This window comes from Nitratireductor lacus (genome assembly GCF_056431025.1).
Map to the genome: position 1 here is coordinate 1 of NZ_JBWKMB010000012.1, position 113,506 is coordinate 113,506.

Annotated in this window: 111 protein-coding genes and 1 tRNA gene (1 of these 112 cut by a window edge); 46 read left to right on the forward strand and 66 right to left on the reverse strand. The window is 61.5% G+C overall.

Annotated features, from left to right (window positions below; all coding sequences use genetic code 11):
- Window positions 1-181: 181 nt before the first annotated feature.
- Window positions 182-457 (reverse strand): CtrA inhibitor SciP, encoded by a 276-nt coding sequence (gene sciP, locus AC07E3_RS11520; RefSeq protein ID WP_007009631.1) that lies wholly within the window; start codon window positions 455-457, stop codon window positions 182-184.
- A 288-nt stretch (window positions 458-745) separates the two neighbouring features.
- On the opposite strand from sciP, the gene mnmA reads away from it, so the two are divergent.
- Window positions 746-1,927, forward strand: coding sequence for a tRNA 2-thiouridine(34) synthase MnmA (gene mnmA, locus AC07E3_RS11525; protein ID WP_065815512.1), 1,182 nt, complete (start codon window positions 746-748; stop codon window positions 1,925-1,927).
- Window positions 1,928-2,041: 114 nt separating this feature from the next.
- Here mnmA and AC07E3_RS11530 read toward each other — a convergent pair whose 3' ends face one another.
- Window positions 2,042-2,995 carry a Gfo/Idh/MocA family protein gene (locus tag AC07E3_RS11530; protein ID WP_478362007.1) on the reverse strand — a complete coding sequence of 318 codons (954 nt, stop codon included), beginning with the start codon at window positions 2,993-2,995 and terminating at the stop codon, window positions 2,042-2,044.
- A gap of 230 nt (window positions 2,996-3,225) precedes the next feature.
- Here AC07E3_RS11530 and AC07E3_RS11535 point away from each other — a divergent pair.
- The 3 genes from AC07E3_RS11535 to AC07E3_RS11545 all read left to right on the forward strand — a co-directional run bounded on the left by AC07E3_RS11535 (window position 3,226) and on the right by AC07E3_RS11545 (window position 5,715).
- Window positions 3,226-3,302 (forward strand) — tRNA-Met (locus AC07E3_RS11535).
- Window positions 3,303-4,093: 791 nt separating this feature from the next.
- Window positions 4,094-4,906, forward strand: a complete 813-nt coding sequence (locus tag AC07E3_RS11540; protein WP_478362009.1) for a DUF3137 domain-containing protein — start codon at window positions 4,094-4,096, stop codon at window positions 4,904-4,906.
- Between the two features lie 287 nt (window positions 4,907-5,193).
- Window positions 5,194-5,715, forward strand: a complete 522-nt coding sequence (locus AC07E3_RS11545) for a hypothetical protein (protein WP_478362011.1) — start codon at window positions 5,194-5,196, stop codon at window positions 5,713-5,715.
- Window positions 5,716-5,725: 10 nt separating this feature from the next.
- Here AC07E3_RS11545 and AC07E3_RS11550 read toward each other — a convergent pair whose 3' ends face one another.
- The gene (locus tag AC07E3_RS11550; RefSeq protein WP_478362013.1) at window positions 5,726-7,048 is read right to left on the reverse strand and encodes a sodium:solute symporter family transporter; all 1,323 of its coding nucleotides are present in this window, start codon (window positions 7,046-7,048) and stop codon (window positions 5,726-5,728) included.
- 286 nt (window positions 7,049-7,334) lie between these two features.
- Here AC07E3_RS11550 and AC07E3_RS11555 point away from each other — a divergent pair, with 286 nt between their 5' ends.
- The 3 genes from AC07E3_RS11555 to AC07E3_RS11565 all read left to right on the forward strand — a co-directional run bounded on the left by AC07E3_RS11555 (window position 7,335) and on the right by AC07E3_RS11565 (window position 10,921).
- The gene (locus AC07E3_RS11555; RefSeq protein ID WP_478362015.1) at window positions 7,335-7,910 is read left to right on the forward strand and encodes a LemA family protein; all 576 of its coding nucleotides are present in this window, start codon (window positions 7,335-7,337) and stop codon (window positions 7,908-7,910) included.
- Window positions 7,907-8,932 (forward strand): hypothetical protein, encoded by a 1,026-nt coding sequence (locus AC07E3_RS11560; RefSeq protein ID WP_478362017.1) that lies wholly within the window; start codon window positions 7,907-7,909, stop codon window positions 8,930-8,932. Before AC07E3_RS11555 ends, AC07E3_RS11560 begins: the two co-directional genes overlap by 4 nt.
- Before the next feature lie 171 nt (window positions 8,933-9,103).
- Complete coding sequence (locus tag AC07E3_RS11565) at window positions 9,104-10,921, forward strand: serine aminopeptidase domain-containing protein (RefSeq protein ID WP_336069521.1); 1,818 nt, start codon at window positions 9,104-9,106, stop codon at window positions 10,919-10,921.
- 55 nt (window positions 10,922-10,976) lie between these two features.
- Here AC07E3_RS11565 and AC07E3_RS11570 read toward each other — a convergent pair whose 3' ends face one another.
- The 3 genes from AC07E3_RS11570 to AC07E3_RS11580 are packed head-to-tail and all read right to left on the reverse strand — an operon-like array spanning window position 10,977 to window position 15,333.
- Window positions 10,977-11,963 carry a hypothetical protein gene (locus AC07E3_RS11570; RefSeq protein ID WP_336069519.1) on the reverse strand — a complete coding sequence of 329 codons (987 nt, stop codon included), beginning with the start codon at window positions 11,961-11,963 and terminating at the stop codon, window positions 10,977-10,979.
- Window positions 11,964-12,007: 44 nt separating this feature from the next.
- Window positions 12,008-13,972 carry a vWA domain-containing protein gene (locus tag AC07E3_RS11575; protein ID WP_478362019.1) on the reverse strand — a complete coding sequence of 655 codons (1,965 nt, stop codon included), beginning with the start codon at window positions 13,970-13,972 and terminating at the stop codon, window positions 12,008-12,010.
- A gap of 29 nt (window positions 13,973-14,001) precedes the next feature.
- Complete coding sequence (locus AC07E3_RS11580; RefSeq protein WP_478362021.1) at window positions 14,002-15,333, reverse strand: hypothetical protein; 1,332 nt, start codon at window positions 15,331-15,333, stop codon at window positions 14,002-14,004.
- A 519-nt stretch (window positions 15,334-15,852) separates the two neighbouring features.
- Here AC07E3_RS11580 and AC07E3_RS11585 point away from each other — a divergent pair.
- Entirely contained in the window at window positions 15,853-16,626 is a 774-nt protein-coding gene (locus tag AC07E3_RS11585) for an IclR family transcriptional regulator (RefSeq protein WP_478362023.1), read from the forward strand.
- Here the strand turns inward: AC07E3_RS11585 and AC07E3_RS11590 are convergent.
- From AC07E3_RS11590 to AC07E3_RS11660, 15 genes are all read right to left on the reverse strand, one after another.
- Window positions 16,617-17,270, reverse strand: coding sequence for a pentapeptide repeat-containing protein (locus AC07E3_RS11590; protein ID WP_478362025.1), 654 nt, complete (start codon window positions 17,268-17,270; stop codon window positions 16,617-16,619). The two genes, AC07E3_RS11585 and AC07E3_RS11590, sit on opposite strands and share 10 nt — an antisense overlap.
- Window positions 17,216-17,683, reverse strand: coding sequence for a flavodoxin domain-containing protein (locus AC07E3_RS11595; RefSeq protein WP_478362027.1), 468 nt, complete (start codon window positions 17,681-17,683; stop codon window positions 17,216-17,218). The genes AC07E3_RS11590 and AC07E3_RS11595 overlap by 55 nt, the downstream gene beginning before the upstream one ends.
- Complete coding sequence (locus tag AC07E3_RS11600; RefSeq protein ID WP_478362029.1) at window positions 17,680-18,930, reverse strand: FAD-dependent oxidoreductase; 1,251 nt, start codon at window positions 18,928-18,930, stop codon at window positions 17,680-17,682. The genes AC07E3_RS11595 and AC07E3_RS11600 overlap by 4 nt, the downstream gene beginning before the upstream one ends.
- Window positions 18,927-20,420, reverse strand: a complete 1,494-nt coding sequence (locus AC07E3_RS11605) for an aldehyde dehydrogenase (RefSeq protein WP_478362031.1) — start codon at window positions 20,418-20,420, stop codon at window positions 18,927-18,929. Before AC07E3_RS11605 ends, AC07E3_RS11600 begins: the two co-directional genes overlap by 4 nt.
- Before the next feature lie 22 nt (window positions 20,421-20,442).
- Complete coding sequence (locus AC07E3_RS11610) at window positions 20,443-21,267, reverse strand: aspartate dehydrogenase (protein WP_478362033.1); 825 nt, start codon at window positions 21,265-21,267, stop codon at window positions 20,443-20,445.
- A gap of 4 nt (window positions 21,268-21,271) precedes the next feature.
- The gene (locus AC07E3_RS11615) at window positions 21,272-22,945 is read right to left on the reverse strand and encodes a thiamine pyrophosphate-binding protein (RefSeq protein ID WP_478362035.1); all 1,674 of its coding nucleotides are present in this window, start codon (window positions 22,943-22,945) and stop codon (window positions 21,272-21,274) included.
- Window positions 22,946-22,955: 10 nt separating this feature from the next.
- Window positions 22,956-23,744, reverse strand: a complete 789-nt coding sequence (locus AC07E3_RS11620; protein WP_065815661.1) for an SDR family oxidoreductase — start codon at window positions 23,742-23,744, stop codon at window positions 22,956-22,958.
- A complete protein-coding gene (locus AC07E3_RS11625) occupies window positions 23,744-24,670 on the reverse strand; it encodes a VOC family protein (RefSeq protein ID WP_478362037.1) in 927 nt (308 codons plus the stop codon). Before AC07E3_RS11625 ends, AC07E3_RS11620 begins: the two co-directional genes overlap by 1 nt.
- 20 nt (window positions 24,671-24,690) lie before the next feature.
- Complete coding sequence (locus tag AC07E3_RS11630) at window positions 24,691-25,503, reverse strand: alpha/beta fold hydrolase (RefSeq protein ID WP_336069493.1); 813 nt, start codon at window positions 25,501-25,503, stop codon at window positions 24,691-24,693.
- A 7-nt stretch (window positions 25,504-25,510) separates the two neighbouring features.
- Complete coding sequence (locus tag AC07E3_RS11635; RefSeq protein ID WP_478362039.1) at window positions 25,511-26,245, reverse strand: SDR family oxidoreductase; 735 nt, start codon at window positions 26,243-26,245, stop codon at window positions 25,511-25,513.
- Entirely contained in the window at window positions 26,245-27,276 is a 1,032-nt protein-coding gene (locus tag AC07E3_RS11640) for a Rieske 2Fe-2S domain-containing protein (protein ID WP_478362041.1), read from the reverse strand. Before AC07E3_RS11640 ends, AC07E3_RS11635 begins: the two co-directional genes overlap by 1 nt.
- A 70-nt stretch (window positions 27,277-27,346) precedes the next feature.
- On the reverse strand, window positions 27,347-28,177 hold the full coding sequence (locus AC07E3_RS11645) for an ABC transporter permease (RefSeq protein WP_223006101.1): 831 nt from the start codon (window positions 28,175-28,177) through the stop codon (window positions 27,347-27,349).
- On the reverse strand, window positions 28,174-29,148 hold the full coding sequence (locus AC07E3_RS11650) for an ABC transporter substrate-binding protein (protein WP_478362043.1): 975 nt from the start codon (window positions 29,146-29,148) through the stop codon (window positions 28,174-28,176). Before AC07E3_RS11650 ends, AC07E3_RS11645 begins: the two co-directional genes overlap by 4 nt.
- A gap of 27 nt (window positions 29,149-29,175) precedes the next feature.
- Complete coding sequence (locus tag AC07E3_RS11655; RefSeq protein WP_007010779.1) at window positions 29,176-29,946, reverse strand: ABC transporter ATP-binding protein; 771 nt, start codon at window positions 29,944-29,946, stop codon at window positions 29,176-29,178.
- Entirely contained in the window at window positions 29,936-30,238 is a 303-nt protein-coding gene (locus tag AC07E3_RS11660) for a recombinase-like helix-turn-helix domain-containing protein (RefSeq protein WP_336069483.1), read from the reverse strand. Before AC07E3_RS11660 ends, AC07E3_RS11655 begins: the two co-directional genes overlap by 11 nt.
- Before the next feature lie 243 nt (window positions 30,239-30,481).
- Between AC07E3_RS11660 and AC07E3_RS11665 the strand changes: the two genes are divergently transcribed.
- Window positions 30,482-31,612, forward strand: a complete 1,131-nt coding sequence (locus tag AC07E3_RS11665) for an FAD-dependent monooxygenase (protein ID WP_478362045.1) — start codon at window positions 30,482-30,484, stop codon at window positions 31,610-31,612.
- A 263-nt stretch (window positions 31,613-31,875) separates the two neighbouring features.
- Here AC07E3_RS11665 and AC07E3_RS11670 read toward each other — a convergent pair whose 3' ends face one another.
- Window positions 31,876-32,823, reverse strand: a complete 948-nt coding sequence (locus AC07E3_RS11670) for a cupin domain-containing protein (RefSeq protein ID WP_478362047.1) — start codon at window positions 32,821-32,823, stop codon at window positions 31,876-31,878.
- Between the two features lie 68 nt (window positions 32,824-32,891).
- On the opposite strand from AC07E3_RS11670, the gene AC07E3_RS11675 reads away from it, so the two are divergent.
- The 4 genes from AC07E3_RS11675 (at window position 32,892) to AC07E3_RS11690 (ending at window position 36,420) form a co-directional block, all read left to right on the forward strand.
- The gene (locus tag AC07E3_RS11675; RefSeq protein ID WP_336069476.1) at window positions 32,892-33,722 is read left to right on the forward strand and encodes an IclR family transcriptional regulator; all 831 of its coding nucleotides are present in this window, start codon (window positions 32,892-32,894) and stop codon (window positions 33,720-33,722) included.
- Window positions 33,723-33,839: 117 nt separating this feature from the next.
- Window positions 33,840-34,844 carry an ABC transporter substrate-binding protein gene (locus AC07E3_RS11680; RefSeq protein WP_478362049.1) on the forward strand — a complete coding sequence of 335 codons (1,005 nt, stop codon included), beginning with the start codon at window positions 33,840-33,842 and terminating at the stop codon, window positions 34,842-34,844.
- Window positions 34,841-35,635 (forward strand): ABC transporter ATP-binding protein, encoded by a 795-nt coding sequence (locus tag AC07E3_RS11685; protein ID WP_336069471.1) that lies wholly within the window; start codon window positions 34,841-34,843, stop codon window positions 35,633-35,635. Before AC07E3_RS11680 ends, AC07E3_RS11685 begins: the two co-directional genes overlap by 4 nt.
- A complete protein-coding gene (locus tag AC07E3_RS11690) occupies window positions 35,635-36,420 on the forward strand; it encodes an ABC transporter permease (RefSeq protein WP_478362051.1) in 786 nt (261 codons plus the stop codon). Before AC07E3_RS11685 ends, AC07E3_RS11690 begins: the two co-directional genes overlap by 1 nt.
- A 186-nt stretch (window positions 36,421-36,606) precedes the next feature.
- On the opposite strand, the gene AC07E3_RS11695 is transcribed toward AC07E3_RS11690, so the two are convergent.
- The 21 genes from AC07E3_RS11695 to AC07E3_RS11795 all read right to left on the reverse strand — a co-directional run bounded on the left by AC07E3_RS11695 (window position 36,607) and on the right by AC07E3_RS11795 (window position 60,141).
- Complete coding sequence (locus tag AC07E3_RS11695; protein ID WP_065815672.1) at window positions 36,607-37,083, reverse strand: hypothetical protein; 477 nt, start codon at window positions 37,081-37,083, stop codon at window positions 36,607-36,609.
- 2 nt (window positions 37,084-37,085) lie between these two features.
- Window positions 37,086-37,910 (reverse strand): DUF3100 domain-containing protein, encoded by an 825-nt coding sequence (locus AC07E3_RS11700; protein WP_478362053.1) that lies wholly within the window; start codon window positions 37,908-37,910, stop codon window positions 37,086-37,088.
- Window positions 37,911-37,996: 86 nt separating this feature from the next.
- Window positions 37,997-39,541 carry an aldehyde dehydrogenase family protein gene (locus AC07E3_RS11705; RefSeq protein WP_478362055.1) on the reverse strand — a complete coding sequence of 515 codons (1,545 nt, stop codon included), beginning with the start codon at window positions 39,539-39,541 and terminating at the stop codon, window positions 37,997-37,999.
- Entirely contained in the window at window positions 39,534-40,421 is an 888-nt protein-coding gene (locus AC07E3_RS11710; protein WP_478362057.1) for an NAD(P)-dependent oxidoreductase, read from the reverse strand. The genes AC07E3_RS11705 and AC07E3_RS11710 overlap by 8 nt, the downstream gene beginning before the upstream one ends.
- A gap of 107 nt (window positions 40,422-40,528) precedes the next feature.
- The gene (locus AC07E3_RS11715; RefSeq protein WP_478362059.1) at window positions 40,529-41,437 is read right to left on the reverse strand and encodes a LysR family transcriptional regulator; all 909 of its coding nucleotides are present in this window, start codon (window positions 41,435-41,437) and stop codon (window positions 40,529-40,531) included.
- On the reverse strand, window positions 41,437-42,576 hold the full coding sequence (locus AC07E3_RS11720) for a M20 aminoacylase family protein (protein ID WP_478362061.1): 1,140 nt from the start codon (window positions 42,574-42,576) through the stop codon (window positions 41,437-41,439). The genes AC07E3_RS11715 and AC07E3_RS11720 overlap by 1 nt, the downstream gene beginning before the upstream one ends.
- Window positions 42,577-42,675: 99 nt before the next feature.
- Entirely contained in the window at window positions 42,676-44,145 is a 1,470-nt protein-coding gene (locus AC07E3_RS11725) for an N-acyl-D-amino-acid deacylase family protein (protein WP_478362063.1), read from the reverse strand.
- An 11-nt stretch (window positions 44,146-44,156) separates the two neighbouring features.
- Complete coding sequence (locus AC07E3_RS11730; RefSeq protein WP_478362065.1) at window positions 44,157-45,812, reverse strand: ABC transporter ATP-binding protein; 1,656 nt, start codon at window positions 45,810-45,812, stop codon at window positions 44,157-44,159.
- Window positions 45,809-46,720 (reverse strand): ABC transporter permease, encoded by a 912-nt coding sequence (locus AC07E3_RS11735; protein WP_478362067.1) that lies wholly within the window; start codon window positions 46,718-46,720, stop codon window positions 45,809-45,811. Before AC07E3_RS11735 ends, AC07E3_RS11730 begins: the two co-directional genes overlap by 4 nt.
- 8 nt (window positions 46,721-46,728) lie before the next feature.
- Window positions 46,729-47,670: an ABC transporter permease gene (locus tag AC07E3_RS11740; RefSeq protein ID WP_065815681.1), complete on the reverse strand. Its 942-nt coding sequence runs from the start codon at window positions 47,668-47,670 to the stop codon at window positions 46,729-46,731.
- Window positions 47,671-47,677: 7 nt separating this feature from the next.
- A complete protein-coding gene (locus AC07E3_RS11745; RefSeq protein WP_478362193.1) occupies window positions 47,678-49,276 on the reverse strand; it encodes an ABC transporter substrate-binding protein in 1,599 nt (532 codons plus the stop codon).
- Between the two features lie 70 nt (window positions 49,277-49,346).
- Window positions 49,347-50,612, reverse strand: coding sequence for a D-amino acid dehydrogenase (locus AC07E3_RS11750; RefSeq protein WP_478362069.1), 1,266 nt, complete (start codon window positions 50,610-50,612; stop codon window positions 49,347-49,349).
- Window positions 50,609-52,273 (reverse strand): thiamine pyrophosphate-dependent enzyme, encoded by a 1,665-nt coding sequence (locus AC07E3_RS11755; protein ID WP_478362071.1) that lies wholly within the window; start codon window positions 52,271-52,273, stop codon window positions 50,609-50,611. Before AC07E3_RS11755 ends, AC07E3_RS11750 begins: the two co-directional genes overlap by 4 nt.
- A gap of 4 nt (window positions 52,274-52,277) precedes the next feature.
- A complete protein-coding gene (locus tag AC07E3_RS11760; protein WP_336069444.1) occupies window positions 52,278-52,934 on the reverse strand; it encodes a TetR/AcrR family transcriptional regulator in 657 nt (218 codons plus the stop codon).
- Entirely contained in the window at window positions 52,921-53,859 is a 939-nt protein-coding gene (locus tag AC07E3_RS11765) for a DUF6963 family protein (RefSeq protein WP_478362073.1), read from the reverse strand. The genes AC07E3_RS11760 and AC07E3_RS11765 overlap by 14 nt, the downstream gene beginning before the upstream one ends.
- A 275-nt stretch (window positions 53,860-54,134) precedes the next feature.
- On the reverse strand, window positions 54,135-54,773 hold the full coding sequence (locus AC07E3_RS11770; RefSeq protein WP_478362075.1) for a 2-dehydro-3-deoxy-6-phosphogalactonate aldolase: 639 nt from the start codon (window positions 54,771-54,773) through the stop codon (window positions 54,135-54,137).
- A gap of 2 nt (window positions 54,774-54,775) precedes the next feature.
- Entirely contained in the window at window positions 54,776-55,696 is a 921-nt protein-coding gene (locus AC07E3_RS11775; protein ID WP_478362077.1) for a 2-dehydro-3-deoxygalactonokinase, read from the reverse strand.
- A 10-nt stretch (window positions 55,697-55,706) separates the two neighbouring features.
- A complete protein-coding gene (locus tag AC07E3_RS11780; RefSeq protein ID WP_478362079.1) occupies window positions 55,707-56,495 on the reverse strand; it encodes an SDR family oxidoreductase in 789 nt (262 codons plus the stop codon).
- 83 nt (window positions 56,496-56,578) lie between these two features.
- On the reverse strand, window positions 56,579-57,529 hold the full coding sequence (araH, locus tag AC07E3_RS11785) for an L-arabinose ABC transporter permease AraH (RefSeq protein ID WP_478362081.1): 951 nt from the start codon (window positions 57,527-57,529) through the stop codon (window positions 56,579-56,581).
- 11 nt (window positions 57,530-57,540) lie between these two features.
- Window positions 57,541-59,052, reverse strand: coding sequence for an L-arabinose ABC transporter ATP-binding protein AraG (gene araG / locus AC07E3_RS11790; RefSeq protein WP_478362083.1), 1,512 nt, complete (start codon window positions 59,050-59,052; stop codon window positions 57,541-57,543).
- A gap of 105 nt (window positions 59,053-59,157) precedes the next feature.
- Complete coding sequence (locus AC07E3_RS11795; RefSeq protein WP_322338587.1) at window positions 59,158-60,141, reverse strand: arabinose ABC transporter substrate-binding protein; 984 nt, start codon at window positions 60,139-60,141, stop codon at window positions 59,158-59,160.
- Window positions 60,142-60,355: 214 nt separating this feature from the next.
- Between AC07E3_RS11795 and AC07E3_RS11800 the strand changes: the two genes are divergently transcribed.
- Both AC07E3_RS11800 and dgoD read left to right on the forward strand, forming a co-directional pair.
- Window positions 60,356-61,078, forward strand: a complete 723-nt coding sequence (locus AC07E3_RS11800) for a FadR/GntR family transcriptional regulator (RefSeq protein WP_036539206.1) — start codon at window positions 60,356-60,358, stop codon at window positions 61,076-61,078.
- Between the two features lie 19 nt (window positions 61,079-61,097).
- On the forward strand, window positions 61,098-62,246 hold the full coding sequence (dgoD, locus tag AC07E3_RS11805; RefSeq protein ID WP_478362085.1) for a galactonate dehydratase: 1,149 nt from the start codon (window positions 61,098-61,100) through the stop codon (window positions 62,244-62,246).
- 38 nt (window positions 62,247-62,284) lie between these two features.
- On the opposite strand, the gene AC07E3_RS11810 is transcribed toward dgoD, so the two are convergent.
- The 4 genes from AC07E3_RS11810 to AC07E3_RS11825 all read right to left on the reverse strand — a co-directional run bounded on the left by AC07E3_RS11810 (window position 62,285) and on the right by AC07E3_RS11825 (window position 66,065).
- Complete coding sequence (locus AC07E3_RS11810) at window positions 62,285-63,091, reverse strand: amino acid ABC transporter ATP-binding protein (RefSeq protein ID WP_336069428.1); 807 nt, start codon at window positions 63,089-63,091, stop codon at window positions 62,285-62,287.
- On the reverse strand, window positions 63,088-64,038 hold the full coding sequence (locus tag AC07E3_RS11815) for an amino acid ABC transporter permease (protein WP_478362088.1): 951 nt from the start codon (window positions 64,036-64,038) through the stop codon (window positions 63,088-63,090). Before AC07E3_RS11815 ends, AC07E3_RS11810 begins: the two co-directional genes overlap by 4 nt.
- Window positions 64,039-64,076: 38 nt before the next feature.
- Entirely contained in the window at window positions 64,077-64,937 is an 861-nt protein-coding gene (locus tag AC07E3_RS11820; RefSeq protein WP_478362090.1) for an ABC transporter substrate-binding protein, read from the reverse strand.
- Window positions 64,938-65,048: 111 nt separating this feature from the next.
- Complete coding sequence (locus tag AC07E3_RS11825; RefSeq protein WP_478362093.1) at window positions 65,049-66,065, reverse strand: isopenicillin N synthase family dioxygenase; 1,017 nt, start codon at window positions 66,063-66,065, stop codon at window positions 65,049-65,051.
- 98 nt (window positions 66,066-66,163) lie between these two features.
- Here AC07E3_RS11825 and AC07E3_RS11830 point away from each other — a divergent pair, with 98 nt between their 5' ends.
- Window positions 66,164-67,108, forward strand: a complete 945-nt coding sequence (locus AC07E3_RS11830) for a nucleoside hydrolase (protein WP_478362095.1) — start codon at window positions 66,164-66,166, stop codon at window positions 67,106-67,108.
- A 122-nt stretch (window positions 67,109-67,230) separates the two neighbouring features.
- A complete protein-coding gene (locus tag AC07E3_RS11835; RefSeq protein ID WP_478362097.1) occupies window positions 67,231-67,872 on the forward strand; it encodes a TetR/AcrR family transcriptional regulator in 642 nt (213 codons plus the stop codon).
- A 24-nt stretch (window positions 67,873-67,896) separates the two neighbouring features.
- On the opposite strand, the gene AC07E3_RS11840 is transcribed toward AC07E3_RS11835, so the two are convergent.
- Window positions 67,897-68,634 (reverse strand): copper homeostasis protein CutC, encoded by a 738-nt coding sequence (locus tag AC07E3_RS11840; protein ID WP_478362099.1) that lies wholly within the window; start codon window positions 68,632-68,634, stop codon window positions 67,897-67,899.
- Window positions 68,618-69,520, reverse strand: a complete 903-nt coding sequence (locus AC07E3_RS11845; RefSeq protein WP_478362101.1) for an ROK family protein — start codon at window positions 69,518-69,520, stop codon at window positions 68,618-68,620. The genes AC07E3_RS11840 and AC07E3_RS11845 overlap by 17 nt, the downstream gene beginning before the upstream one ends.
- 70 nt (window positions 69,521-69,590) lie before the next feature.
- Here AC07E3_RS11845 and AC07E3_RS11850 point away from each other — a divergent pair, with 70 nt between their 5' ends.
- Window positions 69,591-70,592, forward strand: coding sequence for a LacI family DNA-binding transcriptional regulator (locus tag AC07E3_RS11850; RefSeq protein WP_478362103.1), 1,002 nt, complete (start codon window positions 69,591-69,593; stop codon window positions 70,590-70,592).
- A gap of 63 nt (window positions 70,593-70,655) precedes the next feature.
- On the opposite strand, the gene AC07E3_RS11855 is transcribed toward AC07E3_RS11850, so the two are convergent.
- The 9 genes from AC07E3_RS11855 to AC07E3_RS11895 form a co-directional block, all read right to left on the reverse strand.
- The gene (locus AC07E3_RS11855) at window positions 70,656-71,450 is read right to left on the reverse strand and encodes a transporter substrate-binding domain-containing protein (RefSeq protein WP_478362105.1); all 795 of its coding nucleotides are present in this window, start codon (window positions 71,448-71,450) and stop codon (window positions 70,656-70,658) included.
- A gap of 19 nt (window positions 71,451-71,469) precedes the next feature.
- A complete protein-coding gene (locus tag AC07E3_RS11860; protein ID WP_478362107.1) occupies window positions 71,470-72,387 on the reverse strand; it encodes an isoaspartyl peptidase/L-asparaginase in 918 nt (305 codons plus the stop codon).
- 3 nt (window positions 72,388-72,390) lie between these two features.
- Window positions 72,391-73,125, reverse strand: a complete 735-nt coding sequence (locus tag AC07E3_RS11865) for an amino acid ABC transporter ATP-binding protein (RefSeq protein WP_478362109.1) — start codon at window positions 73,123-73,125, stop codon at window positions 72,391-72,393.
- A 1-nt stretch (window position 73,126) separates the two neighbouring features.
- Complete coding sequence (locus AC07E3_RS11870; RefSeq protein WP_336069407.1) at window positions 73,127-73,798, reverse strand: ABC transporter permease subunit; 672 nt, start codon at window positions 73,796-73,798, stop codon at window positions 73,127-73,129.
- The gene (locus AC07E3_RS11875; protein ID WP_336069405.1) at window positions 73,795-74,469 is read right to left on the reverse strand and encodes an amino acid ABC transporter permease; all 675 of its coding nucleotides are present in this window, start codon (window positions 74,467-74,469) and stop codon (window positions 73,795-73,797) included. Before AC07E3_RS11875 ends, AC07E3_RS11870 begins: the two co-directional genes overlap by 4 nt.
- Window positions 74,470-74,700: 231 nt before the next feature.
- Entirely contained in the window at window positions 74,701-75,879 is a 1,179-nt protein-coding gene (locus tag AC07E3_RS11880) for an OpgC family protein (protein WP_478362112.1), read from the reverse strand.
- Window positions 75,880-75,888: 9 nt separating this feature from the next.
- Window positions 75,889-77,685 carry a glucans biosynthesis glucosyltransferase MdoH gene (gene mdoH / locus AC07E3_RS11885; RefSeq protein WP_478362195.1) on the reverse strand — a complete coding sequence of 599 codons (1,797 nt, stop codon included), beginning with the start codon at window positions 77,683-77,685 and terminating at the stop codon, window positions 75,889-75,891.
- A gap of 57 nt (window positions 77,686-77,742) precedes the next feature.
- On the reverse strand, window positions 77,743-77,898 hold the full coding sequence (locus tag AC07E3_RS11890; RefSeq protein ID WP_478362114.1) for a hypothetical protein: 156 nt from the start codon (window positions 77,896-77,898) through the stop codon (window positions 77,743-77,745).
- Window positions 77,882-79,483, reverse strand: a complete 1,602-nt coding sequence (locus tag AC07E3_RS11895; protein ID WP_478362116.1) for an OpgD/OpgG family glucan biosynthesis protein — start codon at window positions 79,481-79,483, stop codon at window positions 77,882-77,884. Before AC07E3_RS11895 ends, AC07E3_RS11890 begins: the two co-directional genes overlap by 17 nt.
- A gap of 302 nt (window positions 79,484-79,785) precedes the next feature.
- Here AC07E3_RS11895 and AC07E3_RS11900 point away from each other — a divergent pair, with 302 nt between their 5' ends.
- Complete coding sequence (locus tag AC07E3_RS11900) at window positions 79,786-80,568, forward strand: SDR family oxidoreductase (RefSeq protein ID WP_478362118.1); 783 nt, start codon at window positions 79,786-79,788, stop codon at window positions 80,566-80,568.
- Between the two features lie 20 nt (window positions 80,569-80,588).
- On the opposite strand, the gene AC07E3_RS11905 is transcribed toward AC07E3_RS11900, so the two are convergent.
- Window positions 80,589-81,944 carry a GH1 family beta-glucosidase gene (locus AC07E3_RS11905; protein ID WP_478362120.1) on the reverse strand — a complete coding sequence of 452 codons (1,356 nt, stop codon included), beginning with the start codon at window positions 81,942-81,944 and terminating at the stop codon, window positions 80,589-80,591.
- Between the two features lie 40 nt (window positions 81,945-81,984).
- Complete coding sequence (locus AC07E3_RS11910; RefSeq protein WP_478362122.1) at window positions 81,985-83,043, reverse strand: LacI family DNA-binding transcriptional regulator; 1,059 nt, start codon at window positions 83,041-83,043, stop codon at window positions 81,985-81,987.
- 281 nt (window positions 83,044-83,324) lie between these two features.
- Here AC07E3_RS11910 and AC07E3_RS11915 point away from each other — a divergent pair, with 281 nt between their 5' ends.
- From AC07E3_RS11915 to AC07E3_RS11945, 7 genes are all read left to right on the forward strand, one after another.
- Window positions 83,325-84,695, forward strand: a complete 1,371-nt coding sequence (locus tag AC07E3_RS11915) for an ABC transporter substrate-binding protein (protein ID WP_065815708.1) — start codon at window positions 83,325-83,327, stop codon at window positions 84,693-84,695.
- A 79-nt stretch (window positions 84,696-84,774) separates the two neighbouring features.
- Window positions 84,775-85,929 (forward strand): carbohydrate ABC transporter permease, encoded by a 1,155-nt coding sequence (locus AC07E3_RS11920; protein WP_478362124.1) that lies wholly within the window; start codon window positions 84,775-84,777, stop codon window positions 85,927-85,929.
- The gene (locus AC07E3_RS11925; protein ID WP_478362126.1) at window positions 85,926-87,062 is read left to right on the forward strand and encodes a carbohydrate ABC transporter permease; all 1,137 of its coding nucleotides are present in this window, start codon (window positions 85,926-85,928) and stop codon (window positions 87,060-87,062) included. Before AC07E3_RS11920 ends, AC07E3_RS11925 begins: the two co-directional genes overlap by 4 nt.
- A gap of 8 nt (window positions 87,063-87,070) precedes the next feature.
- Window positions 87,071-88,759 (forward strand): beta-galactosidase BglA, encoded by a 1,689-nt coding sequence (bglA, locus tag AC07E3_RS11930; RefSeq protein ID WP_478362129.1) that lies wholly within the window; start codon window positions 87,071-87,073, stop codon window positions 88,757-88,759.
- The gene (locus tag AC07E3_RS11935; protein ID WP_336069384.1) at window positions 88,756-89,844 is read left to right on the forward strand and encodes an ABC transporter ATP-binding protein; all 1,089 of its coding nucleotides are present in this window, start codon (window positions 88,756-88,758) and stop codon (window positions 89,842-89,844) included. Before bglA ends, AC07E3_RS11935 begins: the two co-directional genes overlap by 4 nt.
- 247 nt (window positions 89,845-90,091) lie before the next feature.
- The gene (locus AC07E3_RS11940; RefSeq protein WP_336069383.1) at window positions 90,092-90,784 is read left to right on the forward strand and encodes a helix-turn-helix transcriptional regulator; all 693 of its coding nucleotides are present in this window, start codon (window positions 90,092-90,094) and stop codon (window positions 90,782-90,784) included.
- Window positions 90,785-90,796: 12 nt separating this feature from the next.
- Window positions 90,797-91,450 carry a response regulator transcription factor gene (locus tag AC07E3_RS11945; RefSeq protein ID WP_478362132.1) on the forward strand — a complete coding sequence of 218 codons (654 nt, stop codon included), beginning with the start codon at window positions 90,797-90,799 and terminating at the stop codon, window positions 91,448-91,450.
- Between the two features lie 64 nt (window positions 91,451-91,514).
- On the opposite strand, the gene AC07E3_RS11950 is transcribed toward AC07E3_RS11945, so the two are convergent.
- The 6 genes from AC07E3_RS11950 to motA all read right to left on the reverse strand — a co-directional run bounded on the left by AC07E3_RS11950 (window position 91,515) and on the right by motA (window position 96,427).
- On the reverse strand, window positions 91,515-91,955 hold the full coding sequence (locus tag AC07E3_RS11950) for a hypothetical protein (RefSeq protein WP_007008643.1): 441 nt from the start codon (window positions 91,953-91,955) through the stop codon (window positions 91,515-91,517).
- Window positions 91,956-91,971: 16 nt separating this feature from the next.
- The gene (flhB, locus tag AC07E3_RS11955) at window positions 91,972-93,042 is read right to left on the reverse strand and encodes a flagellar biosynthesis protein FlhB (protein WP_478362135.1); all 1,071 of its coding nucleotides are present in this window, start codon (window positions 93,040-93,042) and stop codon (window positions 91,972-91,974) included.
- An 80-nt stretch (window positions 93,043-93,122) separates the two neighbouring features.
- Window positions 93,123-94,133, reverse strand: coding sequence for a FliG C-terminal domain-containing protein (locus AC07E3_RS11960; protein WP_336069376.1), 1,011 nt, complete (start codon window positions 94,131-94,133; stop codon window positions 93,123-93,125).
- A 39-nt stretch (window positions 94,134-94,172) separates the two neighbouring features.
- Window positions 94,173-94,559 carry a flagellar motor switch protein FliN gene (fliN, locus tag AC07E3_RS11965; protein WP_065815713.1) on the reverse strand — a complete coding sequence of 129 codons (387 nt, stop codon included), beginning with the start codon at window positions 94,557-94,559 and terminating at the stop codon, window positions 94,173-94,175.
- 25 nt (window positions 94,560-94,584) lie between these two features.
- Entirely contained in the window at window positions 94,585-95,523 is a 939-nt protein-coding gene (locus AC07E3_RS11970) for a FliM/FliN family flagellar motor switch protein (RefSeq protein ID WP_336069371.1), read from the reverse strand.
- Window positions 95,524-95,554: 31 nt separating this feature from the next.
- A complete protein-coding gene (gene motA, locus AC07E3_RS11975; RefSeq protein WP_065815715.1) occupies window positions 95,555-96,427 on the reverse strand; it encodes a flagellar motor stator protein MotA in 873 nt (290 codons plus the stop codon).
- 143 nt (window positions 96,428-96,570) lie between these two features.
- Here motA and AC07E3_RS11980 point away from each other — a divergent pair, with 143 nt between their 5' ends.
- The 20 genes from AC07E3_RS11980 to AC07E3_RS12075 form a co-directional block, all read left to right on the forward strand.
- Window positions 96,571-97,695, forward strand: a complete 1,125-nt coding sequence (locus AC07E3_RS11980; protein ID WP_478362139.1) for a DUF1217 domain-containing protein — start codon at window positions 96,571-96,573, stop codon at window positions 97,693-97,695.
- Between the two features lie 8 nt (window positions 97,696-97,703).
- Complete coding sequence (gene flgF / locus AC07E3_RS11985) at window positions 97,704-98,420, forward strand: flagellar basal-body rod protein FlgF (protein ID WP_336069365.1); 717 nt, start codon at window positions 97,704-97,706, stop codon at window positions 98,418-98,420.
- An 8-nt stretch (window positions 98,421-98,428) separates the two neighbouring features.
- On the forward strand, window positions 98,429-99,814 hold the full coding sequence (gene fliI / locus AC07E3_RS11990; RefSeq protein ID WP_478362141.1) for a flagellar protein export ATPase FliI: 1,386 nt from the start codon (window positions 98,429-98,431) through the stop codon (window positions 99,812-99,814).
- A complete protein-coding gene (locus AC07E3_RS11995) occupies window positions 99,811-100,452 on the forward strand; it encodes a hypothetical protein (RefSeq protein ID WP_336069361.1) in 642 nt (213 codons plus the stop codon). Before fliI ends, AC07E3_RS11995 begins: the two co-directional genes overlap by 4 nt.
- Window positions 100,453-100,519: 67 nt before the next feature.
- Window positions 100,520-100,897, forward strand: a complete 378-nt coding sequence (gene flgB, locus AC07E3_RS12000) for a flagellar basal body rod protein FlgB (protein ID WP_336069359.1) — start codon at window positions 100,520-100,522, stop codon at window positions 100,895-100,897.
- Window positions 100,898-100,900: 3 nt separating this feature from the next.
- Window positions 100,901-101,320, forward strand: coding sequence for a flagellar basal body rod protein FlgC (gene flgC, locus AC07E3_RS12005; RefSeq protein WP_007008633.1), 420 nt, complete (start codon window positions 100,901-100,903; stop codon window positions 101,318-101,320).
- A complete protein-coding gene (gene fliE / locus AC07E3_RS12010; RefSeq protein ID WP_459438751.1) occupies window positions 101,317-101,625 on the forward strand; it encodes a flagellar hook-basal body complex protein FliE in 309 nt (102 codons plus the stop codon). The genes flgC and fliE overlap by 4 nt, the downstream gene beginning before the upstream one ends.
- A gap of 12 nt (window positions 101,626-101,637) precedes the next feature.
- Window positions 101,638-102,426: a flagellar basal-body rod protein FlgG gene (gene flgG / locus AC07E3_RS12015; protein ID WP_007008631.1), complete on the forward strand. Its 789-nt coding sequence runs from the start codon at window positions 101,638-101,640 to the stop codon at window positions 102,424-102,426.
- A gap of 6 nt (window positions 102,427-102,432) precedes the next feature.
- Window positions 102,433-102,900 carry a flagellar basal body P-ring formation chaperone FlgA gene (gene flgA, locus AC07E3_RS12020; protein WP_336069351.1) on the forward strand — a complete coding sequence of 156 codons (468 nt, stop codon included), beginning with the start codon at window positions 102,433-102,435 and terminating at the stop codon, window positions 102,898-102,900.
- Window positions 102,897-104,000 (forward strand): flagellar basal body P-ring protein FlgI, encoded by a 1,104-nt coding sequence (locus tag AC07E3_RS12025; protein WP_478362144.1) that lies wholly within the window; start codon window positions 102,897-102,899, stop codon window positions 103,998-104,000. Before flgA ends, AC07E3_RS12025 begins: the two co-directional genes overlap by 4 nt.
- Before the next feature lie 9 nt (window positions 104,001-104,009).
- Window positions 104,010-104,522, forward strand: a complete 513-nt coding sequence (locus tag AC07E3_RS12030; protein ID WP_336069346.1) for a MotE family protein — start codon at window positions 104,010-104,012, stop codon at window positions 104,520-104,522.
- Window positions 104,519-105,223, forward strand: a complete 705-nt coding sequence (gene flgH, locus AC07E3_RS12035) for a flagellar basal body L-ring protein FlgH (protein ID WP_065815724.1) — start codon at window positions 104,519-104,521, stop codon at window positions 105,221-105,223. The genes AC07E3_RS12030 and flgH overlap by 4 nt, the downstream gene beginning before the upstream one ends.
- Before the next feature lie 24 nt (window positions 105,224-105,247).
- The gene (locus AC07E3_RS12040) at window positions 105,248-105,751 is read left to right on the forward strand and encodes a flagellar basal body-associated FliL family protein (RefSeq protein ID WP_478362146.1); all 504 of its coding nucleotides are present in this window, start codon (window positions 105,248-105,250) and stop codon (window positions 105,749-105,751) included.
- Window positions 105,748-106,485 (forward strand): flagellar type III secretion system pore protein FliP, encoded by a 738-nt coding sequence (gene fliP, locus AC07E3_RS12045; protein WP_223006151.1) that lies wholly within the window; start codon window positions 105,748-105,750, stop codon window positions 106,483-106,485. The genes AC07E3_RS12040 and fliP overlap by 4 nt, the downstream gene beginning before the upstream one ends.
- Window positions 106,486-106,690: 205 nt before the next feature.
- Entirely contained in the window at window positions 106,691-107,560 is an 870-nt protein-coding gene (locus tag AC07E3_RS12050; protein ID WP_007008624.1) for a flagellin N-terminal helical domain-containing protein, read from the forward strand.
- 204 nt (window positions 107,561-107,764) lie between these two features.
- Window positions 107,765-108,634, forward strand: coding sequence for a flagellin N-terminal helical domain-containing protein (locus AC07E3_RS12055; protein WP_025029089.1), 870 nt, complete (start codon window positions 107,765-107,767; stop codon window positions 108,632-108,634).
- A 116-nt stretch (window positions 108,635-108,750) separates the two neighbouring features.
- Window positions 108,751-110,391 carry a flagellar basal-body MS-ring/collar protein FliF gene (gene fliF / locus AC07E3_RS12060; protein WP_478362149.1) on the forward strand — a complete coding sequence of 547 codons (1,641 nt, stop codon included), beginning with the start codon at window positions 108,751-108,753 and terminating at the stop codon, window positions 110,389-110,391.
- Window positions 110,391-111,038 (forward strand): hypothetical protein, encoded by a 648-nt coding sequence (locus tag AC07E3_RS12065; RefSeq protein ID WP_478362151.1) that lies wholly within the window; start codon window positions 110,391-110,393, stop codon window positions 111,036-111,038. Before fliF ends, AC07E3_RS12065 begins: the two co-directional genes overlap by 1 nt.
- Window positions 111,035-112,369 (forward strand): MotB family protein, encoded by a 1,335-nt coding sequence (locus AC07E3_RS12070; protein ID WP_478362153.1) that lies wholly within the window; start codon window positions 111,035-111,037, stop codon window positions 112,367-112,369. The genes AC07E3_RS12065 and AC07E3_RS12070 overlap by 4 nt, the downstream gene beginning before the upstream one ends.
- Window positions 112,366-113,506 carry the 5' portion of a chemotaxis protein gene (locus AC07E3_RS12075; RefSeq protein ID WP_478362155.1) on the forward strand. 140 nt of this gene lie beyond the right edge of the window, so 1,141 of the gene's 1,281 nt are visible here — the first part of the coding sequence; its start codon is at window positions 112,366-112,368; the stop codon falls past the right edge of the window. Before AC07E3_RS12070 ends, AC07E3_RS12075 begins: the two co-directional genes overlap by 4 nt.

Genomic DNA, 113,506 nt, shown 5'->3' on the forward strand with positions numbered 1-113,506 from the left:
CCTGATGACGCCTGTTCCTGACAGGCAAAAACCAGAAACCGCACACACTTGAACAAAACCCCGCCGAAAATCGACGGGGTTTGTCAGTGGTCTGAGGCCGGCGCATGGCGCCGGCCCGTTTCGGGTTTGAACGGCAGTCGCCGCGCTGTCCCGCTGTCGGGAGAAGCGCGTCGAAACCGGATCAATGCCGATATTGCTGGATACGTGTCGTCCGCAGCCCCGCCAGGCCATGATCATCGATGGAAGCCTGCCATGAGAGGAACTCCTCCACCGTCAGACGATATCGCTGACAGGCCTCCTCAAGACTCAAAAGCCCACCGCGCACTGCGGCCACCACTTCCGCCTTGCGACGGATAACCCACCTGCGCGTATTGCTCGGAGGCAGGTCCGCAATTGTCAGCGGACTGCCATCCGGGCCGATGACATATTTTACGCGCGGTCGAACCATTTCGGTCATAGTACTCTCTACCTGAACTCAAGACCCGTTACACAAGCTACTGCGCCGGCTTTAAAATTTGCCTAAACACATGGTAAGCATACGGTAACGGACATGAATCCCGCGTTAGGAATTTGCCGCCGATTTGTTTCAAATTGCGCCGAGTCCGGCAGCAAAGGCCCGGGAAACCGGGCTCCGGCTCTTGAGGTCGCTCGTTAACCTTCGTGCTGGCAGCCACCCGATCCTTGACCTATATTCGCCGCATTGGCATGTAATCGCCCACGACCAGAGACAAAGAAGATCAAACAAATGAACAGCCTCGACCTGCCCGGACGCCCGCAGGACTGCCGAATCGTGGTGGCGATGTCTGGCGGCGTGGACTCCTCCGTCGTCGCCGGCATCCTGGCGAAACAGGGTTATGACGTCGTTGGCGTGACCCTGCAGCTCTACGATCACGGCGAAGCGGCACACCGCCCCGGCTCCTGCTGCGCCGGCCAGGACATTGACGACGCGCGCCGTGTCGCGGAGACGCTGGGCATACCGCATTATGTGCTGAACTATGAACAGCGCTTCCGCGAGGCGGTGATCGATCCCTTTGCACAGAGCTATGTGGCGGGCGAAACGCCTATCCCCTGCGTTTCGTGCAACCAGACCGTCAAGTTCGCCGATCTTCTGGAGACCGCGCGCGAACTCGGCGCCGATGCTCTCGCCACCGGCCACTATATCCGCAGCCGCGCCAATGGCGCACACCGCGCCCTGACCCGCCCGGTGGATGCCGATCGCGACCAGAGCTATTTCCTCTTCGCCACCACGCAGGAGCAGATCGACTATCTGCGCTTCCCCCTGGGTGGCCTCTCCAAGCCGGAAGTGCGTGCCATTGCCGAGGAGATGGGCCTGAGCGTCGCCACCAAGCAGGACAGCCAGGACATCTGTTTCGTGCCGCGCGGCAAGTATTCCGACATCATCAGCAAGCTGAAGCCCGAAGCCGCAACACCAGGCGAGATCGTGCATCTGGACGGGCGCAGGCTCGGCCATCATGACGGCGTGATGCATTACACGATCGGCCAGCGGCGCGGCATCGGCGTGGCGACAGGTGAGCCGCTCTATGTGGTGCATCTGGATGCAGCGAATGCACGCGTCATCGTCGGGCCGCGCGAGGCGCTGGAGACGCACAAGGTCTTTCTGCGCCAGGTCAACTGGCTGGGCGACGGCCCGCTTGACGAGTTGCCCGCGGGCGGCATGGAAGTGTTCGCCAAGGTGCGTTCCACGCGCCCGCCGCGCCCGGCTGTGCTGCATCACGAGAACGGCGTGACCTGGGTCGAACTGACCGAGGGCGAAGCCGGCGTCGCCCCCGGACAGGCCTGCGTGCTCTACTCGGATGACGGCAATGAGGCCCGCGTCTACGGCGGCGGGTTTATCGAGCGTTCGGAGCGCGGCCGGGAAGCCGAAGCCCAGTTGACACGACTGGTTGCAACGGCCCAAAGCGCTTGAGACTGCGCGCCTGAGACCGCGCAACCGGGGAGGCTGGCATTCCGGCGGCCTCACGGCCTCGATGAAACGCAGCTTCTTACGGGGCAGACGCTTTCGCCTGCCCCGTAAGAAGCCTCAGCCATGTGTCACCGAGCCGGCTGTCAGAATGCGAAGAACCTCAATGGCTTCTTCCCCGGTCGTGCGCGGCTCGCCGCGCGTTTCGATGCAATCGAGGAAATGCTGCAGCTCGCGCGTCAGCGGCATTCCCTCTTCCACATCCACATAGGTCGGCTCATTGGTGGTGAAGGCCCAGTGCCCGCTGTCGTGCCAGACGGCGTGGCGATAGACGGCCAGCTTTCGTCCCCAGGGCTCCACGTCGTCGAAGACCGCCATCGCCTTGTCGCCAACGACCGTGAGGCGACGTTCGCGATAGGGGTTGAGCCTTGAGGTGAAGAGATGGCTGCGCAAACCGCCGGGAAAGCGCATGTGCAGATGCGCGAAATCGCTCAGATGATCGAGCAGCGCCGCGCCTTCTCCCCGCACCTCTTCCGGCGCCGCGCCGGTGATGGCCAGAATCATGGACAGATCGTGCGGAGCGAGGTCCCAGAGAGCGTCGTTCTCGGTGTGGAATTTGCCGAGCCCCAGCCGGTGGGAATGGATGTAGCGGATCTCGCCGAGATCACCCTTGTCGATCAGCTCCTTGAGCTTTTCGAACGCCGGGTGAAAGCGCAGCACATGCCCGACCATGATGATGCGTCCGGTTTCGCGCGCGACGGCAACGGCTCGCTGCGCATCATGCACCGTGAGAGCAATCGGCTTTTCGACCAGCACGTCCTTGCCGGAGCGCATGGCACGAATGGCATACTCGGCATGAAACTGCGGCGGCAGGGCCAGAACGATTGCGTCGATCCCGGCATGCTCGAAAAGCGCTTCCGGCGATATCGCCACACAATCATGCTCGCTGGCAAAGCCTTCAGCCCGTGCCTCATTGGCATCGGACACGGCAGCAAGCACTCCGAGAGACTTAAGCGTGCGAATGTGGTTAGAGCCCCAATAGCCACATCCGAGTACGGCAATACGCGGTTTCATCAAATCCTTCGCCCGAGATTTTGGCGCTGAAAACACATACAGACGCCGCCCCCGCGACTCAACCCTGCCCTTGAAAACCGGGTCATTTCTTAAGCGAATTCGTGAGCCACGACAAATTCCCCGAAGAAACAGTCTCCCCCGCTTGACACAACAGACAACGCCCCCTTATATCCGCGCGTCTTCGTGAGGCACCGGACTGGTTTCGACACCGGTTCTCGAAGCCTCCAGGCGGCGGAGTAGCTCAGTCGGTTAGAGCAGAGGAATCATAATCCTTGTGTCGGGGGTTCGAATCCCTCCTCCGCTACCAGATTTTTCAATAATTTCAGGTCTACAAAATCAACCTCAGCACATTGTGATCGCTCTTGCATCGCAGCGGGCACCATTTTGGGCGGCGGGGGCGTACACCAATGGCGCCGGGACGAGGCGGTTGGCTCCGGCTAGGATGCCCCGCTTGTCCGGTCGAAATCCGGCTCTCAGGACACCAGCCGGCGCCCGATCACGAAGGCTGGAGAAAGCGCTCCTGGTTGGCGGACGCGCCCCTGGACCGCTTCCCGCGCCGTCCGAGCAGATGTCTTTTTCCAACCGAGAACCATGACACATTCCGCAAGTTCGGGTCCTCCACGTCGCAACGAAGGTTCTAACCCGGATGGGCTGCTTAACAAGCAGGCCGGTCCGGCCCCGTGAAAATCGGCCTCAGGTGTCCTCTTCGCCACAACTGCACCGTTGCCGATACAGCCGTTGAAGCATCGCGACGTTCGTTCATGTCGGGATCATCCATGGAGACGGATTGGCGGGCAGCCTCTCCAATTTGGGAGAGGCGCTCAACGTCTGGCTGCATGATGGTTGAATGGAAACGACATTCATGTCTCCGAAAGAAGGATAAGCCGTGCTCGCGATCCCGTTTGCCGCCTTCCTCTTCACGCCCATCGCCCTGTTATGTCGCCGTCGCATTCCCGCGATAACTGATCTGGTGCACCAGCCGTGAACACGCCCAATGCGACATACGCCACCGAAAATGGCTTCGACAGTTACTACGCAGGCTAAATCGAACCCGCGCTTGTCGCTCTCGAAGCACTCCGGAAAAAGCGTGTGCGGTTCATGACCGGACTGGCGGGCCTCGGCGTAATCGGCTTCGGTGCGATCGCAATCCTTGCGCAGACGGGCCAGTCCGACGGTCCGATTGCGCTGGCCGCCTTTGCCGTGGGCTTCGGTGGCATGTTGGGAGCAGGCCTTGCCTATCTGGGGCTCACCGACCGCTACAAGCAGGTTCTGACTGGCGGCGTCTGCGCATATCTCGGCTTTGAATACACCCTCAGAAAATTCGAGTTCCCGCTCGCCCGCTTCAAACCGCTCCTGCCATTTTACACAAGCGTCAAGCTCGAGGATCGAATCGGTGGGCATGTTGACGGCGTGGATTTCGAGCTGTGCGAGGGCAAGTTCTCGAAAAAGAAGGCCAAGTGGCGGGCCCTGATGCTGGTTTACAGTTTCAGCAAGCCCTTCAACGGCGAAACCATGATTGTTGCGGACACCGACTGTATCGGAAATGCGCTCGAACAGCACCGTCAGAACGGTGAGCGGGTCCGGCTGGAAGACCCCCGGTTTGAAGATCGCTTCAACGTCTTCTCCACCGATCAGATCGAAGCCCGGTATCTGCTTACGCCACGCTTCATGGAGCGGATCATGGAACTCACCGAGCGTCTCAACAACAGGCGGGGCGTGGCGCTGGCGTTCGTGGACGATCGCTTGCTGATAACCATACGCATCGGTTCGGCTGCGCGGCGTTTCGAGATCGGGAATGTCTTTCGTGAAGTTCGTGATGGGAAGGAACGTGCCCGCAACCTCCTGGCCGAGCTCGAACTTGTGACCGACGTCATCGACAGTCTCAAGCTGAGCGCTACCGGCCATGCGTAAGAACGTCACCGGCCCGCATGCGACCCCGGCGGCATGGTGGAACACGAACACGATTTCGCGCTGCAAGGTGCCGCTTTTCTCCCATTTGGGATGGGCCTCTGTCGGGTATCCACGCAGCAATGGTCCTGACCCAGGTGAAACAGGGGGCGTATATTGCTGACACTCAGACGCCTCAAAAAACTGAAACTGCCCGGCCAGACAACCAGACGCGGTTGGGCGCATGAACATGAAGTTGCCGGACTGCAACTTGCGTTGCAGGGAAAAGAGTTCAAGAGCAGGAGAAGCCGATGCCCGCCCCCAAATATCTTATAGTCGCGTCGGTCTTCGGCGGTCTGGTGCTCGCCGCAGGCATTGCAGCCTTTGCGCTCAGTCAGCAGAAGACGGCCAATCGTGTGCCTGCGGGCGATCTGCATCTGACCGTCCATGTGGAAGAAACCGGCAACCGCGTTTGCAGGCCCGAAACACGCGTCACCGTGAACAAGCGCGAGCAGGGCTTCTACGCACTCTATGGAGAGGCGCGCTACACCGATGCGCGTGATGGCAAATCGACCCGTTTGCCGCTGCAGTGGGTCTTTACAGGCTGGGACAGTGCGGGCATGTCTCAATTCCACACCACCACCGGGATCAACACAGAAACGCCCTGTGCCGACCTCAAAATCGCCTACAGGATCAGGGAGTGCTGGTACGATTATTCAAATCGGGAGCCACGCGCGTGCCCTCAGATCCACATGGAGGGCGAAGGGTTTGCAGGGCTGGTGATCGAAGAGGACCAGAGCCGGGACCTCCCCCAAACGGAAGGAAGCGGGTGACCAGGCGGCTTCACTGGCTGTTCCTTAGCGGTTGGCCACTGCGGCGGGACCGCGACGCCAGTCCCCACCCAAGGCCATAGGTCAGCGCGGCAACTCCAAACCCGGCAAACGCGGCATAGTTCAGATCGATGCCGACAAGAACCAGGCTGACCGCCACGCCGAGGTTCAGCGAGAGAACTGCCGACCCGGCACGGGGATTCCGCGTAAGCAGTGCGGCGAGTACGGCCGGTAGGAAAACCACGAGCGAGCTGAATGCCGCGATAATGGAATTGAGCAGCGGTCCCATCGCATAGGCAGCGACAGCGAGCACGGAAAACAGCATCAGCACCATGAGCTGAAGCTGGCGCAGCGTGTAGCGCGTCCGCTCCAGACTGGTGATGAGCGGCATGACGAATGTGTCCATGGTCGACATGAGAACGGCAATCAGCATGACGTCGGCCAGCCACGCCCACTGAGCCGGCATGGTCGCACGCAATACGGTAAGAACCTCTTCGCCCGCATGCCCCTTGAGCCCGAGCCAGACGATGCTCAGGTAGCAAAACAGGCATAGGGGCGCAGCAAGCAGAAATGCCCTTCGCGCCACCGCCGGCGCCCGGGCCGTTGCCATTCTCTGCCAATTGTCGATGGCAAGGACCGCACTGACGGGAATGAACAGCCAGACACCGACAAGCAGCGGCAATTTATATGGGCCGAGATCGAACATGTTTTCGATGTGCGGCATGCCCCCGGCATTCGTCAGCGTGAGCACGCCAATGCCGACAAGAATGACGATGGCCTGAAAGATGTCGGTCTCCGTGGCCACGCGATACCCGCCAATGGCGGTGTAGATCCCGGTAAACGCACTCGCAAGAACAAGCGCAGCCAGGTTCGAAACCGGCAGGATCGAGGCCAGGATCACAGCCAGCGCCAGAAGCTGCACCGCCGTGCGCAGCAGGAAAACGAAAGCGATCGGAATCCAGACCGCCAACGGATGACGGACACGATGTGCCGCCACAATGAGATCAACCAGTCCGTGAACGCCATATTGACTGGACTGTCGGTGAACCACTGGCGCTATTGCGCCGCAGATCACGAGCCCCAGCGCGTATGCGCAGGCCAGCGACACACCAAGGATCGGGCTGGCATCGGAAAATAGCAGGAGTGCGACAAATGTGCCTGCCCCGATGTTTCCGCACACGATGCCGGCAATCGTAGCAAGCAGCCCGGTGCGGCCCGAATTGAAAATGAAATCGTCCCGTGTCGCGTTGCGGGCGCGCGCAAGCGCATAGACGAGCGGCGCGAACAGGACAAAGACAATCGGACCGAATTCAAGGATGTCAAAAGGCGAATACATTCTGGATGAGTATCATTCATGGTCGCCAGATCACCAGCTTTACCTCGGGCAGAATCCGGTTTTCCGTTTTCCTTCCGGCCGCATCGTGTGCTCCCTCATTTGGGGGATGCGACCATGCCGGCGCCCGGCTACGGCGTTCTACAGTCAGATGAGATCACCTGACGTCCGCGAGAATGCGGCAAACGAAAAGATGAAGCGGGGCGGCGTTCCGTGAGGCGATGAGCCGGTCCAGGCCAGGGCTCCCGTGCGCAAAGCGCCGCATTTCGGGAGGCTTCCGGCACCAGATATGATCACGACCATTGTCATAATCGCAGCGTGCATACTCGTACTCATTTATCTGCAGAACCGGCTGGCCGCGGCAAAAAACGCCGTGGCAACCGGCTATTCGGGGGTCGATGTGCAGCTAAAGCGCCGTCATGACCTCATCCCCGCCCTTGTCGAGGCTGTACGGGGCGCGATGGCGCAGGAAAACCGGATCTTCGACGCGCTCATGGAGGCGCGTCAGAGCGCAATGAGCGCGCGCATGAGCGACATCGAGACCGTGCAGAGGGCGGAGAGCGAACTGTCCGTCGCGCTCCACGCATTTTTTTCCTACTCCGAAGATACGCCCGAAATCAGCGCAACAGGCAGTGTCCGCGAACTCCAGAAACAGCTGGAGGAAACAGAAGACCAGATCAGCGCGGCACGGCGGCTCTATAACGCCAATGTCGAGCGCTACAATACCCTGCTCGACGCCATCCCTTCGAACTGGATCGCCCGTGCGATGGGGCTTGAGCACGCCTCGCCTTTTTCCCTGGCCACCGCAGAGGCTGAAGCGGTGCGCGCGATGCCCGAAATCGATCTGCCGGGAAACCGCCCGTGAGCAAGCGGCGGCACTGGGATCCGTTCGAAGGTGAAATATCGGTAGAGACGCCGGACACATCCAGCACCGGCAAGGGCGTTGCGCTTCCCATCTGGCTGAAACGCCTTCCCCTGCCGGTCGCGCTGCTCGCCCTGATATGGACGATGGTCGCCGGCTTTGCCGACAACAGCTTTCCCTTTGCTCCGGTCGCCGTCACCACCCTGGCCTTTGGCGCGATCTTTCTGGTGGAAATGCTCGAAAATGCGGATGGCCGCCGGCTCGTCCGCCGGGTCAGGATCGCACGAGACAGGGACTGGTCCTATACCGGCAGGTTCCTGGAATGGCAGATTGAACGAACCCCGGTGCGTGACTCCGAAGGCCATTACGAACGCCGTTCCCAGCGTGTAAAACCACCGCGTTTGGAAAAGATCGAGGCCCGCATACCCGAACTGACGAAAGTCCGGGCCGGTTCGTTTATGGGCGTGCGGCTCGATGGCGAGTTCTGGGGCGACAGCAGGGAAGACAGTCTGCCTTTGTGGGTCGCGGTAGGCGCCATGCAGATGGAGGCCGGGCTCGGCAAGCGTGAGATGCGGCGCGACGCGCGCGGTGGCAAGGGCGGCTACGGCCAGTTCTTTTCATTGCTCGGCGCTTACCGGATCGACCGAAAGACCGGCATCCGCGCGGTGATCCGACCTGAGAACATCGTCAACAGGGGCCCGTTGGATCGCGACATCAAGACAGAGTCGATACAGTTCAACGAGCGGTTTCATGTTTCCGGGCGCCCCATGACGAAAAGGGATAGCCGCGATGTCACCAAGGAGGTTTTGCAGATACTCACACCGGCCACACAGGCCTCAATGCTCGACCTCGCGGCCCGCTTTCACAATCTCGGTTTCATCGTCGAAGATGATGTGCTGTTTTTCATGGCGCAGGACAGGCTGGCTGGCGAGAACGCTTCGGAGGGTGGCATCGACCGCCTGTTGCCCGGCATGCTGGAAGAATTCGAAGCCGCCAAACTTTCCATCAGGCGCTACGTCGAGTGATCCTGCCCTGTCGTCGTTCGCTTCACTCCCTGCCTGGCCTCTTCTATATTCACGCCCGAATGGCAAAAGGGCTGCCAGCGTCGTTCAGACCGGGTTCACGCGGACATCGGTAAACAACTCCGGAGTTGTTTCAGGTGGCGCGGGCGTCTGATTGGCTTGGGGGATGAAATTATGAATGCCGAGTTCCTGCTGGGGGAGGACAACCAGCCGCTGCTTATGCGCAAGTGGGTCGTCGACCCGGGTCGCAGGCCGGCGCATGGCCCCAGAGCCGTGTTTCTTGGCCACAGTCAGCCCACGCATTCAGGCATGCTCTCCGATCTGGGCGCGGCCTTTCGCCAACTGGGATGGAACGCCTATTCAGGTGATGTGCGCGGACACGGCAAATCCACCGGCAGTCACAGTCCGCTGGGACATCTCGACTATGAGGGTGGCTGGCAGCGCGCCATCGCCGACATGCGGCTGTTCTACGAAAAGAGCTTCGCAGGCATCCCCTGGGAACACCGGCTGGTCGTTGTTCCCAACATCACCGCATTGCTGACACTGGAAGTGCTCAAAACCTGGCCGGACCTCGCCCGCCACATAGTCTTGATCTCGCCGCCGCCCAATCAGCGCGCCATTGCCATGTTCGGCAAAACGTTCTCGCAGACGCGCTGTAAACTCGGCTCCGCAGACACCCCGGACGAACAGTCTCTGCATCATCTATACGCGTTTTTGGGCTCGCACCTGAAAGAGCGCCGGCATCCGGCAGACGTCATGAGCGCGGATCGCGCCCTGATCGATTCCGTGATCGCCGATCCGCTCGGCTGGCCGACGCCCACACCCGCATACTGGTACAATATTTTCTCAGGCATGCTTTCGGCCTGGAAATGGCCGAAGGGTGCGTCGGTGGTGCCCGGCACACGCTGCCTTATTCTTTTCGGCGGCGAAGACGCAATGTTGCGCGACGGTGGTTTTTTACCGCCTGTCGAACGGTTTCTCGAACGTGTCGGCTTTGACGATATCGCATCAGCCCGCATCGAAGGCGCACGATCGGCCCTGTTTCTCGAGGAGAAACGCTTCGGCATCGCCGAGCGCATTGTACGATGGGTCGGTGAAGAGTGGCATCCGGAAGAAGGAAGCGCTGAAATCGGCGTTGCCGAACTCACTTCGGAATTGCTTTCGATGACCAGCAGCCTTGGGGCATCCGAGGACATGAGTCCCGGAGAGCTCGTCGAGCTCTGCTACAACGCCATCGACGATGAAAGCCGCTGGAACGAAATCATCTACCGGATGATTTACGAGGCAGAACGATCCGGCGATCTGGCGGAGTCCGCCCTGCACAAGCGCATCCTGTCGCTGATGCCGCACTGGGAACGTTCGTTCAATCTCAACCGGCAGGTGATGATGAACGCCACGCTGGGTGTTCTGCTGCAGTCAGTCATCGAACGGCTTCAGATCGGCGTTGCAATACTCGACAGCGAGGGCGGGTTACTCCACTCGAACCGAACCTATTTCGAGGCACTAGCCCGGTTGTTTCCCACGAGGGACCTGTCGAGTACCGATCAACGCCTCTTGAACCAGCTCACCCGCAGGCTGTTGACGGGCGAGCTGAGCGATCCTGCCAGCCGAACGAGCCATCGCGAGACACCCATTGTCCATGAAGACGTGCCCGTCGGTTTCCGGTTTCACCCCGAGGCGCTGAAACAGACGAGCCTGCAGCGACAGGGACCCGCCTCCGTCCTGGTGCTTCGTACCAGCCTTGAGCGGAAGCTCGCGGCGGACTCGCGTGTGGCGCTGGTCGAGCTTGCCTATGGCCTGACCGGTAAAGAGGCCGAAATCGCGCTTCTGATTGCCGGCGGGAAATCCCCCGAAGACGCAGCGGAATCGCTTGGCATTCTGGTCAGCACCGTGCGCGGCCATCTCAAGAAGGCGTTCTCGAAAATGAACGTCCACACCCAGTCCGAACTCACCTCGCGCATACTGTCCGGACCGGTCGGCTGGCTTGGCTAGTCCCCTCATTGTGACGGTCCGCTATGGGCGTCACCAAGCGGCAAGAGGGCGACGATCACCGGTTGGGATTGGCCAGATGCGACATGATCCGGAGCGCATCTTTCAAGCTAATTCCCATTTCCTCGCATGCGCCGGGCGCACTGGTTGCACACGCGGCCAGCGGCCATTTGTAGGAATATTCGGGCAGACCCAGTCGATGCAGGGCCTCATGGGGCGTCAGACCTGCGGCCGCGCCTTTGCAACCAAAACCTGCAGCGCACGCCCATAGCTCGTCTTCTTCCTGACTGAATGAAGCAATCCCGGCATCCGTGAACCTGTCTTCAATTGGGGCCTGCCCCTTGTTGTCCTGCACTTCTTCTTCAGTGAACGACATCTCGCCGCGATTTCCATCAACCGACAGGTCCTGCTCTGTGGAATCAGCGTCCGCATTTCCGTACTGCTCCCGATACGCCCTACGTGCATCCTCGGCGTTTTCGTGCCCCGTCAGAACCACCGCATCGTCCTGCGATACGCCCAGCCCCTCGCAACCGAACCCCGCTGCGCAGCCCAGAGCGTCCCGGTCGGTAATGTCCCTCCAGTCGGTGCGGCCCCCGTCGGGAACCGGTTCATTCCCCTGCTCGGACTCCAGTTCATCGAACAGGCTTTCACCGTCCTCGAACACCTCATCCTCGGTGAACGACATATCGCCGCGATTTTCATCGGCCGACGGGTCCTTGTCCGAAACCTGCTCGGTGGAATCTGCGTCGCGATTTTCGTACTGTTCCTGATACGCCTTACGCGCACCCTCGGCGGTTTCGTGCCCCGTCAGAACCACCGCGTCGTCCCGCGATACACCCAGCCCCTCGCACCCGAACCCCGCCGCGCAGCCGAGAACGTCCCGATCGGTAACATCCCTCCAGTCGGTGTTCGCGCCATCGGGCACGGCTTCGTTCTTCTGCTTGGACTCCAGTTCCTCGAACAGGCTTTCACCGTCCTCTGCCGCCTCCTCCTCTGTGAACGACATCTCGCCCTGCGCCCAGACCCGGGGCATGGAATCGCCCACAAGGGCCGTCGCCAGCAGGATGGAAATCAGCCAATGACGGGGCGTCATTGTTTGGGCACCTCGATTGCGAAGCGATCGAACTCGAAATGGCTTTCACCGGGCAGCGCCTTGTGCCCGTGGCCACCCAGCAAGCTCGCGGCACCCGACGGCCGGAGCACCGTGATCGACTGGGTCGTGTAGGAGAGCGCCTCGCCCTCGCCCGGCATCTGCATCTCGAGCGAAGCCGTGATTTCCCGGCCACGCCGTTTGAGACGCAGTTGCGCACCGTCCCGGCCAAGGGTCTCAAGAATGGCATCGCCCCGCTCGCGACCAGCGGCATTGCAGACACCGTCAACCCAGGGACCGCCTAGCAGGTTGGTATCGAAAGAGGTCGTCTCGGGGTCGTCCTCCGCACCTGATATCCGGACCAGTGAGAGATTGAGCAGGGTGCCGCATCCCTTCGGTTCAAGCCACATGCGGGCCCCGATCTGTTCGTGTGCGGCCTCAAACAGCGACAGCATGACGCCCTCGCGCCTGGTCTGCACATTGACCCTGAAATCCAGAACAAGATCGAAATCTCCCTTGGGAAGGGGACGATCCAGCACGAAACGGTTCGTTGCCTCTGGATTTGTGAAATAGGGTGCCCTGCCGAGCGCGGCAACGAAGAGTGCGCCCTGCGGGGTGAACGCGGTTAGCTCTTCAGCCGGGTTGTCCACCCGCCACGCCGCATTGAGCGCCGGACCGTCGAACGTCTCCTCGAACACGGTTTCAGCGGTTGGCCGGGCGACTGGCGCCGGGGCAGGCGCTGGTGTGACAGTCTCCGTTTCCCGCACCGCATCTTTGACGGCAGCGACGAAGCTTCGCGCATCGTTTGCCGGATGATAGGTGCCATTGCCCTTCTCGGCGATACACTGGAGCGCCGCGTGCTCCTCCTCGTTCAGATCGAAACCAACGACGTGAACACGTGTATCGATTCCCGACTGGGCCAGCCGGGCCGCCGCAGCACACGGATCGCCGCCGCAGGTTTCCAGTCCGTCGGAAATCAGAAGAACGCTCGAAGACTGGCCGGCAGCGGGCATGGCGGCAGCCGCCCGCTCCAGTGCACCGGCGATCGGGGTTTTCCCGCGCGGCGAGAGGCCTTCTATTGCTGGGATGAGTCGTCCCGCGTCATAGTTGGCAACCGGATAGAGAATTTCAGTGTCGGAGCAGTCTCCCTCACGCCGGTGGCCATAGGCCATCAGCCCTACATTCGTTGCTGGATCGAGATCGCCCAGGATTCCGGTGAGCGCCTGACGGGCTGTGGTGATCTTGGCGACACCTTCAATCTGTCCCCACATCGAACCCGACGCATCGAGAATGAGCAAAAGATTGCGCCCCGCGGGATTGATGCCGTTGCCGGGCAGATCGCCCTCTTCCATTCCCGGGACGACAATCGGATCGTGATCCTCCTGCGCATCGGCTTTGACAGGTTGACCGCACGCGGACGCACACGGGATGGGAAAACCCACGTTTTGCAGGGTCACTTCGGTTCCGTTTTGGCGTCTGAGGTCTATGCCGAGATTGGCTGCCATATCGGCAAGCGACCAGTCACTGTTCTCGGAATAAATGTCGGAGATCTGCCAGGCATTGTCGGGTGCAACCGGCACGAGCGTGTAGACGAACTTCTGGCGCTGTCCGAAATTGTCTAGGCTGACATGCACCTGTGCAGCGCCGCGCATAACTGGTGTGGTCGGGTCGGCGAAGACCCGGAGGTTGGTGATCTCGAAATCCTGGGCATTGTAGATCGGATCGAAACCGAGGCGCCCCTGCAGTCCGTCCACGGCCAGTCCATCGACCACATAGGGTGCAAAGGCACGCGCATCGTTGAGCAGCGGGCCCTGCATGGTGTCGAGATGGGTCCTGTGCGCGCCGATGAATTGCTCGACAAGAGCAACTGCCGCGTTGATGTCCTGCGCCTGAGCGCTCCCTCCGCATGCCGCCAGAAGTGAACTGGCCAGCGCCCAAAGAGCAATTCCTGAATTACGAAACATGGCCGGAAATCCCATCATGATGGCCGCCGTCAGTTGACCGGCGCAGAAATCGAAAAACGGTCGAACTGTGCGACCGACTCGCCATTCCCCGCCCGTTGAAGCTGCCCCAGCATGAATGCGGGCCTGCCTGCGGCAGTTGTGCGCGCGACGTTGCGTGTGGTGACGCTGACACGCCCGCCCGGATTGTCGCCGAAGGCCGGAAGATCGAGTTCGACCGTCGCGAAATGGAGAATCCCCCGTCGGGAGAGGGTCAGTGAAAAGCCGGTTTCGTTGAGGCGTTGCAGGATTGCGTCGCCGATCTCCCGGTTGCCGGCATTGCAGTAGCTGGACAGAAGGGGGCCCTTGTCAAAGAGATTGTCGTGGAATTCGCTGGTCAGGGGTTCCTCGACACCGGCGACATGTTGCCGATTGACGATCCTCAGGGTCAGATAGGGGCCGCAGCCGCTGGTGTAGACGTGAAGCGTGCCCGCAAGAAAGTTCGTCGAATCCTCATAGAGGCCCAGCCAGACGCCTTCCCTCCCGGTCTTGGCTTCGAGAAGCCCGGTCAGCGTCATATCAAAATCGCCTTCCGGCGCCTTGCCGAGCCGGAAGATGTTTTCGCTGCCCTCATTGCGGAACGTGTCGTCCCCGCCCGTCGCGATCTGATAGACAACGCCATTTTCAACGACGAATTTATCGGGGGCTTCCCCGATCACGCCCCATTCGGGCCCCAGAGTATCGCCATCGAATTCGTCCTGATACGGCAGGGGGAGCATAGCGTCGGAAGCGCGTCCATCGCCCGCCTCCGTGCCGCCTCGATCCGCCGCTGCAAGAGCTTTCTGTTCCTCCTGGCTCGGAGAATGCCCGGGCGCCCCGGAAGCCGGGCGCATTGCTGCGGCGCTGCCCTTTCCCAGGGACCAGCCATCACCCCATATCCGCGTTATCAACGGACGGCCGTTCGAGCCCGCAACCGCAAATGAAATCAATCGGACAGCGCCCCGGGACTTCACCGCGGCCTCTATGACGGTCTCTTCTGCCGGCTGGTCCGCTGCCATCCGCAACTCATAATCGTCCACCGTGCCTTCATGCGCGCCGACCAGAGGACGAAATCCATCGTTGCCCGCAGCGATCGCTTCGATGAGTTGGGGGGCCAGGAATGCGCGAAACGATGTCATCACATTTCCGCCCGCCTCGAGCCCGGCACCTTGCTGTTCCAGCATGGAATTGACCGTATAAAGAGAGAGGACCACGCTTCGGGCGGCAATTTCATCCGCCGCTTTGCTTTGTGCACCCGCCCCCACTGCCGATATGGCAACGAGCATCGCGCTCACCACCAGCGAGCGAACGAGGCAGGTTGCCCCGCTTACAAACTGCCGGATCATCTGGCGTTTTCTCCATCCGTGTCATCCATCAGTGACCCGGGACTACCCCGCCTCAGACCGGCTGCCGTCCCTCATATGGGGGAGGCGCCATCGATGGCGGAGCATTTCCTGCGTATTCAGTGACCGACTGGAATCTTCACAGCCGTCATAGCAACGAGACGGTAGCCGCCCTCCCCGCCGCGTTCGGCTTCACGGTTCGGCAGCGGCGGGGTCGACAGTAAGAGGATACGGTCGATGAACAGGACCCAAGAAATCGCATTGCACGCACATATCGAAGCGGCTGCGCAGCACGCGCCCCATGGCAGCCGGCGCAACGGAAACCTTGAACAGCTGGTACAAATGGCTGGCTTTCTCCGGAACAACGAACCGTTCGCAAATCGACGATTCCCGAAAATTGCGTGGGAAACCGCTCTACTGCCGCGTGTTCAAATATGATAAACGCGACCAAATAAGACCAACTCGACGGGGCATCTTGTGGCCGGAACACAGAAAAGCGAAACCAAAGAACCTCTTTACGTCGTGCCACCCGTCACCCGGGCAATCGCACTGCTTCGCTACATTGCAGCGGGAAATCGATGCCGCAACATCAGCAATGCAGCAAAGACGCTGGACATCAACCGGACGACGCTGATCCGTCTGCTTGCGACGCTCGAGGCCGAGAGCATCATCGAACCGATTGCTGACGATGGCGGATATCGCCTCGGCACGGGACTGATCGCTCTTGCCTCGGAGGCTCTGAACGAACGCAGCATTCTTCAGGTTGCGCGCCCATTTCTCAAGCAGCTCGTCGAAGCACTCAACCTGTCGGCGCATCTTGGCGTTCTTGAAGGCCGCGAGATCGTCTATCTCGCGCGTGAAACACCCAATTCACACCTGGCCAGCACCGTGCGCGAGGGCACGCGATTGCCCGCCCATGCGACCACGATCGGCCGCATTCTGCTTGCCGAACTGCCAGCCGCTTCGCTGCGCTCGCTCTACGCAGGGCAAACGATGGAATCCTTCACAACAAAGACACGCACGACCCTTGCCGATCTCGAAAAGCAGCTGCAGAACGACCGCGCCCGCGGCATCGCCTGGAGCGTAGCGAATTTTGAGCGTGAGATCGGTTCGGCGGCGGTCGCGATCCACGATCACCAGGCGCGCGCCGTCGGTGCCATCAATGTGACGGGTCACGCAAGCGTGTTCGCCGAGGACGGGCCGCACGCCGAGAAGATAGAGCATGAACTCAAGGCAGTCGCGCGTGCGATGTCCGAAGCTCTGGGCTATCGCGGCTGGTCAGCCGATCAACTGTAAGTATAACCGTAAGAAAGCGCGAAGGAACTGCTCTCCAGCTTCGCGCTTCCGACAAGAGCGCGGCGCAGCCACAGGCGGCCATGCACCTGTGTCTCGGAAAAGTCGGCGCTTTCAGGCAGGCGCGCCGCCTCGCACCACAAACCACCAAGCCACTCCGCCCGTCGGAAGGAGGCTTTCCGGTCCATGCGAGCGCCGTGGAGTGAGAAATTTCCGTAACAGGCGATCTCCTGAAAATCGGCTCCCATCGGAAAGCCTGCCTGGTCGAAACGTGCGATCCCCCGGAACTCCGCGCCGGAAAAAAGCGCCTCAGCGGCAAAGACGGTCTTCTCGAAGCGGGCATCGTTGGTAAAGAGCGCGTTTGTAAATCCGGCGGCGCTGCCAAAATCTGCCCCGCTGAACCAACTGACCCCAAGAAAGCGTGCCCGCGTCGCGTCAAACCCATCGGGAAATGAGGCGCCGCTGAAATTGATCCCCGTTATGTCCAATCCACCAAGGTCAAGCCGCCCCTCACAAACGACGCCCGACAGGTCAACGCACGCACCGTGTTGCCACGGAACGGAGATCAACGCGCGTATGTCAGCCGCTTTCATCACGCGACCTCGCCGATTTTCTCCTCGGCCAGCGTCACGATCTGGCTCGCCCATGGAAAGGCCACGTCTTCAGCCATGTCGCTGCCGGAAGCATCATGTGTGATGCGCTCGCCGATCTGCACCGCGCCGTGGGCGATGAGCAGCTCCGCAAGGGTCCCGCTGCCAAAACCGAAGGTCTCTTCATACTCGCGGTCTCCAAGACCGAAAATGCCGAAGTGAATGCCCTTCAGGTCCGGTGCCGCCGTTTTCAACGCTTCGGCGAAAGGCTGAGCGGAGGCTGGCAGTTCGCCATCGCCATAAGAAGAGCAGATGATCATGTGCAGCCGGCCTGCATCGAACTCGTCGGGTGAAAAGTCCGACAGGTTGCGGCACTCGACCTCATGGTCGCCCTCAAGCTCGGACATGATGTCCTCGGCGAGCATTTCGGCATTGCCGGTCTCGGTGCCATAAAGAAGCATGATGTTCATTGTGAAACCTCCTCTTTCTGAAGGGCCAGCGCCAGCATGGCATCGCGCGATGCGATCTTGGCGCGGCAGCGGTTTTCAGGTGCGTTGGAAATCTCGGCTGCATCGATGCGTTTCCAGCCGTGATAGCCGACCGCCCCGGCCCAGTCGGGGAAAGCCTGCCGTCCGGGTTTTTCAGGCAGTGCCGGGGCGCCCTCAAAGTCATCCAGAATGCGGGTCGCCAGACGCTGTGCATCGGCGCGATTGTCAGGAATCGTGCCCTGCGGCCCACGGCGAAACCACCCGGTCGCATAAAGCCCGGGAGCAAGAACCCCTGCCTCCCGATCGACCGCTTCCCCGATCAGAAGATCACGCGGCAGGCCGACCTCTGCGCCAAAGCCGATTGCGGTGATAAAGGTGCCGCAAGGGAGGATTACTGTGTTGCCCTCTCCATCCTGAAAGCATGCTTCTTTCAGATGTCCGTCCGGTCCCGAGAGCTCGACCGGCGTCAAACCAAAGCGAAATGTTATGCGTCGCGCACCGGAGCCATGCCCATCGATCGCCTCAAGCGCGGCAAGCTTCTTTGCCGCTTCGGGATCATCGCTCCTGTCAGCTCCAAGAACGCGAATATTGATGCCTTCGAGCTTCGCAAGCTCCTTGATCATGACTGGATCAAACTTCGCTGCCGATGCCGGCGAACGGCCAACAATCTCGATTTCCTCAATGTCTGAACGTGCCAGCCAGTCGCTCGGCGCTGCACCCAGATCGGACCCCGCCAGTTCCTCCGGCGTCTTGGCCAACAGGCGCAGAATGTCTATGGCGACATTGCCATTGCCCATGATCACGACCCGGGAGCCCAGTTCCGGCAAAGGTGCGGCATCGGGATGCTCGTAGAGCGCCCGCGTCAACTGGCCGGCGCGATGAACACCCTGCAAATCCTCGCCTGCGATGCCAAGCGTTCGATCCGCCGACAGCCCGGCTGCGAGCACGACCGCATCATAGGCTTCACGCAGGGCGTCGAGGCTCACATCCTCGCCGATGGTGACATTGCCCACAAAGCCTGCGCCCTGGCGCTCGAACACTCTCTCGAACTGCCTGATCACGCCCTTGGTGCCCTGATGGTCGGCTGCCACTCCATAACGCACCAGCCCGTAGGGAACGGGTAGACGATCAATCAGATCCACCCTCAGGTCGGGGGCAGCCTTCAGCAGCGCCTGCGCCAGATAGCACCCGGACGGCCCCGAGCCGACAATGGCGACAGCGCGGCTCATGATGCACCCACCGTCGCTGCGGCCCACGGATGCGGTGCACCCGAAAGGTCGGTGTAGAACGACTTCTGTGCCATATAGGCACGAACGCCCTCGCGCCCCTTCTCGCGCCCCATCCCGCTCTCCTTCTCACCACCGAAAGGCGTCGAGATGGAGAACTGCTTGTAGGTATTGATCCATACGGTGCCGGTGCTGATGGCCCGGCCCACTCGCCAGCTCTTCGGGAAATCCCGGGTCCAGATGCCACAGGCAAGACCGTATTCATTGTCGTTGGCCTGGGCGATCAGTTCATCTTCATCATCGAAGGGCAGGACGACAAGGACCGGGCCAAACACTTCCTCCCGGCAGATGCGCGCCGTGTTGTCCAGACCGGCGAGGATGGTCGGCAGGTAGTAGGCGCCCTTGTCGAAGTCGGCGCCCTCAGGAGCGCGCCCCCCGACAAGAATCTCGGCCCCTTCTCTGCGCGCCCTTTCCACATGGTCGGCAACACTGTTGCGATGGTCGAAATGCACCATCGGAGCGACCTGTGTTGCCGCGTCGAAGGGATGACCGACCTTGAGACGCCGTGTCGCCTCCACGAGGCGCTCGACAAATTGATCATAAATCGGCCGCTCGACAAACAGGCGCGCGCCAGCAATGCAGCTTTGCCCGGTGGAGGAAAAAATGCCGAACAACACACCGGCAAGCGCCTGTTCGATATCGGCGTCGGCGAAGACGATGGTGGGCGACTTGCCGCCGAGCTCCAGGGAAACCGGCATGAGTTTCTGCGCAGCCTTTACCGCCAGCGCCCGTCCGGTATCGGTTCCGCCGGTGAAACTGATCTTGGCGATGTCAGGGTGTTCGACAAGCAGATTGCCGATCTCGCGGCCCGCTCCCGGGAGCACCGAGAACAGCCCCTTCGGCAACCCCGAAGCCTCGATGATGCGTGCCAGCTCCAGGGAGACAAGCGGCGACCACGAAGCCGGTTTCAAAAGAACGGCGTTCCCTGCCGCAAGTGCTGGTGCAACCTTCTGGGCGTCCGAGGCGATCGGCGAATTCCATGGCGTGATCGCACCAATAAGACCAAGCGGTTCATGAACGGACATGGTGAGCGCGTCGCCCCGCTGTGCGGTCAGCGCTTCATCGGAGGTTTCAAGCACCGCGCCGAAATAGCGGAATGTGCCGGCGGCGGACGCTGCCAGCGCTCCTGTCTCACGCAGGGTCTTGCCCGTATCGCGGCTCTGGATATGGGCGATACGCTCGGCATTGGCCTCAATGCCGTCGGCGATGGCATAGAGGAAACGCGCCCGTTCGTGCGGCTTCAGATTGCGCCACGCCGGATCGGCCTGCGCACGCTTGGCCCGCTCGATCGCGCGTTCGCCATCCGCGACGCTGGCACCGTGCAGCACGCGGTTGACACTGCCGTCAGCGGGAAAGACGGAGGTGATCTCCGCGCCCGTGCCCTCTTCCCATTCACCGGCGATGAACAGCTTGTTCTGCGGCAACTCGATCATGCTCACCTCCCTCTCAGATTGCTCAGATTGCCACCGGACCGATGCGGTTCCGGATCTCCCGCAGGACGCTGTAGACCGTGGAAACAGATGTCCTGGCATTGCCCGCCGACGGCAGGTTCTCAATGCGCATGGTGTATTTCGCCAGTGGCGAGGTGACAGAGTATTCATGGACATTGCCCGGCGCAGCCGGATCGGCCACCAGTTCCACATGGGTTGCCTCAAACCCCGCGCCTGCCAGAGCGAGCGTTGCCGCAACATTGGCATTCTTGGGAAAATCTCGTGCGGCCTCGCGCGCATTGCCGGTGAAGAATGTCGCGGCCTCGGTGAGGTTCACCAGATCAACCGCCTTTTCGGCGGGCGTTCCGCTCCAGGCGCGCGGCGGCTTGGAACCGCGGTAGCGCACGTCAAGTCCGCCGGCAACGCCAAGTGCCGCCAGAAGATCAATGCCGCCAACCGCACCCGCCGGCAGGACAAGGCGCGCGCCGCCCGCCCCGGCGGCCGACCGCAACTCGGCCTCCAGCGCCGCATCGGACAATGCGCCGATGGAAACGATGACCACATCAATGCCGGAGCGGAGCACCGGGGGGACATGTGCCACAACGGCCGAGTGACCGGCGCACTCGACCACGAGATTCGGTTTCTTCTGAAGAAGCGCTTCAGCACCGGTAACGACGACGAGCTCACCCGCCAGTGCACCGAATTCCGTTCTCAGGCGCGTTTCGGTTTCGCCCGCCGTTTCCGGCCGTGTCACGACGGCCAGGAGCTCCAACGGACCATCGAGCGTTTCGGCCAGTTGTTTCAGAAGGGTCTGGGCAATATTCCCAAAGCCGATCATTCCAAGCCGCATCGCGCTATGCCTCCTTGCCGGCAGCACCGGCGGGCGGGCCGGCAAACGCTTCCTTGAACGGACCGATGGCGCACATGTCGATTTCGATCAAACGCGGTCCACTGGCCGCAACCGCCTCCTCCAGAGCGGCGGAGAAGTCCGATATGTCGCTGACAAGCCGGTGGGGCATGCCTATGGCTTTGCAGAACTCCGCGAAATCCGGTGTCGCAAGCGCCGAATAGTGACGCCGACTGTCGTATTGGGCGTCCTGAATGTTCTGGATGACACCGTAGGCCTTGTCGTTCATCAGCAGATAAACGAGGGGAGCCTGCTCCTCGACGGCGGTGATCATCTCCGCGAGGCCAAGCATGGTTCCGCCGTCGCCGAGAAGGGTGATCGCCTTTGCCCCTTTCGACGCAAGGGCCGCGCCGACGCCCATCGCAACCCCCTGCCCGATACCACCACCCAGCGCGTGCACGCCAAGATTGGGGCTGGCGATGCGCACATAGCGATTGCCGAACGTGGAATTGGAGATGGTCACGTCGCGCACCCACGGATGCGCGTCCGAAAACACCCGTTCAGCCAGTGTGTCGGCAAGAATGCGATACGGTCCCAGAACATCACGCATGCGGCCTTCGGCAGCGGCGCGGGTGCGGGCGATGTCGAAAGAGAGGTTGGTATCGGTGTCGAGGGTATCGGGCAGGCGTGCGAGCAGGCGGGCCAGCGTGTCGGCGGCATCGCCATGGGCAAAAACCTCGACCGGATAATTGCGACCGCCCTGCGCGGCGTCGGCATCGACCTGAACGAGAGGGCGCGGCAAAGGCATCTTGTTGTTGCGGGTCTCATTGCCGCGCAGACGCGAGCCGACGACGATCATCAGATCGCAGCTTTCATAAAGCTCGACGGCCTCCGGCGTCATGTTGAACGCCCCGAGGCTTGCGGGCTCATCCTCGGACACGATCGCGCGACCATTGGTGGAGGTAACCACGCCGAAGCCCCGACGCATCAGCTCAGTGGCCTCCCTGACCGCCCCGCGTGCACCGCCACCCAGCCACAAAAGCGGACGTTTGGCCGTCTTCACCAGCTCGGCGATCTCATCGATCACACTCTCGGGGGCAATCGGCGTGGTTGGCTGCGGAAGGTGAATGCGCGTCGCCGGATGAGCGGCCCTGCGCTGAACATCGACGGGAATCTCCAGACTGACCGGGCCTGTCGGCGCGGAGAGTGCCGCCGATACGGCCGCAGTGAGGGTTCCCACCGCACCATTGGCGTCCCACATGCGGAACACCGCCTTGGAGATGCCGCGCAGCATCTCCGGCTGCCGCGGCACGTCATGGATGGCCGCCCGGTCGCGATCCGCGAACTCCAGATCGACCTGGGTCGTGATGTGCAAAACCGGAGAACCCGCCGTAAGCGCCTCAGCCTGTGCGCCTGCCGCGTTGCCGGCGGCGGTTCCCGTGGAGGTCATGCAGACCCCCAGTTCTCCGGAAACGCGTGCAAAGGCATCCGCCATGTTCATGGCACCAGCCTCACCACGCGCAGGCACAAACCGGATACGGCCCTGACGTGCAATTGCATCCAGGATCGGCATGTTGTGAATGGAGATGACCCCGAACACGGTCGTAACGCCGATCTCTGCGAGATAGCGGGCGATGAGCTCGCCAACCGTCTCCGAGGCTGTGATTGTTTCGAGTTTCATCCCGTATCCCTCAAATGTAACGAGACAGGCCGCCCGACACTTCGAGCTGAGCACCTGTGATGTAGCTCGCCGCCGGCGAGCCGAGAAAAGCGATGGCCGCGGCGGCTTCCGCGGGATTGCCCAGGCGACCGAGCGGAATGCCTTTTTTTGCCGCCAGTGCGCCGTACCATTCAGCCCGGCTCTGGCTCTGGTCCTCACGCTCCGCAAAGCGGCGCGACCACTGCCCTGAACCGACAAGACCAAGCAGGACCGAATTGACCCGCACATCGGGCGCCAGTTCCACGCTCAGCGACTTGAGAAGATTTTGCACGCCGGCCCGCGCCGAGGACGTGCAGACCATGTGTGGTTCCGGCTGGTAGGCCAGCAATGAGTTGACCGCGACGATGGCGCCCTTTGCCCGGCGCAGCATCGGCAGGAAGGCGCGGGTGGGATGAATCTGGCTGAACAGCTTCAACTCATACTCGGCGCGCCAGTCGTCATCGCTCGTGTCTTCAAAGGTGGAGATACGGCCCTGCCCGGCATTGTTGACAAGCAGGTCGCAGCGACCAAAGCGCGCTTCCACCGAACCGGCGAAGTCTTTTACCGCATCCGGTTCCAGAACGGACAGTGCACGCGCAAAGACACGCTCCTCCCCGTGGTCGCGGATGAGGACGGCCGCCACATCGTTGAGCCGGCTTTCGGTGCGCGCGCACAGCGCCACGCTCGCACCGGACTGGAGCAGGGTCTCGACCGTTGCCAGCCCGATGCCGGACGAACCGCCCGTGACCACCGCGACTTTTCCATCGTATCCGTAGTGCATCAGATCTTGCTCCTGGCGGGTGCGAGTTCGGGGAAGCCGGGGTCCGGGCGGCCCTGCATCACCGCGCGTTGCGCCGGCGTCGGCGGGCCGGCCGTCATCCATCGATCCATGGCTTCAGGCTTGTCGCGCGGCCAGACCTGGGCTTCATGGCTCGTTTCATCGATCTGCTGTAGTTCGGAGGTGAACTCGATGACGAAGCCCGATGGGGAAACGAAATAGGCGAAGGGATTGTTGCCGGGTCCATGACGCCCTGGGCCCCAGGTCGGCACATGCCCCTTCTGCTTCATGCGACCGATACCGCGCATGAACTCGTCGATGGAGGGCATTTCAAAAGCGACGTGGTTGACACTGGCATAGTTCCCGCGGACCAGGGCGATCGAATGGTGATCCGAGTTGCAACGCAGGAACACCATCTGATCGGCTGAATAGTCCGAAACGCGGAAGCCCAGCACATGCGTGTAGAATTCCTGCACGCCGTCCATGTCCGGGGTGTTCAGCACCACATGGCTCACCTTGCGCGGCTTGGCCCATTCGGGCTCCTCATCATGCGTGAGCGCCTCGGTGCGGAAACGGAGACGGCGGTTGTCGGGGTCGAGCATCTCGAAACCGTATCCGCCGGCGTAGTCGTCAAAGAGGTCCGGTTCCGCGAGCGCGATGCCGCCGCGCGCAATGACCTGCCGATAGAGTGCATCCATCGATGCCCGGTCAGGCATGGCAAAGTGGACATATTCGATGCCATAGACCGGCCCATCCTTAAGCCCGTAGAGAAACGGCTCCTCGCCGGTGCCGCGCAGAAGCGCGATACCATCCTCCTTATGGGCAAGGCTCAGGCCCCACATGTCCTCGTAAAAGGGCAGCGTGCTCGTGATGCCGGGTCCGCGCATCATGATGCCGCGAAGGCTGCCGACGCGAATTGTCTCTGCCATGATCGTTCCTCCTCCCGGCCTCAGCCGACGATTTCCGCGAGCGCATCCAGCGCCGCCGCAAAGGCGGCGGGGGCCTGCTGATAAAGAGCGTGTCCTGCGCCCGGCACGAATGTGAGCGATCCACGCCAGGGATCACGAAGGGCCGCATGGGCCCGGCGGGCCGATTCCGGCGGGGTGACGACATCCTCTGCCCCGACGATGACATCGGTGGGCACCTGGAGCCGTTCGGCATCGTCAAGCAACCGGCCGGAGGCCAGCATGCGAGCGGCCTGCGGGTAGCCCGGCACGCTGACCTTTGCCATCCCGTCACGCACGCGCGCGACGATGTTCTTGTTGTCATCAGGCGCATAGACAAGCCTCGGCGCCCGAAGATCGGCGAACTTCTCTGGACCAAGAGTCTGCAGATCATCGATGCGCGCCTGGGCAGCGGCACTCAGTGCGGCTCCCCGTGGCACGCCATGGCCAAGCGCCGGAGAGCTGAGCAGCAGGCGTTCGACCCGGTTTCTGTGCGTCGAGGCAAAGGACGCCGCCATCAGGCAGCCGAGCGAATGTCCCGCGAGCAGGACCCGCTGGAGACCCAGCCGATCGAGAAGCGCCTCGAGCGCCGCCGCATAGTCGCCTGCCAGCGGCCATTCGATGTCGAGCGGAGCCGAACCGCAATAGCCCGGTGCATTCCATGCGATTACCCGCCACGCCTTCGGCAGGTGTGGCAAAAGCGGCATGAAGGACGCCGCATTCGAGCCAACCCCGTGCAGAAGCACAAGAACGGGGCCACCCTCGCCTGGCCGCTCCAGATACTCGATCCCACCCGATTCATTGACTTCAAACGTCATCACCGCCTCAATTGAAAACAAAGCCGTTGTTTACCGGCAGCGTCTGCCCCGTCAGCGTCAGCGCCCCCTCGCCAAGCAGGAAGGCGACGATTTCGGTAATCTCACCCGGCCCCTGCGCCCCCGGCACGGCGCGTCCTTCCGCATAGAGCCGGTGGCGGGCTTCAGGCACATAGCCGGTCGATTCCGTGGTGAGGATGCCGGGCGCTATCGCCGTCACACCGACACGGTCCGGCCCAAGCTCGCGTGCCAGCGAGCGTGTCATCGCCATGAGAGCACCCTTGCTGGCCACGTAGGACATCAGGCGCGGCGCACCCCAGAGCGCAGTATCGGAGGCGACATTGACAATGCGGCCCGAGCCCGACGCCTTCAGCAACGGGGTCACTGCACGCATCATCAGCCACGTGCCCCTCACATTGACCTGCATCACCCGGTCCCAGCTATCGATGTCGATTTCCTCGAACGGGATGCCGCCTATGCCTGTGGCGATTGCGCCATTGTTGACGAGGCCATGCAGGACACCATCCTGCTCGGCGAGGTTTCGCCCAACAGCCTGGATTGACGCCGGATCGGCCAGATCAACGAAAATGAAGCGCGCACCACACTCATCAGCGATCGCGCGGCCCTCCTCCTCGGCGATGTCGGCGAGAACGAGCCGCGCACCGTTCTTCGCGAGGTGGCGGGCAATCTCGGCGCCAAGTCCGTGTGCGGCACCCGTAACCAGTATGGTTCGTCCCTCAACCATCACTCGGCAGCCATCTCGGCTTCGACCTGGCTCTTCGCAGCACGCGTCAGGATCTGCCGAACGCGGGAGACGCCAAGATCGTGCTGGTAGAGCATTTCGCGCTTGCGCGCGTCGTCGGGCATTCCCTCCAGCATGACCCGATCCTGCTCAAGCACGTCCCAATGCGTCTTTTCCAGCCGGGCGCGATAGAGGAAGCGCCAGCTGTCACGCGCGAGGCCAGAAACCCTGCGCATGCGCCAGAAGAAAACCTTGCAGGTGGTCGCATCCACCGGGGTCACGAAACCGATGATGCGGAAAACACCGCCCGGTCCCGCCGCCGGCGGATACGGAATTTCAAGAAAGCAGAACATCGAGCCTGGATGCACCTCGAACTCGGTCCAGTCGAAGTTCTCGCCGACCTGGCCAACCCGGCTGACGCGAAAACCCGCATCGGTCTTGTCCAGCTTCATCAGGTCCTGTTTGGAACCAAAGGCAAGCGTAAAGCTCTCGGCATGCAGATAGCAGCCATGCATGGGGTCGGCGAGGTTATCGAGCGCGTAACGATAGTTCGTTTCCCAGACACCCGTGCAAAGGAAACCCGTCCACGCATCGTCCGTCAGTTCCCTGGGCAGCGCCAGGTCCGGCGCTTCGGGCTGTTCGGCCGATGGCACGTAGACGAACACGGCATCGCCTGCCTCCCGCACCTCAAAGGATTTGAGCGCCTTGCGCCCCTCCAGCGCGCATTCGGGCATGGCCGGAACCCGCACCACCACGCCCTCTCCATTGACGACAACGCCATGATAACGGCAACCGATATTGCCCTCATGGATTTCGCCATAGGAAAGCGGAGCGCCGCGATGGGGACAGAAATCCTCGACACAGCGGAGCCTGTTCTCCGCATCGCGCCAAAGCACGATCTTCTCTCCCAGAAGCCTCGTTCCATAGGGTTTTGACGCTTTAACCTCGACCGATTTGGCCACCGGGTACCATTGGCCGCGCAGGCCGCTGTTCACCCGATCCTCGATCAGCGATTTCTTGTCCATGGCTGTCATGTCCGTCTCCGTCATGGATATCCGAAAGCCTCCCGCTTCCGTCGACAGTGATTGTGTGAGGCCCTGCCTGCTAGTGCTGGGCCTTGGGCAGGTAATGCAGCACCCGTTCCTCAATCCGGACGAGCACGGCGTAGAGCAGAAAGCCGATCACGGTGAGCAGAACGATCGCGTTGAAGACCATGGCCGCATTGGCTTGCCCGCCTCCGTAGGAAATCAGGAAGCCGAGGCCGGTGTTTCCGCCAACCAGTTCGCCAACCGTCACGCCGATCACGGCCAGTGTCGATGCAATCCGCAGCCCGGCCATCAGATTGGGCATGGTGGAAGGCATTTCGACCTTCAGAAAGATGCCCCAGCGGGACAGGTTGTAGGCGCGCGCCAGATTGACGAGATCCCGATCGACCGTTCGCATGGCCTGAAGCACATTGACCAGAACGGGGAAGAAGACGATCAGCACCGTCACCAGAAGCTTTGGCATGGCGTTGTAGCCGAACCACATGATGAAGAGCGGTGCGAAGGCCACTTTCGGTGCGATCTGCAACGCCAGAATGTAGGGTGACAGAACCTTCTCCCAGAACTCCGACATACCGAGCAGATAGCCGATCACAGCGCCAAGCAGGCTGCCAATGGCAAAGCCGAGCACCGTATAAAGTGCCGTCGAGAGCGTGTGGCCAACGAGCCCTTCCTGAAGCAGCATGCGCTTCATTTCGGCAAGGCAGTCTGTGACCGTCGGGATGATGAATTTCGGAACGCCAAGCGCCGGCGGCAGGAACTGCCATGCGAGCAGGACCAGAACCAGAAGGCCGAGGCTTGCAAGGAGTGTGCTGCGCCGTGAAGTCATGATGGGTTTCGCCGCCTTGACCGGGGCTCCTGCCCCGGTCTCCATCGAACTGACCTGTGTCATTGGACGAATTCGTTTGTGTAGAGGTCCTCGACCGGAACCGCGGTCTGGACAATGCCGTTGTCGACATAGAAGGCCTGCACCCTCGCGATGCGCTCCGGGTCGAATGCACCGAGCGGCTGGTTTTCACCTTCCGGGTAGACCAGCGTTGCATAGGACCGCAGAATGCCCTCGATCTCGGCTTCCTTGCCGGCGTGCTGCGGCACGGCGGCAACGTAGTCCCTGGCGGCCTGCGCCGGATCTGCCGCAATGTCGCCAACCGCTTTCAGGACTGCGCCGACAAAGCCGCGCACTACTTCGGGGCGTTCCTGGATCGTCTTGTCGGAGGCGATAATCGCCTGCGCCATGGCCGGAAAAACCTCATCGACCGGCATCTGCTCCATTTCAACGCCGGCCGCCTCGATCGCTGCAATCCATTCGGGCACGCCGGACATGGCATGCAGGTTTCCGGCGATGGTGAGCTGGATGATGCCACCTGCTCCAACCGCCTGAATGTCGGCATCGGCCTTGGTCATCTCGGCGGAGGCGAGCACCCCAAGAAGATTGTAGTAAGTGGTGTCCTGGAAGGAGAGCACACCGATCGACTTGCCTTTCAGATCGGCCGGCCCGGTAATGCCACTGTCCTTGCGCCAGGCAAGCTGCGTCAGACCACGGCCGCCGAGCAGGGCCACGCCGCGAATATCCAGCCCGTTGGCGCGCACGATGATGGGTGTGTCCCCGATGCCTCCGCCAAGATCGGCATTCCCGACAGCCACCTGCGTGGCCACGTCCGCACCGCCCTTGCCAACCTGGAAGGTCACGTCGAGGTCTGCAGCCTCGAAATAGCCCTTGCTTTTGGCGAGCTGAAAGGGCGCGAAGGCGGGAAGGAAATCAGGTGCAGGGAAAAGATATGTCACCTTTTCAGCGGCAAAGACCGTGGCGGCTGAAGCCGTGAGAAGAGCAGCGGCGAGAGCCGACTGAAGCATGCGTCTCATCAAAATTCCCCTTTTGCTTAGTGCCAGTCAGATGGCTTTTTCTTCGAGTTTCAGGTGTTTGAATATCTGGGCTGCGTAATCGCTGACCTCGGGCATCACCCTGCGGCGAAGCGGTTCTTCGCGATGCGGCAAATCAACCTTGATCTCCGTCACGATGGTGCCCGGTCGTTCGGAAAGGACGAGAATGCGGTCGGACATCAGCACCGCCTCCGACAGGTCATGCGTGATCAGCAGCGTTGTCTTGCCGGTCTGCGAGATGGTGCCCGCGAAACTGTTCTGGAGCAGAAGCTTGGTCTGCGCATCGAGCGCAGAAAAGGGTTCATCCAGCAGAACGATTTCCGGTTTGATCGCAAGCGTGCGAGCCAGCGCCGCGCGCTGACGCATGCCGCCAGACAACTGGTAGGGGTAATGGTTTTCGAACCCCGCCAGATGACAGCGCTTCAGTTCGATCATGGCCCGATCCCGGCGTTCCGATTTGGCAACGCCGCGCGCTTCAAGCCCGAACTCAATGTTCGAAACGATGTCACGCCAGGGCAGAAGCAGGTCCTTCTGAAGCATAAAACCGACATGCGCGTTCGGGCCCGCCACCGGTTCCTCGCTGACATAAACCTCCCCGCGCGTCGGCTGGTAGAGGCCCGCGGTCATGCTGAGAATGGTGCTCTTGCCACAGCCCGAAGGCCCGACAACCGAGACAAACTCACCCTCGTTCACCCGGAAGCTGATGTCGTTCACGGCGACGAGATTTTGCCCTGTCCCCGTTGTGAACTCCTTGGTAACGGAACGAAACTCAAGCGCCATAGCCGCTGGCCTCGTAAGCTGCATCAAGCTCCCTGTTCGTCGCCTGCAACTCTTCGGCCAGAAGCGCTTCCGTCCAGTCGGTCCTGCCAGAGCGTGGGGCAACGACGTTCTTTTCCGCCAACTGCCGCGCAACCATGGAGAAGTCGTGCTCGCCCGTGGCGTAGATCGTCATCAAGGCATCGGCCAGCGCATTCTCTCGCTCGTCCAGCTCACGCCCGCGACATTGATGCTCCAGCCCGGGACGCCCCGTATCGAAGGCGCGCTGCGACAGGCGATCTTTGAAGGCGTCCATCTTCCCCTCCCATGTGTTCAAATAAGAACATATTGTTCAAAATAAGAATGACGGATCGATGATCCCGTGTCAAGCGGCCTCCCGGCGCCCCTCTGGCAGGATCGAAATCTTGGGATTGCATCCCCGGTCGGACCGCCGGCAGGTTGCGTGACAGGCCGGACTGCGTTGACAGAGCCAGCCCAGCGCAATACCGTTATTTTTTGAACTTATAGTTCTTATTTGAACATTTCGGGAGTGAGCTGAATGAAGATCGGCATAGCCGGGGGCGGCGTCGGCGGAATGGCCGCCGCGATCGCACTGCAGAAACAGGGACACGACGTCACGATTTTCGAGCGCGCGCGCGCCTTCGGCCGCATTGGCGCCGACGTCAATCTTACCCCGAATGCCGTGCACGCACTCGACGGGCTGGGTATCGGCGAATTGCTGCGAACGACTGCGGCACGCCCTGAATATCGCATCAGCCGCACCTGGGATACGGGAGAGGAAACCTCACGTCTCCCAATGAGCACCGCAGCGGAAGAGCGCTACGGTGCGCCCCAGCTCACCATTCACCGTGCAGATCTGCTCGCTGCGCTGGAAAACACCCTGACGGAGAACACGATCCGCTTCGCCACACAGGTCATCGCCGCCGAAGAAGGCAGCAGCGGCGCGGTCGCCATTCTCTCCGATGGCACGCGGTTTGAAGCAGACGCCTTGATCGGCGCCGACGGCATTCACTCGGCGGTGCGGCATTCACTGTTCGGCGAAGATCACCCCCGGTTCACCGGCCTGGTCTCCTATCGCGCCGTTTTCCCGCGCGAGCGGGGCGGCAACATACCCAATCTCGACTCGTTCACGAAATGGTGGGGACCGACGCCTGAACGCCAGATCGTTACCTTCCCGCTCAACCTCGGCAGCGAGATTTTCGTCTTCGCGACCACACCGCAGGACGACTGGGCGGAAGAAGGGTGGACGTTGCCAGGCGATATCGGCGAGCTGCGCGAAGCGTATGCCGATTTTCACCCTGAAGCACGCGCCCTGCTGGACGCCTGCGAAAGCGTCACCCGTTCCGCATTGCATGTACGCGAACCGATGCCGCGCTGGTCGAAGGGTCGCATCACGCTTCTGGGCGATGCTGCACACCCCATGGTGCCATTCATGGCGCAGGGTGCCTGCATGGCGATCGAGGATGCGGTCGTGCTGGCACGCGCCCTGAGCGGCGCTGTGCCGGACACGGTTTCGGAGGCCTTCAAACATTATGAAGCTGCACGCATCCCCAGAACCGCCAGGGTGCAGGAGGGATCACTCGCCAACAACTGGCTGAAAAAGGGCTCGAACGCGGACTGGGTCTACGGATACGACGCCTGGGAGGCGGCTCTCTCTGAAAGCACCTGATCTCAATTCGGAGTAGCATATCCGGCGCCGGCGCGGCGGCACCGGAACGGGGCTGGCATTCATGGTTTGCGCCGCTGCAATCCCACCCTTGATGCTCTCCTCAGGGTCGAAGCCCCGGTACGAGGTGGTTGAGCTCCAACGTCTTGACCCCGGCGCGCATGGCAAATTTTTGCCTGGAAACCGCTCTGACTGTTTCTAAACCAGTGATGGCGCGCACCCAGCCTGCATGGGCTGGGTGCGGTCTTTCTGCACGGGCCGGGCGCCTAGGCAGCCTCGTAGACTATGCCGTCAGCCTGAGCAGATCCGACAACCGACCACACCGTGGCCGGAGCGGCGGAGTTGTTGCGGAACCAGTGCCTGCGACCGGCAGGCGTCTTGACCAGATCGCGCGCCCCAAGCTCAACCTCAACGGTCTCGCCATTCTCCTCCCAGCCGACAATCAGCGAACCTTCGAGAACGAGATAGGCGTCTTCCACGTCGCGAACGATCGGCTTGATGCCAACGCCTGAAGGAATGCCCAGCATCTCCTTGCGACAGGTGTCGTGGGCAATACCGCCCTCACCCACATAGACCTTGCGGGTGAAGCCGGCCTTTTCCCAGATTGTCGGCAGTTCGTTGTGACGCACCACATACTGCGCCATCAGCTTCTGCAGCGGGTGGCTGCCATTGCGGTCGAAAGGCAACGTCTTGCCGGGCTCGGCACCGAAACTCCGCGCCAGCTCCGCCGGATGCTCCTTCGGGTGGTAGTGATAGACCGGCGGCAGCGGCTTGCCGACATCGACCGAAATGGACATCAGCACCGGCGTGACGCCATCATTGCGGAAACCGTGGCCGATCTCACGGGCATTGAGGATCATGTCCTTGGCACCGAGCTTGACCTCGACGACCTCGCCGTCCTTTTCCCAGCCAACCACAAGCACACCGTCGATGATGAGAAAGCTCTCCTCAATCTCATGGCTGTGGCAGGCAGCGTATTTTCCCGGTTCCTTGTAGATCAGGCTCAAGGTGAAATGATCCGGCTTCATGGTTGACGTGTCGCCAACCTTTGGAGAGCCCCCGGCACCGATGTAACGCATCTGTGCCCGGGCCAGATCATCGAACCCGGCATTTGACGGGAAAGCATTCCAGTCAAACGTCTTGTCCGTAAAGCGGCCTGTATGGGCTGCAAGTTCCTGCGCCAGGGCCGAAGTGGCGGTCGTATGTATCGTCATGGGCTTTCCTTTCGCGTGAAGTGCGAGAAGGCTAGTGCAGGCTAATTTTACCTGCTAGACACTGTTTTATGGATAAAACACCCACCACACCGTCTCACTCCGACGACAAATATCTCGTCCCCGGTTTGATCCGCGGGCTACAGGCGCTGCAGTCTTTCACGCCTGAAGATCGTGAAATGACACTCTCCGACATAGCCCGCCGACTTCAAACGACGCGATCCGCAGCGTTTCGCACCGTCTACACACTCGCCCAGCAGGGTTACCTTCTGCACAACCCGCAGACAGGGCGCTACACGCTCGGCCCTGCGGTTCTGCGCCTTGGCTACGGCTATCTTGCGACCCGCGAGCTGGTCGAAGTGGCCCTGCCGGAACTCGAAAAACTCCGCGACAGGACGGACTGGTCGGCGCATCTGGGTGTACGCGATGGACGCTTCGTCCTCTACATGCTGCGTGTTCCCAGCCATATGGGCCTTGCAAGCATCGTCCATGTCGGTAGCCGCCTTCCGGCAGCCGGCACCACGATGGGTCGCGTGCTTCTCGCCGACCTCAGCGAAAGCGACCTGGTGCGTCTTTACCGCGACGAGACCTATCAGAACGCGCCGGGCCAGACCCCACGCAGTCTGGGCGAACTCGTCGCGCAGTGGCAACGGGATCGCGGCACGCCGGCGATTGTCCAGATCGGTAGTTTCGAAACAGGGATTGCCAGCATAGCCGCACCGGTGCGCGACATTGAGGGGAATGTCGTGGCCGCCATCAATGCCACCCAGTCAGCCTCCGCCGACCGTGTCGACAGCATTGACACCAGCATTCGAGACGAGGTGGTGCGCACCGCAGCCGCCATCACACGGTTGCTGGGTGGCACGCCCGCCTACCCCCTCCAGGAGAGCACGGGCACCTGAATGCGGTGAGCCACCCGGTTGTGCCGAACCGATCAAGCCCACTCTTGCCACGGCCTGCGATTTGGGCTTAGATTAAATTGAACATTACGTTCAAATATGAACAGAGGGGCGCAACTCATGAAACTGACAAGACGCAACCTGATGCTGGGTGCTATGGGGAGTGCAGCCATGCTGTCCTTTCCGGGCAGAAGCCATGCGCAGGGCAGCTTCAACTTCATCACACCGTTCACGCTTTCACTGGCCTTTGCGCCGGTCATCTATGCCGATGCGGCCGGCTACTACGCCGAAGAAGGCCTGGCCATGAACCTGCAGGCTGGCAAGGGTGCGGCTCTCGCTGCACAGATGACAATCGCCAGGCAGATGGACGCCGGACGCACCGGCGGCACAAACTATATCGTTTCACGCGTGAACAATGACGCCCCGCTTATCTCGATCGCCACGATCGCCCAGCGGTCGCCCTTCTTCGTTCTGTCTTCCAAGGAAAACCCGGTAAAGACGATCGCTGACCTCGAAGGACGCACAGTCGGCATGGCGACGCTCGGGGGCTCGATGGAAGGCACGCTCGACCTGATGATGACCGGAGCCGGCGCCTCGCCGGAAACGGTGAACAAGGTCAAGGTCGCCGATTCTGCCGCCTCGTTCGCGCTGATCGAAGCGGGTCGCGCCGGTGCATTTCTCGGCAATACCTCATCCATGATCATCGCTAGCTCGGCGCGCGACGACGTCGAAGTCATGCCCATCGACGACGGCATGCCTGGCCAGGTCTACGTCGCGCGACCCGATGAGATCGCCGAAAACCCGAACAAATTCATCTCGTTCCTGCGGGCAACGCACCGTGCGGCTGCTGAGATCGTCGACGCGGAAGACCTGACGCCGATCCTTGCCAAGATCGGTGAGAAGCACGATGTGACCGGCCTCAACAATACGGAAACCGCCCAGAAGGATCTGCACACCAATGCGCAGAACTGGGCCTCCAAGGGTAAGGAAAATATCCTGCGCAACGTACCGGAAGTGTGGGAACGCGCCGTGGGTCTGCTCGCCGACGCCAAGCTCATCGATAAGGCCGTACCGGCGAGCGAGCTCTACACCAACAACCTTCTGGACCAGGCTCTGAAAGCATGAACATCGAGAATACTGCCGATATCCGCATCGTGGGTATCGGCAAAACCTTCGGCCAGGGCGAAAACGCCGTCCGTGCCATCGGTGACGCGACGCTCGACATGCAGCGGGGCGATTTCATATCCCTGCTCGGCCCGTCGGGCTGCGGCAAGACCACGCTCCTGCGCATCATCGCCGGCCTGGAACAGCCGAGCGAAGGGGAAATCATCGTGCGCAACCGGTCCGTCTGGGAAGGCGGCAAAAGATCGTCGGAAGCCACACGCCCCGTCTCGATGATGTTTCAGGAGGCGCGCCTTTTTCCCTGGTTCAGCGTGGCAGAGAACGTCGCCCTGCCCCTGCGCCTGCGGGGCGTCAAAAAAGCGGAACGGGAAGAACGCGCGCACACGCTGTGTGAGACGGTGGGCCTGAAAGGTTTCGAGAAGGCCCGCCCCTCCGCGCTCTCCGGCGGCATGCGCCAGCGTGCATCGCTGGCACGGGCACTGATCACCGAACCCCAGGTCTTGCTGCTTGACGAGCCTTTCGGCGCGCTTGACGCAATGACGCGCGACACACTGAACATGGAGCTGATGTCCGTTTGCGCCAAGGCGCAGGTCACCACCATTCTCGTCACGCATTCCATCACCGAAGCGGCATTCCTTTCGGATCGCGTTGTCGTCCTTGCGTCCCGGCCGGCCCGCATCACCGAGGTAATCGAAATGCCCTTCGAGCGTCCTCGCACGCTTCATCTTCAACGCAAACCCGAGTTTCAGGACATGCTTGTGCGTCTGCGCGCCAGCCTGACAGGAGGCCACTGATGGGCACCGACCGGTTCATCCGCATAGCGCTACCGACCGCAACCGTTTTTGCTTTCCTGATTGCCTGGACGGTTTATGTGCACACCGCAGAGGTCTCCGCATTCATCCTGCCCACACCGATGCAGATCGTTTCGGCCTTCATCGGCCTCGTAAGCGATCCGGACATCTGGGGCCACGCCCTCGTCACGGTGATCGAGGCCGTTTCCGGCTTTCTCATTGCCGTTGTTCTGGGGATTTCGCTTGGAATGGCAATGGCCCGCGTGCAGATGCTCGAATGGGCGTTCAAGCCCTTCATCGTGTGCCTGCAACTGATCCCCAAGATCGCCCTCGCACCGCTCTTCATACTGTGGTTCGGCTTCGGTCTCGAATCGAAGATCGTCATTGCTGCGGCTCTCGCCTTTTTTCCGGTTTTCTCGAACGCGCTGGTTGCGTTCCGCTCGGTCGAGCCCGGTGATCGAGACGTCTTCACCATGCTGCAGGCAAATCCGGTTCAGCGCTTCACCATGCTCGACCTTCCCACCGCCCTGCCTGTCGTCCTGGCTGGCATGGAAGTGGCCGTGGTGATGTCAATGATCGGGGCCATTGTCGGCGAGTTTATCGGCGGCAATGAGGGGCTCGGCTACCTCGCCGTTGCCATGCTGCAGGAGCTGCAGGTGCCCGGGCTTTTCGCCGTCATCGTGCTGCTGACACTGATCGGCCTCACGCTCTACACGCTCATCGCCCAGCTGCGTGGCTGGCTGACCCCATGGCACGCTTCCGTGGCGGGTAAATCCCGGGAAAGTTAGGAAACGCGGAAGCCGCTTTTCTTTCACGAATAGCGTGAGAACCGCCAACCAGACCGCCTCATCGATACCGTGAAACGCCGAGGCGGTCTGGCATGGAAACTCAGGCCAAAGTCAGCTCGGGGCCCTGCCCCGCAACTGAATTGACGCTCTGCGGCTGCCACCCCATGGCAGCAGCCGCAGACGCCGTCAAAGGAACAGGTCTGCTATGATTGCCGACCCGAGATACGTGCCTGTCATCACGAACACGGCCACGATGAAGAGCTTCCAGCCGGAAGACCTGGCGATCGAAATCTCGCGGCGTGTGATGGCGATACCCGCATATGCAAGGCAAGGCGTTGCGAGCGTCAGGAAGTTGACGTGGCTGACCTTGTCCAGAACCCAGGCACTGCCGGGCGTCCATGGCAGAGTAACAAGAATGCCAACCAGCGAGATCCAGGCGACCGACGGCAGGCCGACCGGCACGACATGGGTCAGGACGAGACCGACCATCGCGATCACGTAGAGGACGGCCAGACCGACCAGCCCCTGCATGACGGTTGCGTCCGTGGCGACGGTGTTGCCCACCAGCGCGATGAGGGAAACGGCGATGAGAAGCACCGCGTGCTGCGCCAGATCGGGCTTCGTTTCCGCTTCATAGTCCACAGGAAGTTCAGCAGTGCTCATGATCACTCTCCGGCGTTGCTGGCTACGGGCTCTTTTTGGCCCAGAAGGTCATAGAGTTTCTCGGTCACCGGCAGGGCGACGAAGATGCACAGGTAAAGCCCGGTCGCATAGGTCAACACATTGCTGGCCCCGGCCAGTGCGAGGATCTGTTCTTCCATGGCCGGGACAGCATGAGACAATGCGCCCGAACAGGCCGCCATCATCGATCCCGACCCGATGCCGCAAGCCATGGCCAGCGCCTCGATGCTGAACCAGCCCGACGTCGCCAGAAGCGAGGCGAGAATGGCAAAGATAAAGGTCCCGAACAGCGTGCCTATGACATAGACGCCCATGACCCCTGCGCCTTCGGCGGATTTCAGCCCGTATTTGTCGGCGATGATCGCAATGTTCGGCTCACGCGCGACGGAGAACGTGGCGCCCACCGCCTCGCGCCCCATGCCGAGAAGCAAAACGGCAACCGGGAAGGCAAGCAGAATGGTGCCCAGATTGCCAAGTTCCTGCAGGATCAGCGCCGGACCCGCCGCGATGATCTTTTCCATCGACGGACCGATAATCGTGCCGAACTTGGCAATAAACGGCATGATCGCGATCACGATCAGCGGTGATGCGGCACGAACCTCGCGCTGTCCCATCCAGCCTTCGACTTTGCGAATGACATTGGGATTGAGAACCAGCCCCATCACGAAGGCGTAGAGCAGAGGCAGAAGCAGGATCGACCCGATGCCGATCGGCACGGCGACCACGCCAATGGCCTCTGCGATGATGGTAATGACCAGCACGCTCAGATGAAGGCGCCAGTCCAGCAGTATGTCTTTCGTCTTCTCCATAGAGATCCCCTCTCGTAAGCCCGTCCCATTCTTAACGCGGGCCGGGATGGAACAAAGGGCGGCCCTGGAGGGACCGCCCATGCGGTTCAGCCCGGTGCGTAACCGAAGCCGATCGTCGGATCGGCTGCGGTTTCGACCCAGACCGATTTTGTTGTCGTGTAGGCGGCAAGCGCTTCCCGGCCGGAAGAGCGCCCGTAGCCCGACTGGCCAAAGCCGCCGAAGGGCGACATGACATTGATGGTCTTGTAGCTGTTGATCCAGAATGTGCCAGCGCGAACTTTCGCCGCAACCCGGTGCGCACGCCCGACATCCCGCGTCCAGACCGCGCCTGCGAGCCCATAGGGTGTGTCGTTGGCGAGCGCGACAGCCTCTTCCTCGTCGTCGAAGGAGAGAACCGACAGAACGGGGCCGAACACCTCCTCCCGGGCGATCTCCATCTCGCGCGACACGCGATCGAGAATTGTCGGGGCGTAGAAGAAACCGCCGGTTTCGCCCAGGGCATCCGGCTTACCTCCGCCTGTCGCCAGATGCGCACCTTCTGAAACGGCGTTGCGCACCATCGTGTCCACCTTGTCCCACTGGCGCGCATTGTTGACCGGGCCGATCTGCGTGGCCGGATCAAGCGGCATACCGACGGGAATGCGCGCGCTGGCCTGCGCCAGTTTCTCGACCATCTCGGCATGCACGCTGCGATGCACCAGAAGGCGCGAGCCCGCCACGCAGCTCTGGCCGCATGCGGCGAAGATTGCCGCCTGCGCGCCGATCACCGCACGGTCGACATCCGCATCGGCGAAAACGATATTGGCGGACTTGCCGCCCAGTTCCAGGATCGACGGGATGAGACGCCGGGCCGCAGCCGCCGCAATCGCCGCGCCTCCCGTGGCCGAGCCCACGAAGACGACGAGCCCCGTGGCGGGGTGTTCGATCATTTTCTGGCCGGCAGTCGGTCCCTGCCCGGCAATCACATTGACGAGGCCCTTCGGCGCACCTGCCCTGACGCACAGGGCGGCAATGACGAGCGAGCTCAGCGGCGTGAGCTCGGACGGTTTCAGCATCACGGCATTGCCCGCGCAGATCGCCGGTGCAACCTGCCAGCAGCAGGTAAAGAGCGGTGCATTCCACGGGGTGATCTGCGTCACGACACCGATGGGCTCGTGACGGGTGTAATTCAGATGGCTCGACGGCACCGGGATGACGTCACCGGTGATCTTGTCGCACCAGCCGGCATAATATTCGAACATCTCGGCCATGCGGGCAGGCTCACCGGCTGCGTCTCGGATCGGGCGGCCGGCAGAGATCGCCTCAAGACGTGAGAGTGGCTCCGCATTGGAACGAATCTGGCGTGCAATCTCGAACATGATGCGCCCGCGCTCGGAGGCCGTCTTGCCCCACCATTCTCGCTGCGCTGCGATGGCTGCTTCGGCCGCGGCATTCACGACCGCCGCACCGGCATCCGGAAACTCGGTGAAAATCTTGCCCGTGGCAGGGTCGGTCAGCGCAAGGGTTTCGCCATCGCCCCGCATCAGCTGTCCTGCCACATGGTTCTGCACGTCGGCACTGCCCAGAAGCTCAGTCAGCAACCGTGCGACTTCGACGCGCGTATCGGTTGCGGGAATCATGTCGTCAGCCATTGGTCTTCTCTTTCGTCGCGGCCTCAACACGGCCGAGCAGCATGAAATCCTGATTGTCGGAAACGCCCGAACTCTCTTCGGTCCAGAGACTGGCGACCAGTTCCGAAACCGGCATGGCGCAGCCGCTTTCCTGCGCCAGTTCGAGCGCCAGCCGCACGTCCTTGCGCATCAGCCCGGCGGAGAATCCGCTGTCGAAACTGCCGCTCACCACCCAGTTGGGGAAATGGATTTCACTAAGCGCGCTGCGACCCGTGGCGCTGTTGATGACGGAAAGCGCGTCTTCCGCCGGCAGGCCCGATGCCTCGGCAAGGCGCAGGCCTTCGGCCGTGGTCAGCATGTGGCAGGCCACCAGCATGTTGTTGACCAGTTTGGCGATATTGCCGGAACCGCTTGGCCCGACATGGATCACCCTGGAGGCAAGTGCATCCAGAACCGGTTTCGCCTGCGCGACCCACTGCGCATCGCCGCCCAGCATCACCGACAGAGAGCCGCTGGCCGCACCCTGAGGACCACCGCTGACAGGCGCATCGAGAAAGCCATGACCAAGATCGGCAAGTTTCGCCGCCAGTTCACGGCTTACCGACGCCTCGGATGTGGACGTGTCGACAATGATTTTCGGGGTCTTGAAAGCACCGGCAGCCAGTCCGGTCTCGATCGTCGCCTTCACATGGCTGGCCAAAGGCAGCGAAAGCACGATCACATCGCTCGCTTCGATCACACCGGCCGGCGTCTCATGGGTAGCGATGCCGGCTTCTGCGGATCTTGCCATGGCCTGCGGTGCAAGATCAAAAGCTGCCACCGAAAACCCTTTGGCCAGAAGGGAGCGGGCCATGCCCATTCCCATCGCTCCAAGACCGATCACACCGACCGACTGCGTCATGATACCTCCCGTTTCACTTGGCATTCATGACACTGCGGTGACAGCGTGTTGTTTTGTAGATAGCGATTCAGGTACGTAGCGTTGCCATTTCGGCAACACCGAACGATCTAATTTTGAAATGCCACCATGTTTGCGGCCAGATAGTCGATCGTCACCGCAGCGGACTGCGGCAGGCGCCGGCGCGCCCGCACCATGAGATGCGCACTGACGTGCCGCAGACTTTCCTCGTCGAGGTCAATGATTGCGACTTCGCCCCGCTCAGCCTGGATGGAAACGGAGAAGCGCGGAAGGAAACTGCCGCCCATGCCTGCACCGACATAGCGGATCAGAGCGGCGATGGAAGACGTTTCGACCTGCGGACGCAGCGCCAGTCCGAGGTCACCGGCCGCACGCGCCACCAGAGCCCTGATGCCGTGTCGGGTATCGAGAATGGCAAAGGAATGATCAAGCATCTCTGCAAGCCGTACAGACCGGCGTTCGGCGAGCGGGGAGCCCACGGGAACAACACCGCAGAGCGGTTGTCTGGCAAGAGCGACGGAGCGCGTTGCCTCCATGGGAACGGGATTGTAGGCGATACCCAAATCCGCGTCCCCTTCGATCACCCGGCGCTGAATTTCCTCGGTTCCGGCAATGTCGATGCGAAAGCGCAGATGAGGATGCTTGCTCCCGAGCGGTCCAAGGCCATTCTGCATCAAATCGGCGGCGAACCCTTCGCCCACGGCGATGCGCACCACCTGACCGCCCGTGTCCCTGAATTTGCCAAGCTGATCGAGCAGGAACGTTTCCTCGTCCTGCCGGACAAGCGCATGCTCACGAACCAGGCGCCCCGCATCCGTCAGCACGATGCCCTGGGCGCTGCGCTCCACCAGGGCAACGCCCAGCCGTGCCTCCGCTTCGGCGAGCCTGCGGCTGATCGCCGAAGGCGCCACGTTCAGCCGTTCCGCCGCACGACGGATCGAGCCCTCGCGGGCAACGACCAGAAACGCCCGCAGAAAGCGGCTGTCCAGCGCGTCCATCAGCCTGACAGGGCCTGCCGCACCAGCCGCACCCAGAACTCGGCACCAGTCGGCAGCACATCGTCATTGAAATCGAAATGCGGTGAATGGAGCCCGGGATTCTCCCCCTCACGCGCCGCGCCCAGCCAGATATAGGCCCCCGGTTTCTCGTTCAGCATGAAGGCAAAATCCTCCGATGCCATGCTCGGCCCTGCCTCGCCTGTGTCGAGCCCCATGGCCCCGCCAACGCGTCTCGCCAGCGCCGCCTCATCCGCGCTGTTGATCGTTGCCGGATAACGTCGCTGATAATCGATATTCGCCCGGCAGCCATGTGCCGCGGCGATGCCGCGAACCACTTCGGAAAGCCGCGTCTCGATTTCATCCCCCGCCTGCGACTGGAACCAGCGTGCCGTGCCGCGCACCACGGCGCGGTCCGGGCAGACGTTGAAGGCGGACCCGGTGTGGATCTGTGTCACCGAAACCACGCCCGGCACCAGTGGCGAAAGCCGTCGCGCCGGCAATTCCTGCAAAGCAGCGGCCATCCGCGCAGCGGCGGCCACCACACCATCACTCTGTTCGGGCATGGCAGCATGCCCGCCACGCCCTTCGATCGTGATCTCGAAAATGGCGAAGGCTGCCATCATCTCGCCGTCGCGGGCGACAAGCCGGCCGGGTGCGAGCCCCGGCCAGTTGTGAATGCCAAAAACCGTATCGCATGGGAACTTGTGGAAAAGGCCGTCCTCGATCATCACCCGTGCGCCGCCATCGTTTTCTTCCGCCGGCTGGAAGATCAGCGTCACGTTTCCGCCGGTCACGCCGTCGGCCGCCATCTGGCGCGCGGCCAGAAGCAGCATCGCGGTGTGTCCGTCATGCCCGCATGCGTGCATCTTGCCGGGATGGGTCGAAGCGTGGTCGAGCCCCGTTGCTTCCTCGATGGGCAGGGCGTCGATATCCGCCCGCAAACCGACCGAACGGTTTCCCTCGCCCAGTCGGGCCACAACGCCGGTCTGCGCGAGCCCCGTTTGAACCTGCCAGCCCCAGCCGTCAAGCAGGCCGGCGATCAGCTTCGAGGTGCGCTCTTCCTGAAACCCCAATTCGGGATGACGGTGCAGGTCGCGCCGCCACGCAACAGCCTCGTCGATATGAGCGCTTTCGAACATTCTCTCACCCTTTCAGCAATGTCGGCGGAACACCGCCGACCGCAACGCACCCGAATGGTCGTGAAAGAGGAGTCCGCAATTGTCAATAACACGAAGCGATCAGGCGGTGGCCTCAGCCTCTCGGGATCGTCGCAGCACACGGCCAGGGCGCGCGCCAGTCGATTGCCCCTCCCGCCAGACAATCGTTCCATTGACCAGAACCGCCTCTATGCCTCTGGAAAGCGTCTTGGGGTTTTCAAACGTGGCACAGTCGATGACGGTGTCCGGGTTGAAAAGCGTGATATCCGCATACGCCCCTTCCCGCACAACGCCACGATCCGCAAAGCCGAATTCAAGCGCGGTGAGACCGGTCATTTTGAACACGGCCGTCTCAAGCGGAAAGAGCCCGATATCGCGGCTGTAATGTCCGAGCACACGCGGGAAAGTTCCCCAGAGCCGCGGATGAGGGTTCTCGTCATGCGGCAGGCCGTCCGACCCTATCATGGTCGGTACGTATTTCAGGATGCGCTGAACATCATCCTCGTGCATCCGGAAATAGACAGCACCGGCCGGCTGCAGGCGCCGAACGGCCTCTTCAAAAGCGCAGCCCATGACTTCCATCACGTCATCGAGGGTCTGGCCGGCATATTGCGGCAGCGGCCGCGACCAGGTGATGACGGTCTTTGGCGAGTTGCGCGCGTGATCGGCCGTAAGAATGGTCGAGGATGCGGTGTAGGGATAGCAATCAAGACAAACGGGCTGCTCTTTCATCTGCTTGTCGATCAGCGCCAGGGTTTCGACCGACCGGCCATGATTGTTAACGCCCGCGAGCTTGTGGTGCGAAATCAGAAGCTGCACCCCGACCTCGGATGCGATCCGGAAGGATTCTTCAAGCGACTCCATCGTGTGGTCGCCCTCGTCGCGCATGTGTGTTGCGTAGAGCCCGTCATAAGCGGCCATGGGCCGGCAAACCTCAATCACCTCCTCGGTGGTTGCCGCCTGCGCCGGTGGATAGGCCAGCCCCGTCGAAACACCGATGGCACCCGCCTGCATTGCCTCTTGCACAAGCGCCTGCATCGCCGCAATCTCCGAGGGCGTCGCTTCGCGGTTAAGGTCATCCATGGCAATGGCGCGCAAGGTCGTATGGCCGACGAGCATTGCGCTATTCGTCGCCGCCGGCTGCTCTTCGAGCGCGCTGAGATAGTCAGCGAAAGTCCTGTAGCGATACCAGTCACCGGTCTCATCAAGCAGATCAAGCGGCGGGGTCACCGGCTTGCGCACCGGTTCGGGCATGGGCGCAAGCGAAATGCCGCAATTGCCGCCCACAACAGTGGTGACGCCCTGACTGACCTTGGCCGTCATATCGCCAGCCGAAAGCAGGATGCGATCGTCATGTGTGTGGGAATCGATGAAGCCGGGAGCAAGGATAAGACCCGTGGCATCAATCTCGGTCTCCGCCCGGGCACCGGCAAGGTTCCCGATGGCAGCGATACGGTCGCCCGAAACGCCGACATCGGCCGCGTAACGCTCGGCGCCGGTTCCGTCGATGACAAGCGCGTTGCGGATCAGGATGTCGAAGGCCTGCGGCATGGTGTTTTCCTTCATAGCGGGAGCGGGCGAAAGTTTTGGAAATCCCAATGGCGGCCCGGCGCGGCCTCCAGCAGCAATTGGGTGTAGGGCTGTTTTGGGCAAGTCAGCACGTCGGCGGCGGGGCCGAACTCGACGATCTTCCCCTTCTGCATAACCATGATCGTGTCGCAGATCTGTGCAGCCACTCTCAGATCATGGGTGATGAACAGAACACCGACACCGGTCTTGCGGCGGATATCGTCGAGAAGCTCGAGCACCTGCGCCTGAACGGACACATCGAGTGCAGACACCGCTTCATCGGCCACCAGAACGTCCGGTTCCAGTGCCAGCGCGCGCGCAATGCAGATACGCTGGCGCTGACCGCCCGAGAACTGGTGCGGATAGCGTTTCAGGGCATCCGCCGGCAGGCCGACCAGCCCCATCAGTTCGCCTGCCCGGCGCAGCGCCTGCGCGCGGACCACACCAAAATTCGTCAACCCCTCGATAATGGATTCGCCAACGGTCAGGCGAGGATTGAGAGAGCGGAACGGGTCCTGAAAAACCATCTGGATGCGTTTGCGTACGGAAAGCAGCGCCGAGCCTCGAACGGCGGCAATGTTTTCTCCGCAAACGACAACCTCGCCCTGCGTCGGATCCTGAAGACGCACGATGCAGCGCGCGACCGTAGATTTTCCGGACCCGGATTCACCGACCACGCCCAGGATCTCCCCCCGGCGCACGGTCAGGTCGACATCCACCGCCGCCGCCACTTCACGCCTGGCACCGAGGAACCTTTTCTGCGCGTAGATCTTGCCCAGCCCTTTGACCGACAGAACGATGTCGCCGTCATTGGCTTTACGTGCCTCCGGCACAAGACTTGGGACCGAAGAGACCAGCATTCGGGTGTAGTCCTTGTCCGGGGCGGACAATATCTGCTCCCGTGTCCCGACCTCGACGACTTCGCCCCGGTTCATCACGACCACGCGGTCCGCGATGTCTGCCACGACGCCGAAATCATGGGTGATGAAAAGCACCGCCGTGTTGTGCTTTTCCTGAAGTTCGCGGATCAGCAGCAATATCTGCTTCTGGGTGGTGACATCGAGTGCCGTGGTCGGCTCATCCGCGATCAGAAGCCTGGGCTCGAGGATCAGCGCGATGCAGATCACCACCCTTTGCCGCTGCCCTCCGGAGAGCTGATGCGGGTAGGAACTGTAAATGCGTTCCGGCTCCGGCAAATGCACCGCTTCGAGCATCTCCATGACCTTCTCGCGCCGGGCCTTCCTGCCCATGCGTTTGTGGATGCGCAGCACTTCATCTATCTGCTCACCCACGGTCTCGACCGGGTTGAGCGCTGTCATCGGCTCCTGGAAGATCATCGCCATTCTGGTTGCGCGCAGGGCACGTAGGCGTTCCTTATCCGCTTCGAGAACGTTCTCGCCATCGAGTTCGATGCGCCCGCCTGAACAGTGCAGCGCTTCGCGCGAAAGAAGCCCCATGATGGAGAAGGCTGTGACAGATTTGCCCGAACCGGATTCTCCCACCACACAGACCGTCTCTCCCGGATGCACCGTGAAGCTCACGTCACTCACCACCTTCGCCGAGGGATTTCCAGCAAGGCTGACGGCAAGATTGCGGACGTCGAGCACCGGCCTCCCGGTTTGCGCCAGATCGTTTTTCTGATTGCTCATGTTCTCTTCGCCATCTTGGGATCGAGCACGTCACGCAGCACATCGCCAAGAATGTTCACGCTCAACAGCGTGAACGCCAGGATGATGCCGGGATAGAGGACGAGGCTCGGATAAAGCTGAAAATACATGCGACCGTCGGCCATCATGTTTCCCCAGGAGGGGATTTCCGTGGGCAGGCCGGCTCCGAGGAAACTAAGGGTTGCTTCCGTCAGAATGGCGGAGGCGAATATGAAGGTCCCCTGCACGATCAGCGGCGCCACCGTGTTCGGCACCATATGGCGGATCAGCAGCCGATAGGTCGGTGTACCAAGCGAGATCGCGGCTTCCACATAGGCTTCCGAGCGCACATTGAGAATGATGCTGCGCACCAGCCGGACCACACGCGGAATCTCCGGCACGGTGATGGCCACGAGCACGGTCACCAGCGATGCACCCGTCAGGGAAACAAGCGCAATGGCAAGCAGAATGCTGGGGATCGCCATGATGCCGTCCATCACCCGCATGATGAGGGTGTCGGCGAAACGGATGTAGCCCGCAACCACGCCGATGATCAGGCCGACCACAAGGCTGGCTGCCGCCGCACCCAGACCAACGGTCAGCGAAACGCGCGCGCCAAAAAGCAGACGCGAATAGACATCGCGCCCGAATGCATCATTGCCCAGCCAGTGCTCGGGCGAAACGCCTGCAAAGCGCTGCAGCGGATCGATCGCAATCGGATCCGCCCTGATCAGGAACGGCGCGAAGACGGCCAGAAGCGCGACCACCGTCAGCACGACAAAGGCCAGGAAAACGGGAACGCTTCTGAGGGAAAGAAGCATCTGCGCTGCAAGGGATGACCTGTCGCTGCGCGCCGGCGCGCGCGCTGCCGGTTCTGCAAGCAGATCGCCCTGAATTGTATTGTTGCTCATCGTGATCCTCAGTAGCGGATGCGCGGATCAAAAACGGTGTAGAGAATATCCACCACCAGGTTGATCAGGACGTAGGTGAACGAAAACAGCAGGATGAGTCCCTGAATGACGGGATAATCCCTGGCCAGAACCGCCTCCACGACGAGACGCCCGAGCCCGGGAAGATTGAACACGGATTCAGTGACCACCACGCCCGTGATCAGAGACGCAACACCGATGCCGATCACCGTGACGATGGGCACTGCCGCATTGCGCAGGGCATGGCGCAGGAGCACGCTGGTCTCCTTCGCGCCCTTGGCACGGGCCGTGCGGATGAAATCCTCGCCCATCACATCGATCACGCTGCTGCGGGTCATGCGCGCCACAAGCGCGATATAGATGCCGCTCAGGGCAAGTGTTGGCAGGACAAGGCGCTGGAAGAACGGCCACAGACCCTTATCGACGGAACTGTACCCCTGCACGGGAAACCATCCGAGTTTGAGCGCCATGAGATAGATCAGAAGATATCCGATGACGAATGTCGGAATGGAAAACCCGAGCACGGAGAAGGTCATCACCGTGCGATCGAGCAACCCGCCGGGATTGCGCGCGGCGACCACCCCCATCGGGATCGCAACGACGATCGTCAGCAGTATGGTCAGGACCGCGAGTGAAAGCGTCGGCCCGATACGGCCGCCGATCATCTCGAGAACCGGCGTGCCGGAGAGCAGCGACACGCCCAGGTCTCCCTGGGCGAGCTGCTTCATCCATACATAGAGCTGGACCATGATCGGCTGATCCAGCCCCATGCTGCGGCGGATTGCCTCCAGTTGCGCACCGGAGGCGTCGTCACCGGCAAGGATGGCGGCCGGATCGCCAGGCGTCAGGCGAAGCATGGCAAAAACCACGACCGCGACCATGGCCATCACCGGCAGTGTCGCCACTGCCCGTTTGATGACATAGGAAAACATCAGGCTGCTACTCCGCCGCTTTCTTGATGTTCCAGAACAGGGTCACCGGCGCTTCCAGGAATCCGGTCCATTCGCTGTCATAGGCGGCGGGAATGCGGAACTGGCCAAGCGGCCCCACCACGCCCTTGTCGATGGCAAGCTTCTGGATTTTGGCGGCAATGGCCTTTTGCTCTTCCGCATCCGCCGCTCGTGCATAGTCAAGACGCAGCGCCTCGATCTCCGGCACATCCGGCCAGCCGGCCCATGATTTGCGCCCCGCCGTCGACAGCGTGGTGTTGCCGAAGGGGTCACCGCTGGTTGCCAGAATGCTGTAGGTGGAGAAGGCGTTCCAGCCGCCCTCCTCCGGAGACTTCTGGTTGCCCTGCTGGGTCACCACCGTCTGCCAGTCCATGGTCTTGAGGTCGACATTGAACCCGGCCTTGCGCCAGGCATCGGCCATGACAATGGGCTGTGCCGCCAGCATGGCAATGTCGGTTGGCTGAAGAAGCACGACCGGCGTACCATCGTAATTGGCCTCCTTCAGAAGATCCCTGGCGCGCTCAATGTCCGCGTTGACGACCCATTCTTCGCCATAACTATCTTCATTGGGATTGCCGCAGCCCATGACCGCCGCGCAGGTCTGGAAATATTCCGGGTTCCCCACAAGCATACGCAGGACATCTTCCTGCCCCACCGCCGCCATGGCGGCCTGGCGGACCAGTTCGTTGTCGAAAGGCGGGTGAAGATGATTCATCCGGAAATAGGTCCACGAACCAAGCTTGTCGATGACCTTCACGTCGATGCCATCGGCAGCCTCTACCAGCGGCAGAAGATCGAAGGGTATCTGCTGGATGAAATCGATCTCGTCATTCTGCAGCGCGTTGATGGCCGTCATCTGGTCGGGCATTGTCACCCATTCGACCCGGTCCACGTTCACCACCTTGCCCCCGGCGGTCCAGCTCGGCGGCTCATCCCGTGGCACATAATCCCCGTTCTTTTCGTAGACCACACGCACGCCCGGCTGGAACTCCTCTTCGATGAACCGGAACGGGCCCGAGCCCACATATTCTGTGATCGGCTGAGAGCCCGGCGTTTCTGCCACGCGTTTGGGCATCATGAAAGCGGGGCGGGAGCTAAGCTTGGAGAGGCCCGATAGCAGGAGCGTTGTCGGCTGCGTCAGCTTGATGACGAAGGTTTTGTCGTCGGTCGCGGTGATGTCCTCAACCATTGTCATCAGCGCCAGTCCGGTGGTGTCGACCCCACCCCAGCGCTTGATCGAGGCAATGCAGTCCTCAGACGTCACCGGCGCGCCGTCATGCCATTTGAGACCATCACGCAGTGTGAAAGTGTAGGTCTTCTTGTCGTCGGAAACCGTCCAGCTCGCCATCTGCGGCTGCACCTTGAACTCCGAGTCGACGCCGAGAAGCGTGTCGTAGATCATGTAGCCATGATCGCGCGTCAGAAAGGCAGTGCTCATCACCGGATCCATCACGCGGAGGCCCGACATCATCACGGCCTTCACCGTCTCGGCCTGCGCGCCCGTCGAGGCCGCGACTGGAACAAGCACGGAAGCGGCGCAAAGCAGGGCCCGGCTTCCGCGTAACAAACTCTTGCAAGACAACATCATCATTCTTCCCCTTTGTGGTTGCATTCCAATTCCGCCGCCCGGTTGGGCCGGGCGGATCTCGTCAACCGCGCTAATGGAGCGCGAAAGCATGTCGTTGAACGGCACAGGGCCGGCCGGCCAGGCGATCGGCAAGGAGCCGGGCACTTCCCGCAGCAAGGGTGAAACCGAGCATGCCGTGACCGGCGTTGATCCAGAGATTGCCGCACGGCGTCGCACCGATAAGCGGTGTGCTGTCGGGCCGGGCGGGGCGCATACCCGCCCACACCTTCGGCTGAGCAGCAGGGGCAAGCTCCGGCAACAATGCGTTGACCTGGGATTTGAGAAGATCGATACGCCGCGCGGTCACGCCGGAATCCCGGTCCCCGATATCGACCATGCCCGCAACACGCAGCCGATCGCCGAGGCGGGCGTAGACCACTTTGCTGTGAATGTCGCTGACGCTGCGGGCGGGCGCGCGGCTCTTCTCCGTCAGCTCATAGGTCAGGCTGTATCCCTTGAGCGGATGGATCATCGGGTTGAAGCCCGCCGCCAAGCCAAGTTTCTGTGCACCGAGCCCGTTTGCGATGACATAGGCATCCGCAGACAGAGGGGGCCCATCGGTCTCGAGGCCGACGACCTGCTGCCTGCTGAAGCGAAAGCCCCTTACTTCTGTGTTGAAGCGAAAGGTTACATTGTGCGGTGCGGCCGAAAGCTGGCGGTGCATCTCGACACACAGCTTGAGGCAATCGCCTGCGTCTTCCTCGGGCATGAAAATGCCGCCGACGATTCCATGACCGCCCGCCTGCAAGGCAGGTTCCATTTCCAGACAGTCGCGCCGGCTTAAAATGCGCTGTCCACCGGTTGTGGCATCGCGCATCTGCAGCTGGCGGCAGGCGAGCGCGTAAGCCGCCTGATCCTGATAGACGAGCAGCTTTCCGGTGGAGGAGAAGTCGAAGGCATAGCCTTCGCGCGCAACCATCTCGCGCAGAAGCGCCCTGCTCGAGAGCCCGAGCTCCAGCATGTCGCGGGTCGTGCGGTGAACCGTTTCCCGACGGCACGCTTTGAGGAATGCCAATCCCCAGCGCCACTGTGCAGGGTCGGCACGCAGCCGGAAATTCAGCGGTGCATCCCTGTCCATCAACCAGGATGGCAATTTGGGCAGGACTGCCGGATCGGCAAGCGGCGCGACAAAACTATAGCTCAACTGGGCGCCATTGGCCCTGCTCGTCTCAAGTCCTGGTTCAGCGTTCCTGTCCACCACCGTCACTGTGTGACCGTCGCGCCTCAGGAAGTAGGCGGTCATCAGGCCAACAATGCCGGCGCCGATCACCACGACGTGTTTGTGCCCTTTGTTCATGCCGCGCTCCCGCGCAACGCCGCGATCGTAGCAGCCGCCGAAATGTGCTCCAGGCTCGTGCGAACGGTGATGACGGCTGCACATCGGGCCTGGACTGCGGCCTTGAGGGCACCCTCGATCTGCGAAACGTTGTCCACCGTGAGGCTCAGCGTTCCGAAAGAGGATGCAAAGACCGGAAAATCCGGGTTCGTCAGGCCGGTCATGCCGACCCGACCGGGGAAATGTTTTTCCTGATGCATGCGAATGGTGCCGTAGGAGCCATTGTCCGACACGATCACAATTGGCTTCGCGCCATAATGCATGGCCGTCGCCAGTTCATTGCCTGTCATCAGAAAGCCGCCGTCTCCGACAAAGCACACAACCTGCCGCTCCGGATGCCGCAGGCTTGCGGCCACCGCCGCAGGCACGCCATATCCCATGGCGCCGGAGGCGGGTGCCAGCATCGTGCGACCGCCACCGAAACGCATCAGGCGCTGGACCCAGCCACCGAAGTTTCCTGAATCGATGGTGATGATTGCGTCATCGGCCAGCAAGCGGTCGGCAGCCGCGACAAAATCACCGAACACAACACCATCTTCTGCGTCCCCTGCGCTCCGCCATTCGCGCAGGGACCGGGCAACCGCGTGAAGCGCTGCGCTCCAGTCGGTGTGTTGCGACGCAGGCGCATCGGGCGCGATGGCAAGAAGTTGTTCGAGAAATATCAGCGGCTCCGCCGCCAGCCCCAAGGCGAGACCCCGTACATGGCCGACCGCCATGGCATCGGGCCAGACCTGCACCACCTTCTGCGCCGGCAGAGGCGCGGCCGGAAAGGTGTAGCCCTGCGTCGTCACATCACCGAGCCTTGTGCCGACGCCGATGACGAGATCGGCCTTTGCAACTGCCTCGGCAAGCGCAGCCGGAGCGCCATAGGCGAGATGGCCCGCAAACTGCTGATGATCGTTTGGCAGAAGGTCGGCATGCCGCACAGCCGTTGCAACGGGGATCGCAAACGCTTCCGCCACGGCCTTCAGGGTCGTTTGCGCTGCATCGGATTTCAGCAGCCCTCCAGCGATCAGCAGTGGCCGTTCGGCATCCGCGATCATATCCCGGACATCGATCATGTCCTGCTGTGAGGCAGCAGCACGGGCAACACGGTTGACCTGCACGGCGGGCGTTTCAACCAGATCTTCCAGCATGTCTTCCGGGAGGGCGACGACCACTGGCCCGGGCGTACCACTCAATGCGGCGTGGAATGCCGTGGCCACGGTATCGACCAGGCGGGCAGCGTCATTGACTTCGACAACCCATTTCGCGACCGAGCCGAAGACCCTCCCGTAATCCATTTCCTGAAACGCGTTCATCTGTCGATGCGCGCGCTCCACCTGCCCGATGAACAGCACCAGAGGAACCGCATCCTGCTGGGCGGAGTGAACAGCGATCGCCGCATTCATGGCGCCTGGACCGCGGCTTACAAAAGCAACGCCTGCCCGACCGGTAAGCCGCGCATCGGCCAGCGCCATGAAGCCTGCACCGCTTTCATGCCTTGTCGTCACAACCGAAACGGCAGGCTGTTCGACAAGAGCGTCAAGCACACTGAGATAACTCTCGCCAGGTACGCAGAAAACCCGGTCTATGCCGTGAACCCTGAGCGATTCCACCAGGAGGTCGGCAGCGCGCTTCATCAATTTACCTATCCTTCCCGGTGTCAGCGGATGGGCGTTTGCCCTCCAGCGTGCGGAGCGATTTTGATTTCAGATCTTCGGGCAAAGACGCTGTCAGGTGTTCGACAGCCTTCCAGAGCCGATCCCAACCCTCCGGCGTGCGAAGGGGGACACCTAGGAAGTACTCTTCGGTTTTTGCACGCAGCATCAGATAGAGAATGCCGGCCAGCATGATGCTGACCACGGCGGGCACATCGGCTTCCTCCGTCAGACCGTCGACACGGTCTATGAAGGCGCGTGCAGCGCTTTCGCGTCGATCCGCCAGTTTGGCGCTGACATCGTTTCGTTCAATCAACTCCCAGCGGCGGACCTCGCAAAGCGGCTGATTGTTGGCCAGCGCATCGATCTGCTCGCGCAGCATCGTCAGGATGAGATCAGCCGGCGGGCGTTCGCTCGATTCGTTGCCCTTCACGACGCTTGAGCTCTTGGTCCAGAAATCCTGCTCCTGCATCCAGGTCAGCATGAGGCCCGGCATGCCGTCGAAATAGCGATAGATCAGCTCCTTGCTGACACCGGCGCGCTTGGCCACGGAATTTACCCCGACGCCGGCCATGCCCGTCTCGCAGATCTGCTCCTCCAGCGCCTGAAGGATGGACCGCTCGGTCCGCTCACGCCGTGACATGGCTTCTCCTCATCATCATGCTTCTTTGAACGGGCAAACCGTGTGGATGGGCCAGTCCGTCCGCCAGACGGGCAACCAGTTCCGTCTCCGCGAAGCCGACTGGCTGCCCTTCCTGCCAGACCTCGGTGGAAAGGTAGACTGCCGTCCCCAGGCGGCGAGCCGCACACACGCGCGGATCGGCACTCTGCAGCGCGACAATCCGGCCGTTCAGATCAATGTGGACGCGGTCACGCGCGGCAGCCTCGACGGTGACCGGCGCTTCCAGCCGGATGATCGCGTGGCCGGCCGGTAATCCCGTCAGTTCCTGCCAGGCAAGCTCACCGAGAATCTCCGCAAGCGCCTGACACGTCCCGGTGGCTGCGAAAATTGAGTTGTGAAGCAGCGAAAATCCACAGCCCCCCTCTTCGCGGTGCGCCTGTCCGAGATCGCCACGCCGCAACACTCTGCCGGAATTTCCGGTTCCCAACCGTCCATCGATGGTTACGGCGATCAACCCGGCATCGATCTCGGGATCCTGGGCGAGCACCGCGTCAACACTGCCCTGCGGCGCCTCACCACCAGCCAGTTTCTCCAGAACGGCACTGTTGACGGACACGCCATCGGCCGAAACGCTGTTGGGAAGACGATGCCCGGTCACGAGACCGGAGCCGGCCCGCCCCACGAGAAACTGTGTCAAAGGCTCAGGGCGGTCGGGTCCGCTCGAGATCAAAGCCGCGCAGGGGGCCCGGAACCATTCCTCGGGAATGTCGAGCGAGGAGATTCCGCCATTCTGTGTGGTTCTGTAAGCAACCGAACCATCGGCCTCGATAACCGCCAGAACGGCAAAGCCGCCAATGGCTCCACGGCCACAGAGCTCCGCCGCTGAAACGGCTGCCTGAATGGCTGCCACTGAGCCTTTGCCATATGCCGCAATTCCGATGGTCAAGACCGAACCTCAGCAGACTTTCAGGAGGTCGATACCCCCGTTTGCCAAAATGTGAACACCTGGTCACATTTGAAAGCTAGTGCTAAACTCACGGCCTTGTCAATCGATCAAAGCGAATGATGATGTGTTTGATGAACAGAGATCGAGCGTGCTCCCAACCGAGTCTGCTGGGGCACTCGTACGCATGACCAGCCGAATGAGAGGGAACTCCGCCAGGGGCCCGGTCGGCGTGGAAATTGTCTGCCGAACCCGATCCGGCAGCCGATCACTGCAGCTCAGTGTGCGGAGGCGCGATCATAGGCTTCGACGGTCTTGCGGGCCCTGACGCGAACGGCGTCGAGTGCATCACCAGGCCGGTAGAGACCCGTCCCAAGACCGAAGGCGCGCACGCCGATCTTGAAATAGTCGCCGAACGAGGCATCGGAAACCCCGCCAACAGCGCAGACAAGTGCTTCTTCCGGAAGAATTGCCTTGATGGCTGAAATGCCGGAAACGCCCAATGCGGAAGCTGGAAAGAATTTTAGCGCCGAGGCACCGCATTTGTGCGCCAGAAGCGCTTCGCTGGGCGTGAAGACGCCGGGCATGGAGACCATGCCAAGCGCGACACTGCGCCGGATCACATCGGGATCCGTGTTCGGACTGACGACCAGTTGGCCGCCGATGTCCGACAGCCGGTCGACATCCTCGACGGTGAGCACGGTGCCGGCGCCTACGAACGCCCGGTTTCCGGCAACAGCAATGGCCGTTTCGATGGACTGGAAGGGGTCGGGCGAGTTCAGCGGCACCTCGATGGATGTGATGCCTTCGTCGATCAGCATCTCGGTCATGGCCGCGACCTCGGAGGGACGAATGCCACGCAGGATCGCCACCAGGGCCCGCTTCTTTCCGGGCCAGATAATATCTCGTTCTGCCATGACTACTGGCTCCAGATTCGTTTCGCCGAGTTGAAAAGCCCGGTCCGTGAGGCTTCGCCAGCGTCTTTCAACGCGACGCTGAAGCCCTGGCGTTCCAAGGCGGTCCGGTATAGCGCATCGACCGGGCGAGACGCGATCAGCGTGACCTCCAGGCCCTCCCCATAGAGCCCCCGCGCAGCGGATATTTCTCCACCAATCAGAAGACCGGAAAGGTGTGCAGCGCCATCAGCGCGTGCCTCGAACCCCAGCAATTGCGCCGCGCGGACCCCGAAGAGACCAGAGAGCACGGCATGCGCCTGTGTCGTGGTGCGCTCGAGCGCGGACAGGAACGCCGCATCATCTGCCGAAACGGCCCGATCTGCTTCAATCGCGTGCTGAAGGATTCCGTGCTTCGTCAGGAGCGAGAACAACTCTCCGGTCATGAAGCTGCTGAAATGGGTTACCGTGCCGTTCTCAATCTTCACCCATTTGCTGTGCGTGCCGGGCATGCACACCAGCGCATTGCCATTCTCGCCCACCGCGCCCAGCAATTGCGTCTCTTCGCCACGCATCACATTTGGCGCCTGCGGATCGTTGAGCGAAAGGCCAGGCAGGATGCGCACATCGCCCTCGGCATCCAAAACCCGCGCAGCCTGTGCCGAAAGCGCCATGAGGCTTGCGGGAACCTCCATATAGGGAGCCTCCAGCCAGCCCTGCCTTGCACCCGCCATACCGCAGATCAACACAGGCGTGCCGGCAGGCGCACCCACTTTTGCAAGATGAGCGTCGAGAACCGGCGCAAAGCCTGTGCCCGCGCAGTGCATCATCCCCTCATTGCTGCTGCTGGAGGCGATGACAGTGCCCTCATCATCCAGAAGCCAGAGGCGAAAACTGCTCGTGCCCCAGTCAACGGCAGCGCAGAACGAACGGGAATGGTCAGTCATGAAAATGAACTCAGGCCGGATGCTGCAAAACGCTCAGACCACCATCAATAACGAGGCAGGCGGCATTCATGAAGGGACATTCGTCGGAAATCATGAAAACCGACGCCATGGCGATCTCGCCGGGCGTTGCTATGCGACCGCCCGGATGCATGGCCAGCGTCTCGGCGCGCGCAGCCGCCGGATCGGGAAAACTATTCCAGTAATCTACGTTTTTTTGTGTCTCCACATAGCCCGGCGCGATGGCGTTCACACGCACCCCCCTGCCCGCATATTCCAGCGCCAGCGCTTTCGTCATGCCCAGAAGCGCGTGCTTGGCCACCGGATAGGGAAACGTATGCGGGATGATCGTGAGGCTGTGGGTCGAGGCAATGTTGAGAATGGCGCCACCCCCCTCCTCGATCATGCCGGGAAGCAGCGAACGGCAGCAATGCCATGCCCCCTTCAGATTGATATCGAAGCACCGCGCCCATTCTTCGTCGTCGGTCTCAAGCGGTTCGTGGAAGACGTTGACACCGGCATTGTTGATAAGCGCGTTGGGAACGCCGATGGTCTTCCCGGCCTCGCCGGCAGCAGCCTGGATGGCCGCGGCATCCGAGATGTCGGCAACGGCATGGGCGAGCCGCCCGTCGGGAGCACCGAGTTCGCCAACCGTCTGCTCCAGAAGCGACGCGTCCCGGTCCACCAGAAACAGAGAGGCCCCTTCACGCAGGCAGGCTTCGGCGATGGCCCGGCCTATGCCCTGGGCAGCACCTGTCAAAAAGATGCGCTTGCCGCTCAGCCGCCCCTGTCCGGATATCATGCGATGCCTCCCCGTATCCAATGCGCTGCCGCCCGTTTCCCGCACGTGCGGCCAGACCTCTTGTTCAAACAGCCACCCCTGAATCAACGCCGCCCGATCGCGCTTGACCGCATATTGTCGAGCAGCACTGCGAGCAGGAGGATGAACCCACGCACCACATATTGATAGAAGGCCTGAATGTTCAAAAGGTTCATGACGTTCTCGGCTATGCCCATGATCATCACACCGACGATCACGCCGGTCATCGCCGCGCGGCCGCCGGCCAGCGATACGCCGCCCAGAACACAGGCCGATATCACCGAAAGCTCAAGCCCCGTCGCCGCGTTGGGCTGGCCCGAGGTGATGCGTGAGGCGAGCAGGATGCCAGCCACCGCGCAGATGAATCCCTGCAGGGTGAAAATCCAGATTCGCATCCAGTCGACATTGACGCCCGCAAGCCGCGAAGCCTCGGGATTGCCGCCCATGGCGAGCGTGTTCTTGCCGAACACCGTGCGGTTCAGAACAAAGCCGAAGACGACGAATAGCGCCGCCAGAACCCAGATCGGTGTCGGCACGCCCAGAAACCTGGACAGGGCGAGTTGATAAAAACCGGGATCGTCGATGCCCACAGCCCGCCCATCCGACGAGATGAGCGCAAGCCCGCGCACGATCTGCATGGTTGCCAGCGTCGTGATCAGCGCGTTGATGCGGAACTTGGCGATGACCACGCCATTGAAAAGCCCGACGAGCGCGCCCGCAGCCAGCGCCGTCAGGATGCCCAGAAAGATGGAGCCGGTCGCGTTGGACGCCATAACCGCCACCATGCCGCAAAAAGCGACGTTGGAGCCGACTGAAAGGTCGAAATCCCGCGCCGCGAGACAGAACATCATGGTGCAGGCGATCACGCCGACGGTAACCACGGACTGTAGGAGACCGAGCATGTTGCGTTCGGTCAGGAAGTTGGGGACCGTCAGCGACACGAGCGCGAAGGCGAGAATGAAGATTACAAGCAGTCCCTGGTCGCCCAGGATGAGCTTTTTGATGGAAGTCGTCATCGTGAAGCCTCTTAACCGACCGACGCGGCGGTCACCTCGTCCGGCAGTGCGGCGGCGAGGATGGATTGTTCGTTGAAGTCAGCCCGCTCGATCTCTGCGCTGATGCGCCCTTCGCACATCACGAGGATACGGTCGCAAATGCCCATGACTTCGGGCAGTTCGCTGGAGATGACGACGATGGCCATGCCCTCCTCCGCGAGTTGATAGAGAATGTCGTAGATTTCGGATTTGGCGCCGACATCGATACCGCGCGTCGGTTCGTCGACGAGCAGAACCCTGACACCCTTTTCCGAGAGCCAGCGGCACAGGATGACCTTCTGCTGATTTCCGCCGGACAGGTTGATGATGTCTTGCTTGCGCGAGGGCGTGCGCACCCTGAGTTTTTTCAGGAAGGTTTCGGCCACCTGCCCTTCCTGGCGCAGATCCAGCACACCGAAGCGTGTCAGATGCCGGCGCGAAGAGATAAGGATGTTCTCTTCAAGCGAACGGCCCTGGATGATGCCGTCGAACTTGCGATCCTCGGAGCACAGAACGCCCCCCTTGCGGATCGCCTCCGCCGGCTGGCCGGAGGCGATCTCCACGCCACCGACACGCACATGGCCGCCGGCGCGCGGATCGGCACCGCTGATCATGCGCAAGAGCTCCGAGCGGCCCGCCCCGATCAGACCGAAAAAGCCGAGGATTTCACCCCGACGCGCCTCGAAGGAGGCAGGGACAGGCAGCTTTTCGCCATGAACACTGTCAACTTCCAGTTCGACCGCCCCGACGGGACGAGAGCGCCACCCCCAGATGTCGCTGATTTCCCGCCCGACCATTTCGGACACGATCTGATCTCGCGTCACCCCCTTGATCGTCTCATGGTGCGCCGCCAGCCGGCCATCCCGCAGCACCGTAAGGCTGTCGCAGAGGCGGAAGACTTCGTCCAGCCGATGGGAGATATAGAGTATGACGCGGCCATCCTCCCTCAACCTGTCGATCAGGGAAAAGAGGATCTCGCTCTCGCGTGAAGAAAGCGAGGAGGTCGGTTCATCCAGTGCGATCACGCGGGCATCGAGCATGACGGCTTTGGCGATCTCGACCATTTGTCGTTCGCCGATGGAAAGCTCTGCAACCTTGCGCGTCGGATCGACCGAGATGCCGGCAAGCTCGAGCTTGCGCCGGACATCCTCATACATGGCGCTGAAACCGATCACGCCGCCGGTTGCCGGAAACCGCCCAAGGCAAAGATTCTCTGCAACGGTGAGCCCGGGCACGAGCTGCAGTTCCTGGTGAATGACCACCACGCCCGCATCGAAAGCATCGCGGGTCGACTGATAGTGCTGCGTCTCGCCATCGAGGCGCACCGTGCCCTCATCGGCAGCGGCGTCACCGGACAGAATGCGGATCAGGGTGGATTTCCCCGCTCCGTTTTCTCCCATCAGCCCGTGAACCGCCCCCTTCCGAACCCCGAAGGAGACGTCGGAAAGCGCTTTGACGCCGGGATAACTCTTCGAAATGCCGGAGAATTCGAGATAGGCAGACATAAAGCCGGCTTCCTCCAAAGCATAGCCAGTGTCGGAAACCCGCCCTCACGGACGGGAAGAAGGGCGCCGGCGCGGCTCACGCGCCGGCGCTACATGAACGGTTGCCTATTCGATGCCAAGGTCCTTGCGCACGTCCTGATAATTGTCGCGCAGGGCCAGAGCACCGGACGTCAGGATCAGCTTCTCCGGCTCCTTGTCGTCAACGATCCAGTCATACATGTTGAGCGCGGTTTCATAGCCATGGCGTTTTGGTGAAATGATCACGGTTCCGAAGAAGCCGGTCGGCTCGGGCTTCTTGAATTCGTTGATCGCCGAATCCGCACCGCCGATACCGACACCGATCATCGCGTCGGCTCCGATGCCCACGCCTTCCGCAGCCCGCACCGCGCCGAGAACGGCTTCGTCGTTCAGACCGAAGGCGACCCAGTGCTTGATGTCCGCGTTCTTGTTCAAAACCACGGTCGCAGCATTGAGAGCGGCCTCGGTGTCCGTACGTGCCTGCGGCGCATCGAAGATGTTGGCTTCCGGAAAGCCAGCCTCTTTGAGCTTCGCAATCGCCCCTTCGACCCGATCGACTGCTGTCGGAAGCTGATCGTAGGAAACGCGGATCGCGCCGACCTTGCTCATATCCCAACCGCGATTCTTGATCTCGGCAACGATGGCTTCACCGGCCGTCTCGCCGATCTTCACGGCCGAAATACCCATGTGAGGCACATCGGCGAGAGGCTCGCCATCGGAACCGACCAGCCTGTCGTCGACAGTCATCAGCTTGAGGCCATTGGCCGCTGCCTTGGCGACAATGCCCGGCCCGAGCTTCACATCAGGCGTGCAGATGACAAACCCCTGCACACCCTGAACGCCAAGATTGTCGATGGCGGACATGACCTTTTCGCCATCCTCGGCACCGATCTTGACCAGCGTAAAGCCTTTTTCCGAAGCAGCGATATCGGCGAATTTCCACTCGTCCTGAAACCATGGCTCTTCCGGCTGTTTGACCAGAAAACCGATCTTCACGTCATCGGCCAGCGCCGACCCGGCCAAAAGCGTGCCGGCAATCGCAGCCATCGCTGCAGTTTTCAAAAAGCGCATGAGAACCTCCCTGTTGCTCTGCGACGCCCTCCTGAGAGCGTGGGAAAATTACGTCCAATCATCATATTAGTCAATTGCATTTGTATGATAAATAATGATACTGGTTTGACAACGTAGAAAAGACGGCCATGACTGCCGACAAAATCCACGCTCAGCTCTGTCAAAAGCGGGCGGGCAACAATGCGGAGGCAACCGGACAGTGACCGTTTCGACCATGGAAGTCCCAGCAGGCAGATCAACCCGACCGCGCGTCCGCCTGTCTGTTGCTCAATCCATCGCCCGGGACATCTTTTCTGGAAAATTCGCCGAGGGGACGAACCTGCCGCGTGAGAACGACCTGTGTGAGGAATACGGCGTCAGCCGCACGGTCATTCGCGAAACGCTGAAAATCCTTCAGGCGAAAGGGCTGGTGGTGAGTCGCCCGCGCATTGGCACCATCGTGTGCAGACAGGATGAATGGAACATTCTGGACACTCAGGTTCTCGAATGGATCGGCCCCAATCTCGACAGGATGGGGCTGGTGGACTGCATTCTGGAAGCGCGCGGCGCCATCGAACCGATGGCCGCTGAGCTGGCGGCCCGGCGCGCCACCATGCAGGAGATCGCAGACATCGAAGCGGCGTGGCAGGCGATGGCAGCCGCCGGCAACGATGTCGAAGCCTTCATCGCTGCTGACATCGTGTTTCATGAGCACCTTCTAAAGGCCAGCCACAACCGCATTTTCCAGCAGTTCGGCGCGCTCATGGATCCGGCGCTGAATTTCATGCTCTCCACCTCGGCGCACTCGGCCGAAAACCTTGAAGAATCAATCGGGCAGCACGGTGCGCTGGTCGAGGCGCTGCGCCTGAGGGACGCTGAAGGAGCACGCAAGCTCGCCCTCGCCTTGATCGCCAAGGCAAAGCACGATGTGAGCGCGGCCCGGTCCGTCAAGCCATAACGGGAAAAGACACGTTTTCATGAAGATCACCAAACTCACCACTTTCCTCGTTCCGCCACGCTGGCTGTTTCTAAAGATCGAGACGGACGAGGGCATTTCCGGCTGGGGCGAACCCGTTCTGGAAGGGCATGCGGCAACGCTTGCTGCCAAGATCGAGGAGTTCTCCGATTTCCTGATCGGCGCCGATCCCATGCGGATCGAAGACATCTGGCACATGCTCTACCGCAATGGCTGCTACCGCGGAGGCCCGGTTCTGATGAGCGCCCTGTCGGGCATCGACATGGCGCTGTGGGACATCAAGGGACAGTATTACAACGCACCTGTCCACGATCTTCTGGGCGGCGCTGTCCGCGACAGGATCCGCAGCTATTGCTGGATCGGAGGCGACCGCCCCTCGGATCTCGTCGCCGGCGCGAAAGACCTGATGGATCGCGGCTTCACTGCCTGCAAGTTCAATGCCTGCGCCGAAATGCAGATCATCGACAGCTATAAGAAGCTGGATGGAGTCGTCCGGCAATTGTCGGATCTGCGTTCCGCGGTCGGCACCGAGATGGATCTCGCCTTCGATTTCCACGGCCGGGTTCATGCGCCGATGTCGAAGCAGTTGCTGAAGGAAATCGAGCATCTCAGGCCGATATTCATCGAAGACGCAGTCGATTCCGCTCATATCGCCACGCTGGCCGATCTTTCCCGGCAAACGTCGATCCCTCTGTGCATCGGCGAGCGGCTGCATTCGCGCTTCGACTTCAAGCCGGTGTTCGAACAGCGGGCAGCAAGCGTAATCAACCCGGACACCGCACATGTCGGCGGCATCTCAGAAATGCTGCGCATTGCGCACTGGGCCGAAGCCTATGATGTCGCCCTTGCACCGCATTGCCCGCTGGGACCGATCGCGCTGGCCGCCTGTCTGCAGGTGGATGCCGTCTGCCACAATGCCTTCATTCAGGAGCAGAGCCTCGGCATCCACTACAATGCCACCCAGGACATGGCCGACTATCTCGAGCCGGGCCATGGTTTTGAACTCAAGGATGGTTTCCTGAAAATCCCCAGGGGTCCGGGCCTCGGCATTCGGGTGAACGAGGATTTTGTGCGAAAGCAGGCGGAAATCGGGCACCGCTGGCGCGCACCTGTGTGGCGTCACGAGGACGGATCAATCGCCGAATGGTGACCGGGCTCGCACAGAACGTGTTTCGGAAAGGCAGCCCCTCAGAGAACCTTTGAGAGGAACTCCCGCGTCCTCGGCGACTGCGGGTCGGCGATCATCTCGCGCGGGTTGCCCTGCTCGACGATCACGCCGCCATCCATGAAAATGAGCTGGTCGCCGATTTCGCGGGCGAAGCCGATCTCATGGGTAACCACAACCATGGTCATGCCCGCTTCGGCCAGGTCGCGCATCACCTGAAGCACCTCACCCACAAGCTCGGGATCGAGCGCAGAGGTGGGCTCATCAAACAGAAGCACCTTGGGCTTCATTGCCATGGCGCGCGCGATGGCCACCCGCTGCTGCTGACCGCCCGACAATTCTCGCGGATACCGGTCGACCTTGTCGGACAGCCCCACGCGCGCCAGCAGTTCCAGAGCCTCGGCTTTCGCCTGGTCGACAGGCAAACGACGCACATGGATGGGCGCTTCAACGAGGTTCTCCATCACCGTCATGTGAGAGAACAGATTGAACGACTGGAAAAGCATGCCGATCTCGGCGCGCCGCTGGCAAAGCTCGTCGTCCTTTACCTCGTAGAGACGATCGTCCCGCAGATCGTACCCTACAAAGGCGCCATCAACGAGAAGAATACCGCCAGTCAGTTTCTCCAGATGGTTGATGCAGCGCAGAAACGTGCTCTTGCCGGAGCCGGACGGGCCGATGATGCAGGCAACCGAACCGGCCGGTACATCGATGTCCACGCCCTTCAGCACCTCAAGCGGACCATAGGATTTGCGCACGCCGCGGGCAAACACCATGGAGTTTTCCGGCACGCCAAAGCGCGCGCGATTTTCGCTTGGCGTGTTGCTCATGCTGAAAATTCCTTGGCGCGGGATCCGAATACATTGCGAATGACGCGCAGAGCCCATGAATCCGTCCGGGTCTCACTGCGGCCGAAATGGCGCTCCAGAAAGTGCTGTCCCACCGACATGATGGAGACAACCGCGAGATACCAGACCGCAACCACGATCAGCAGCGGGATGGTTTCGAAGGTGCGCGCGTAGATCGACTGCGCCGAATAGAACAGGTCATCGACCGCGATGAAGGTCACAAGCGAGGTCATCTTGAGAAGATTGATCGCCTCATTGCCCGTGGGCGGCACGACGAAACGCATGGCCTGCGGCAGGACAATGCGCTTCAGGATGTTGCGATAGGGCATACCGAGCGCGCTTGCCGCTTCCGACTGCCCCGAAGGCACCGATTTGATGCCCGCGCGGATGATCTCGGCCATATACCCCGCTTCACAGAGCGACAGGGCGACAACGGCGGAGAAAAACGGCGTCATGAAGTCATTCGTGCGGATCGAGAATACCTCGCCGAAGAATGGCAGCGTCAGCGAAAATTCGCGTACCAGAAGCGCCAGATTGAACCAGAAGATGAGCTGGATCAGCGCCGGGACACCGCGAAAGAACCACACATAAGCCCCCGCGAAACCACGCAGGACCGGGCTCGGAGAAACCCGCATGACGGCCACCACCGTGCCGATGATGATGGCCAGCGCCATGATCACCACGGTCAGGATCAGCGTGTTCAACAGACCGCGCATGATAGAGGGATGGAAGATATAGCCTGCGGCTGTCTCCCATCCAAAAGCCGGGTTCACGGCGAAAGCGCGCAGAATGAAGAACGAGAGCACCAGGGTGAGTGCCGTACCGATCCATATGCCATAATTGCGGCGCGGCACCACGACGAGACGGTCGACATCCGCGACCAGGGAGGATGGCTGGGGGCGAGTTTCGCTCGCGTCGACCTTGCTCATCGTTTCTCCAAATTCACTGCAATGACGCTATGGGCCGATCACTCGGCCCGCAGCGCTTCCATGTCACCGACGAAATAGGGTTCCTTGATCGCATAGGCGCCCATTCCGTATTTCTCGAGGATCGACTGGTAGGTGCCGTTCTCGAACAGTGCGGAAAGGGCCGAAACCATCATGTCGGCGGTCGGCTTGTCGTCCTTGGCGATGGCGAGGCCGAGCGGCGCAACGTCATAGAGCGTCGGCAGAACGACAAGCTGGCCCTTGCTCGTAACCTCGAAATAGCTGGAGGCGGTGGCATCGTCCATGCGCGCATCAACGCGGTCCGCGAGCACGGCCTGAATGATGTCCGTCGAGGAATTGAACACCGACTTGTCGATCGGCTCCAGCCCCTTCTCCGTGCATTCGACGGTCAGCTTGTCGACCAGAAAGTCGGACGCGCTGCCGGCCGAAACGCCGACGCGCTTGCCGCAAAGGGGCAGTTCCCCTGTGAACTCATCCTTCTTTTCCGGTGATGTGGAGGCGGCAATGCCGGCCTTGATGAACATCACGAAATCGACCTGCTTCAAGCGATCAGGATTGGCCGAGAAGGTTTCCCAGGCAATCTTGAAGCGGCCGGCAGCAAGCCCCGGGATCATCGACGGGAACGGGGTTCGCTGGACGTCAAGCTCGGCATCCACAAGCTTGGCCACTTCGCCAGCCAGTTCAATAATGATGCCGGTCGGCTTGCCATCGGCATCGAGATATTCGAATGGCGCGAAGTCGATCGTGTTTGCGACCGTCAGCTTGCCCGTCTCTTCGACCTCGGGCGATTTCGAAACATCGGCAGCCATCGCCGAAACGCTCCACCCGCCGAGCAGGGCTGCGAAACCCACGCCTGCAAGTTGCTTAAGATGCCTGTTCATACCCGTTCTCCTCTCAATCCATTCTTATATGCCGAAGCCCGGCTGCATAACCCTTTTGCAAAACGGCCCTGGCGTCCCGCAGGACCGTCAGGGCCGTATCAACCGCGCCTGTCAGCTCGCAGCGCTCTCCTGCGCGGCCTGCTTCTTGCGGTAATGGTAGTTCTTGTCGATCCGCTCCATCAGGTAGTCGCCATAGAGCACCGGCTCGTATTTCGGCGCGGCACCTTCCGCGACGCAGGCCGGCAGGGCTTCAATCAGCGCTTCCATCGACGGGTCGAAAAAGAAGGGCTGCGAATAGCGCTCGCGGCCCGAGCGGTTGATCACACGGTGCGGCGTGGAGACAAAGACATCATTCGACCAGCGGGCGAGAATGTCGCCCACATTCATGACAAAGGAATTTGCGATCGGCGGCGCCGGCACCCAGTCGCCGGCCTTGTTCTTCACTTCGAGCCCGCCCACATCGTCCTGCGCAAGCAGAGTAATGAAACCATAATCCGTGTGTGGGGCAGACCCGAAAAGCCCCTCTTCCGCCTTCTGCGTGGGATAGTGCAGAAGCCGCAGGAAGGTTGTCGGATCGTCGAAATGGGCGTTCAGCTCGTCCGGCGACAAACCGAGCGAGATTGAGATCGCACCGACCATCTTGCGGGCCAGCGTATTCATCTGCTCGACATAGCGCTCGATGGTCTCACGGAACTCCGGCAGCAGCACGGCGTCAGGCCACTGGTTGGGCCCCTGCAGCGGCTTTTCTGCAGCAACACGCGGGTCGTTTGCATCGACCTCGTGCATGAAGAAAATCGATTCGCTCTGGTTCGGCTTGCTGACGGTGGCGACCGAAGAGGTAACGATCGTGGAACCGGCAAACGGCAGATAACCGCGGAAATTCCTGTCGATCCGCAGCTTCAGCTTTTCCTCTTCCGGAAGGGCAAAGAACTGCTTGCTCGCCTCACGCACGGCCTCGATGTCGGACTGGGGAATCTCATGGCCCACGATATAGAGGAAGCCGACATTCTCCAGATAGCCGCGCAGGGTTGAAGCAACCGCGCGCACCGCATCCTCATCGCCTCCATAGAGACCGGAAACGTCGAGAACAGGAATTTCGGAGAACTCGCCGCGTGCACTCGTTGACATGACCACCATCCCAGCTTGAAGATACCATACAGTACTGTATTTATGCATATCAGATTGTGATCGGCAATAGCCGCAGCAGACGGAATTGGATAACGAGCATGACGCCACGGAAAATCATCATCGATACCGACCCGGGACAGGACGACGCGTTTGCAATCCTGTTCGCCCTGGGGTCCCCTCAGGACCTTGAAGTGATCGGCATCACAACCGTCGGCGGCAATGTGCCCCTTTCGCTGACCACAAAAAACGCACTCAAGGTCGTGGAACTGGCGGGGCGCCCGGACGTACCCGTCTTCGCCGGTTGTCCGGCGCCCATGGTGAAGAAGCTGATGACGGCGGAGTACGTCCATGGTGAAACCGGCCTCGACGGCGCGGAACTGCCCGAACCGGCAACCCCCGTACAGGACGAACATGCAGTCAACTGGATGGTGCGCACGATTATGGCCGCATCCGAAGGCGAGATCACCGTATGCACGCTTGGGCCGATGACCAACCTCGCCATGGCCATGACCATGGAGCCGCGCATCATCCCGCGCATCCGCGAAGTGGTGCTGATGGGGGGCGGCTTCTTCGAAGGAGGGAATGCGACGCCTGCGGCGGAGTTCAACATCTTCGTCGACCCACATGCGGCTCACAAAGTGTTCCATTCGGGTGTGCCGGTTACCATGGCGCCTATTGACTGCACCTACACGGCACAGATGACACCGGAGTGGCTTGGGACCCTGCGCGCCACGGGCAGCCGGGCTGCGCTCGAAGCCGCCAACATGGCTGAATTCTATTGCCAGTATGGCGACCACAAATTTCCCACCAAAGCGCGGCCGATCCACGATGCCTGCGTGACGGGCTATTTGCTTTCCCCGGAGATTTACGAGCAGCGCCAGTGCTATGTCACCGTCGATATTTCATCATCCGAGACCATAGGCATGACCGTCGTCGACTGGTGGCACGTCACCGGAAAGGAGAAGAATGTCAATGTCCTCCGACGCATCGACCCGGCCCCGTTCTTCGATCTGATGCTCGAGCGCATCAGCGCCCTCCCATAAGGCATGGGATGACCGCGCGCTCAACTTCTGCTAGCGGAAGCCGGGTCGCCATGGTCCAAATCTGGGTTCCGGTCACACCTGAGGCCGGCAACCCATCCGAAGTGGAGAAAGCGTTGGCAAGAATGACGAATGCAAAGCCCGCCTCGGACCCAAAGTCCTCCCCGCGCCAGACGCTGAGCCGCGAGACCTGGGTCAAGGCCGCGCGCAAGGTCCTGGAAAAACGCGGCATCGCCGAGGTCAAGATCGACCGGCTCGCCCGTCACTTCAAGGTCACGCGCGGCAGTTTCTATTTTCACTTCTCCAGCCTGAAGGATCTCCACGACGAACTGTTGAACGAATGGCGCCGCGCGAACTGCGCGCCCTTCGAGGCCAAGCGCGACGTCACCGACATCGATGGCCTGCAGTTCTTCACCGAGATCGTTCATATCTGGGTGGACGAAAAGCCCTTCAGCCCCTTGCTGGATCTTGCCGTACGCGACTGGTCGCGCACTTCCAAAGCGCTCGGCAGAGAAGTGGCGGCCATGGACGACCTGCGCATCACGCTTCTGCAGCGCGCGTTCCGTGCCATGGGCTATGGCCCGGAGGAAAGCCTTGTGCGTGCCCGGCTGACCTATTTCCATCAGATCGGCCAGTACGCGCTTTCCTTCAAGGAAGACCCTGAACAGCGCAGGCGCCATGGCCCGATCTACGGCAAGGTTCTCCTTGCACCGCTCGTGCAGGAGCCCAACCTGCCGAAGGACTGGCAGGACACGGAGGGCAAATAGGCCCGCGTGTCCGAAGTCCGGCGTTCAGGTCTCTTTCGGTCCGGATATGCGCTGCAAAACAGCCTTCATCTCACGGATGCGCCGCGCCGACGTTCGCCGCTCTTCGGGCGACGTGAAACCGAAGCGGGCCAGCCCGTCGTCGGCGGCCAATGCTTCACTGCAGGAGGCATGAAACGAGCGGATGCCGGTTGAGCGCGCGATCGCTTCGACATTCTCGGTCGAGACACCCGACCCGGCCATGATCTCGATGCGCGCGTCCGCATGGGTGTGCATGGCGGCAAGGGCACCCTGCCCCTCCGGCACCGTCAGGGCGCCGCCGGAGGTCAGGATCCTCTCAAAGCCAAGCGCGACCGCAGTCTCGATTGCCGCCAGCCGATCCTCCACCGTGTCGATCACGCGGTGTAGTGTGCGGCCCATGCCCGCACTCGCTTCGCACAGCGCCGCAAGCGTCTGCACATCGAGAATGCCATCAGCGGTCGCAGCACCCAGAACCACACCGGCAAGGCCGGCATCCCGCGCCGCAGCGATGTCATCAGCCATCAGCGCGATTTCGTGCTCGCTGAAGCAGAAATCGCCCTGGCGCGGCCGGATCATCGCATAGGCCGGTACGCCGCAACCCGCCGCCGCCCGCATCAGCCCGTAAGAAGGCGTTAGCCCGCCAAGCGGCAGCGCCGAGCACAGTTCGATCCTGTCCGCCCCGCCTTCGACGCAGGTTTCCACGCCTTCAAGCGTGTCCACGCAAACCTCAAGCGTTGCCCGCATTGTGTGCCTCCCTCGCAAAGATTGCAGCGCCCACCAGCGCCTTTTCCGCGCCGCCCTGAACCGGGACAAGCAGCCGTTCGCTGCGCTCGATCAGGCAGCGCTGACGCACCTCTCTATCAAGCGCTTCAATGAGTGTTTCATCCTGCGCCAGCCCGCCGCTGACCGGGATGATGGACGGATCGACCATGTTGACGATGTTGGCCAGCGCGCCGCCGACAATGTCGAGGAACACATCGACCGTGCGTGTCGCCCATTCCTCGCCGGCATGCCATTGCGCGAGGATCGTCACGCTGTCGCTCTCGATGCCATGCAGATGCCGGTGCAGCCGCTCGATGCCGCGCGCGGCGCCCAGCGTGTCGACACACCCCACCTGGCCGCAGCCGCATTCAATCGCCGGCAGCACGGTGCCCGTGCGCATGGCGCTGGCCGGGCCGTGGCCCCATTCGCCGGCATTGCCGGTCGCGCCCGTCATCACCCGGCCATCGATCACCACCGCACCGCCAATGCCCGTTCCGATGATTGCGGCGAGCACCTGCCGGTGCCCGACGCCTGCGCCCGCCAGTGCTTCAGCGAGCGCAAAGGCGTTTGCATCGTTGATGACATAGACCGGGCGCGAGAGTGTTTCGCGCAGATCCTCGGCCACGTTGCGGCCGGTGATGCAGGGAATGTTGGCGCTGCGCGCAAGCCCGGTCACGGGATCGATAACCGCCGCGATGGAGATGCCGACCGGCGCATCGCCTTCGCCTGCCATCGCCTTCACCGTTTCGCGGAAAGCGTCGTAATCACGCGCGGGCGTCGCCCGCCTGCCGCGAATGACCGGCCTGTTGTCCGATCCCATGTCGGCAACGACGGCCTTGGACCCGCCGATGTCAAAACAACATATCATTTCAATTCTTTCGTGTTTGATGGCATAAGGCCGCGAAGGCCAGAACATTACAAGAAAACCGGAAGAATCCATGCCCGAAGACAAACCCGCGCGACGCAAAAGGCCAACGATTGCCGATGTCGCAAAGCGGGCGGGCGTGGCGCCGGCGATTGTCTCCCGTGCGCTCTCGCCGGAGCGCCGTCCGGTCTCGCGCGAGAAGCGCGAGCGTGTTCTGAAGGCGGCTGCGGAGCTTGGCTACAACCAGAACCCGCTGGCGCGCGGCCTGGCAACCAATTCGCTCGACATGGTGGCGGTCATCGTCAACCACATCACCGATCTTTCCGATCTCGACCTGTTCGACCCGCTGCTCGAAGCGATCCAGACGCTTGGCAAGCAGGCGGTCATCATCCGTGTCGGCAACACCGAGAAGATCGAGGATTTTCTGCGCAACAGCGCCGCGTTTCATGTTCATGCAGCGCTCGTCTTTTCCGACTTCGCCGACGCCGAAGGCGTGCGCACGCTGTTCCACAGCGACAATGTGCTGATGCTCAACGGGCGCTTCGACGCCAAGTCCGCCTACATCACCATCGACGAGGCGGCGGGCATTCGAGAGGCGGTGACGCGCGCGCTGGAACGCGGGGCGAAGACCGGCGCGCTGGTCACCGGTCGCCAGAGCTCGCTCATCGAGCAGGCCCGCATTCAGGCCTATCGCGACATCTGCGCCGGGGCGGGGCTCGATCTCGTTCAGGAGCTGCAGGGCGACTATTCCTATGCGTCGGGGCTTGCCCTTGCCGACCGCATCAACGGCGCCAGCCTTCCCGATGCGATTTTCTGCACCTCGGACGCCATGGCCATGGGCATGATGGACGGGCTGAGGGCGCGCGATCTTCTGCCGCCGCGCGACTATCGTCTCTACGGGTTCGACGCCGTGGTGAACGCCAATTTCAACGCCTTCGACATTTCCTCGATCGGCTTTGACAAGGCGGAGCTGATCCATGGCATTTTGATGTTTCTGAAGGATCCGGCCGGCTATCGCGACCACCCGGAAGTGCATGAGCTGCGCACCCGTTTCGTCGAGCGCAGCACCGGCTGACAAACCGACATTCGATCAATGAGAATGCCCGCCGGCGAGTTTTCGCCAGCGGGCCGTTCGGGTTTACCAGAGCGGGTTCAGCTCCGGCGGGTTGGCGTCCTCGCCCCACCACTTCTTGTAGTTTGCCTCATAGGCGCCGGACTGGATGTAGTCCGAGACGAACATGTCGAGCCAGCGCACGAAGTCCGGATCGCCCTTGGCGACGGCAATGCCGATCGGATCGTTGGAATAGAGACCCGGCACGGTGACCAGACCTTCTTCCTGTGCTGCCAGGTAGTCGAGCATGGAGGAATCCTCAATGCCGGCGTCAACGCGCTTCTGGCGCAGAAGCAGAACGCCATCCGGCGAGAACGTGTCGGTGTAGACCAGTTCCGCGCCCGGCACTTCACGCTTCAGGAACGCTTCGCCCGTGGTGCCGCGCCCCACGACGACGCGCTTGCCATCGAGATCGGCGAGGGTCTTGATACCAGCATCCTTCTGCGCAATGACGCGCAGTCCGGCACGGTTGTAGGGGATCGAGAAGCTCACCGCCTTGGCGCGGGACAGCGTTGCAGACGTGTTTGCAACAACGATGTCGAGCTGGCCGGAAACCAGCATCGAAACGCGCGCATCGCCCGAAACGTCGGTAAACTCCACCGGCACGCCGATCTTCTCGGCAAGCAGGGTGGCCACGTCCACGTCGTAGCCGACGGGGTTGTTCTTGTCGTCGCGGAAGCCGATGGGCTCGCCGCCCAGCGACACGCCGATGCGGACCTTGCCGCGCTCGATGATGTCATCCAGCATGCCGGCTGCGGCCGGTCCTGCGAGCGCGGCACAGGCCGCCAGCGCCACGATGGTCTTCTTCACGAGAGATTTCATTGAACTCCTCCTTCTTAAATCAGATCGGTTGCGATTGCCGCTTTTCCGGAGCGGCCATGGAAGGCTCCCAGAACCAGTAGGCAACGGTGCCCTGGCCATGGAGATTGACGACACGGTGATTGCCGTGCGTGTCGAGCGCGTGGATCACCACCTCGCCGATGAAACCCGTGTCGAGCGCGAGCAGATCGTCGGCAGCGCTCTGGATCGCGTCATCGAGAGACAGGCCGCATTTCATGCCGTGCACGATTGCGTGCGCCGTCGCCGAGCGCATGGTCATCTCACCGGTATGCGTGCACGCCGCCGCGCCATAGCGGCTGTCGGCGTAAAAGCCTGCGCCGGGGATCGGGCTGTCGCCCACGCGGCCCGGATATTTCCACGCCCAGCCCGAAGTCGAGGTAACGGTCGCGATCCCGCCGATCTGGTCCTGCCCCAGAAAAACGGTCGTGTCGCGCACCCGCTCGGGGTCGGTGATCGCACCCAGAAGCCCCGCCAGCGGTGTGTCGGGGAAAGCGCCCTTCTGTTCCTCGGTCATCAGGCCGTCGAGCTTTTCCCACCAGACGCGCCTGCTGTCGGGATAGAGCATGTCATCGGAATTGAAACCGATTTCATCTGCAAACCTGCGCGCGCCCTCTCCGGTCAGCATCACATGGGGCAGCCGCCGCATCACCTCGCAGGCGAGCGCGGCCACATGCAGCGTGCGCGGAACGGCGGCCACCGTGCCCACGGCGCGGGTCGTCCCGTCCATCACGCCGGCGTCGCATTCCATCACGCCCAGCATGTTGGGCCAGCCGCCATAGCCGACGCTGCGCACCTTCGGATCGGCCTCCACGAAGCCGATGCCGCGCACCAGCGCATCCACGGCGGATTTCCCGTTCTTCAGGTCGGCAATGGATTCGGAAAATCCGGCTTCGGCCTCGCAATTGGCAAGAAGTATCACGCGTCAGTCTTTCTTCATCTTGGTCAGGAACTGGCGGATGCGCGGCACGGCAAAGCCGCCATCCTCCGCAAAGAAACGTTCGGTGGGCATGTCGACGATGAGCTCGCCCTGCTCCAGAAAAACGATGCGGCTGGAAATGCGCCGCGCAAACTCGACCTCGTGGGTCACGAACAGCATCGTTGTGCCGCCGCGCGCAAGCTCGGCCAGAATGTCCAGAACCTCGCCCGTCATCTCCGGATCGAGTGCGCTCGTCACCTCGTCCAGCAGCAGGTAACGCGGGTCCATCGCAAGCGCCCGGCAGATGCCCACGCGCTGACGCTGACCGCCCGACAGGCGCTGCGGATAGGCCGTCGCGAGATCGGCGAGCCCCACCAGTTTCAGGAGTTCGCGCGCCCGCGCCTCGGATTCCGCGCGCGGCTTCTTCAAAACGTTGATCGGCGCCAGCGTGATGTTCTCCAGCGCCGTCATGTGCGGGTAGAGATTGAACAGCTGGAACACCGTCGCCGAGCGCCGCCGCGCCGCCGCGAGCCCCGCCTTGGTGGACACATCATTGCCATCGACGGTGATGCTCCCGCCAGAGACAGCCTCCAGCCCGTTGATGCAGCGGATCAGCGTCGACTTGCCCGAACCGCTCGAGCCCAGAATGGTCACCACCTCGCCCGGCTCGATGGTCAGGTTGATGCGCTTCAGGACCGTCGTTTCGCCAAAGCGCTTTTCGACGTTTTCAATGACAATCATGTCAGATTCCTTCCCAGACGACCGACCTGCGCAGCCGCTTTTCAATGCGCGCGCCCACACTCGCCAGAAGCTTTGCCAGCGCGTAGTAGAGGAGCCCCACCACGGTCCACACGATGAACGGCTCGAGCGTGCGCAGATTGAGAATGTTGCCGATCTTGGTCAGATCGAACACGCCGATGACCGAGATCAGCGATGTGACCTGAAGCTGGTTCACCAGAAGGCCGACCAGCGGCCCGATGGAGAACGCGGCGGCCTGCGGCAGAAGCACGAAGCGCAGGACCTGCCAGCGCGAATGCCCATAGACCTTTGCCGCCGCCACCTGCTCCGCCTCCACCGCATCGATGCCCGAGCGGAAGATCACGAATGCGAACGCCGCCGTGTTCAGGCTGATGGTGAGCGATGCCGCCACGAATGGCGTCATGTTGATGTGAAAGAAGGCCGGCAGCCCGAAGAAAACCAGAAAGAGCTGAACCAGAACCGGCGAGTTCTTGAGCGCTTCACTGATCGTGACGATCACCTGCCGCAGCACCGGCACGCGGTAATAGTCGACCAGGGTGAAGAGCGCCGCGATCAGAAGGCCGACAAGCGTGGTGAGCGTGAAGAGCCCCACCGTGACGCCCAGCCCCTGCGCAAGCAGCACCAGATCATAGGGCGTGAAGTCCGCATATCTCATGCCGCGCCTCCCGTATCCATCGCCCGGTTGAGCCGCCTGTGAACCGTGTTGATCAGAAGCGACAGCGCATAGGTGAGCGAGGCGTAGAGAACGAGCAGCACGAGATAGACCTCGAACGGCTTGAAAGTGGTCGAAGCCACGATCTTGGCGGTGCCCGTCAGTTCATTGATGGTGATGGTCGACAGGATCGAGGAGGTCAGAACCATGTTGATCAGCACCGAGCCCATCGGGCGCACGGAGGTGCGCAGCGCAATCGGCAGAACGATTCTGGTAAAAATGGTCCAGCGGCTGAGGCCACTCACCTTCGCCGCCTCGATCACCCCCTGATCCACCGCCAGAATGCCCGAGCGGATGACATCGGAAACAAACGCGCCGCCGATGATCGACAGGGCGATCACCCCGGTCTCGAACGCGCCGATATAGATGCCGATTTCCGGCAGTCCGTAGAAGAAGAAAAAGAGCTGAACGATGAACGGCGTGTTGCGAAACACGTCGCTATAGGCGAACGCAACCCCGCGCACGATCCGGTTTCCGGACGTGCGAAGCGACGCCATCAATGCCCCGATGAGGACCGCCCCGATGATCGCCAGCGTACAGGCGAACACGGTGAGCAGAAATCCGTCGAGCATGAAGGGCAGGTGCGGCGCAAGCGTAACCCAGAGCTGATTCAACGTCCCCCCTCTCCCCAAAGTGAAAGCGCTTTCATAATGGATAACTTACACGCCCTGTCAAGGGTGTCTGGGAAAGACCCACCAGGTTTCCGCGGCTCCGCTACCCGCGCAAAGAGGGGACACATGCCGGCATACGGCCAGAAACGACGGACCAGAAACGACCGCTGGTCAGATCAGGAACACATGCCCGTGGGTTTATGCGCCGCGCAAAATACAGCGTCCGGCAGACGGTCAAACGCTCTCGCTGAGGCGCTTTTTCTCCACCGGACCTGGCATGAACCTGCGTTCCGCCGCGCGAGGCGCGTCCTTCTTCCCTGACTTCTGCCAGGAAAGGAAGCGGGCGACCGCATACTGAATGGCGATACCGGCACTCAGGAGGACTGCATCGGAAGCGAAACTGGTCTCATGGCGCAAACGAAGGATCTGCAGCGCGATCGCCAGAACCGAACCGGTCGCAAAGACAGCGAGGCCGTTCCTGCCCATCAGTTCGACCGGACGGAACACAGGCCATTGAAAAGCGCGCACCACCCAGGCGACATTGGTCAGAACATAGGCGAGAGCCAGCGCATGCAGAAGGCGCGGCAGCGACAGGAAAGTCTTGTCGAACCCGGCAATGAAGAACGGCAGCATCTTGCGTCCCGGCAGCGCCCCTGCCCTGAGCGAAACCCAGACACAGGAGAATGCGAGGAAGGCAGTGCACAGCCAGAACAGCCAGGCACGATAGGGAACGAGCTTTCTCCCCTCCAGCATGCAAAGCCCGCCGGCGATGCCGACAGCGAAGATGAGCTGCCAGGCTATCGGGTTGAAGAACCAGCCACCCGGGTTCGGATAATTCGGCAGGTTCAGGCGGAAAGCACCCGCAAGAAGCCAGACACCAACGGCCACGCCGATCAGCGCCCGCGGACTGCGCAGGCCGATCATGATGTAGAGCGGCGAGATCAGCAGAAGCATGGCGTAAAGCGGCAGAATGTTGAAATAGCCAAGTTGATGGCCAAGCAGCGGCACGCCGACCATGGTCTGCAGTGGTTTCGTGAGAAGTGGCCCGAAATTGATCCGGCTGAGCATCTCGAAGACACCGAGATAGAGCGCCCCGCCGGCGACAAGGGCAATGGCCATGAGCGACGTAACGATGTGCGTCACATAGAGCAGGCCGGCACGCCTCCAGACCTTCATGCATGAAGTGAAGAAGGCCCCTTCACGAAAGCCGCGCGAATAGGCAAGCCCCACGGCAATGCCAGACATGAGCACGAAAGCCTCGGCCGCATCGGAAAAACCGAAATTGCGCGACGTCAGGTTCTCATAGAGATTGCCGGGTACGTGGTTGATGAAGATCGTGATCAGCGCGAGACCACGGAACACGTCCAGGCGCTGGTCACGGCCAACGCTTGAAGGAATGAAGGGGGCGTTCATGAGGCAGCCTCACTGTTCCGCGTCAGCGGGCTCGAGTGCCGGTTCCGCCACCGGCTGGCTTGCGGGCGCAGTCTGTGCGGCGCCGCGCCAACGGGAAAGTATGACTTCCTGACGAAGGACCACCGGTGAAGGGTCGCGGTCATCCGCCGTCTGGAAAAGCCCGGCTTCCGCAGCGTCGAGCGCGCTCCGCGAACTGACGTGGATCAGGAGAGGTGCGAAGACCTGCGGCCCTGCCACCAGAAGCAGCCAGCCGACATATTCCGGAGCAAATTGGAAGGCCAGCCCCAGCGTCACCAGACCGGTGGCGCTGATCCACCAGCTTGCAGACCACGCTTCTGAAAGGCTGACAGAGCCGGCTTCCCGGTCGGTAGCGGGCCAGCCGCCATCCATGCCGAGAAACACTTCAATCACCGCCCGGCACTGATACATGAGCATGATCGGAGCAAGCAGGCTGGTAGAGAGAATCTCCGTCAATGTGTTGAGAAGAGCACGCCCGGTGCCACCGAACCTATCATTCACGCCACTCAGCGCTCCACGTACGACTATCAGAAGCTTGGGGCCGATCAACAGACCAAAAACGCCGACGAGCAGCGTCAGCGCCAGCCCCTGCTCAACGCGTGGAAACACGGGAAAAAGCCCCGGCTCGGGGAAATAGTCCGGAACGCCCTTCAACAGCGGCGCGGCGATCGAGGCAATGATGAACAGCGCCCAGAGCGGCGATGTCACATAAGCCATGATGTTCTGGACAAACACGAACCGGCTCCAGGGCTTGAGGCCCGGTGCCACCATCACGCGGCCATGCTGAAGATTGCCCTGGCACCATCGACGGTCACGCTTGGCGAAGTCCACCACATTGTCGGGCCCCTCTTCATAGGAGCCAGTCAGATCGGGATCGACCCGCACGATCCAGCCACTGCGGGTCAAAAGCGCTGCTTCGACATAGTCGTGGCTCAGTATATGCCCGCCAAACGGTGGTGTACCGGATAACTCCGGAAGCCCGCAGCTCTGGGCGAAAGCACGTGTACGGACAATCGCATTGTGCCCCCAGAACGGCCCGGACTCTCCCTGCAGCGCGGCCAGGCCACGCGTATAAACCGGGGAATAATAGCTGGTGGAAAATTGCATCGCCCGTCCGAAGAACGAACGCGCATGGACGATTTTTGGCAGCGTCTGCAGAAGACCGAGCCTGGGTTCCGCCTCCATGCGCCGTACCATCTCGGCCATCGTCGCGCCTTCCATCAGACTGTCGGCATCGAGCACGATCATATACTCGTACATCGCGCCGGACGTCCGGATGAAATCGGCAACATTGCCGGCTTTCTTGCCCGTGTTCTGTTCCCGCCGCCGGTAGTAGATAGCCGTATGCGCGCCGCATTCCGCGTGCAGGCGCTCGAGCCAGCGCTCTTCCTCTGCTGCAACGCGCTCGTCACGCGTATCAGACAGGATCGCAAAATCGAAGCGGCCGGCAACGCCAAGCGCGTGGAGACTGCCGATCATCGCTGCCACATGCGAAAATGTTTTGACCGGATCTTCGTTGTAGACAGGGACGAGGACCGCCGTCCGTGCGCTGGTCGGCGTCAGCTCGAATGACTGCTTTCTCTCTCTGAAGGGCAGGCTCAAAAGCCCGTTGAAAGCATAGGCCGCGCCCCATGCCAGCCAGGCTGTGCTGGCGGCCAGCAGCACGATGCGAACGGCGTCGATCCATTGAATCCCATCGGCTGAAAAATAGCCGACGGCAAGCGAGGCGACGAGCCCTGCCATAAGCAGGCAGAAAAGGATCGACAATACGCGTCTTACACTGACCATCACACTCTCATGGGGTTCACCGACCACCATTCCCGTCTCTCAATCGGGCCCGTAATTTCACTTCCAGGCCAGTCGCTTGAGCAGCACGGAGAACAGCGCGGGGCGCGCACGCCGACGTTCCAGCACCTGCTCGGGCATCGCCATGGGCGCAACCGGCAGAGCGCGACGGCCATGCGTCATCGGCTGGCTATCCGTCTCACGAACGTGCGTCATCTGTATCTCTCCACTGATAACTCCAGATTTCAGAAAGGCGTTTGTCGTCGAGCTTGAGATGACCGCTCATTTCAACAGGTCCCGCACCGCTCGGTTTCAGGTCGATCACGAGACGCCACATGCCATTGCTGTCGATGCGGGAAACCGCCGAATGCGCAATCTCGCCACGGCTGACATTCACAACTGCTTCAATGTTTGAATCGCCCGGAAGGTTCCGCAGAACCTCGCCATCGAAATCGACGACGAACTTGCGCAGCCCTTCCTCGTTCTTGACGCCGGAGACGCCGCCCTCGCCGCTGCGAAGCGCCATGACCCGGGCAAACCGGTTGGTCGGTTCATCAATGGCACCCCAGGTCAGGCGATAGTTGAACTCAAGCGCATCCCCCGCCTGAACCTCCTTTTCGGGAACCCAGAACGCGACGATGTTGTCGTTGACCTCGAGATCGGTCGGTATCTCGACAAGCGTGATGTTGCCGCGCCCCCACGCTTCCAGCGGCTCCACGAGGAGCGACGGCCGGCGCTCATAATGAGCGCCCGCATCCTGGAAGTGCGCAAAATCACGGTCGCGCTGGTAAAGCCCGAACGCCTGTGGGCTGTCTTCGGAAAAGAACGACGTGGCAAGCTCGGACGGATTGTTCAGATTGCGCCACAGTTCGTCACCATCCTTGCGGACGATCTTCAGCCCGTCGCTGTCGTGAACCTGACCGCGGTAATCATCAAACGCGCTGTCATTGTTCTCGGCGAAGAGGAACATGGATGTCATCGGTGCGACGCCGAGGCGCCCGATGGCCTTTCTGGCAAAGAGGCGGGCCGTCACGGTCATGACCGTGTTGCGGCCAGGCGCAATCACAAAGCGATAGGCACCCGTTACACTTTCGCTGTCGAGCGCGGCATAGACGGTCACCTCCTTGCTGCGCCGGTTTGGCTTCTCGATATAGAAGTCGGTAAAGCGGGGAAACTCTTCCCCATTGGCAGTGGCGGTGCCGATGGCCAGTCCACGCGCGGACAATCCGTAGAGCGTGTCCCGGCCGAGCGCACGGAAGTAGCTTGCACCGAGGAAGGACACCAGCTCATCCATCACATCGGGTGCATTGAGCGGATAATGCAGGCGGAAGCCCGCCTCGCCCTCCATGACCAGATCTTCGAACCGGGAGGGATCAAGAGGCTTGCGATACTCGAAGTCACGGCCGGTGAAGAGGATCGGCGTGGCAGCCTCGCCCTCCACCGCGTAAAGGCGCACCGGCTCCTTGAACAGCCAGCCCATGTGAAAGGCTTGCAGTTCGAACGGGGCCTCACCCTGCCACAATGCGTGGTCAGGCCGGAAACGAATCGCCCGGTGCTGATCGTAGGTCAGCCCGGCAATCTGCTCGGGGAGCTTGAATTCGGCTTTGGCGAAGGGTTCGGAAGCCTTGTTTTTCATCGCCCCCGTAAGCGCCTCGAAGGAAAAAGGCTGCGCCTCCCCCTTCGCGTCAACGCCTTGCGCGGCAACGTCTTGAGCGCGCGCATGGGTTGCAAGGGCCGTCAGGCTGGACGTACCCAACAGCGATGCTGACAGGCAGGAAACAAGGAAGGATCGTCGGTCCATATATGGAACTCGTATGCAAGAAAACTCAGGGTGAAGCCGCGGCACAAACCACGCGCTTTCAACGCGTTAATTGCGGTTTAGTTTCGGCAGTAGACATAACATTCGGAGACTGTCCGTTACCAAGATTTGAAGGCACAGCGCAGAGCGGCGGATCGCTGTACAGCGTCCCCTCGAGACTTGCAATCCTGTTCTGAATCGTGCCCAATCGCGCCACCTCACCCAGGGTGAGAAAATCCACCATCCAGCGCCAGAGCCGGTTCACAACAATGCGGCCGGCGGTGCATCAATCCGGGAATTTGCCGATGGATCTAGGACTGAAGAACAAGCGCGCCCTGGTGCTCGGCGCAAGCCGCGGCCTCGGCGCTGCCATCGCCCAGGGGCTGGCGAAGGAAGGCGCGATCGTGATCGCCGCCGCACGCAGCAAGGACAAGATCGAGGCGTGGGCCAGGGACCTGCCGACCGGCGCGGGCTCGGTCGAGGCTTATGAGCTCGATCTGTCCGATCAGACAGCGATCGACGATCTCGCTGACAGGCTTCTGGCCGATGGAGGCGTCGACATTCTTGTGAACAACACCGGCGGCCCGCCCCCTTCCACCGCCGTCGATGCCAAACGCAGCGACTGGATCTCGAATTTCGAGACGATGGCCGCCAATATCTTTCACCTGACCGGGCGTCTCCTTCCGGCCATGCGCGAGCGCAAATGGGGCCGCATTCTGACGGTTACCTCGTCTGGCGTGGAGCAGCCAATTCCGGTTCTGGCGCTGTCGAACGGCATCCGCTCGGCAATCGTCGGCTGGTCGAAGACACTGGCCACGGAAGTCGCCCGCGATGGCGTGACGGTCAACATCCTGATGCCCGGGCGCATCCACACGCAGCGCGTCGTCGAACTCGACACCGCCGCGGCCGGCCGCTCCGGCAAGCCGGTGGAGGAGGTTTCCGCGGCAGCAGCGGAAACCATTCCGATGGGGCGCTACGGCGATCCGGAGGAATTCGCCAACATGGCCGTTTTCCTCGCCTCCGAGCGCGCCTCCTATGTCACAGGAACAAAGGTTCGGATCGACGGCGGCGCTACCCGTTCGGTCTGAGCAGGCCTTAGGGTCAGAACCTAGCGTCTCAGCGCACGCCCGAGCGCATGCCACGATGCCTTGGGCGTGCGCTCCAGCGTTTCAAAATCGACATGCACGAGACCGAAGCGTTTCTCATAGCCAAGCGCCCACTCGTAATTGTCGAGAAGCGACCAGACGATATAACCCTTCACGGGAGCGCCCCCGGCCATCGCGCGCCGCACCGCGCCGAGATGTCTATTCAGGAAGTCGATGCGGGAAGGGTCCGCCACTTTTCCGTTCAGCACCTGATCGGGCGAGGCCATGCCGTTTTCCGTCACATAGATCGGCAGACCCTTGGTGTAGGTATCATGCACCCAGGTAATGAAATGGTGCAGACCTTCGGGATAGATCTCCCAGTTCATCTGCGTCTTGGGTAGCGGCCCCTCGATTTCCCTCAGCGCCGGGAACTGGCCTGAGCCGTCCGGCGCAATCAGCTTGCGTGTATAGTAATTGATACCGAGCCAGTCGACCGGCGTACCGATGATGTCGAAATCGTTCTCGAAGCCTTCCGGCATGTGGGGCCCAAGGCCTTCCAGCACGTCCTCTGGATAGGCCCTGTCGAACACGCCGCCCAGGAACCATCGATTGTAGATTCCATCGTAAAGGCGGGCTGCTCTTTTCGCCGCTTCGCTGTCATCGGCAGGTGCCGCATACTCGAAATTGGTGACGAGGCCGAGATCGCCCATGCCCAGAGCCCGCATGGCCTGCGTCGCACGCCCATGTGCAAGAAGCACATGATGCATGGCGCGCGCGGTGGCGCGAATATCGCGCAGGCCCGGCGCATGCTCGCCCATGAAATGGCTGAGCCAGGCCACACACCAGGGTTCGTTGACGGTGGCCGCCGTCGCCACCCGGTCACCGATGCGCTTCATCACCACTTCTGCATAATCGGCAAACCAGCCGGCAATGTCGCGGTTGCGCCAGCCGCCAAGATCGGCAAGCGGCGCCGGCAGATCCCAATGGTAGAGCGTGGCGAAAGGCTTCAGCCCCCGTGCCAGCATGCCGTCGACGAGACGGTCGTAGAAATCGAGCCCTTCAGCATTGGGCGCACCGCGCCCTTCCGGCAGGACACGCGACCAGGACGTCGAGAAACGATAGCAGTCAAAGCCGGCATCGCGCACCAGGTCCAGATCGCTTTCCCAGCGGTGGTAATGGTCGCAGGCCGTCGCCCCGTCCTCACCACGCACCGTATTGCCGGGGGTGGCGGCGAAGGTATCCCAATGCGATGTGCCACAGCCGCCAAACCGGCTACCCTCGATCTGGTAGCTCGAGGTCGCCGTTCCGAAGACGAAATCGTCCGGGAAATCCGCGCGGGAGAATTCAAGCTCCATGGTCTCCGTGTTGGTGGCGGACATGAGTATCTCCCGGGTTCGATCGTAGGTGTTCTGCTCGCCGTCAGCGGCGACGCGGCGGTGCGGTGGTCTGGCCGATCACAAAATCGGCCTCCCATAATTCGCTCTGCAACGGTCCCGCAGGATTCTCGATGCGCTCAAGCAGCATCTGGGCCACGCGCTTGCCCGCGTCGCGGATGGAGGATCGAACCGCCGTGAAATAAGGAATGTCAGGCGTCCTGCCCTTATAACCGGACTGCAGGAAGGAGAGGCAGTCATCGAAGGCGATGATCGACACGTCTTCGCCTGCACGCAGGCCGAGATCGGCCAGCGCCCGCGTCACGCCCATGGCGGGCAGAACGCTCGCCACGAGGATCGCTGTCGGCGGTTCTGCAAGGTCCATCAGTGCGCGTGTGGCGTGATAGCCATAGGGTTCAACCATGTCTGCACTGTGCAGCAGTTGCTCATCAGACACGATGCCCGCCTCCTCGAGCGCCACCTCATAGCCCTGCCTGCGCCGGTCCGCGAAGTTCATCGTTTCAAGTCCGTTGACAAGCGCAACGCGCTGATGTCCCAGATCGAGCAGGAACTTCGTGGCACGATGAAAGGCGCGGCGGTTGTTGACGTCCATCCAGCAATAGTCCGCTCCCTCCTCGTCGCTGCGCCCATGCACGACGAACGGAAGCCCTAGGGCATTGAGAAGGCCGATGCGGCTGTCACCGGTGAGCGGGCCATGGACCACCACGCCGTCCACACGCTGATCATCCACCAGATCGCGATAGACGCCCTCCTGCTCCTCAAGTGAGGCAAGCCGCAGCAGAATGTCGTAACCGTTCTCGCCGTAGACTTCGCCCGCGCCGGCGATGAAGTCGGCGAAATGCGGGTTGATCATGATATGTTCGGACAGACTTACCACATGGCCGATCATGCGCGACTTGCCTGTGGCCAGGCTCGCCGCGCTGGGGCTCGGGCGATAGTTCAGCCGCTCCGCCGCCTCTATCACCCGGACGCGCGTTTTCTCGGCCACCTCCGGAAAGCCATTGAGCGCCCGAGAGACGGTCGTCTGGGACAGTCCTAGAGCTTCCGAGAGCATCTTCAGATTGATCGCTTTACGGGCAGGCAACACATTTCCTTTTCAAAGCGCTTTAAAAAATTGGTGTCATAGCCTTTCAGGCAGATCAAGCCCTTCTCTCTCAAGGAGCAACAATTTCCAGAAAAACCGCCATTAAATCGGTATTTTTCCGAAATTTCGTCGACAGATGCCTTGTCCTCTTGACTCGCGAGCGTCACAGATTGATGCTGAACATATCCAAAGCGCTTTGAATTTTGTTTATATCGTTGTCATTGCGCCGGACCTGCAGAGACCCGAGGAGGAGCGGCCTTGCGCCGCAAAGTGGAGGAACCATGAAGACGTCCATGCTAATCGGCGCGCTTGCCCTGGCGCTGGCCGGCACCACCGCCGCCGTCACGACAGCCCGGGCCGCCGACCTGAAGTTCGCTCCGGGCGAGGATGCCCGCTTCAACTGGCAGAGTTTTGAGGATTTCAAGGCCGCAAACGACCTCTCCGGTCAGGAGATGAGCCTGTTCGGCCCCTGGCTCAGCGCCGACAAGGATCTGATCGAATCCGTTACCGCCTACTTCGAGGAGGCCACGGGCGCGAAGGTCAATTATTCGGGTTCCGATTCCTTCGAGCAGCAGATCGTCATCGACACACAGGCCGGCAGTGCACCGAATGTCGCCGTCTTTCCGCAACCGGGCCTCGCCGCCGACCTTGCCTCCAAAGGCCTGCTCGTGCCGCTCGGCAGCGACACCGCTGACTGGATGAAGGACAATTATGCAGCCGGTCAATCCTGGGTGGATCTTGGCACCTATGAGAATCAGGACGGGACCAAAGCTTTCTTCGCTTTTCCCTACAAGGCAGATGTGAAGTCCCTCGTCTGGTACGTCCCGGAGAATTTCGAGGATGCCGGCTATGAAGTGCCGCAGACCATGGAAGAGCTGAAGGCCCTCTCCGAGCAGATCGTCGCCGACGGCGAGACGCCCTGGTGCATTGGCCTCGGCTCCGGTGGCGCGACCGGCTGGCCTGCCACCGACTGGGTGGAGGACATGATGCTGCGCACACAGGCACCCGAGGTCTACGACCAGTGGGTAACCAATGAAATTCCGTTCAACGACGAGCGCGTCGTTGCTGCGATCGAGGAATTCGGCGCGTTTGCCCGCAACGACGATTATGTGGATGGCGGCGCGGGCGCTGTCGCCTCAACCGACTTCCGCGATAGCCCCAAGGGGCTCTTTGCCGTACCGCCCAAATGCTACATGCACCGGCAGGCATCTTTCATCCCGTCCTTCTTCCCGGAAGGGACACAGCTTGGCCGCGATGCCGACTTCTTCTACCTGCCGGCCTATGCAGGCAAGGACCTCGGCAAACCCGTGCTCGGTGCGGGCACGGTGTTTGCCATCACGAAGGAATCGGAAGTGGCGCGCGCCTTCATCGAGTTCCTGAAAACGCCCATCGCGCATGAAATATGGATGGCGCAGGCCGGTTTCCTGACCCCGCACAAGGGTGTGAACCCCGAGGCTTACGCCAATGATGCCCTTCGCAAACAGGGTGAAATCCTCACCAGCGCGACCACCTTCCGTTTCGATGGTTCCGACCTGATGCCCGGCAAGATCGGCGCCGGCGCGTTCTGGACCGGGATGATCGACTATGTCGGCGGCAAGTCGGCCGGGGATGTCGCCGGCGACATCCAGAAGGAATGGGACGCCATCAAATAGGCGCGAACATCTGACGAACCCGCCGCCCGAAGGCGGCGGGAAACGGCCAAACCGTGCACATGCGCCCCAGGAGGCAGTCATGGCAATTTCCTCGACCGAAACAGCCCCGCCCGCCGGCTCTCCCGGCCCCGGTGGTTTCCTTCTGAATCTGGCGATTGCACTCGTCATCATGGTGGCTGGCATCGTCTTCGCGGTGCTGTGTGCCGTCGCCGTCTTTGCCGCGCTCAACACGGTCCTCCCCGACATCAAGCTTGTCCAGGCGGTGCTGGTCATGGTGCTCGGCGTGGCGGCGTGTTTCGGCTATTTCTGGGGTTCCAACCGGCTGCTCGACGTAATCTACCCGCCCCGCGGCAGCCGGGTGGCCGAAAACATCAACGCGGCCAACGGCATCCGGCCGTGGCTGTTCCTTGGGCCCGCGGTTGTCATTCTCGGCATCTACCTGGTCTATCCGGTTATCAATTCGATCGTCCTGTCCTTCCACGGACCGAGCGGCGAGACCTGGGTCGGCGGGGCCAATTACGCCTGGCTCGCCAAGGATGCGGCCTTCCGCGAGAGCATGCGCAACAACATTCTCTGGCTCATCGTCGTGCCCGCCGCCGCCACCTTCTTCGGTCTCATCGCAGCCGCCCTGACCGACCGCATCGGCTGGGGCAATGTCGCCAAGAGCCTTATCTTCATGCCCATGGCGATCTCCTTTGTCGGCGCGAGCGTGATCTGGAAGTTCATCTATGATTACCGCGCCGAAGGCTCCGATCAGATCGGCATCCTCAACGCCATCGTCACCTTCTTCGGGGCAGAGCCGCAGGCGTGGATCACCATCCCCTTCTGGAACAATTTCTTCCTGATGGTCATCCTGATCTGGATCCAGACCGGTTTTGCCATGGTCATTCTTTCCGCCGCCCTCCGCGGCATTCCGGAGGAAACCATCGAAGCCGCCATCATCGACGGCGCTTCTCCATTTCAGATTTTCTACAAGATCAAGGTGCCGCAAATCTGGGGCACCATCGCCGTTGTCTGGACCACGATCACCATTCTGGTTCTCAAGGTGTTCGACATCGTACTGGCCATGACCAACGGCCAGTGGGGCAGCCAGGTGCTCGCCAACTACATGTTCGACTGGATGTTCCGCGGGCTCGACTTCGGCCGCGCTTCGACCATCGCGCTGGTCATCATGGCCATGGTTACGCCGATCATGATCTGGAACATCCGCGAAGCACGGAAGGACATGAAATGAGCACGCCCGTCGGTTCCCGGCCTGCACTCGCATGGGTCGTCAACATTTCCGTCATTCTGCTCGTGGCCCTGTGGACTCTGCCCACCCTCGGCATTCTCGTCTCATCGCTTCGCGACAAGGACCAGCTCGCCGTAAGCGGCTGGTGGACAGCCCTCACCTCTTCTGAACGCAACGTGGTCGCACGCGCAGCCCCGCCGGAAAACGCCACGCTGGAAGCCGGCCGCTACGTGCTCACGGGCAACGTATTCGAGGACGATAGCGGCAAGGCCGTCGGCTTCGGCATATCATCGCGCGAACCATCGGCCTTCGCCGTCGGCGAAAGCGCGGAACTGCGCGACGGCGGCACGCTCACCGTCGAGGCCAATGGCGACTACATCATCGCCTATGCCGAGCAGCCCGAACCCGGCCGCGGCCAGCGCATCTTCGTGAGTTCCGTCGAGCCGCCGCGCTTCACCACGGAGAACTACGAGAATGTCCTGTTCTCCGAAGGGCTCGGCAAGAGCTTCATCAACACGATGACCGTGACCATTCCAGCCACCGTCATCCCAATTCTGATAGCCGCCTATGCGGCATATGCCCTGGCCTGGATGGAATTTCCCGGCCGCGCGCTTCTGCTTGCCGCGATTGTCGGCCTGCTTGTCGTGCCGCTTCAGATGTCGCTCATCCCGCTCCTGCGCCTCTACAACACGGTCGGCATCGGCAAGTCATTCATCGGCATCTGGCTCGCGCATACCGGCTTCGGCCTGCCGCTCGCCATCTATCTCCTGCGCAACTACATGGCCGGCCTGCCGCGCGAAATCATCGAGAGCGCGCGCGTCGATGGCGCCTCGGATTTCGAAATCTTTCGCAAGATCATCCTGCCCCTGTCCTTCCCCGCGCTCGCCTCCTTCGCCATCTTCCAGTTTCTCTGGGTGTGGAACGACCTGCTCGTTGCCACGGTTTTCCTTGGCAACAATGAGGAACAGCTTGTGCTGACGGGTCGCCTGCGCGAACTGCTCGGCTCGCGCGGTGGCAACTGGGAAATCCTCACCGCCTCGGCCTTCGTGGCCATCGTGGTACCCATTCTCGTTTTCTTCGCATTGCAACGTTACCTGGTCCGCGGCCTTCTGGCCGGGTCCGTCAAAGGAGGCTGACCGCTCCCATGAATGTCCTGCACGATGTTCCCTTCGAACATGCCCCCGGAGCCATCAGCCGCCATGCGGAAGACACCGACTGGTGGCGCGGCGCGGTCATCTACCAGATTTATCCGCGCTCCTTTCAGGATTCCAACGGAGACGGGATCGGAGACCTGAAGGGGATCACCCAGCGCCTTCCCTACATCGCCTCGCTCGGTGTGGACGCGATCTGGATTTCACCTTTCTTCAAATCACCCATGCTCGACTTCGGATACGATGTATCGGACTACAGGGAAGTGGACCCGATGTTCGGCTCGCTGGCCGATTTCGATGCCATGATCACCGAAGCGCACCGGCTCGGTCTCAAGGTCATGATCGACCAGGTGATTTCCCACTCCTCCGACCAGCACCCGTGGTTCATGGAGAGCCGGCAGAACCGCACCAATCCGCGCGCAGACTGGTATGTCTGGGCCGACCCAAAGCCAGATGGCAGCCCGCCCAACAACTGGCTGTCGATCTTCGGTGGCTCGGCCTGGCAGTGGGATACGAGCCGCTGCCAGTACTATCTGCACAATTTCCTGGCCAGCCAGCCCGACCTCAACTTTCACAATCCGGACGTGCAGGATGCGCTGCTCGACGCGGTGCGCTTCTGGCTCGAGCGCGGTGTCGACGGTTTCCGGCTCGATACGATCAATTTCTATGTTCATTCGGCCGGTCTGGAAGACAATCCGCCGCTTAATCAGGACGAGCGCAACGCCTCAATCGCACCGGCGGTCAATCCCTACAATTACCAGGAGCATCTCTACGACAAGAACCAGCTGGAGAACCTGGAGTTTCTGAAGCGCTTCCGCGCCCTGCTCGATGAATTCCCCGGCACCACGGCCGTCGGCGAAGTGGGTGACGCGCAGCGTGGCCTCGACATCGTCGCCGAATATACGAGTGGCGGCGACAAGGTGCATATGTGCTATTCCTTCGATTTCCTCTCGCAGGAACCACTCACACCGAAGCGCGTGCGGGACGTCCTTGAGGCCTTTGAAGAGAAGGCTCCGGATGGCTGGTCATGCTGGAGTTTTTCCAATCATGACGTGGTCCGTCACGCCTCGCGCTGGGCCGACCAGGTGCACGACCGCGAAGCTTTCCTGAAGATGACGACAACACTGCTTCTGTCGCTGCGCGGCTCGGTCTGCTTCTATCAGGGAGAAGAGCTCGGTCTCACGGAAGCGGTGCTCGACTTCAGGGATCTGCAGGATCCCTACGGCATCCAGTTCTGGCCGACCTTCAAGGGGCGTGACGGCTGCCGTACGCCAATGGTCTGGTCGGAAACACAGGTCAATGCAGGCTTTTCGGCGGCAAAGCCCTGGCTGCCAGTCCCGCCGGAACATCTCCATCTGGCGGTCTCGGCACAGGACGGGCCGAACTCTCTCCTCGCTCATTATCGCCGGGCGCTTGCCTTCCGCGCCCGCCACCCGGTCTTCGCCAAGGGCGATATTGCGTTTCGCGATGCCGGCGAGGACGTTATCGTCTTCGAACGCTCGATGGCGGCGCATTCGATACTGGTGGCCATCAACATGACCGGTCATCCGGTTGAGCTCGCGTTCGATGCTGGAGCATACGCGACCATGCAGGACGCGGAAAGCAGCGGGGCCGCGGAAAACGGCATATTGAAGCTGCCGGCCTATGGATACTGGTTCGGCAGCAGGGGAGTGGGACAATGACGGCGCTCGACCTGAAAGACATCCACAAGAGCTACGGCGCAACCCGTGTCATTCACGGCATCGACCTGAAGATCGAGGATGGGGAGTTCGTCGTCTTCGTCGGTCCTTCGGGCTGTGGCAAGTCCACCCTGCTGCGGATGATCGCCGGGCTGGAAAACATCACCGGCGGTGACATGTTCATAGGCGGCCAGCGCGTCAACGACATACCGCCCTCACAGCGCGGTATCGCCATGGTGTTTCAGTCCTACGCGCTATATCCGCATATGACAGTCTACGACAACATGGCCTTCGGCATGAAGATTGCCAAAGCGCCGAAGGAGGAAATCGACAAGCGCGTGCAGGCGGCTGCCGACATCCTCCAGTTGACGCCCTATCTCGACCGGCTGCCAAAGGCGCTGTCAGGCGGTCAGCGCCAGCGGGTCGCCATCGGACGCGCCATCGTGCGCAATCCGAAAGTGTTCCTGTTCGACGAGCCACTCTCCAATCTGGATGCAGCGCTGCGTGTCGCCACGCGCATCGAGATCGCCAAGCTGAAAAGCTCCATGCCTGAAACCACCATGATCTATGTCACGCATGACCAGGTGGAGGCCATGACGCTTGCCGACCGCATCGTGGTTCTGTCGGCGGGTCGCATCGAACAGGTGGGAGGCCCGATCGAGCTCTACGAAAAGCCGGCCAACCTGTTCGTCGCCCGCTTCATCGGCTCACCGGCCATGAACATCCAGCCTGCCCGAATCGCGAAGACGGGCGGTGAGACGGTTGTCAGCCTTGCCGGGCGCGAAACCGTGGTGCCAATCCCCTCGCCTGAAACACTCTCCGGGGCGCCGGTCCATTTCGGTGTGCGCCCGGAAGATATGCGGATCGCGGAGGACGACGACTTCCTCTTCGAGGGCGACGTGCACTTCGTCGAACGCCTTGGAGAAGTGACAAATGTTTACATGAATGTGAAAGATGTGGATGACGCGGTGGTGGTGAAGGTGGCCGGTGTCCAGAAATACGCCAAGGGCGACCGGCTGCGCATCGCTGCGGCCCCGGAAAAGATGCATCTTTTCACCGAAGAGGGACGCTCGCTCCTCCATATCTGAGACATTTTAACCGATTTGAGGATTTCTTGACCCGAATCGAAAGCTTACCTAACCATAAGCGGGTGACTGGGGGGCAGCCAAAAATCCACACCGGATCTGCTCTCTTGTGCTGCCCGTTTTGAAGTGACCGGTTTCGACCTTTTCACCATCATCTCACTTGGAGCGGGCAAATAGCGGGCCTCGTATTGCGTATCCGCGAACCCTAAAGCACCAGCCATCCGGCGGTGCGGATCTGCGGTGAGACCGAATGGCGACTGAGACGAAAGAGAAACGCAGTGCCCGGCAGTACAAAGCCGCATCGCGGCGCGACGTCTCCAGCCTCGCGCGCGCTTATTGCCGTTCCGGCAAAAACGTTTCCTACCTGATCGCTGAGGCTGCGCCGGACAGCGCCACCGGAATGGCAAGCATCCTGGTCTCCAACTGGAGTTTCGACACCATCGAGGATGTGGGCCTCAATGCCATCACGCGCCTTGTCGAAAGTCCCATTTCGACATTTCCCGGTGCAGTTCCCAGCGGCTGGCACCCGCTTGCGCTTGCGGCACTCGTCGCCTGTGACGAGGTTGCACACCTTTCGCTTCACGAACAGCAGGAAGTGTTCCTCCTCAAGCTCCCCTCGGGCAAGAAGCGCTACATTGCCCTGATTTCGGCCGATGAGGCCGATGCACTCGACACAGCAGAGCTCCAGCGCCTGCAGATGGGGCTGTGTCACCTGCTTTCCGGTTACAAAGCAAAGACAAATCCGATCGGCGAGCCGCTCTCCGAGCGCGAGCGCGAATGTCTTTACTGGGTTTCCGAAGGAAAAACCGCCGATGAGGTCTCGCTCATCATCAACGTGTCATCGAACACTGTGAACAGTTACGTCGCTCACGCGATCCACAAGCTGGCAGCGAAAAATCGCGCGATGGCAATTGCGACGGCCATTCGCAACGGCCTCATATAGAATGGTGGATTGATGACGCTTTCGGACATGGCAGTCGAGCTGCAGGAGCTCACCGAAAGCATCAGCGCCGCCCGATCTCATCTCTATCTGGTCAATGGTCTTGGGAAACCAAGGCTGACTCCCTGTCTGGAGCAGACGGACACGCAGAGCCACACTGAAGCTCTCGAACTCGCCGGTCGATTAAGCAAGCGCTTCGTGGACAAGCTGTCCGAAACGTTCCACCCGCTTCTCTGGGGCATCGCCATGCCGGAAGAAACTTTTGGAGTGCATTGGGAGGAGATTCCACCGCTTGAGGGGGAAAGGGGCCTGGTACTGCCGCTTGCAACGGACCAGCGGCATCATGGTGCCATCTTCTTTCTCGGCGGAGGAATCTGCCTGGAGCGCGACGCATTGCTCGATCTCCATAGCCGGTGTCACGCCCTTTTCACCCGGTTTCTGGAGCACGATCCGCTTCCCGGCGGAACCAGCGGCCCGGCCATATCGAGGCGTGAACTCCAGTGCCTGAAACTCACCGCGAACGGCCTGACCAGCGATGAAATTGCAAAGCGGCTGGGGCTTTCGGTGCACACCGCCAATCAATATCTGGCAAACACCACTCAGAAACTGAACGCGGTCAATCGTGTCCACGCGGTTGCCAAGGCGCTGCGCAAAGGCCTCATCGATTAGGTCCCGGACCTTCTGATATCATCTCAAGGGACACGAGGCGGCAACCGTCCACGGGCCCGCGCTGCTATCCGTTGATCAACGGTCTTTCCGTGCGCACGATGCGCGAAGCCTGCAGGGTGTCGGCGAGATAGCGCGAGTTCGCTTCCGGATCGTCCGAGGGGTTGTCGAAGGCCACATAATTGACCTCCACGCCGGCATTGTCGGCACTCAGCTCCAGCGTGAAATAAACCGTCGCCCCCTGCGGGCGAAGCTCAAGGTCAAGCGATATGCGAGGGCTCCCCCCCCATGTCACATGCGCGTCGCATCCGTGGCCAAGCCGCAATGTACCCGGCATGAAATACAGTTCCGCAGCCGACTCCACGATATCGGCTACGCTCGCCAGGCTCTCCAACCGAATGAAAGCGATGTAGTCGGCCACGTCTATAAGACGCAACTCGTTGGCCACCGCGCGAATGGCGTTGGCAACGATAATTTCTCGAGCAGGCGAATGCGGCTGCTTGTCCATAGTGTATCCCTGCTGACTACGGTCTTTCACCGGTTCTGTAGATGCGGCGGATCAGCTCCGCCACGGCCTTGTAGAACTGTGACGGAATCAAATTATCAACCGAAACTTGTTTGTACATGGAGCGCGCGAGCACCGGTTCCTCGAAGACAGGAATGTTGTGCTCCGTGGCGATCTCCCTGATCCTGAGCGCGATGAGATCCTGCCCCTTTGCCACGACAACGGGCGCTGCATCTTCATCCCGTCGATAGCGAAGCGCGATGGCGAAATGGGTCGGGTTGGCGATCACGAGCGTCGCCTGCGGCACGGCCGACATCATGCGCTGGCGGGCGCGATCACGCGCAAGCGAGCGCAGCCGCGCCTTGACGATCGGATCACCTTCGGTCTGCTTGTGCTCGTCCTTCACCTCCTGCCTCGTCATGCGCAGGTCCACCCGCCACTGATGACGCGACCAGAAAAGATCGGCGACGGCGATAACCGCGACCACCAGGGTCACGACCACAAGGCTCTGAACCGCGATGTCGCGGATGACGGACGTGAATTCCACCGGATTGGTGATCATGCCGGCGAGGAGGCGGGTCTCGGCCTCGCGCATCGCCAGAACCAGAAAACCACCTGCCACGATGATCTTTCCCACTGATTTTGCGAATTCGACGAAGCCTTTGGCACCAAAAATCCGGCTCCAGCCCTCTTTCAGCGAGATTCGTGAAAGTTTCGGCTTGATCCGGTCGAGCACAAAGCGCGGCGTGTTCTGCAGCACGGATGCGGCAACGCCAGCCGCCACGAGCAGAAGCATGACGATGCCGACAACCTTTGCGATCTCCATGAAAACGAGCTGGTAAATCGCCATCGCATCGGAGCGTGTTTCAAGCGACCAGCCATCCGCCCGCTCAAGAAAGATGGACAGGAAGCTGCCAAGCCGCACCGCGCTGTCCTGCGCGAAGAAGATTGTGAATGTCAGAATGGCAAGAAAGGAAGCAAAAACCGGCGCCTCTTTTGAAAAGGGCAATTGGCCCTTGTCGATAGAGTCACGGATCTTCTTTTCCGTTGCCTCTTCTGTCTTGCTTTCCTTGTCGGCACCTTCCGCCATCAGGACCTTCGCTCAGACGATTGAAGATGTGGTCGCCCGGCTCCGCGGGATCGCGCGCCGGGCTTCTCCTTCCGAAACCGTCAGGCGGCTTCCTGCTGCTGCATGCTGGGCAGGACAAAACTACCCTGCTGCGCGAGCTGAACCGCACTCGCGGAGATGCGTCTCCGGGCCTGCATGATGTCGGCCTCCTGCACGTCCTCCGAACCGGAGCTGAGCTCGGCTTCGATCATGCGGCGCGTGCGCTGGCCCAGTGCCGAGAGGACAGCCTCCACGGTATCCTCCGGCGCGTTTCGAAGTGCCAGCGTGACAAGCTCGCTCGACAGGCCGTCGAACAGCGCAACACGCGCCTTCTGGTCGAGCAGCACGATCTCCTCGAAGCTGAAAAGCTGCGAGCGGATCGCCTTCACGTCGCTTGTGCCTGTCAGCTCCAGATCGTGAATGACCTCGTCCGCCTGATCCTTGTCGAGTTCGTTCAGCAGCGAGGCGACACGTGCGAGTCCGACAGCGGAATCCTTGCCCGCGCGCATGTTGCGCAAAAGGTCACTCATCCGGTTTTCAATAAGCTTCTTCGCCTGCACCGGCATTTCACCCGTCGCGGCCATGCGGCTGACGACGGAGGTCCGCAGGTTCTTGTCCAGGCTCACCAGAACCTTGGCCGCGATGGACGAAGAGATACCGCTTAGAATGGCCGCGATAACCTGCGGGTGTTCCGCCGAAATCAATTCGATCAATTCTTCAGCCGGCAGCTTCTCAAGTTCCGCCCAGACCTCCTCTGCCTCGCTGGCGACCGGCGCATTGCGCCCCATGAGAAGGTTCATCTCTTCTTCGGAAAGGGTTTCATTGAGGATCGTGTCGATGCTGTCCGCAGAATCGAGCAGGCCGGCCCCTTCAGTGAACTCGCTCTCGAATTCGCTGACCACCTTCTCCAGCTCCGCCTGCGGAATTGTCCGCAACAGGCGTGCCCCTTCCATGAGCGCCTTGAGTTCGTCCTGCTTGAAGAACTTCAAGAGCCGCCCCGCCGAGGGCTTGCCCATGGCCACGAGAATGGTGGCTGCCTTCTGTGCCTGTGTCAGAGCCAGAGCTTCAGTCATGACCGATCCGACCTTTCTATCCGCAATCCGTTATCCGCGTTATTCAGCAGATGCCTTGCCGGCGATTTCAGTGAGTTTCACACCGAAGCGTGACGGATCGTCATCGACCAGCGTAATCTCGCCACGCGCGATGCGCCGGCCGTTCACCACGATCTCCACCGGTTCGCCGACACGCCGGTTGAGCGACACCGTCGAACCCTTTTTCAGGGCCATGAGCTGCGATACCGGCATCTCGGCACTGCCCAGTACAATCTGGACCTCAACCGGGATGCTCATGACCAGGTCTGGATTTCCCGAAAAGGAATCGACCCTTTCACGCGCACCGGGGCTATCCTCGTGAAGAACGTCCTTGAGTTCCTCAATCGCCTTGTTGAGCTCTTCCTCGCCGTTTTCCTGCGGCTCAGGCTCGGCATTCGTCATCGTCATTCTCCTTCACCGCCTTTCCGGCACATCATTGCGCCAGAAGTCCCTCGACGACATCCTTGCGGGCGTCGAAGGGTTGTTTGATCCGCACCGTGTAGTGATGTCCGGCCTTTCCGAAGTCACACGTGAACACCGTCTTGTCGCGCACGGCGAGCCGCGCCTCAGGCTGCGCGCCGTCGCCAAACTCGATCACCTGACCTTCGTGAAGCGATGCGAGTTGTCCAAGCGCCATGCGCATCAGCGGAATGGTCGCTTTGAGGCGCACATTCGAGCGCATGACCTCATCGCTGAACCGGTTGTGCCAGTCGGCCGCCTTCGCATTCTGCTGGCGCTTGTCGTCCGTCTCGGTGTCGCGCGTTTCAAGCAGCAGCCGCTGCGGCATCCATGCGGTCAAAAGGCCGCCCTGCTCTTCCCCGCCAACGGCAAACCGTATCCGCACACCCGGACCGTCACGCACGACGAAGCGGCGAAAATCCGCACCCGCCAGCACCGTGGGCATCTGCAACCGCAGACCGAGGGAACGGGCGCCTTTTCCGTTCAGCGCCTTTGCGAAGAGCTCGAAAGCATGGGCCGCCACATCACGCTCGATGGCAGAAGGCGGGCGCTCGACCGGAACCGCCGGCAGCTCGGGATTGCCGCCGAACATCGCGCCGACGAGCAGGGATATGGCCGTGGGGTCGAGCCGCATGGTCAGCGCGTCTCCGGAAACTTCTCCAGGAACGACCACCAGCGCGTCGCAGCAATCGGGCTGGGGCTTCAGCTCCGCAAGCCGCACGATCTCCACATCAACCAGATCCACCGCGATCGGTGTCGGCAGCTTTTCTTCCAGGCTTTCCATCACGCGCGGCAGGGCCCGTGTCGCACAGGAGCGCGCCGCCTCGACCACCTTTCGCGGATCTCCGGTGGCGCCCACCAGCCGCTCCACGACCAGCGCACGCATCAGTTCTGGGTCTTCCGTCAGCGCCATGATCGGCTGTTACTCCGTTGATCCTGCTGCATCACGCGGCCTGCTTTTCGCCACCGGCATTCATGGTGCTCTGCTCGACCGCATCGATCGTCGGCCGGTCATAAGCGGAAATGGTCTTGCGGCCGAACTCAAGCGCCACCTGCGGCAGCGAGCCGTTCATGTAGGCAAGCAGCGTCTGCTTCACGATGACGTAGAGCCGGTTCTTCTTTTCGCGCACGATCTTGATCTTGGTCGCGATCGGGCCGACCACCGCATAGGACATGAAGATGCCCAGGAAGGTGCCCACAAGCGCGGCGCCGACCAGACCACCCAGTATCTCGGGCGACTCGTTGATCGCGCCCATGGCCTTGATGACGCCCAGCACGGCAGCCACGATGCCGAGCGCCGGCAATCCCTCGGAGACGGCGACAAGTGCATTGTACGATTTCAGCTTGTCGCGGCGGATGGTCTGGATTTCTTCATCCATCAACGCTTCGATCTCGAAGGGCCGGGCATTGCCGATAATGATGATACGGCAGTAATCGCAGATGAAATTGGTAAGATCCTTGTTTTTCAGGATCGTCGGATAGGTCTGAAAGATCGCGGATTCTTCCGGGTTGTCGATATGGGCTTCAACCTCGCTGCGCGACTTGGTTCGCAATTCCCGCATCAGGCTGTGCAGGACACCGAGCGTCTCGAGATATTCGGTTTCCTTCGGAACCGCGCCCTTGAATGCCTCGACACAGGCCTTGCCGGCGTCTTTCACGGTCGACATGGGGTTAGCGACCAGAAACGTGCCGAATGCCGCGCCGCAGATGATCACGAATTCCCACGGCTGGAAAAGCACGTCCACATGCCCGCCCATTGCCATATAGCCGCCGATCACGCAGCCGAGCGTTACCACCAGTCCAACAAGAATACCCATCTATACCGCCATCTTTTATAGGCCTCTCCTCCTGTGTATCCGCCGTGGCTTGCGTGAGGCTTGAATGCCGAAAGTCTGCGCGAAAGCCTCGCGCAAGATAGGCGAACTAGGGTTGCGCAACCGAAGATGGCGGAGGGTGCGCCTTGATCAACACGTTCACGAGCTACAACCTCATCAACCGCGACCTGTCGCGGTCGCTGGAGCGCGTGCAGTCGCAGCCCATGGTGCAGCGCGAGACCGAATATTATCAGGAGAACATCGGCCGGGTGACCTCCATTGAGGAGTTCGTCAATAACGACCGCCTCTTCCGCTATGCCATGAAAGCACACGGGCTGGACGACATGGCCTACGCCAAGGCGTTCATGGTGAAGGTTCTGGAGGAGGGCATCAGCGCCCCCGACAGTTTCGCCAACAAACTGACCGACAAGCGCTATGTCGAATTTGCCCGCACCTATAATTTTGCGGCCGGTGGCGCCGACACCACCAACTACAATCCGGCGCAGAAGGGAACGGTCGACAAATATCTCACACGCGCCATCAAGAACGGCACGGCACCGAACGATCCCGCACTGATCGGCAGCATCAACAACTATCTGGCGAAAATACCCGACATCAAATCCGTCGATGATCTGATGGGCGACCAGGAAATGCTGACCTTCGCGCTCATGGCGCATGGGTTCGAGGTGGACGAAGTGATCGACCTCAAATTCCTGCGCTCGGTTCTGGAGGGCGGCATCGATGATCCCGAAAGCCCCGCAAACCAGACCGAAGACAAGCGCTACAGGGCACTCGCGGAAGCCTTCAATTTCGCCCGCTACGGCGAAGACGCGACCACCTACAACATCGCAAACAACCTCGCCGTCGAACGCTATGTGCGCCAGACGCTCGAAGAAGACGCAGGCAGGGAAAACGAGGGCGTGCGGCTGGCGCTCTATTTCCAGCGCAAGGCCCCCGAATTCCGCTCCTACTACGAACTGCTCGCTGACAAGGCCATTGCCCAGGTGGTGCGCACTGCGCTCGGTTTCCCCGCAGCGCTGGCCCAGGCCGACATCGACAAGCAGGTCGAGATGATCAGGGAACGCATCGACATCGCGGATTTTCGGGATCCGGAGAAGCTGGAGGACTTTCTGAAGCGCTTCACCACCATGTGGGAGCTTGAAAACCCGACCAGCTCCCAGCAGACCTCCATCGCCGCGCTGTTCAGTCAGCCGGCGGAGTTCGGCATCTCCACCGACATGCTTTTCACCATTGCGCAGCTGAAGAGGTAAGAGACCCCATGCAGACCGGACTCTACGTCGCCCTGTCCTCCCAGGTGGCGCTTGAAAAGCGCCTTGGAACACTGGCCGACAACGTCGCGAATGCCGGTACGGTCGGCTTTCGCGCCACATCGGTAAACTTCCGCGACATGGTCAATGGCGACGGCCCGGATTCTGTCTCGTTTGCCGCACCCGGCACACCCAGCATTGCCATCCATGCGGGCGGCCTGCGCGAAACGAAAAACCCTTTCGACTTCGCAGTACAGGGCGATGCCTGGTTCGCGCTCGAGACGCCGGCCGGCACAGTCGTCACGAGGGATGGCCGCTTCACCATGCGCGAGACCGGCGAACTGGTCAGCATAGACGGGCACCCGGTGCTCGACGCCGGCGGCGCGCCGTTGCTGCTCGATCCCCTTGCCGGTCCGCCTGAGGCAAGCGCCGATGGCACGCTGCGCCAGAATGGCCAGCTGGTCGGCGCCATCGGCCTCTACGCCTTCGCCCCCTCGCAGGACTATGCGCGGTTCGGCAACTCCGGCTTCGTTGCCAATGATCCGCAACCGGTGATCGACCAGCCGGATGCGGGCGTGGCGCAGGGTTTCGTGGAAGAAGCCAACGTCAACCCGGTTCTCGAAATGATGAACCTTATTGAGGTGCAGCGCACCTTTGAACACGTCTCGGCGCTGATGAGCGATAGCGACACCGCGCTGAAAGATGCCATCAAACTGCTGGGCGCATGAGAGAAGCCATGACAGAACCCGCAGTGCCAGCCTCACCGCCGAGGGAAACCGTGCTCACGGCACTGGAAGAAGCCTATCGGCGCATCGCGGGCGATGAGCGTTTTCTCATCCGGCATGGCGGACGCGTCAGCGAAGTTTCTCCCACGCATTATAGCGTGCGCGGCCTGTCTGAAACGGCAAGGCTCGGTGATCTGGTATCGCGACACAATCGCAAGGGCGGCATTGCCGGTGCGGGCGAAGTGGTGCGCATCGCGCAGGACGGTGTTCTCGTCGCGCCTTACGAAGAAGCCGGTTCTGTCGGTCTTGGCGAAGCCGTGTTCAACCGTGGACAACTCGATCTCGCGCCCGCCCCGTCCTGGCGCGGCAGGGTCGTCGACGCGCTTGGTCGCCCCGCCGATGGGAAACCCGCTCCCGCTGGCGGACCTTCAGTCTCCGGCTTCGCCCCCGTCACACCGCCGGCCATGCAACGGCAGCGTGTTTCGGAAGCGTTCCGGACAGGCGTTCGGGTCATCGACATCTTCACCCCGCTTTGCCATGGGCAGCGGCTCGGCGTTTTCGCCGGTTCCGGTGTCGGCAAGTCCACGCTTCTGTCCATGCTGGCCAACGCGGATGCGTTCGACACGGTGGTGATCGCGCTGGTAGGAGAACGCGGGCGTGAGGTCCGTGAATTTCTCGAAGACACGATCGGACCGCAGGGCATGGCCAAATCGGTGGCTGTGGTCGCCACCAGCGATGAAAGCGCCATGATGCGCAGACGAGCACCGGATACAGCCATGAGCATCGCGGAGTACTTTCGCGATCGCGGTGACAAGGTGCTGCTCATTCTCGATTCCATCACGCGCTTTGCCCATGCCCTGCGCGAGGTCTCCATCGGGGCCGGCGAGCCACCCGTGGCGCGCGGCTACCCGGCATCGGTGTTCACCGAGCTGCCGCGCCTGCTCGAACGCGCCGGGCCCGGCGAAGCCGGCCGCGGATCCATAACCGCCATACTGTCCGTCCTTGTCGACGGCGACGATCATAATGATCCCGTCGCCGACGCAGTACGGGGCATTCTTGACGGTCACGTCGTGCTCGACCGCGCAATCGCCGAACAGGGACGCTTTCCACCCGTCAATCCGCTGGCCTCTATCTCGCGCCTTGCCGATCGCGCCTGGAAACCCGACGAAAAGCGCCTCGTAACCCGGCTGCGCTCCATGATCGCCCGCTTTGAAGACACACGCGACATTCGCCTGCTCGGTGCCTATCAGCCTGGAAACGACGCGGAACTCGATCAGGCGGTCCGCCAAATTCCGCTGATCTACGATGCCCTTACCCAGTCGCCGAACGATCCACGTTCGACTGATCCCTTCACGGATCTGGCGATGAAACTGAAAGCCGGAGAACCGGTACAATGACGCTGAAACTGGCCAGTCTTGAACTGCCGGACGGGCGGCGAACCGAACCGAACCCGACCGCCGCACCCGTTGTCGAGGCTCCTCTGCCTTCGCGACGATCCGCATTTCTTCCACGTCGCCTTGAAAAGGCGAGCGCCCTGCACAAGCCGGGCAGCAGCCGGAGTGACTGGATGATCATGCTCGGCGGCATTGGGCTTGCCGCCGTCTGTGCCATGTTTCCCTGGTATATCTTCTTCAATCAGGAACAGTTTGGCGTTCGCCCCATGACATTTGCCGGCCGCCCCTCCCCGCAGGGGCCGTCACGCGAGGCTCTGCCTGCCCTGGTCGGCGCACGCATTCCCTCCCAGATGATCCCGCTGCCACAGGTCGACTACACCTCCACCGGCACGGTCGACCGCACACCGACCGGGGTGCTTGAGGATCAACCCTTCCCCGGCGATGAGCCGGGCTTCCGCCTGGTACACGCGGTCGGGGGGCGCGCCATGATCGAAGATGAAGACGGCTACTGGCTGGTCCAGCGCGGTTCACGCCTGCCGGATGGCAGCCGTGTCGCCCAGATCGTTTGGAAAAACGGGCAGTGGGAAATGATCACGACGCGCGAACTGGTGATCAGGGTATCTGCCGAAGACGGAACGTAAGGCCCGCACAAGACTGGCTGCCTAAAGTGCCGTTCAGGATGTTTGCATAGACCGAGAGACCTGCCTGATGCAGCCCGTCAACCTGTTCGATCTCGCCACCCAGCAGGCGAAATGGCTTTCCGTCCGTCAGACGACGGTGGCGAGCAATGTCGCCAACATCAACACGCCCGGCTACAAGGCGCTTGAGGTCGAGCCGTTCGAAAATGTTCTGAACGGCTCGCGGGTGGCTTTGAAGAGCACCAATCCGAACCATCTGCAATTTGGCGCGACCAACGCTTCTTTCGCCGTCGGCAGTACCGATGACCCGGCCGTGCTGCCCTCGGAGAACACGGTGAAAATGGAAAACGAACTGGCCAATGCAGGTGAGGTTCGTCGCTCGTTCGAGCTCAACACGGCCATCGTCAAGGCCTTTCACCGCATGCTCATGAACACATCGAGAGGATAATCCGTGGACCCGCTTTCCGCATCCCTGAAAGTCGCCGCATCCGGCCTGCAGGCGCAGTCCGAGCGCATGCAGGTGGTTTCGGAAAACCTGGCAAACGCCAAGTCGACCAGCGACATTCCGGGCGGAGATCCCTATCGCCGCAAGACGATCAGCTTCGTCGCCGAGCTCGACCGCAATATCGGCGGCAGCGTCGTCGAGGTTGGATCGGTTGCCCGCGATCCCACCGAGTTCACCCTTGAGTTCAACCCCGGTCACGAGGCGGCGGACGAGCGCGGCTACGTCAAGATGCCGAATGTGAACGTGCTGATCGAGATGGCCGACATGCGCGAGGCCAACCGCGGCTATGAAGCGAACCTGCAGGTCATCAAGCAGGCGCGCGAACTCATTTCCATGACCATTGATTTGATGCGGAGCCAGTCATGATTCCTCCAGTCGGCAGCATTGCCCCTTCGACCCTGACGGAAGCCACCGGCATTCAGCCGGCACGCCAGGCCCCCGCCTCCGAAACCGGAGAAGCCTTCAGCGCCATGCTGGGCGAAGCAGCCGCCAATACCATGGCAAGGCTCAACCACGCCGAGGGTGTCTCGCTGAAGGCACTTCAGGGCGAAGCCGAAACCCGCGAAGTTGTGGATGCGGTCATGAGTGCCGAGCAGGCGCTGCAGGCAGCGATCGCCGTCCGCGACAAGCTCGTCACCGCGTATCTCGACATCAGCCGCATGGCCATCTGAGGAGCCTGATTGATGAAAGCCCTGTCGATCGCCGCCACCGGCATGAGCGCCCAGCAGCTCAATCTTGAAGTCATCGCCAACAACATCGCCAACATCAACACGACCGGCTTCAAGCGCGCACGCGCCGAGTTCTCGGATCTGCTCTATCAGACCGAGCGCATGCAGGGCGTTCCCAGCCGCGCCAACCAGGCCATCGTGCCGGAGGGCGCAAATGTCGGCCTCGGCGTCAAGGCCGCGGCTGTCCGCAACCTGCATATCCAGGGGCCGATGAACAACACCGGCAACAAGCTGGATGTCGCGCTGGTCGGCAAGGGCTGGTTCGAGATCGAAGGCACTGATGGCGAGCCGCTCTATACGCGCGCCGGCTCCTTCAACACCAATGCGACAGGCCAGCTCGTCACCACCCAGGGCTACAACGTGAACCCGGCAATCGTCATTCCCGAAGATGCCGTGGAGGTCGTGATCAACAAGACCGGACAGGTTTTTGCGCGGATCGACGGGCAGGCAGAGCTTCAGGACCTGGGTCAGCTCACACTTGCCAACTTCGCCAATGAAGCCGGCCTCGACCCGATTGGCGACAATCTGTTCCGCGAGACTCCCGCTTCGGGAGCCGCCATTCAGGGCGTGCCGGGCGATCCGGGCTTCGCCGTCATCGAGCAGGGCTATCTCGAGGGCTCCAATGTGGACCCCGTAAAAGAAATCACAGAGCTGATCTCCGCGCAGCGCGCTTACGAGATGAATTCAAAGGTCATCCGCGCGGCCGATGAAATGGCTGCAACCGTCACCCAGTCGATCCGGTAGGTTCGCATGAAACGGCACACCCTCCTCTCCGCGCTCATCCTCGCACTGGCCAGCTTCGTTGCGACCGGCCTTCCGGCTGCGGCGCTGGAGCAGGCGGTGGTGTCTACCCGCGTCATCTATCCCGGCGAAACCATCTCCGTAGACGCGCTTGACGAGGTGGTTCTGCGCCGCCCGCCACGCGGCAACACGGCGATTGCCCGGATGCTGGAAGACATTGACGGCAAGGTCGCCCGGCGCACGCTGCTTCCGGGCCGTCTCATCCCCATCAGCTATGTCCGCGATGCCTATCTGGTGGAAACCGGCAGCCCCGTCACCGTGACCTTCAGCGAAGGCCCCCTCGTCATTTCCCTGCGCGCGGTTCCGCTTCAGGCGGGTGCCGCCGGCGACATGATCCGGTTGCGCAACATCGAGAGCGGCCGCACCTTCACGGGTGTGGTGCTGGCTGACGGAAGCGTTCAGGTCGGTGCCATATGATGTCTCGCCTTTTCCTTTCAGTCCTGATGGCGCTGACGCTGGCCCTGCCGGCCGGCGCCGCATCGCGCATCAAGGACATTGCCATGCTGCAGGCCGCACGCGACAACCAGCTTGTCGGCTACGGCCTGGTGATCGGTCTGCAGGGCAGCGGCGACAGCCTGCGCAACTCGCCCTTCACCGAACAGTCCATGCGCGCGATGCTTGAAAATCTCGGCATCGCGTCGGAAGGTGGCCGCGCCCGCGCAAAAAACGTTGCCGCCGTCATCGTCACCGCAAACCTCCCGCCCTTCGTGCAGTCGGGCGCACGGATCGACGTCAGCGTCTCCTCGCTGGGCGACTCGACATCGCTCGCCGGCGGCACGCTGGTGATGACGCCCCTTCGCGCCGCCGATGGCGAGATTTACGCCGTGGCACAGGGGTCCGTCATCGTTTCCGGTTTCAGCGCCCAGGGACAGGCAGAAACACTGACGCAGGGCGTGCCGACCTCGGGCCGCGTGCCCAATGGCGCCATCATCGAGCGCAAGGTCGAGGCTTCCATGTCCGACAGCGCAAGCCTTGTCCTGCAATTGCGCAACGCGGATTTCTCAACGGCCGTGCGCGTTGCAGACGCGATCAACACCTATACCGGCTCACGTTTCGGTGCCCGGCTTGCCCAGGAAGAGGATGCCCGCACGATCCGCATTCGCCGGCCCAAGGGCATCTCTTACGCCCGCTTCTACGCCGAGATCGAAAACCTGATGGTGGAGTCCGACGGTCCGGCCCGCGTTGTGGTCGACGAGCGCACCGGCACCGTGGTCATCGGCAATGACGTCCGCATTTCCCGCGTTGCCATAAGCCACGGCACGCTCACCGTGCGCATCACCGAGACGCCGCGTGTGGTCCAGCCCGAGCCGTTCTCGCGCGGCGAGACTGCGATCGAACCCTTTACCGAAATCGAAGCCGACCAGCCCGATGCCAATGTGGCGCTGCTGGACGGTCCCAATCTGCAAACCCTCGTTTCCGGCCTCAATCGGCTGGGCGTGAAGCCCGATGGCATCATTGCGATCCTTCAGGGCATCAAGTCCGCCGGTGCGCTTCAGGCCGAACTCGTGCTGCAATAGGTGCGCCGCATGTCACGCCGGACCCGATTGAAGAAAACCGCCTCCGCCGCGTTCGCCGGTCTCGTTTTCGCTACGCAGATTGCGCCGCTCCATGCGCTGGCGGCAGACAATCCTGCCAGCATGAAGCCGGACGAGGTGGAACGTTTCTGCGCCAATATTGCCGACGCCGCGCGGGACCGCCGCTATGCGCTCCAGGCCATGGAACTGAAAAAGCTCAGGGGCGAAGTGGACGAACGTATCGCCGCACTTGAGCAGAAGCGCGCCGACTATGAAGGCTGGCTTCAGCGTCGCAACGTCTTCCTGGCGCAGGCAGAGGCCGGCATCGTGGAGATCTACGCCTCCATGCGGCCCGATGCTGCCGCCGAGCGCCTTGCGGAAGTCCGTGTGGAGCTTGCCGCCGCAATCCTGATGAAGCTCGAACCGCGCACGGCGGGCATCATCCTCAATGAAATGAACAGCAAATCCGCAGCGACACTGACGACCATCATCGCCAGCGCCGCGCGTCCGGAGGACCCGACATGACGTTCCGGCCCGTATTTCTCCTGCCGCTGGCCTTCGTTGCCGGCTGTTCGCAGTCGCTGAAGGAGATCGGAAAGGAACCGGCCATGACTCAGGTCGGTGCCACAATCGATCCGGAAGTGATGGCTGCCTACAACTACCCCAAGCGTCCCGCCCCGGCGCTCACGCGCTATTCTCTTTGGGACGACAAGCAGAGTCGGCTCTTCACAGATCCGCGCGCGCTCAATGTCGGCGACATTCTGACCGTCGAAATCTCGATCAACGACAAGGCACGTTTCAAGAACGAATCCGAGCGCTCCCGCGATGCGGCGCGCAGCCTTGGCCTTTCCGGTTCCTATTCGGTCGGCGGCGCGGGCTCTTCAGCCGCCGCTGAAGGCAAGATCGGCTCCGGCACCTCGACCGCGGGCGGCGGACAGACCGAACGCTCGGAAAACATCCGTCTTCTCGTGGCGGCCGTGGTTACACAGGTCCTTTCCAACGGAAACCTGCGTATTCGCGGCACCCAGGAAGTGCGCGTCAACGCGGAGCTGCGCATTCTTACCATCGAGGGCATCGTGCGGCCGAGCGACATCGACCCGCAGAACATGATCTCCTACGAGCGCATTGCCGAGGCGCGCATCTCCTACGGTGGACGCGGACGGATCAGCGAGGTTCAGCAGCCGCCCTACGGCCAGCAGTTCCTCGACCAGGTGCTTCCATTCTAACCCGACGCCGGAGCCAGAAGACGCATGGCGCTGCTTGAACAGCAACCACCAGAGAAAAAAGGGCCTTCACTCGTCGTTCAGCTGGCGATGCTGCTGGTCATGTCGGCGCTTGCCGCGGGGGCTGCATGGTTCGCCGGCGGCTATCTGCAGAGCAGATCGGGCGGCCCCGAGGAAGCCGCCACCGCCGCGACCGAAACAACCGTTGCCGAACACGCCGGGGAAGAGGACGCTGCGGCGCACACGCAACCCGGTATTTTCATGATGGAGCCAATCACCACCAATCTGGCCGAGCCAAGCGAGATCTGGGTCCGGGCCGAGCTCTCCCTCGTCTTTGAGGGCGAACCCGACCCCGTGGTCGCAGCCGCCATCCATCAGGACCTGTTCGCCTATCTGCGCACGGTGAAACTGCGTCAGGTGGAAACGGCCAGCGGTCTCCAGCATCTGCGCTCCGATCTTGCAGAGCGCGCCAGCATCCGCAGCGAAGGCGCTGTCAAACAAATCCTGTTCAGGGCCCTGCTGTTCGAATGAGACGCCTTGCTTTACTGGTCGCCAGCGCGCTGTTTCCATCCGCTGCGGCAGCCCAATCCATCGACCTTGGCGCACTGACGGGTGCCGATGGCTCGACCGTCGGCACGATCATCCAGCTCTTCGGTCTGTTGACGGTTCTTTCCGTTGCGCCGGGCATCCTGATCATGGTCACGAGCTTTACCCGCTTCGTGATCGCCTTCTCGATCCTGCGCGCGGGCATGGGCCTGCCAACCACGCCGGCCAACCTGATCCTGATCAGCCTGTCATTGTTCATGACCTTCTATGTCATGGCCCCGACCTTCGACCGTGCCTGGGCGGAAGGAATACGCCCGCTGATGAACAATGAAATCAGCGAAGAGGATGCGGTGCAGCGTATCGCCGAGCCGTTCCGCGGTTTCATGGTCAACAATGTCCGCGAGAAGGATTTCGCTCTCTTTGCCGATCTCGCAGCCGAACGCGGCAACATCGACATCGACGTAACGGTGGAAACAGCGGATCTGCGGGTGCTGGTGCCCGCGTTCATGATTTCCGAGATCAGGCGCGGTTTCGAGATCGGCTTCCTGATCGTGCTGCCCTTCCTCGTCATTGATCTCATCGTCGCGACCATCACCATGTCGATGGGCATGATGATGCTGCCACCGACGGTCGTGTCTCTCCCGTTCAAGATATTGTTCTTCGTCCTGATCGACGGCTGGAACCTGCTCGTCGGCAGCCTTGTTCGCTCCTTCGTATAAGGTTGACCGCGTCTATCCGGAAGAAAATCCCGTCCCTGCAAAATTAAGCCGACCCATTATCCTTTTGGTAGGACTTTCCCGCGATAAATGCCCTCAAGCATGGCGGACAGATCTTCCAGCAGGATCAAGGGCATGATGCCGCTCCGTCATACCGGTGAGCCCGGTATGTCCCTCGTATGTTTTGTATTTCAGGGGCGTTTATCCCATGGCAAGTCTTATGACCAACGCGTCGGCAATGACGGCGCTGCAGACCCTCAACAACATCTCCAAGAACATGGCTACCACCCAGTCCCGCATTTCGACGGGCCTGCGCGTGGGCGAAGCTGCCGACAACGCAGCTTACTGGTCGATCGCGACTTCGATGAAGTCCGACAACAAGGCCCTGTCCAGCGTTCAGGATGCTCTGGGTCTCGGTGCCGGTAAAGTCGACACGGCCTACACGGGTATCAATGAAGTCATCGACACCGTCGACAAGATCAAGCAGAAGCTTGTCACGGCACGCGGTGCTTCGCAGGAAGACCAGCAGAAGATCCAGGGCGAAATCAACGCGCTCCAGGAGCACATCACCTCGGTTGTCGGCAACTCCAACTATGCCGGTTCCAACATCATCCAGGACAACGCCGATGTGAACATCGTCGCGTCCTACAACCGTACCGGCACGACCGTCTCCATCGACGAAGTCACGCTGACGGGCGCCGACGTTCTGGTGCTCGACGCAGCCGGCACCGCTGGTAGCGCGGCGAACGTCGTTGCGGCAGCCCTGTTCGATGCTTCGGGCGGCCAGGTTGCCGACGCGGCAGTCGACACCGCACTTGGCACCGTCGAGACGGCTCTCGCCGCCCTCGCCGATCAGGCTGCCGAGCTGGGTGCTGCCAAGTCGCGCGTCGACCTGCAGAAAGACTTTGTTGGCAAGCTCTCCGACGCCATCGAGCGTGGTGTTGGCCAGCTGGTCGATGCGGACATGAACGAAGAGTCGGCCCGTCTGTCGGCCCTGCAGGTTCAGCAGCAGCTGGGCATTCAGGCGCTGTCGATCGCCAACTCCAACTCGCAGAACATCCTGTCGCTGTTCCGCTAAAATGGTTGATCCCGGCGCGCGAGCGCCGGCATCCTTCCACAATGGACGGGCCGCTCACACGAGCGGCCCGTCTTTTTTTTGATCTTGTCAATAACGGTTAACGTCCGTTAATCGGCTGTTAACCATGTGCTTCTACCTATTGTTAACCATACCCGGCGCCATCACGCGGTGCCATCAGGGGCGGCTGAACAAAGGGGTGATCACGTGGCCAGCATCATGACCAACACTTCTGCAATGGTGGCATTGCAGAGCCTGAAAGCGACCAACAAGTCCATGGACGTCGTTCAGGGCCGGATCTCCACCGGCTATCGTGTCGCTGAAGCGAGCGACAATGCGGCCTATTGGTCCATCGCCACCACCATGCGCTCCGACAACAAGGCATTATCTGCCGTGCAGGACGCGCTCGGCCTTGGCGCCGGCAAAATCGACACCTCCTACACCGCCATGAACAATGTTCTGGAAGCGGTCGACGCGATCAAATCCAAACTGGTGACGGCACGCGGCGCAAGCGCGGAAAACCAGGGCAAGATCCAGGCCGAAATCGAAATCCTGCTTGACCACATCAAGAGCGCGGCCACCGGTGCAAGCTATGCAGGCACCAACATTCTGGCAACGGACGATACAGGCAATATGGAAGTCGTCTCCGCCTACAACCGCTCTTCAGCCGGCACGGTCACGGTCGGCACGATCCAGATCGACATTGCCAGCGTGAAGCTATTCGCCGCCGGCGGTCTGCCGGGCGGGCTGGCGGACGACATCATGCTGATCGACATCGTCACCAATGGCGCGGATGCCGATATCGACGGCTATCTGACGGATGTGGAAACGGCCCTGTCGGGCATGTCAAACGCCGCTGCCGATCTCGGTGCCGCAAAGACCCGCCTCGATCTGCAGAAGGACTTCGTTTCCAATTTGATGGATTCCATTGAGCGCGGTGTCGGACAGCTCGTCGACGCTGACATGAACGAGGAATCGACGCGGCTACAGGCACTCCAGGTGCAGCAGCAGCTCGGCATTCAGGCCCTGGCCATCGCCAATCAGAACGCGCAGAGCATTCTGGCCCTGTTCAAGTAGAGCCTGCGTTCACAAGAGCCAGCTAGCGAATGGGGCCGCATTGCGGCCTCATTTCATTTTCGCACAAGCTTCGGCGTCTAGTCTCCCGGTCAGAATTCGTATGGGAGCATTGGGCGTTGCCTGAGCAGATTCAGACCGTCGTTGAAAACCTGAAAAGCCTCGGCCCCCGCCGGCTCGCCCTTTTGGGCGGCATGCTGGCACTGGTCATGGCCGTCATCGTTGCCGGCGCGGCCTATCTCAACAGGCCCGCCTACGAAACGCTCTATGTCGGGCTCGAGCGGTCCGACGTCAATCAGATCGGCCTCGTGCTGGGTGAAGCCGGCATCGGCTTCGACGTGATTTCCGATGGCACCGCGGTTCTGGTCCCTGCCGGCAAGACAGCCCAGGCGCGCATGCTTCTGGCCGAAAAGGGCCTGCCGAGCAGCACCAATGCAGGCTACGAACTCTTCGACAATGTCGGTTCTCTCGGCCTGACCACCTTCATGCAGCAGGTCACGCGCGTTCGGGCACTGGAAGGCGAGATCGCCCGCACCATCCAGTCGCTCGCCGGCATCAAGGCCGCACGGGTGCACATCGTCATGCAGGAACGCGGCACGTTCCGCACCGAGGAACGCCAGCCTTCGGCGTCCGTCGTCATTCGCGCATCCAGTCTAGACGCCACCAATGCAGCGTCTTCCATCCGCTATCTCGTCTCGGCAGCCGTGCCTGGCCTCGACGCGGAAAAGGTGACCGTGCTCGATTCCACAGGCACGCTGCTGGCCGCCGGCGACGATCCGTCCAACAGCACCGCACAGCGCTCCATCGGCGTGGAACGCACGGTCGAAAGCCAGATCGAGCAGAACATCCGCCGCGCATTGGCTCCCTATCTCGGACCCGACAACTTCCGTGCCAGCGTCAAGGCCGACGTCAACACCGACGCCCGCCAGATCGAGGAGGTCATCTACGACCCGAACTCACGGATCGAACGGTCGGTTCAGGTGGTTCGCTCCAGCGACAGCGCCAATCGCGAGACAGCCATTCAGCCGACCTCCGTGGCACAAAACCTTCCCGAGGACGACACCGCTGCGACTGCCGGGCCGAAATCCTCCGAAGAAAGCGAACGCCGGGAGGAAACCACCAATTACGAGCTGAACACCAAGCGCATCGCCACCACCAGCAACGGGTATAGCGTCGACAAGATGTCGATCGCCGTGGTCGTCAATCAGGCTCGGATCATGGAGATCCTCGGGCCCAATGCAACACCCGAGCAAATCGGTGAACGCATTGTCGAGATCCAGAATGTCGTTGCTTCCGCCACTGGCTTCAATGAAACCCGCGGCGACGTGATCAACGTCTCCTCGGTGGAGTTCATCGACGGCCTCGACGGCACACCGATGCCGGAGCCTGGCATTCTCGATGCCGTTGGGCAGCATACGGGCACGCTGATAAACGCTGCCGCTTTCATTCTCGTGGCTTTTCTTGTCACCTGGTTCGGTCTGAAGCCGATCGGCACCAACCTCATGCGCCCCGCGATCGCTCAGGGACCGGTTTCCGACGACACGCAGCGCGCCTTACCCAATCACGAGGAAGAGCAGGCCCGCCTCATGGACGGTGCTTATTCCGATCCCGAGTTCGAGGAAGACGACACCTACGGGACACACCGCCTCAAGATCCGTCCCGCGCCGCAGGAACGGCTGGCACGGATGGTCGACCTCAATGAAGAGCGCACCGCACACATCTTGCGCAAATGGGCGCGCGCTGAGGCGGAGGCCGGCTGATGCCCCCCGCGTTGTCGTTGATCGACGTTCTCCCGGATTTCGGCCCCCCCTCCCCGCCCGCGCCCCCGCGCGCTGCGGCCCCCAGCCATTTCGATGCGCTTCTCGAGGCCGGGGAGCCGCCAGCGAAAGAAGCCGTTCGGCCCCTGCAGACACAGGTTGACGAACGGATCGCGGCGGCGGAAGCCGCGTTGGCAGAGAGGCTCACGCACGAGCATGCCCAGGCTCTCGAACAGGAGCGCCAGCGACACGCCGAAGAAATGGAGGCGTTGCACAGGCAACTCGGTGAGGCTGCAGGGCAGACGATCAACACCCGTTTTGCCGTTCTGGAGGATCAGCTCGTCGCCCTGACCGCACAGGCCACGGCACGAATCCTGGGCAGTGTTCTTACGGATGACCTGCAGAAGCGATCGATTGCCGAACTTGAACGCGTGATACGCAGCGCCATCGACGACCGCGAGACGCTGCGCATCCGCGTGAGCGGCTCACCGGTGTTGTGGGACAGGCTGAAGGCAGGGCTTGGCGAAGAGGCGCGTCATGTCGACTTCGCGGAAGCACCCGGCTTCGACATCAGCATCTCGGTTGATGAAGAGCTTTTTGAAACCCGGCTCACCGAGTGGTCGGAAGCACTTGCAGGATTGATCTCATGAGCGTGGCCGAAAACGAGGATCGGGCATCCGAGATCATTATCGTTCGTCGCGGCGGCGGCGGCGAAGACGAGGGCCATCACGGCGGTGCATGGAAGATCGCATTCGCGGATTTCATGACCGCCATGATGTGCTTCTTTCTGGTTATGTGGCTGATCAACGCAACCGACGACGATACGAAAACCGCGCTTGCGAGCTATTTCAACCCCGTGCAGCTCATCGACCGCAACACAAGCAGCAAAGGGCTTGAGGATGTTGACGGCGATCCGGTCGACAGCGCGCCAAATGATGTCGAGGACGATGCTCCCGGCGCTCCGTCGCAGGATCAGGATCAGACATCCGGACCAATGAGCTTCGAGAACGCTGTCGGCCGCTCGGATACGCAGCAGCTTTCAGACGAAAATCTGTTCTCCGATCCCTATGCCGTTCTCGCAGAAATCGCTTCCAACACCGACACGATGCAGAATGTGTCGAACAGGGGCGATGGCGGCGCGCAGACCGCGGGCCCGTCCTCAGGCGCCTCCGGTGGTGAATCCTATCGCGATCCGTTCGCCCCGGATTTCTGGTCACAGCAGGTCGCACGGCCACAGATCGGCGTTCAGGGCGACCCTGACAATGCGCGTGAAAACCCCGCAGGAAGCGATACTGATCTCCCGACCAATGGCGAGAATGCGCCACCCGCCGTGTCCCGGGAGGCCCCGGAGGCTGACGCGGGAACGGCCATCGCACTGAAACCCGTTCCTGAGGTGGAGCCCGTGAAACCGGCTGAACGGGAAGAGCCCACGCCACAGGAGGAAGCTCCTCCGGCCGAACCGGAAATGGCGAACACTCAGGAGGCGATTCCGCAGCCCGCCTCCGAGGAGGCTGTAAAACGCGGCGAGCGGCTGGCCGAGCAGATCCGCGCCCAACTCGCCGCGCAGTTTGCGGGCACGCCGCTGGAAAGCTCGATTTCGGTCGTCGCAACGGATGAGGGCGTTCTAGTGTCCATCACCGACGACCTTGAAAATGGCATGTTCCCGGTGGGATCGGCAGTGCCTCAGCGTGAACTCGTTCTCGCCATGGACAAAATCGGCCAGACATTGAGCGAGCAGGCCGGAAAGGTCAGCGTGCGCGGTCACACCGACGGACGCCCCTTCCGCAGCGAGACTTATGACAACTGGCGCCTGTCCAGCGCGCGCGCGCAGGCCGCCTACTACATGCTCGTGCGTGGCGGGCTGGATGAACTGCGCATCGAGCAGGTGGCCGGCTTCGCCGACCGCAAGCTGAAGGTGCCGGAAGATCCCTATGCCAGCGCAAACCGCCGCATCGAAATTCTTCTGGAAGTGCCGCGATGAAGGCAGTTGCGAGACTTGCCGCCATTCTGGTGACCGGCCTGTTTCTCGATGCCGGTGCTGAAGCCGCTTCCATGCAGCCCTATCAGATGGTTCGCTCGCTTCAGCGGGTTCAGGACCGGATTGCCGACGGCGATCATGCGGCCCTGCCCATGCAGCAGAAACTTCTGGGAATCATCGACAACCGCATGCGAAAAGCCGCGCCGGACGATTTTTCCGACCCGCGGAACCTGCAGGCGCTGCTTATCTACGGTCTCAGCGGCGGCAATCCCAAGACGCTGGAACTCCTGTTCTCGAAGCTTTCGCTGAATGCTGATGAAAGCCGGCTCGGCAATGCGATCGTGCGCTATGCGATGGGCGATTTCGCCGCTGCCCGGTCCGTGCTTCAGGAGCTCGATCCCAAGAGCCTACCACCGGAAGTGGGGCCGCCCATCGCCCTCGTCAGCGCGACGGTGACGGCAAGGGACAACCCTCTTTTCGCGATCAGGATGCTTGACGAAGCCAGGCTTCTAAGCCCGGGCACCCTGATAGAGGAAGCCGCCCTGCGCAGAAGCATCCCCCTGGCTGCCGCCCTCGGGGATACAGAGCGGCTTGCCCGCGCGTCCGAACAATATGTCCGGCGTTTCCTGCGCTCACCCTATGCAACGCAGTTTGTCGACACCTTCGTGGCCGCCGTCGTGGAACTGCACGATACCGTCGATCCGGGCATGGTCGATGAAGTTACGGCGCAGATGTCCAGCGAGCAGGCACGAATCGTCTACCTGCGGCTCGCACGCAAGAGTGCCATTGAGGGTTATGAGCGGCTCCTTGCCTTCGCCTCACAAAAGGCCATGGCCCATGGCGAAGACGCAGACGGTGAAAGCGACCCACGGGCCGTTCTTTACGCGAACATGGCTTCTGTCAGCTCGGACAATGTCGACGATGTTCTTGCCGCGCTCAACGGCATCGAACGCGACCGGCTCTCCAGTGCCGACCGGGAACTGCTCGACGCAGCGACCGCCATTGCAAAGGCAGTGCTGGATGAACCCCGCCACACGTCTGCGGTAACCCCGCCCCCCGAGCCGACGCCTGCGGAGGCAGGTCTTCCCCAAGAGGCGGCGCTTGAGGACAACGGCATCGTCGAGAACGAACAAAACGCCA

Bases quoted from the DNA above. Each gene is read 5' to 3' on its own strand.
- sciP (WP_007009631.1), bottom strand. From the start codon at position 457: ATGACCGAAATGGTTCGACCGCGCGTAAAATATGTCATCGGCCCGGAT.
- mnmA (WP_065815512.1), top strand. From the start codon at position 746: ATGAACAGCCTCGACCTGCCCGGACGCCCGCAGGACTGCCGAATCGTG.
- AC07E3_RS11530 (WP_478362007.1), bottom strand. From the start codon at position 2,995: ATGAAACCGCGTATTGCCGTACTCGGATGTGGCTATTGGGGCTCTAAC.
- AC07E3_RS11540 (WP_478362009.1), top strand. From the start codon at position 4,094: ATGACCGGACTGGCGGGCCTCGGCGTAATCGGCTTCGGTGCGATCGCA.
- AC07E3_RS11545 (WP_478362011.1), top strand. From the start codon at position 5,194: ATGCCCGCCCCCAAATATCTTATAGTCGCGTCGGTCTTCGGCGGTCTG.
- AC07E3_RS11550 (WP_478362013.1), bottom strand. From the start codon at position 7,048: ATGTATTCGCCTTTTGACATCCTTGAATTCGGTCCGATTGTCTTTGTC.
- AC07E3_RS11555 (WP_478362015.1), top strand. From the start codon at position 7,335: ATGATCACGACCATTGTCATAATCGCAGCGTGCATACTCGTACTCATT.
- AC07E3_RS11565 (WP_336069521.1), top strand. From the start codon at position 9,104: ATGAATGCCGAGTTCCTGCTGGGGGAGGACAACCAGCCGCTGCTTATG.
- AC07E3_RS11575 (WP_478362019.1), bottom strand. From the start codon at position 13,972: ATGTTTCGTAATTCAGGAATTGCTCTTTGGGCGCTGGCCAGTTCACTT.
- AC07E3_RS11580 (WP_478362021.1), bottom strand. From the start codon at position 15,333: ATGATCCGGCAGTTTGTAAGCGGGGCAACCTGCCTCGTTCGCTCGCTG.
- AC07E3_RS11590 (WP_478362025.1), bottom strand. From the start codon at position 17,270: ATGGGCGAGCCAGATCGTGACGCTGGCCGAGGAGAAAATCGGCGAGGT.
- AC07E3_RS11595 (WP_478362027.1), bottom strand. From the start codon at position 17,683: ATGAACATCATGCTTCTTTATGGCACCGAGACCGGCAATGCCGAAATG.
- AC07E3_RS11600 (WP_478362029.1), bottom strand. From the start codon at position 18,930: ATGAGCCGCGCTGTCGCCATTGTCGGCTCGGGGCCGTCCGGGTGCTAT.
- AC07E3_RS11605 (WP_478362031.1), bottom strand. From the start codon at position 20,420: ATGATCGAGTTGCCGCAGAACAAGCTGTTCATCGCCGGTGAATGGGAA.
- AC07E3_RS11610 (WP_478362033.1), bottom strand. From the start codon at position 21,267: ATGCGGCTTGGAATGATCGGCTTTGGGAATATTGCCCAGACCCTTCTG.
- AC07E3_RS11615 (WP_478362035.1), bottom strand. From the start codon at position 22,945: ATGAAACTCGAAACAATCACAGCCTCGGAGACGGTTGGCGAGCTCATC.
- AC07E3_RS11620 (WP_065815661.1), bottom strand. From the start codon at position 23,744: ATGCACTACGGATACGATGGAAAAGTCGCGGTGGTCACGGGCGGTTCG.
- AC07E3_RS11625 (WP_478362037.1), bottom strand. From the start codon at position 24,670: ATGGCAGAGACAATTCGCGTCGGCAGCCTTCGCGGCATCATGATGCGC.
- AC07E3_RS11630 (WP_336069493.1), bottom strand. From the start codon at position 25,503: ATGACGTTTGAAGTCAATGAATCGGGTGGGATCGAGTATCTGGAGCGG.
- AC07E3_RS11635 (WP_478362039.1), bottom strand. From the start codon at position 26,245: ATGGTTGAGGGACGAACCATACTGGTTACGGGTGCCGCACACGGACTT.
- AC07E3_RS11640 (WP_478362041.1), bottom strand. From the start codon at position 27,276: ATGACAGCCATGGACAAGAAATCGCTGATCGAGGATCGGGTGAACAGC.
- AC07E3_RS11645 (WP_223006101.1), bottom strand. From the start codon at position 28,177: ATGACACAGGTCAGTTCGATGGAGACCGGGGCAGGAGCCCCGGTCAAG.
- AC07E3_RS11650 (WP_478362043.1), bottom strand. From the start codon at position 29,148: ATGAGACGCATGCTTCAGTCGGCTCTCGCCGCTGCTCTTCTCACGGCT.
- AC07E3_RS11655 (WP_007010779.1), bottom strand. From the start codon at position 29,946: ATGGCGCTTGAGTTTCGTTCCGTTACCAAGGAGTTCACAACGGGGACA.
- AC07E3_RS11660 (WP_336069483.1), bottom strand. From the start codon at position 30,238: ATGGACGCCTTCAAAGATCGCCTGTCGCAGCGCGCCTTCGATACGGGG.
- AC07E3_RS11665 (WP_478362045.1), top strand. From the start codon at position 30,482: ATGAAGATCGGCATAGCCGGGGGCGGCGTCGGCGGAATGGCCGCCGCG.
- AC07E3_RS11670 (WP_478362047.1), bottom strand. From the start codon at position 32,823: ATGACGATACATACGACCGCCACTTCGGCCCTGGCGCAGGAACTTGCA.
- AC07E3_RS11675 (WP_336069476.1), top strand. From the start codon at position 32,892: ATGGATAAAACACCCACCACACCGTCTCACTCCGACGACAAATATCTC.
- AC07E3_RS11680 (WP_478362049.1), top strand. From the start codon at position 33,840: ATGAAACTGACAAGACGCAACCTGATGCTGGGTGCTATGGGGAGTGCA.
- AC07E3_RS11685 (WP_336069471.1), top strand. From the start codon at position 34,841: ATGAACATCGAGAATACTGCCGATATCCGCATCGTGGGTATCGGCAAA.
- AC07E3_RS11690 (WP_478362051.1), top strand. From the start codon at position 35,635: ATGGGCACCGACCGGTTCATCCGCATAGCGCTACCGACCGCAACCGTT.
- AC07E3_RS11695 (WP_065815672.1), bottom strand. From the start codon at position 37,083: ATGAGCACTGCTGAACTTCCTGTGGACTATGAAGCGGAAACGAAGCCC.
- AC07E3_RS11700 (WP_478362053.1), bottom strand. From the start codon at position 37,910: ATGGAGAAGACGAAAGACATACTGCTGGACTGGCGCCTTCATCTGAGC.
- AC07E3_RS11705 (WP_478362055.1), bottom strand. From the start codon at position 39,541: ATGGCTGACGACATGATTCCCGCAACCGATACGCGCGTCGAAGTCGCA.
- AC07E3_RS11710 (WP_478362057.1), bottom strand. From the start codon at position 40,421: ATGACGCAGTCGGTCGGTGTGATCGGTCTTGGAGCGATGGGAATGGGC.
- AC07E3_RS11715 (WP_478362059.1), bottom strand. From the start codon at position 41,437: ATGGACGCGCTGGACAGCCGCTTTCTGCGGGCGTTTCTGGTCGTTGCC.
- AC07E3_RS11720 (WP_478362061.1), bottom strand. From the start codon at position 42,576: ATGTTCGAAAGCGCTCATATCGACGAGGCTGTTGCGTGGCGGCGCGAC.
- AC07E3_RS11725 (WP_478362063.1), bottom strand. From the start codon at position 44,145: ATGCCGCAGGCCTTCGACATCCTGATCCGCAACGCGCTTGTCATCGAC.
- AC07E3_RS11730 (WP_478362065.1), bottom strand. From the start codon at position 45,812: ATGAGCAATCAGAAAAACGATCTGGCGCAAACCGGGAGGCCGGTGCTC.
- AC07E3_RS11735 (WP_478362067.1), bottom strand. From the start codon at position 46,720: ATGAGCAACAATACAATTCAGGGCGATCTGCTTGCAGAACCGGCAGCG.
- AC07E3_RS11740 (WP_065815681.1), bottom strand. From the start codon at position 47,670: ATGTTTTCCTATGTCATCAAACGGGCAGTGGCGACACTGCCGGTGATG.
- AC07E3_RS11745 (WP_478362193.1), bottom strand. From the start codon at position 49,276: ATGATGTTGTCTTGCAAGAGTTTGTTACGCGGAAGCCGGGCCCTGCTT.
- AC07E3_RS11750 (WP_478362069.1), bottom strand. From the start codon at position 50,612: ATGAACAAAGGGCACAAACACGTCGTGGTGATCGGCGCCGGCATTGTT.
- AC07E3_RS11755 (WP_478362071.1), bottom strand. From the start codon at position 52,273: ATGAAGCGCGCTGCCGACCTCCTGGTGGAATCGCTCAGGGTTCACGGC.
- AC07E3_RS11760 (WP_336069444.1), bottom strand. From the start codon at position 52,934: ATGTCACGGCGTGAGCGGACCGAGCGGTCCATCCTTCAGGCGCTGGAG.
- AC07E3_RS11770 (WP_478362075.1), bottom strand. From the start codon at position 54,773: ATGGCAGAACGAGATATTATCTGGCCCGGAAAGAAGCGGGCCCTGGTG.
- AC07E3_RS11775 (WP_478362077.1), bottom strand. From the start codon at position 55,696: ATGACTGACCATTCCCGTTCGTTCTGCGCTGCCGTTGACTGGGGCACG.
- AC07E3_RS11780 (WP_478362079.1), bottom strand. From the start codon at position 56,495: ATGATATCCGGACAGGGGCGGCTGAGCGGCAAGCGCATCTTTTTGACA.
- araH (WP_478362081.1), bottom strand. From the start codon at position 57,529: ATGACGACTTCCATCAAAAAGCTCATCCTGGGCGACCAGGGACTGCTT.
- araG (WP_478362083.1), bottom strand. From the start codon at position 59,052: ATGTCTGCCTATCTCGAATTCTCCGGCATTTCGAAGAGTTATCCCGGC.
- AC07E3_RS11795 (WP_322338587.1), bottom strand. From the start codon at position 60,141: ATGCGCTTTTTGAAAACTGCAGCGATGGCTGCGATTGCCGGCACGCTT.
- AC07E3_RS11800 (WP_036539206.1), top strand. From the start codon at position 60,356: ATGGAAGTCCCAGCAGGCAGATCAACCCGACCGCGCGTCCGCCTGTCT.
- dgoD (WP_478362085.1), top strand. From the start codon at position 61,098: ATGAAGATCACCAAACTCACCACTTTCCTCGTTCCGCCACGCTGGCTG.
- AC07E3_RS11810 (WP_336069428.1), bottom strand. From the start codon at position 63,091: ATGAGCAACACGCCAAGCGAAAATCGCGCGCGCTTTGGCGTGCCGGAA.
- AC07E3_RS11815 (WP_478362088.1), bottom strand. From the start codon at position 64,038: ATGAGCAAGGTCGACGCGAGCGAAACTCGCCCCCAGCCATCCTCCCTG.
- AC07E3_RS11820 (WP_478362090.1), bottom strand. From the start codon at position 64,937: ATGAACAGGCATCTTAAGCAACTTGCAGGCGTGGGTTTCGCAGCCCTG.
- AC07E3_RS11825 (WP_478362093.1), bottom strand. From the start codon at position 66,065: ATGTCAACGAGTGCACGCGGCGAGTTCTCCGAAATTCCTGTTCTCGAC.
- AC07E3_RS11830 (WP_478362095.1), top strand. From the start codon at position 66,164: ATGACGCCACGGAAAATCATCATCGATACCGACCCGGGACAGGACGAC.
- AC07E3_RS11835 (WP_478362097.1), top strand. From the start codon at position 67,231: ATGACGAATGCAAAGCCCGCCTCGGACCCAAAGTCCTCCCCGCGCCAG.
- AC07E3_RS11840 (WP_478362099.1), bottom strand. From the start codon at position 68,634: ATGCGGGCAACGCTTGAGGTTTGCGTGGACACGCTTGAAGGCGTGGAA.
- AC07E3_RS11845 (WP_478362101.1), bottom strand. From the start codon at position 69,520: ATGATATGTTGTTTTGACATCGGCGGGTCCAAGGCCGTCGTTGCCGAC.
- AC07E3_RS11850 (WP_478362103.1), top strand. From the start codon at position 69,591: ATGCCCGAAGACAAACCCGCGCGACGCAAAAGGCCAACGATTGCCGAT.
- AC07E3_RS11855 (WP_478362105.1), bottom strand. From the start codon at position 71,450: ATGAAATCTCTCGTGAAGAAGACCATCGTGGCGCTGGCGGCCTGTGCC.
- AC07E3_RS11865 (WP_478362109.1), bottom strand. From the start codon at position 73,125: ATGATTGTCATTGAAAACGTCGAAAAGCGCTTTGGCGAAACGACGGTC.
- AC07E3_RS11870 (WP_336069407.1), bottom strand. From the start codon at position 73,798: ATGAGATATGCGGACTTCACGCCCTATGATCTGGTGCTGCTTGCGCAG.
- AC07E3_RS11880 (WP_478362112.1), bottom strand. From the start codon at position 75,879: ATGAACGCCCCCTTCATTCCTTCAAGCGTTGGCCGTGACCAGCGCCTG.
- mdoH (WP_478362195.1), bottom strand. From the start codon at position 77,685: ATGGTCAGTGTAAGACGCGTATTGTCGATCCTTTTCTGCCTGCTTATG.
- AC07E3_RS11890 (WP_478362114.1), bottom strand. From the start codon at position 77,898: ATGACGCACGTTCGTGAGACGGATAGCCAGCCGATGACGCATGGCCGT.
- AC07E3_RS11895 (WP_478362116.1), bottom strand. From the start codon at position 79,483: ATGGACCGACGATCCTTCCTTGTTTCCTGCCTGTCAGCATCGCTGTTG.
- AC07E3_RS11900 (WP_478362118.1), top strand. From the start codon at position 79,786: ATGGATCTAGGACTGAAGAACAAGCGCGCCCTGGTGCTCGGCGCAAGC.
- AC07E3_RS11905 (WP_478362120.1), bottom strand. From the start codon at position 81,944: ATGTCCGCCACCAACACGGAGACCATGGAGCTTGAATTCTCCCGCGCG.
- AC07E3_RS11915 (WP_065815708.1), top strand. From the start codon at position 83,325: ATGAAGACGTCCATGCTAATCGGCGCGCTTGCCCTGGCGCTGGCCGGC.
- AC07E3_RS11920 (WP_478362124.1), top strand. From the start codon at position 84,775: ATGGCAATTTCCTCGACCGAAACAGCCCCGCCCGCCGGCTCTCCCGGC.
- AC07E3_RS11925 (WP_478362126.1), top strand. From the start codon at position 85,926: ATGAGCACGCCCGTCGGTTCCCGGCCTGCACTCGCATGGGTCGTCAAC.
- bglA (WP_478362129.1), top strand. From the start codon at position 87,071: ATGAATGTCCTGCACGATGTTCCCTTCGAACATGCCCCCGGAGCCATC.
- AC07E3_RS11935 (WP_336069384.1), top strand. From the start codon at position 88,756: ATGACGGCGCTCGACCTGAAAGACATCCACAAGAGCTACGGCGCAACC.
- AC07E3_RS11940 (WP_336069383.1), top strand. From the start codon at position 90,092: ATGGCGACTGAGACGAAAGAGAAACGCAGTGCCCGGCAGTACAAAGCC.
- AC07E3_RS11945 (WP_478362132.1), top strand. From the start codon at position 90,797: ATGACGCTTTCGGACATGGCAGTCGAGCTGCAGGAGCTCACCGAAAGC.
- AC07E3_RS11950 (WP_007008643.1), bottom strand. From the start codon at position 91,955: ATGGACAAGCAGCCGCATTCGCCTGCTCGAGAAATTATCGTTGCCAAC.
- flhB (WP_478362135.1), bottom strand. From the start codon at position 93,042: ATGGCGGAAGGTGCCGACAAGGAAAGCAAGACAGAAGAGGCAACGGAA.
- AC07E3_RS11960 (WP_336069376.1), bottom strand. From the start codon at position 94,133: ATGACTGAAGCTCTGGCTCTGACACAGGCACAGAAGGCAGCCACCATT.
- fliN (WP_065815713.1), bottom strand. From the start codon at position 94,559: ATGACGATGACGAATGCCGAGCCTGAGCCGCAGGAAAACGGCGAGGAA.
- AC07E3_RS11970 (WP_336069371.1), bottom strand. From the start codon at position 95,523: ATGGCGCTGACGGAAGACCCAGAACTGATGCGTGCGCTGGTCGTGGAG.
- motA (WP_065815715.1), bottom strand. From the start codon at position 96,427: ATGGGTATTCTTGTTGGACTGGTGGTAACGCTCGGCTGCGTGATCGGC.
- flgF (WP_336069365.1), top strand. From the start codon at position 97,704: ATGCAGACCGGACTCTACGTCGCCCTGTCCTCCCAGGTGGCGCTTGAA.
- fliI (WP_478362141.1), top strand. From the start codon at position 98,429: ATGACAGAACCCGCAGTGCCAGCCTCACCGCCGAGGGAAACCGTGCTC.
- AC07E3_RS11995 (WP_336069361.1), top strand. From the start codon at position 99,811: ATGACGCTGAAACTGGCCAGTCTTGAACTGCCGGACGGGCGGCGAACC.
- flgB (WP_336069359.1), top strand. From the start codon at position 100,520: ATGCAGCCCGTCAACCTGTTCGATCTCGCCACCCAGCAGGCGAAATGG.
- fliE (WP_459438751.1), top strand. From the start codon at position 101,317: ATGATTCCTCCAGTCGGCAGCATTGCCCCTTCGACCCTGACGGAAGCC.
- flgG (WP_007008631.1), top strand. From the start codon at position 101,638: ATGAAAGCCCTGTCGATCGCCGCCACCGGCATGAGCGCCCAGCAGCTC.
- flgA (WP_336069351.1), top strand. From the start codon at position 102,433: ATGAAACGGCACACCCTCCTCTCCGCGCTCATCCTCGCACTGGCCAGC.
- AC07E3_RS12025 (WP_478362144.1), top strand. From the start codon at position 102,897: ATGATGTCTCGCCTTTTCCTTTCAGTCCTGATGGCGCTGACGCTGGCC.
- AC07E3_RS12030 (WP_336069346.1), top strand. From the start codon at position 104,010: ATGTCACGCCGGACCCGATTGAAGAAAACCGCCTCCGCCGCGTTCGCC.
- flgH (WP_065815724.1), top strand. From the start codon at position 104,519: ATGACGTTCCGGCCCGTATTTCTCCTGCCGCTGGCCTTCGTTGCCGGC.
- AC07E3_RS12040 (WP_478362146.1), top strand. From the start codon at position 105,248: ATGGCGCTGCTTGAACAGCAACCACCAGAGAAAAAAGGGCCTTCACTC.
- fliP (WP_223006151.1), top strand. From the start codon at position 105,748: ATGAGACGCCTTGCTTTACTGGTCGCCAGCGCGCTGTTTCCATCCGCT.
- AC07E3_RS12050 (WP_007008624.1), top strand. From the start codon at position 106,691: ATGGCAAGTCTTATGACCAACGCGTCGGCAATGACGGCGCTGCAGACC.
- AC07E3_RS12065 (WP_478362151.1), top strand. From the start codon at position 110,391: ATGCCCCCCGCGTTGTCGTTGATCGACGTTCTCCCGGATTTCGGCCCC.
- AC07E3_RS12070 (WP_478362153.1), top strand. From the start codon at position 111,035: ATGAGCGTGGCCGAAAACGAGGATCGGGCATCCGAGATCATTATCGTT.